The 100,909-nt window shown below is 56.3% G+C and carries 105 protein-coding genes, 1 tRNA gene and 2 rRNA genes (2 of these 108 cut by a window edge); 61 read left to right on the top strand and 47 right to left on the bottom strand.

Annotated features, from left to right (window positions below):
* The 4 genes in view from O2N63_RS00560 to O2N63_RS00575 are tightly spaced (at most 34 nt apart) and all read left to right on the top strand, a layout consistent with a single transcriptional unit that may run on beyond the window.
* Positions 1–662: the 3' end of an extracellular solute-binding protein gene (locus tag O2N63_RS00560; RefSeq protein WP_271052074.1), read on the top strand. 1,270 nt of this gene lie to the left of the window's left edge; the window shows 662 of its 1,932 coding nt (coding positions 1,271–1,932); its start codon lies beyond the left edge, outside the window; it ends in the stop codon at positions 660–662.
* Positions 663–696: 34 nt separating this feature from the next.
* A complete protein-coding gene (locus O2N63_RS00565; protein WP_271052076.1) occupies positions 697–1,779 on the top strand; it encodes a microcin C ABC transporter permease YejB in 1,083 nt (360 codons plus the stop codon).
* Between the two features lie 3 nt (positions 1,780–1,782).
* Positions 1,783–2,889 (top strand): ABC transporter permease, encoded by a 1,107-nt coding sequence (locus O2N63_RS00570; RefSeq protein WP_271052077.1) that lies wholly within the window; start codon positions 1,783–1,785, stop codon positions 2,887–2,889.
* On the top strand, positions 2,886–4,502 hold the full coding sequence (locus O2N63_RS00575) for an ABC transporter ATP-binding protein (protein ID WP_271052078.1): 1,617 nt from the start codon (positions 2,886–2,888) through the stop codon (positions 4,500–4,502). The genes O2N63_RS00570 and O2N63_RS00575 overlap by 4 nt, the downstream gene beginning before the upstream one ends.
* Positions 4,503–4,607: 105 nt before the next feature.
* Here the strand turns inward: O2N63_RS00575 and O2N63_RS00580 are convergent, their stop codons facing one another.
* Together O2N63_RS00580 and O2N63_RS00585 are read right to left on the bottom strand one after the other, a co-directional pair.
* Entirely contained in the window at positions 4,608–6,014 is a 1,407-nt protein-coding gene (locus O2N63_RS00580; protein ID WP_271052079.1) for a D-alanyl-D-alanine carboxypeptidase family protein, read from the bottom strand.
* A 266-nt stretch (positions 6,015–6,280) separates the two neighbouring features.
* Positions 6,281–6,979: an HAD family hydrolase gene (locus tag O2N63_RS00585; RefSeq protein ID WP_271052081.1), complete on the bottom strand. Its 699-nt coding sequence runs from the start codon at positions 6,977–6,979 to the stop codon at positions 6,281–6,283.
* 188 nt (positions 6,980–7,167) lie between these two features.
* On the opposite strand from O2N63_RS00585, the gene clpS reads away from it, so the two are divergent.
* The 3 genes from clpS to O2N63_RS00600 all read left to right on the top strand — a co-directional run bounded on the left by clpS (position 7,168) and on the right by O2N63_RS00600 (position 9,454).
* Positions 7,168–7,500, top strand: a complete 333-nt coding sequence (gene clpS / locus O2N63_RS00590) for an ATP-dependent Clp protease adapter ClpS (protein WP_271052783.1) — start codon at positions 7,168–7,170, stop codon at positions 7,498–7,500.
* Between the two features lie 85 nt (positions 7,501–7,585).
* The gene (locus O2N63_RS00595; RefSeq protein WP_271052082.1) at positions 7,586–8,587 is read left to right on the top strand and encodes a class I SAM-dependent methyltransferase; all 1,002 of its coding nucleotides are present in this window, start codon (positions 7,586–7,588) and stop codon (positions 8,585–8,587) included.
* Between the two features lie 39 nt (positions 8,588–8,626).
* Entirely contained in the window at positions 8,627–9,454 is an 828-nt protein-coding gene (locus O2N63_RS00600; RefSeq protein ID WP_271052083.1) for an SDR family NAD(P)-dependent oxidoreductase, read from the top strand.
* Positions 9,455–9,457: 3 nt separating this feature from the next.
* Here O2N63_RS00600 and O2N63_RS00605 read toward each other — a convergent pair whose 3' ends face one another.
* Positions 9,458–9,868 carry a hypothetical protein gene (locus O2N63_RS00605; protein ID WP_271052084.1) on the bottom strand — a complete coding sequence of 137 codons (411 nt, stop codon included), beginning with the start codon at positions 9,866–9,868 and terminating at the stop codon, positions 9,458–9,460.
* Positions 9,869–9,976: 108 nt separating this feature from the next.
* On the opposite strand from O2N63_RS00605, the gene hemF reads away from it, so the two are divergent.
* The 4 genes from hemF to O2N63_RS00625 all read left to right on the top strand — a co-directional run bounded on the left by hemF (position 9,977) and on the right by O2N63_RS00625 (position 13,182).
* Complete coding sequence (gene hemF / locus O2N63_RS00610) at positions 9,977–10,867, top strand: oxygen-dependent coproporphyrinogen oxidase (protein ID WP_271052085.1); 891 nt, start codon at positions 9,977–9,979, stop codon at positions 10,865–10,867.
* 3 nt (positions 10,868–10,870) lie between these two features.
* Complete coding sequence (locus tag O2N63_RS00615) at positions 10,871–11,377, top strand: hypothetical protein (protein WP_271052087.1); 507 nt, start codon at positions 10,871–10,873, stop codon at positions 11,375–11,377.
* Between the two features lie 78 nt (positions 11,378–11,455).
* Positions 11,456–11,902, top strand: a complete 447-nt coding sequence (locus tag O2N63_RS00620; protein WP_271052088.1) for a MarR family winged helix-turn-helix transcriptional regulator — start codon at positions 11,456–11,458, stop codon at positions 11,900–11,902.
* Between the two features lie 104 nt (positions 11,903–12,006).
* Positions 12,007–13,182 carry an acetyl-CoA C-acyltransferase family protein gene (locus O2N63_RS00625; RefSeq protein ID WP_271052090.1) on the top strand — a complete coding sequence of 392 codons (1,176 nt, stop codon included), beginning with the start codon at positions 12,007–12,009 and terminating at the stop codon, positions 13,180–13,182.
* 90 nt (positions 13,183–13,272) lie between these two features.
* Here O2N63_RS00625 and hemC read toward each other — a convergent pair whose 3' ends face one another.
* Positions 13,273–14,241: a hydroxymethylbilane synthase gene (hemC, locus tag O2N63_RS00630; RefSeq protein ID WP_271052091.1), complete on the bottom strand. Its 969-nt coding sequence runs from the start codon at positions 14,239–14,241 to the stop codon at positions 13,273–13,275.
* Between the two features lie 128 nt (positions 14,242–14,369).
* On the opposite strand from hemC, the gene hemE reads away from it, so the two are divergent.
* Positions 14,370–15,404: a uroporphyrinogen decarboxylase gene (hemE, locus tag O2N63_RS00635; RefSeq protein ID WP_271052092.1), complete on the top strand. Its 1,035-nt coding sequence runs from the start codon at positions 14,370–14,372 to the stop codon at positions 15,402–15,404.
* A 147-nt stretch (positions 15,405–15,551) separates the two neighbouring features.
* Complete coding sequence (locus O2N63_RS00640; RefSeq protein WP_271052093.1) at positions 15,552–16,739, top strand: MFS transporter; 1,188 nt, start codon at positions 15,552–15,554, stop codon at positions 16,737–16,739.
* A 61-nt stretch (positions 16,740–16,800) separates the two neighbouring features.
* Here the strand turns inward: O2N63_RS00640 and O2N63_RS00645 are convergent, their stop codons facing one another.
* Positions 16,801–18,126: a DEAD/DEAH box helicase gene (locus O2N63_RS00645; protein ID WP_271052094.1), complete on the bottom strand. Its 1,326-nt coding sequence runs from the start codon at positions 18,124–18,126 to the stop codon at positions 16,801–16,803.
* A 406-nt stretch (positions 18,127–18,532) separates the two neighbouring features.
* Between O2N63_RS00645 and O2N63_RS00650 the strand changes: the two genes are divergently transcribed.
* Together O2N63_RS00650 and O2N63_RS00655 are read left to right on the top strand one after the other, a co-directional pair.
* Positions 18,533–19,555, top strand: a complete 1,023-nt coding sequence (locus O2N63_RS00650) for an aspartate-semialdehyde dehydrogenase (protein ID WP_271052095.1) — start codon at positions 18,533–18,535, stop codon at positions 19,553–19,555.
* A 303-nt stretch (positions 19,556–19,858) separates the two neighbouring features.
* The gene (locus O2N63_RS00655; RefSeq protein ID WP_271052096.1) at positions 19,859–21,499 is read left to right on the top strand and encodes a DUF4139 domain-containing protein; all 1,641 of its coding nucleotides are present in this window, start codon (positions 19,859–19,861) and stop codon (positions 21,497–21,499) included.
* Between the two features lie 235 nt (positions 21,500–21,734).
* Here O2N63_RS00655 and O2N63_RS00660 read toward each other — a convergent pair whose 3' ends face one another.
* Positions 21,735–22,382: a carbonic anhydrase gene (locus O2N63_RS00660; RefSeq protein WP_271052097.1), complete on the bottom strand. Its 648-nt coding sequence runs from the start codon at positions 22,380–22,382 to the stop codon at positions 21,735–21,737.
* A gap of 140 nt (positions 22,383–22,522) precedes the next feature.
* Between O2N63_RS00660 and O2N63_RS00665 the strand changes: the two genes are divergently transcribed.
* The 3 genes from O2N63_RS00665 (at position 22,523) to O2N63_RS00675 (ending at position 25,224) form a co-directional block, all read left to right on the top strand.
* On the top strand, positions 22,523–22,903 hold the full coding sequence (locus O2N63_RS00665; protein ID WP_271052098.1) for a hypothetical protein: 381 nt from the start codon (positions 22,523–22,525) through the stop codon (positions 22,901–22,903).
* Between the two features lie 105 nt (positions 22,904–23,008).
* Positions 23,009–24,400 (top strand): leucyl aminopeptidase family protein, encoded by a 1,392-nt coding sequence (locus O2N63_RS00670; RefSeq protein WP_271052784.1) that lies wholly within the window; start codon positions 23,009–23,011, stop codon positions 24,398–24,400.
* Positions 24,397–25,224, top strand: coding sequence for a C40 family peptidase (locus O2N63_RS00675; RefSeq protein WP_271052099.1), 828 nt, complete (start codon positions 24,397–24,399; stop codon positions 25,222–25,224). Before O2N63_RS00670 ends, O2N63_RS00675 begins: the two co-directional genes overlap by 4 nt.
* A 48-nt stretch (positions 25,225–25,272) precedes the next feature.
* On the opposite strand, the gene O2N63_RS00680 is transcribed toward O2N63_RS00675, so the two are convergent.
* Positions 25,273–25,620: a DUF2794 domain-containing protein gene (locus tag O2N63_RS00680; RefSeq protein WP_271052100.1), complete on the bottom strand. Its 348-nt coding sequence runs from the start codon at positions 25,618–25,620 to the stop codon at positions 25,273–25,275.
* A gap of 336 nt (positions 25,621–25,956) precedes the next feature.
* Between O2N63_RS00680 and paaI the strand changes: the two genes are divergently transcribed.
* The 5 genes from paaI (at position 25,957) to mbfA (ending at position 30,893) form a co-directional block, all read left to right on the top strand.
* Positions 25,957–26,382: a hydroxyphenylacetyl-CoA thioesterase PaaI gene (paaI, locus tag O2N63_RS00685; RefSeq protein ID WP_271052101.1), complete on the top strand. Its 426-nt coding sequence runs from the start codon at positions 25,957–25,959 to the stop codon at positions 26,380–26,382.
* An 86-nt stretch (positions 26,383–26,468) separates the two neighbouring features.
* Complete coding sequence (gene paaK, locus O2N63_RS00690) at positions 26,469–27,776, top strand: phenylacetate--CoA ligase PaaK (protein ID WP_271052102.1); 1,308 nt, start codon at positions 26,469–26,471, stop codon at positions 27,774–27,776.
* Between the two features lie 3 nt (positions 27,777–27,779).
* On the top strand, positions 27,780–28,358 hold the full coding sequence (locus O2N63_RS00695; RefSeq protein WP_271052103.1) for a TetR/AcrR family transcriptional regulator: 579 nt from the start codon (positions 27,780–27,782) through the stop codon (positions 28,356–28,358).
* A gap of 299 nt (positions 28,359–28,657) precedes the next feature.
* Complete coding sequence (locus tag O2N63_RS00700) at positions 28,658–29,770, top strand: S-(hydroxymethyl)glutathione dehydrogenase/class III alcohol dehydrogenase (protein ID WP_271052104.1); 1,113 nt, start codon at positions 28,658–28,660, stop codon at positions 29,768–29,770.
* Between the two features lie 145 nt (positions 29,771–29,915).
* Positions 29,916–30,893, top strand: coding sequence for an iron exporter MbfA (mbfA, locus tag O2N63_RS00705; RefSeq protein WP_271052105.1), 978 nt, complete (start codon positions 29,916–29,918; stop codon positions 30,891–30,893).
* 49 nt (positions 30,894–30,942) lie between these two features.
* Here mbfA and O2N63_RS00710 read toward each other — a convergent pair whose 3' ends face one another.
* Positions 30,943–31,335, bottom strand: a complete 393-nt coding sequence (locus O2N63_RS00710) for a hypothetical protein (protein WP_271052106.1) — start codon at positions 31,333–31,335, stop codon at positions 30,943–30,945.
* Positions 31,336–31,353: 18 nt separating this feature from the next.
* On the opposite strand from O2N63_RS00710, the gene O2N63_RS00715 reads away from it, so the two are divergent.
* The 6 genes from O2N63_RS00715 to O2N63_RS00740 all read left to right on the top strand — a co-directional run bounded on the left by O2N63_RS00715 (position 31,354) and on the right by O2N63_RS00740 (position 35,561).
* Positions 31,354–31,677, top strand: coding sequence for a hypothetical protein (locus O2N63_RS00715; RefSeq protein WP_271052107.1), 324 nt, complete (start codon positions 31,354–31,356; stop codon positions 31,675–31,677).
* A 123-nt stretch (positions 31,678–31,800) separates the two neighbouring features.
* Positions 31,801–32,727, top strand: coding sequence for an AEC family transporter (locus O2N63_RS00720; protein ID WP_271052108.1), 927 nt, complete (start codon positions 31,801–31,803; stop codon positions 32,725–32,727).
* Positions 32,724–33,836, top strand: coding sequence for an NnrS family protein (locus O2N63_RS00725; protein WP_271052109.1), 1,113 nt, complete (start codon positions 32,724–32,726; stop codon positions 33,834–33,836). Before O2N63_RS00720 ends, O2N63_RS00725 begins: the two co-directional genes overlap by 4 nt.
* 52 nt (positions 33,837–33,888) lie before the next feature.
* Positions 33,889–34,719 carry an S-formylglutathione hydrolase gene (gene fghA / locus O2N63_RS00730; RefSeq protein ID WP_271052110.1) on the top strand — a complete coding sequence of 277 codons (831 nt, stop codon included), beginning with the start codon at positions 33,889–33,891 and terminating at the stop codon, positions 34,717–34,719.
* Positions 34,716–35,171 (top strand): YaiI/YqxD family protein, encoded by a 456-nt coding sequence (locus tag O2N63_RS00735; RefSeq protein ID WP_271052111.1) that lies wholly within the window; start codon positions 34,716–34,718, stop codon positions 35,169–35,171. The genes fghA and O2N63_RS00735 overlap by 4 nt, the downstream gene beginning before the upstream one ends.
* 114 nt (positions 35,172–35,285) lie before the next feature.
* Entirely contained in the window at positions 35,286–35,561 is a 276-nt protein-coding gene (locus tag O2N63_RS00740; RefSeq protein WP_271052112.1) for a hypothetical protein, read from the top strand.
* 99 nt (positions 35,562–35,660) lie between these two features.
* On the opposite strand, the gene O2N63_RS00745 is transcribed toward O2N63_RS00740, so the two are convergent.
* A complete protein-coding gene (locus O2N63_RS00745) occupies positions 35,661–36,302 on the bottom strand; it encodes a LysE family translocator (RefSeq protein WP_271052114.1) in 642 nt (213 codons plus the stop codon).
* Positions 36,303–36,460: 158 nt separating this feature from the next.
* On the opposite strand from O2N63_RS00745, the gene sseA reads away from it, so the two are divergent.
* Both sseA and O2N63_RS00755 read left to right on the top strand, forming a co-directional pair.
* Positions 36,461–37,315, top strand: coding sequence for a 3-mercaptopyruvate sulfurtransferase (gene sseA, locus O2N63_RS00750; RefSeq protein ID WP_271052115.1), 855 nt, complete (start codon positions 36,461–36,463; stop codon positions 37,313–37,315).
* A gap of 4 nt (positions 37,316–37,319) precedes the next feature.
* The gene (locus O2N63_RS00755) at positions 37,320–38,504 is read left to right on the top strand and encodes an amino acid aminotransferase (RefSeq protein WP_271052116.1); all 1,185 of its coding nucleotides are present in this window, start codon (positions 37,320–37,322) and stop codon (positions 38,502–38,504) included.
* 150 nt (positions 38,505–38,654) lie between these two features.
* On the opposite strand, the gene amt is transcribed toward O2N63_RS00755, so the two are convergent.
* Together amt and O2N63_RS00765 are read right to left on the bottom strand one after the other, a co-directional pair.
* Positions 38,655–39,956 carry an ammonium transporter gene (amt, locus tag O2N63_RS00760; protein WP_271052117.1) on the bottom strand — a complete coding sequence of 434 codons (1,302 nt, stop codon included), beginning with the start codon at positions 39,954–39,956 and terminating at the stop codon, positions 38,655–38,657.
* Positions 39,957–39,966: 10 nt separating this feature from the next.
* A complete protein-coding gene (locus O2N63_RS00765; protein WP_271052118.1) occupies positions 39,967–40,305 on the bottom strand; it encodes a P-II family nitrogen regulator in 339 nt (112 codons plus the stop codon).
* Positions 40,306–40,606: 301 nt separating this feature from the next.
* Here O2N63_RS00765 and O2N63_RS00770 point away from each other — a divergent pair, with 301 nt between their 5' ends.
* On the top strand, positions 40,607–42,817 hold the full coding sequence (locus tag O2N63_RS00770) for a transglycosylase domain-containing protein (RefSeq protein ID WP_271052120.1): 2,211 nt from the start codon (positions 40,607–40,609) through the stop codon (positions 42,815–42,817).
* Between the two features lie 130 nt (positions 42,818–42,947).
* Here O2N63_RS00770 and O2N63_RS00775 read toward each other — a convergent pair whose 3' ends face one another.
* From O2N63_RS00775 to O2N63_RS00790, 4 genes are all read right to left on the bottom strand, one after another.
* The gene (locus tag O2N63_RS00775) at positions 42,948–43,382 is read right to left on the bottom strand and encodes an SRPBCC family protein (protein ID WP_271052121.1); all 435 of its coding nucleotides are present in this window, start codon (positions 43,380–43,382) and stop codon (positions 42,948–42,950) included.
* Entirely contained in the window at positions 43,375–43,734 is a 360-nt protein-coding gene (locus O2N63_RS00780) for an ArsR/SmtB family transcription factor (protein WP_271052122.1), read from the bottom strand. The genes O2N63_RS00775 and O2N63_RS00780 overlap by 8 nt, the downstream gene beginning before the upstream one ends.
* A gap of 113 nt (positions 43,735–43,847) precedes the next feature.
* Entirely contained in the window at positions 43,848–44,447 is a 600-nt protein-coding gene (locus tag O2N63_RS00785) for an MlaC/ttg2D family ABC transporter substrate-binding protein (protein WP_271052124.1), read from the bottom strand.
* On the bottom strand, positions 44,437–45,165 hold the full coding sequence (locus O2N63_RS00790; protein ID WP_271052126.1) for an MlaA family lipoprotein: 729 nt from the start codon (positions 45,163–45,165) through the stop codon (positions 44,437–44,439). Before O2N63_RS00790 ends, O2N63_RS00785 begins: the two co-directional genes overlap by 11 nt.
* A gap of 427 nt (positions 45,166–45,592) precedes the next feature.
* On the opposite strand from O2N63_RS00790, the gene O2N63_RS00795 reads away from it, so the two are divergent.
* From O2N63_RS00795 to rsmD, 6 genes are all read left to right on the top strand, one after another.
* Positions 45,593–46,054 carry a RidA family protein gene (locus tag O2N63_RS00795; protein ID WP_271052127.1) on the top strand — a complete coding sequence of 154 codons (462 nt, stop codon included), beginning with the start codon at positions 45,593–45,595 and terminating at the stop codon, positions 46,052–46,054.
* Positions 46,051–46,806 carry a glycerophosphodiester phosphodiesterase family protein gene (locus O2N63_RS00800; RefSeq protein ID WP_271052128.1) on the top strand — a complete coding sequence of 252 codons (756 nt, stop codon included), beginning with the start codon at positions 46,051–46,053 and terminating at the stop codon, positions 46,804–46,806. Before O2N63_RS00795 ends, O2N63_RS00800 begins: the two co-directional genes overlap by 4 nt.
* A gap of 31 nt (positions 46,807–46,837) precedes the next feature.
* Entirely contained in the window at positions 46,838–48,010 is a 1,173-nt protein-coding gene (locus O2N63_RS00805; protein WP_271052130.1) for a GNAT family N-acetyltransferase, read from the top strand.
* Positions 48,011–48,021: 11 nt separating this feature from the next.
* Positions 48,022–48,315 (top strand): 4a-hydroxytetrahydrobiopterin dehydratase, encoded by a 294-nt coding sequence (locus O2N63_RS00810; protein WP_271052131.1) that lies wholly within the window; start codon positions 48,022–48,024, stop codon positions 48,313–48,315.
* 97 nt (positions 48,316–48,412) lie between these two features.
* Complete coding sequence (locus O2N63_RS00815; RefSeq protein ID WP_271052132.1) at positions 48,413–49,618, top strand: NAD(P)/FAD-dependent oxidoreductase; 1,206 nt, start codon at positions 48,413–48,415, stop codon at positions 49,616–49,618.
* Positions 49,615–50,172, top strand: a complete 558-nt coding sequence (rsmD, locus tag O2N63_RS00820) for a 16S rRNA (guanine(966)-N(2))-methyltransferase RsmD (RefSeq protein WP_271052137.1) — start codon at positions 49,615–49,617, stop codon at positions 50,170–50,172. The genes O2N63_RS00815 and rsmD overlap by 4 nt, the downstream gene beginning before the upstream one ends.
* A 15-nt stretch (positions 50,173–50,187) precedes the next feature.
* Here rsmD and map read toward each other — a convergent pair whose 3' ends face one another.
* Both map and sfsA read right to left on the bottom strand, forming a co-directional pair.
* On the bottom strand, positions 50,188–51,042 hold the full coding sequence (gene map, locus O2N63_RS00825; RefSeq protein ID WP_408629770.1) for a type I methionyl aminopeptidase: 855 nt from the start codon (positions 51,040–51,042) through the stop codon (positions 50,188–50,190).
* Positions 51,043–51,109: 67 nt separating this feature from the next.
* Complete coding sequence (sfsA, locus tag O2N63_RS00830; RefSeq protein WP_271052139.1) at positions 51,110–51,808, bottom strand: DNA/RNA nuclease SfsA; 699 nt, start codon at positions 51,806–51,808, stop codon at positions 51,110–51,112.
* A gap of 38 nt (positions 51,809–51,846) precedes the next feature.
* On the opposite strand from sfsA, the gene O2N63_RS00835 reads away from it, so the two are divergent.
* Genes O2N63_RS00835 through O2N63_RS00850 form a run of 4 tightly spaced genes read left to right on the top strand, consistent with a single transcriptional unit; the run spans position 51,847 to position 54,802 of the window.
* Positions 51,847–52,575, top strand: a complete 729-nt coding sequence (locus tag O2N63_RS00835; protein ID WP_271052140.1) for a competence/damage-inducible protein A — start codon at positions 51,847–51,849, stop codon at positions 52,573–52,575.
* Positions 52,572–53,321 carry a GNAT family N-acetyltransferase gene (locus tag O2N63_RS00840; protein ID WP_271052142.1) on the top strand — a complete coding sequence of 250 codons (750 nt, stop codon included), beginning with the start codon at positions 52,572–52,574 and terminating at the stop codon, positions 53,319–53,321. The genes O2N63_RS00835 and O2N63_RS00840 overlap by 4 nt, the downstream gene beginning before the upstream one ends.
* 9 nt (positions 53,322–53,330) lie before the next feature.
* The gene (locus O2N63_RS00845) at positions 53,331–53,906 is read left to right on the top strand and encodes a peroxidase-related enzyme (protein WP_271052143.1); all 576 of its coding nucleotides are present in this window, start codon (positions 53,331–53,333) and stop codon (positions 53,904–53,906) included.
* Complete coding sequence (locus tag O2N63_RS00850; RefSeq protein ID WP_271052144.1) at positions 53,903–54,802, top strand: OmpA family protein; 900 nt, start codon at positions 53,903–53,905, stop codon at positions 54,800–54,802. The genes O2N63_RS00845 and O2N63_RS00850 overlap by 4 nt, the downstream gene beginning before the upstream one ends.
* Before the next feature lie 96 nt (positions 54,803–54,898).
* Here the strand turns inward: O2N63_RS00850 and O2N63_RS00855 are convergent, their stop codons facing one another.
* The 5 genes from O2N63_RS00855 to O2N63_RS00875 form a co-directional block, all read right to left on the bottom strand.
* Complete coding sequence (locus tag O2N63_RS00855; protein ID WP_271052145.1) at positions 54,899–55,804, bottom strand: LysR family transcriptional regulator; 906 nt, start codon at positions 55,802–55,804, stop codon at positions 54,899–54,901.
* Between the two features lie 286 nt (positions 55,805–56,090).
* Entirely contained in the window at positions 56,091–56,213 is a 123-nt protein-coding gene (locus tag O2N63_RS00860; RefSeq protein ID WP_271052147.1) for a hypothetical protein, read from the bottom strand.
* 69 nt (positions 56,214–56,282) lie between these two features.
* Complete coding sequence (locus O2N63_RS00865; protein ID WP_271052148.1) at positions 56,283–58,310, bottom strand: FAD-dependent oxidoreductase; 2,028 nt, start codon at positions 58,308–58,310, stop codon at positions 56,283–56,285.
* 379 nt (positions 58,311–58,689) lie between these two features.
* The gene (locus O2N63_RS00870; protein ID WP_271052149.1) at positions 58,690–59,067 is read right to left on the bottom strand and encodes a hypothetical protein; all 378 of its coding nucleotides are present in this window, start codon (positions 59,065–59,067) and stop codon (positions 58,690–58,692) included.
* A gap of 41 nt (positions 59,068–59,108) precedes the next feature.
* Complete coding sequence (locus O2N63_RS00875; RefSeq protein WP_271052150.1) at positions 59,109–59,900, bottom strand: DUF6478 family protein; 792 nt, start codon at positions 59,898–59,900, stop codon at positions 59,109–59,111.
* Between the two features lie 219 nt (positions 59,901–60,119).
* On the opposite strand from O2N63_RS00875, the gene O2N63_RS00880 reads away from it, so the two are divergent.
* The 3 genes from O2N63_RS00880 to O2N63_RS00890 all read left to right on the top strand — a co-directional run bounded on the left by O2N63_RS00880 (position 60,120) and on the right by O2N63_RS00890 (position 63,402).
* On the top strand, positions 60,120–61,061 hold the full coding sequence (locus tag O2N63_RS00880; RefSeq protein WP_271052151.1) for a CPBP family intramembrane glutamic endopeptidase: 942 nt from the start codon (positions 60,120–60,122) through the stop codon (positions 61,059–61,061).
* Positions 61,062–61,085: 24 nt separating this feature from the next.
* Positions 61,086–62,018, top strand: coding sequence for an acetyl-CoA carboxylase, carboxyltransferase subunit beta (gene accD, locus O2N63_RS00885; RefSeq protein WP_271052152.1), 933 nt, complete (start codon positions 61,086–61,088; stop codon positions 62,016–62,018).
* A 100-nt stretch (positions 62,019–62,118) separates the two neighbouring features.
* Entirely contained in the window at positions 62,119–63,402 is a 1,284-nt protein-coding gene (locus O2N63_RS00890) for a bifunctional folylpolyglutamate synthase/dihydrofolate synthase (protein WP_271052153.1), read from the top strand.
* A 468-nt stretch (positions 63,403–63,870) separates the two neighbouring features.
* Here the strand turns inward: O2N63_RS00890 and zapE are convergent, their stop codons facing one another.
* Complete coding sequence (zapE, locus tag O2N63_RS00895; protein WP_271052154.1) at positions 63,871–64,953, bottom strand: cell division protein ZapE; 1,083 nt, start codon at positions 64,951–64,953, stop codon at positions 63,871–63,873.
* A 97-nt stretch (positions 64,954–65,050) separates the two neighbouring features.
* Between zapE and O2N63_RS00900 the strand changes: the two genes are divergently transcribed.
* On the top strand, positions 65,051–66,292 hold the full coding sequence (locus O2N63_RS00900; protein WP_271052155.1) for an MFS transporter: 1,242 nt from the start codon (positions 65,051–65,053) through the stop codon (positions 66,290–66,292).
* A gap of 44 nt (positions 66,293–66,336) precedes the next feature.
* Here the strand turns inward: O2N63_RS00900 and O2N63_RS00905 are convergent, their stop codons facing one another.
* Positions 66,337–66,795, bottom strand: a complete 459-nt coding sequence (locus O2N63_RS00905) for an Lrp/AsnC family transcriptional regulator (protein ID WP_271052785.1) — start codon at positions 66,793–66,795, stop codon at positions 66,337–66,339.
* Positions 66,796–66,950: 155 nt separating this feature from the next.
* Here O2N63_RS00905 and ald point away from each other — a divergent pair, with 155 nt between their 5' ends.
* On the top strand, positions 66,951–68,069 hold the full coding sequence (ald, locus tag O2N63_RS00910; protein WP_271052156.1) for an alanine dehydrogenase: 1,119 nt from the start codon (positions 66,951–66,953) through the stop codon (positions 68,067–68,069).
* Positions 68,070–68,136: 67 nt separating this feature from the next.
* Here ald and O2N63_RS00915 read toward each other — a convergent pair whose 3' ends face one another.
* Complete coding sequence (locus tag O2N63_RS00915) at positions 68,137–68,898, bottom strand: BKACE family enzyme (RefSeq protein WP_271052157.1); 762 nt, start codon at positions 68,896–68,898, stop codon at positions 68,137–68,139.
* The gene (locus O2N63_RS00920; protein ID WP_271052158.1) at positions 68,895–70,214 is read right to left on the bottom strand and encodes an aspartate aminotransferase family protein; all 1,320 of its coding nucleotides are present in this window, start codon (positions 70,212–70,214) and stop codon (positions 68,895–68,897) included. The genes O2N63_RS00915 and O2N63_RS00920 overlap by 4 nt, the downstream gene beginning before the upstream one ends.
* A 118-nt stretch (positions 70,215–70,332) precedes the next feature.
* Here O2N63_RS00920 and O2N63_RS00925 point away from each other — a divergent pair, with 118 nt between their 5' ends.
* The 4 genes from O2N63_RS00925 to O2N63_RS00940 all read left to right on the top strand — a co-directional run bounded on the left by O2N63_RS00925 (position 70,333) and on the right by O2N63_RS00940 (position 75,423).
* Positions 70,333–71,205: a MurR/RpiR family transcriptional regulator gene (locus O2N63_RS00925; RefSeq protein ID WP_271052160.1), complete on the top strand. Its 873-nt coding sequence runs from the start codon at positions 70,333–70,335 to the stop codon at positions 71,203–71,205.
* A 32-nt stretch (positions 71,206–71,237) separates the two neighbouring features.
* On the top strand, positions 71,238–72,206 hold the full coding sequence (locus tag O2N63_RS00930) for a TAXI family TRAP transporter solute-binding subunit (RefSeq protein WP_271052161.1): 969 nt from the start codon (positions 71,238–71,240) through the stop codon (positions 72,204–72,206).
* A 176-nt stretch (positions 72,207–72,382) separates the two neighbouring features.
* Positions 72,383–74,995, top strand: coding sequence for a TRAP transporter permease (locus O2N63_RS00935; protein ID WP_271052162.1), 2,613 nt, complete (start codon positions 72,383–72,385; stop codon positions 74,993–74,995).
* Positions 74,992–75,423, top strand: a complete 432-nt coding sequence (locus O2N63_RS00940; protein ID WP_271052163.1) for a universal stress protein — start codon at positions 74,992–74,994, stop codon at positions 75,421–75,423. The genes O2N63_RS00935 and O2N63_RS00940 overlap by 4 nt, the downstream gene beginning before the upstream one ends.
* A 178-nt stretch (positions 75,424–75,601) precedes the next feature.
* On the opposite strand, the gene O2N63_RS00945 is transcribed toward O2N63_RS00940, so the two are convergent.
* The 8 genes from O2N63_RS00945 to pheS all read right to left on the bottom strand — a co-directional run bounded on the left by O2N63_RS00945 (position 75,602) and on the right by pheS (position 81,825).
* Positions 75,602–75,678, bottom strand: a tRNA-Met gene (locus O2N63_RS00945).
* A 94-nt stretch (positions 75,679–75,772) separates the two neighbouring features.
* Positions 75,773–76,573: a mechanosensitive ion channel family protein gene (locus tag O2N63_RS00950; RefSeq protein ID WP_271052164.1), complete on the bottom strand. Its 801-nt coding sequence runs from the start codon at positions 76,571–76,573 to the stop codon at positions 75,773–75,775.
* Between the two features lie 112 nt (positions 76,574–76,685).
* Entirely contained in the window at positions 76,686–77,120 is a 435-nt protein-coding gene (mscL, locus tag O2N63_RS00955) for a large conductance mechanosensitive channel protein MscL (RefSeq protein ID WP_271052166.1), read from the bottom strand.
* Positions 77,121–77,225: 105 nt separating this feature from the next.
* Positions 77,226–77,675 (bottom strand): YtoQ family protein, encoded by a 450-nt coding sequence (locus O2N63_RS00960; RefSeq protein ID WP_271052167.1) that lies wholly within the window; start codon positions 77,673–77,675, stop codon positions 77,226–77,228.
* A gap of 50 nt (positions 77,676–77,725) precedes the next feature.
* Positions 77,726–80,122: a phenylalanine--tRNA ligase subunit beta gene (gene pheT, locus O2N63_RS00965; protein WP_271052168.1), complete on the bottom strand. Its 2,397-nt coding sequence runs from the start codon at positions 80,120–80,122 to the stop codon at positions 77,726–77,728.
* Between the two features lie 49 nt (positions 80,123–80,171).
* Positions 80,172–80,594 (bottom strand): ASCH domain-containing protein, encoded by a 423-nt coding sequence (locus tag O2N63_RS00970; RefSeq protein ID WP_271052169.1) that lies wholly within the window; start codon positions 80,592–80,594, stop codon positions 80,172–80,174.
* Positions 80,591–80,752: a hypothetical protein gene (locus O2N63_RS00975; protein ID WP_271052170.1), complete on the bottom strand. Its 162-nt coding sequence runs from the start codon at positions 80,750–80,752 to the stop codon at positions 80,591–80,593. The genes O2N63_RS00970 and O2N63_RS00975 overlap by 4 nt, the downstream gene beginning before the upstream one ends.
* Positions 80,752–81,825 (bottom strand): phenylalanine--tRNA ligase subunit alpha, encoded by a 1,074-nt coding sequence (gene pheS / locus O2N63_RS00980; RefSeq protein ID WP_271052171.1) that lies wholly within the window; start codon positions 81,823–81,825, stop codon positions 80,752–80,754. Before pheS ends, O2N63_RS00975 begins: the two co-directional genes overlap by 1 nt.
* 647 nt (positions 81,826–82,472) lie before the next feature.
* Here pheS and O2N63_RS00985 point away from each other — a divergent pair.
* Positions 82,473–82,760, top strand: a complete 288-nt coding sequence (locus tag O2N63_RS00985) for a hypothetical protein (RefSeq protein ID WP_271052172.1) — start codon at positions 82,473–82,475, stop codon at positions 82,758–82,760.
* 94 nt (positions 82,761–82,854) lie between these two features.
* Here O2N63_RS00985 and rplT read toward each other — a convergent pair whose 3' ends face one another.
* The 4 genes from rplT to pyk all read right to left on the bottom strand — a co-directional run bounded on the left by rplT (position 82,855) and on the right by pyk (position 85,281).
* On the bottom strand, positions 82,855–83,217 hold the full coding sequence (rplT, locus tag O2N63_RS00990; RefSeq protein ID WP_055187387.1) for a 50S ribosomal protein L20: 363 nt from the start codon (positions 83,215–83,217) through the stop codon (positions 82,855–82,857).
* A gap of 14 nt (positions 83,218–83,231) precedes the next feature.
* Positions 83,232–83,432, bottom strand: coding sequence for a 50S ribosomal protein L35 (gene rpmI, locus O2N63_RS00995; RefSeq protein ID WP_271052176.1), 201 nt, complete (start codon positions 83,430–83,432; stop codon positions 83,232–83,234).
* A 145-nt stretch (positions 83,433–83,577) separates the two neighbouring features.
* Complete coding sequence (locus O2N63_RS01000; RefSeq protein WP_271052177.1) at positions 83,578–83,802, bottom strand: hypothetical protein; 225 nt, start codon at positions 83,800–83,802, stop codon at positions 83,578–83,580.
* Between the two features lie 30 nt (positions 83,803–83,832).
* Positions 83,833–85,281, bottom strand: a complete 1,449-nt coding sequence (gene pyk / locus O2N63_RS01005) for a pyruvate kinase (RefSeq protein WP_271052178.1) — start codon at positions 85,279–85,281, stop codon at positions 83,833–83,835.
* Between the two features lie 164 nt (positions 85,282–85,445).
* Here pyk and O2N63_RS01010 point away from each other — a divergent pair, with 164 nt between their 5' ends.
* The 4 genes from O2N63_RS01010 to O2N63_RS01025 all read left to right on the top strand — a co-directional run bounded on the left by O2N63_RS01010 (position 85,446) and on the right by O2N63_RS01025 (position 87,414).
* Positions 85,446–86,225, top strand: coding sequence for an N-formylglutamate amidohydrolase (locus O2N63_RS01010; protein ID WP_271052179.1), 780 nt, complete (start codon positions 85,446–85,448; stop codon positions 86,223–86,225).
* Positions 86,226–86,292: 67 nt separating this feature from the next.
* Positions 86,293–86,625, top strand: coding sequence for a 5-carboxymethyl-2-hydroxymuconate Delta-isomerase (locus O2N63_RS01015; RefSeq protein WP_271052180.1), 333 nt, complete (start codon positions 86,293–86,295; stop codon positions 86,623–86,625).
* A gap of 12 nt (positions 86,626–86,637) precedes the next feature.
* Entirely contained in the window at positions 86,638–86,955 is a 318-nt protein-coding gene (locus tag O2N63_RS01020) for a DUF1244 domain-containing protein (protein ID WP_271052787.1), read from the top strand.
* Positions 86,956–86,961: 6 nt separating this feature from the next.
* On the top strand, positions 86,962–87,414 hold the full coding sequence (locus O2N63_RS01025) for a hypothetical protein (protein WP_271052181.1): 453 nt from the start codon (positions 86,962–86,964) through the stop codon (positions 87,412–87,414).
* A gap of 149 nt (positions 87,415–87,563) precedes the next feature.
* Here O2N63_RS01025 and O2N63_RS01030 read toward each other — a convergent pair whose 3' ends face one another.
* Positions 87,564–88,418: a D-amino-acid transaminase gene (locus O2N63_RS01030; RefSeq protein WP_271052182.1), complete on the bottom strand. Its 855-nt coding sequence runs from the start codon at positions 88,416–88,418 to the stop codon at positions 87,564–87,566.
* A 119-nt stretch (positions 88,419–88,537) separates the two neighbouring features.
* Here O2N63_RS01030 and O2N63_RS01035 point away from each other — a divergent pair, with 119 nt between their 5' ends.
* Entirely contained in the window at positions 88,538–88,984 is a 447-nt protein-coding gene (locus tag O2N63_RS01035; protein WP_271052183.1) for a DMT family transporter, read from the top strand.
* A gap of 15 nt (positions 88,985–88,999) precedes the next feature.
* Here the strand turns inward: O2N63_RS01035 and dgcA are convergent, their stop codons facing one another.
* Together dgcA and dgcN are read right to left on the bottom strand one after the other, a co-directional pair.
* Positions 89,000–89,965, bottom strand: a complete 966-nt coding sequence (gene dgcA, locus O2N63_RS01040; protein WP_271052184.1) for an N-acetyl-D-Glu racemase DgcA — start codon at positions 89,963–89,965, stop codon at positions 89,000–89,002.
* 83 nt (positions 89,966–90,048) lie between these two features.
* On the bottom strand, positions 90,049–91,050 hold the full coding sequence (dgcN, locus tag O2N63_RS01045) for an N-acetyltransferase DgcN (RefSeq protein ID WP_271052185.1): 1,002 nt from the start codon (positions 91,048–91,050) through the stop codon (positions 90,049–90,051).
* Between the two features lie 286 nt (positions 91,051–91,336).
* Between dgcN and O2N63_RS01050 the strand changes: the two genes are divergently transcribed.
* From O2N63_RS01050 to O2N63_RS01060, 3 genes are all read left to right on the top strand, one after another.
* Positions 91,337–92,296, top strand: coding sequence for an L-malyl-CoA/beta-methylmalyl-CoA lyase (locus O2N63_RS01050; RefSeq protein WP_271052186.1), 960 nt, complete (start codon positions 91,337–91,339; stop codon positions 92,294–92,296).
* 209 nt (positions 92,297–92,505) lie between these two features.
* The gene (locus tag O2N63_RS01055; protein WP_271052187.1) at positions 92,506–92,925 is read left to right on the top strand and encodes an ester cyclase; all 420 of its coding nucleotides are present in this window, start codon (positions 92,506–92,508) and stop codon (positions 92,923–92,925) included.
* A gap of 163 nt (positions 92,926–93,088) precedes the next feature.
* Positions 93,089–94,054, top strand: coding sequence for an acetyl-CoA carboxylase carboxyltransferase subunit alpha (locus O2N63_RS01060; protein ID WP_271052188.1), 966 nt, complete (start codon positions 93,089–93,091; stop codon positions 94,052–94,054).
* Positions 94,055–94,213: 159 nt separating this feature from the next.
* Here the strand turns inward: O2N63_RS01060 and O2N63_RS01065 are convergent, their stop codons facing one another.
* The 4 genes from O2N63_RS01065 to O2N63_RS01080 are packed head-to-tail and all read right to left on the bottom strand — an operon-like array spanning position 94,214 to position 97,219.
* Positions 94,214–94,825, bottom strand: coding sequence for a pyridoxamine 5'-phosphate oxidase family protein (locus tag O2N63_RS01065; RefSeq protein WP_271052189.1), 612 nt, complete (start codon positions 94,823–94,825; stop codon positions 94,214–94,216).
* Between the two features lie 59 nt (positions 94,826–94,884).
* A complete protein-coding gene (locus tag O2N63_RS01070) occupies positions 94,885–95,643 on the bottom strand; it encodes a lysophospholipid acyltransferase family protein (protein WP_271052190.1) in 759 nt (252 codons plus the stop codon).
* Entirely contained in the window at positions 95,643–96,548 is a 906-nt protein-coding gene (locus O2N63_RS01075) for a cell division protein FtsX (RefSeq protein WP_271052191.1), read from the bottom strand. The genes O2N63_RS01070 and O2N63_RS01075 overlap by 1 nt, the downstream gene beginning before the upstream one ends.
* On the bottom strand, positions 96,545–97,219 hold the full coding sequence (locus O2N63_RS01080) for a cell division ATP-binding protein FtsE (RefSeq protein WP_271052192.1): 675 nt from the start codon (positions 97,217–97,219) through the stop codon (positions 96,545–96,547). Before O2N63_RS01080 ends, O2N63_RS01075 begins: the two co-directional genes overlap by 4 nt.
* A gap of 157 nt (positions 97,220–97,376) precedes the next feature.
* On the opposite strand from O2N63_RS01080, the gene O2N63_RS01085 reads away from it, so the two are divergent.
* Positions 97,377–98,213, top strand: a complete 837-nt coding sequence (locus O2N63_RS01085) for a zinc-ribbon domain-containing protein (RefSeq protein WP_271052193.1) — start codon at positions 97,377–97,379, stop codon at positions 98,211–98,213.
* 192 nt (positions 98,214–98,405) lie between these two features.
* Here the strand turns inward: O2N63_RS01085 and rrf are convergent.
* Both rrf and O2N63_RS01095 read right to left on the bottom strand, forming a co-directional pair.
* A 5S ribosomal RNA gene (gene rrf, locus O2N63_RS01090) occupies positions 98,406–98,520 on the bottom strand.
* An 82-nt stretch (positions 98,521–98,602) separates the two neighbouring features.
* Positions 98,603–100,909 (bottom strand): 23S ribosomal RNA (locus O2N63_RS01095) (it continues 522 nt past the right edge of the window).

Here is a 100,909-nt window from a genome sequence, read left to right on the forward strand (position 1 = left end):
ACGCCCCTACACCAACCGAGAACCGCGCAGGAGACAGCCAGCCTTCGCGAAAAGTGCTGCGCGCTGCCTCAAAGCTTCTGGATGAAGCCGGTTGGGTGGTCGGCGATGACGGGACGCGCAGCAAGAATGGGCAACCATTAACGTTGACCTTTGTCACCTTCAGCCCGCTGTTTGACCGGATCATCAACCCCTATATCGAGAACCTGCAACGGATCGGCGTACAGGCCAAACTGGACCGCGTCGACAGCTCGCAACTGATCGAACGCGAGCGTGAAGGCAAATTTGACCTAGTGACCCATTCTTTCACTCTGGGCTTTGAACCAGGAGAAGGGTTGAAACAATGGTTCGCATCCAGCACAGCCGATGACAGTTCGCGCAACCTGATGCGCCTGCGCGATACGGCGGTTGACGCGCTTTTGCCAGTCGTAAGCGAAGCACAGACGCTTGAAGACTTGCGCACAGCTGTCCATGCGCTGGATCGTGTGCTCCGCCATCGGGGGTTCATGGTGCCGCAATGGTATAAAAACAAACACACCGTTGCCTATTATAACATGTATGAGCACCCGGAAGACCTGCCACCTTATGCGCTGGGGCAACTGGACTTCTGGTGGATCAGTGCAGAAAAGGAAGCAGCACTGAAGGCCTCTGGCGCGTTGCGCTGATACCCGAGCAATGAAACAATAACAGGACCTCTCAATGGGCGCTTATATCCTGCGCAGGCTGCTTCTGATCATCCCGACACTGCTTGGGATCATGATTGTAAACTTTGCCCTGACCCAATTTGTCCCCGGTGGGCCAATTGACCAGATCATCGCCCAGATGGAAGGCGAGGGGGATGTGTTTGAAAGCATCACCGGCGGCACTTCGGAGATAAGCGGCAACGGCGGCGGGGATGAACGCTATCTTGGCGCACGTGGTTTGCCACCCGAGTTCATCGCGGAACTGGAAAAAGAGTTTGGCTTTGACAAGCCTCCCGTTGAACGATTCTTCCTGATGATGTGGAACTATATCCGGCTTGATTTTGGCGAGAGCTATTTCCGATCCATTGGCGTGTTTGAACTGGTCGCCGAGAAAATGCCGGTTTCAATCACACTGGGGCTTTGGTCCACAGTCATTGCTTATATCGTATCGATCCCTCTGGGCATCCGAAAGGCGGTGCAGGACGGGTCGCGTTTTGACACCTGGACCTCGGGTATGATCATCGTGGCCTATGCAATCCCCGGTTTTCTTTTCGCGATCCTGCTTCTGGTGGTGTTTGCTGGCGGGTCTTATTTTCAGTGGTTCCCTCTCAGGGGCCTGACCTCGGACAATTTTGAAGAACTGAGCCTATTGGGGAAAATTGGCGATTATTTCTGGCACATCACCTTGCCGGTCCTCGCCACGACCATCGCGAGCTTCGCCACGCTGACACTGCTTACGAAAAACAGTTTCCTCGACGAGATCAAAAAACAGTATGTGGTCACAGCGCGCGCCAAGGGGCTTGCGGAAAACCGGGTGCTCTACGGCCATGTGTTTCGCAACGCGATGCTGATTGTGATTGCCGGTTTCCCTTCGGTGTTCCTGGGCGTGTTTTTTGGAAGCTCCGTGATCATCGAAACGCTTTTTTCGCTGGATGGTCTGGGCAGGCTTGGCTTCGAGGCGGCACTGCAACGTGACTATCCCGTCATCTTCGGCACGCTTTTCGTGTTTGGGCTGATTGGGCTAGTGGTCGGAATCCTGTCGGACCTCATGTATGTCTTTGTCGATCCACGGATCGATTTCGAAGCGCGGGAAACATAAGAAATGGCACTCTCCCCGCTCAATCAACGGCGCTGGCGCAATTTCCGCCGAAATGGCCGGGCCTTCTGGTCCCTGATCTTGTTTATGCTGCTCTTCGGCCTGTCACTTCTGGCTGAGGTGCTCGCAAACGAAAAACCAATTCTGGTGAGCTATCGCGGCGACCTCTATGCCCCAATCCTTAAGTTTTACCCCGAAACCACCTTTGGTGGCGATTTCAAAACCGAGGCACCCTATGGCGACATCGAGGTTCAATGCCTGATCAAGTCCGGTGGACTTGAAGCCTGTTGGGATGATCCAGACGAGATCATCGCCCAGGCTGCGACCGGCATGGTGGATGGGGAATACATCCAAAAGGGTTGGCTGCTCTGGCCGCCTATTCCCTATAGCTACACGACGATTGTGGACACTGGCGGGGCAGTGCCCTCTGCGCCAACAAGCCAGAATCTGCTTGGCACCGATGACACCTCGCGCGACGTTCTGGCACGGGTGATCTACGGCTTCCGCCTCTCGGTCTTTTTCACCATCGTGGTGACAGTGCTGACGTCAGTCATCGGCGTCGCGGCTGGGGCCATTCAGGGCTATTTCGGCGGTAAGACCGACCTGATCTTTCAGCGGATTCTGGAGATCTGGGGATCAACCCCGTCGCTTTATGTGATCATCATTCTATTCGCCATTCTGGGACGAAGCTTCTGGCTGCTGGTCTTCGTGACCGTCCTCTTTGGCTGGCCCGCTTTGGTCGGCGTGGTCAGGGCTGAATTCCTGCGCGCCCGCAACTTCGAATATGTCCGCGCCGCTCGAGCGCTTGGTGTGTCGAACCGTGTGATCATGTTCCGACATGTACTGCCCAATGCGATGGTGGCCACGCTTACGCTCTTGCCCTTCATCATCACCGGCACGATCTCGACACTTGCGTCGCTTGATTTCCTCGGCTTCGGCCTGCCCTCTTCGGCTCCGTCACTGGGTGAATTGACCCGTCAGGCCAAGGCCAACCTGCAAGCACCCTGGTTGGCTTTCACCGCCTTTTTCACATTCTCAATCCTGCTGTCGCTGCTGGTCTTCATCTTCGAAGGCGTGCGCGATGCGTTTGACCCGCGAAAGACCTTCCAATGACGGATGCAAATGTTCTCAAAGTACAAGACCTGCGGGTGAGCTTCCGCCAAGACGGCAAGCTCCATCCTGCTGTGCAGGGTGTGAGTTTCTCGGTTGGACGCGGGGAAACCGTGGCCATCGTTGGCGAAAGCGGCTCGGGGAAATCTGTAACCGCGTTGTCCACCGTGGGCCTGTTGCCTGAGAGTGCATCAGTTGAAGGGTCCGTGACCTATGAAGGGCGCGAGATGATTGGGGCGTCTCTCGCTGACCTGCGGGACGTTCGCGGCAACGACATCAGTTTCATTTTTCAGGAGCCGATGACGTCGCTCAACCCTCTGCATACAATTGAAAAACAGCTCGCTGAGAGCCTCGCCTTGCATCAGGGCTTAACCGGGGATGCCGCCCGCGCCCGCATCCTTGACCTTCTGAACAAAGTGGGAATTCGCGATGCGGAAAACCGACTGTCCGACTATCCGCACCAACTGTCAGGCGGGCAACGCCAACGCGTGATGATCGCCATGGCACTGGCCAACGAGCCGGAACTTCTGGTCGCAGACGAACCCACCACTGCGCTGGACGTGACCATTCAGGCACAGATCCTTGATCTGCTCATGGATCTCAAAAGAAGCGAAGGGATGGGACTTCTATTCATCACCCATGACCTCGGCATCGTGCGCCGCATCGCGGACCGGGTTTGCGTGATGAAAGATGGCGCTATTGTCGAAGAAGGCCCCACCGCCAAACTCTTCGCCAATCCGCAGCATGACTACACCAAGACCCTGATCAATGCTGAAGCACAGGGTCGGCCCGATCCCGTGGCCGAAGACGCGCCCGTGATTGCCAACACCGAAAACCTGCGCATCTGGTTCCCGGTCCAACGAGGTCTCATGCGGCGCACCGTAGGGCATATCAAAGCGGTGAATGCTGCAAGCTTCTCGGTCCGGGCAGGTGAAACCATCGGCATCGTGGGCGAAAGCGGGTCCGGGAAAACCACACTGGCCTTGGCGGTGATGCGCCTGATCAGTTCCGAAGGGCCGGTAGTGTTTCTGGGCGAAGATATTCAGGGGCGCAAGTCACGCCAACTGCAACCCCTGCGGCGCGACATGCAAATCGTATTTCAGGATCCCTACGGCTCTCTTTCCCCGCGTATGACCTGCGAGGAAATCATTGCCGAAGGGCTGACCGTGCATGGGGTAGAACCGGGACGAAACCGGCGTGAGATGGTTGCAGAGATTATGGAAGAGGTCGGACTGGACCCCGCCGCGATGCACCGCTATCCGCATGAGTTTTCCGGTGGGCAACGCCAGCGCATCGCCATCGCCCGCGCGATGATCCTGCGACCGAAACTAATGGTGTTGGACGAACCGACGTCTGCGCTCGACATGACGGTCCAGGTGCAGATTGTCGAATTACTGCGCAATCTTCAGAAAAAATACGGTCTGGCCTATCTCTTTATCAGCCACGATCTGCGGGTGGTCCGCGCGCTTTCACACAAAGTCCTCGTCATGCGCGCAGGCGACATCGTAGAAAGCGGCGAAGCCAAACAGATTTTTGACGCGCCCGCGACAGAATACACGCGCGCCCTCATGGCCGCCGCCTTCGACATGAAGGCATCAGAGGCCGTATCGCAATAGTGCATAGGCTGAAAAGGCAACCGGACCCTGGGCCTTTTTTCTTGCCGAAAACACCTCGGAGCGCGAGGCAGAGCCTCGCATCCCCCGTCGCATCACTGCGAAAGATCAGCTGGGACCCAAGACCATGCAATCTGAATTGCGGGCTGTCAGGCGCCGGCACGCCAGGTCAGCCTGTTCCTGTGTCATGCCAACAAAGTTCGCATACCACCCTTTCGGTCGGTTCACCACTTTACGCAACGCATCATCCAGCGTGTCGATTTCCTTAAGCGCCGTTTTCAACAACAGCCGTTCCGCCTGATAGCGAGATCCAAGGATGCCGACATTGATCCCCCAATGGCGCCCACCCGAAGTCGACATGCGCGTCACAACTTCTTGCGGCACAGGTGCTGCGTTTTTTGCCGGGCGTGCCGCAAGCACTATCGCAGCGGGACGTGGCGGGGGGGGAACCGCAGAAAGCGGGGCGATATCTCCGCCTAAAACAGGTTTGGCAATCGCAGTTGCAGGTGCCGAAATTGAGGCTCGTACCAGATTGTTTTCGCTACGGGCCACCTCTTCCACCGCTTCCGCAATCCCTTCGGTCAGGGCCGCCAGCTGTGTGGAGGTCACAGGTGTCGCCTCTTCGGGACCGGGGCGCATTTTCGGGCGCAGGCTTTTCTTGACAGCCGTCACCAGCCGTATGGTCTTGCCAGCCGTACCGGGGGCCACACCACCAGGCGTATAGGCCGGTCGTTGGGGTTTGCGCACAGCAACTCGGCTGGGGGCACGGCGGAAACCAAGGTTCATCAGTTCTGCCACTTTCGCATTGCGCGACGCAGTTGATCGCCCTCCAAAGACTGTGGTGATGATCCGCTCACTTCCCCGCTCCGCCGAGGCCACAAGATTAAAACCTGCCGCGCGAGTGTAGCCGGTCTTGATCCCATCCGCCCCGCGATAGCTGTTCAGGAAGCGGGTATTGGTGTTCGCCACTTTACGCACCCCGGCATCCGCTGTCCGGCGCGAAAACAGGTTGTAATAATCCGGATAGTCATAAAACACATGCCGCCCAAGAGTGGTCATGTCCCGTGCAGTCGACAGATGTCCACTTTCGGTCAGGCCATGGGCATTCTTGAAATGCGTGCGCGTCATCCCCATTGCCTTGGCGGTGCGGTTCATTCGGCGCGCAAATGCTGCTTCGGACCCGGCAATTGCAATTCCGATGGCAGTGGCAGCGTCATTGGCAGACTTGATCGACGCGGCGCGGATCAGATAGCGCAGTTTGATCTTCTGACCGGTTCGCAATCCCAGCTTTGACGGCGGTTCCGCCGCCGCTTTGCGGGGAATCGTCACAACGGTGTCGAGAGATATCTCACCACGGGTAATTGCCTCGAACGCCACATAGAGCGTCATCATCTTGGTCAAGGAGGCCGGGTGCAGCCGGGTATCGGCATTTCGAGAATGCAGCACCTTGCCGGATCGGGCATCAACCACCATAGCCGCATAAGGCGCGGCGCTTGCCTGCGATATCGCAAGCATTGAAATACAGCAAATAACTGCAAGAAATAGCCAATGTCTGGCCGACTGCCCAAGACGTGTCTGCACGTCGCTTACCTTTTCTGCCTCAAATCAGGTCGTTGCCTGAAGCGCGGGTCTGTTGCCCACTCGTTTATTTTCTTCAGCGTAACACGGGAAATGCGATAGGGAAAAGACATTCTTTTCAATGGGATTCGGGTGGTGAATTGCCGTGTCCCCCGGAACACGCCCGCTATATCTAGAAGCTGTAGAACTTGATCATACCAGATCTATACCAATTCACGGATCAACTTGGGCAATTGCCCCAGATCCTCTATCTGACGAAACCGAGCATGGGCTGCGGGTTCATCGGCCAATTCATATTCCCATGTCAGGTCATGAGGTACATGGATGCCCCATGCCCCGGCTTCGAGCGCCGGGATCACATCAGACTTGACCGAGTTTCCTACCATCATCGCGGTGGACGTGCCGCCAAACGGCGCAAAGGCACGGGTATAAACGCCAGGCACCTTGTCAGAGACAATTTCGACCGCTTCAAACATCTCGCCCAATCCGGATTGCGCCAGCTTGCGTTCCTGATCCAAAAGATCACCTTTTGTAATCAACAAGATCGCGTGATCCCGCGACAGTTCCGTAATCACGTCTTCGACGTGGGGCAACAGTTCAATCGGGTGTGCCAGCATTTCCTGCCCCGCATCGATCAACTCGGCAATGACGCTTGCCGGCACTTTGGCATCTGACACCTCAATGGCAGCTTCAATCATCGACAGGGTAAAACCTTTGATCCCAAATCCGTATCGTCCCAGATTGCGCCGTTCAGCCGCCACCAAACGCGCAGCCAGATGATCAGGGTCGACAAAATCCGACAGCAGCTCTGCGAACCGCTCCTGCGTCAGGCGAAAAAATTGTTCGTTCTGCCACAGGGTGTCATCTGCGTCGAAACCAATTGTTGTGACTTTTGTGCGCATTCTGCTAAGAGCCTCATAACGTCCGGCACCTAGGACCGGAACCAATTTGAATCGGGGACGGTCCGGCACTTTTGAAACACCGACACGAACCCTATATACTCGCCATAACCAGTAGAATGGCCGAAATGGTTTACGGCCTCAACATGTCAAACCTGCGGAGAAGTTCCTTGCGTTTTGTACCCACCCATATGTCCGCCCCGATCTATGATGCGGGAAGCGATGACGATGGAGAAGCCGGTGTTGCGCTGGCCACAAAGCCGAAAACGCGCCGTCCCCGGATGTATAAAGTGATGATCCTGAACGATGACTTCACTCCGATGGAGTTTGTGGTGATGGTGCTGGAACGGTTCTTTGGCATGAACCATGCGCAGGCCTTTGAGCTGATGCTGACTGTGCACAAGAAAGGGCTGGCCGTGGTGGGGGTCTATTCATTTGAGATCGCGGAAACCAAGGTAACACAAGTCATGCAGCTTGCCCGCGAACACCAGCATCCATTGCAATGCACCATGGAAAAAGAGTGATTGCGCCGAAACTCTGGATATTTCCACCCTGCCGCTTACCATGACATAACCCGCCGTGATCCATGGCGTGATCTGAGGTCCACATATGTTCCATACACGATTGTCTCTCGCACTTGGTGACGGCGTTCTCACCCTGCCGGAAGAGGGTCAGATCGCCGTTTTCAACCCTGGTCTGGACACCAATCTGTCTGATCTTCCCAAGGAACGGGTGGACATTGTTGCCCCAGACTTCCCTGTGCATGAAGCATGGCGGAGCAGAGGGTGGAATGTGACCCCCAGCTTGCCGGACAAGCAATTTGCGGCTGCGGTCATATGTGTTCCCCGAGCCAAGGCACTGGCGCAGGCATGGATCGCAGAAGCGAGCGCCAGAACAGACGGCGGCCTGATCATTCTTGACGGGCAGAAAACCGATGGAATTGATAGTCTGTTGAAATCACTCAAGAAACACTCGAATCTTCAAGGTGTGATTTCCAAAGCGCATGGCAAAATTGCCGGGATCACGGGTGCGAATGTGGCGGATTGGACGGCACAAGACAAACGTCTGCAAGAGGGTTTCATCACCCGCCCGGGTGTCTTTTCCGCCGATGGGATCGACAAGGGGTCCGAGGCATTGATCAAAGCCCTGCCCACGACACTCAAGGGTCGCATCGCAGATTTGGGTGCGGGGTGGGGGCTGTTGTCCCATCATGCGCTTAAACAAGACGCCGTTGAGCATATCGACCTGATCGAGGCGAATTCATCTGCGCTTGATTGTGCCCGGAAAAACATCACTGATCCACGTGCACATTTCCTTTGGGGGGATGCGATCACATATCTGGCTAAAGCCCCTTACGATACGGTAATTTCGAACCCCCCATTTCACACAGGACGCAAAGGGGATCCTGATCTGGGTCGGGCCTTCATTCGCACCGCTGCGAAAATCCTGAAAGGATCAGGACAGTTGATCATGGTCGCAAACCGTCACCTTCCCTACGAAGACACATTGTCCGAGTATTTCCGCGAGGTTGAAGAAATTGGCGGTACCCCCGGCTTCAAGGTAATCCGTGCCGCCAAACCAAATACAAAGGCCGGTCGCAACACGCGCTGAGTTCGCATAGGCTCAAGTTCGGGGAATCAGGAGAGCACCATGTCTTTTTCCATCGCAGGCAAAACCGCTATTGTCACAGGGGCCGCCAACGGGATCGGCCTGGCCATCGCCCGCCATTTTGCAGATCACGGTGCGAATGTGATTTGTGCAGATATGGACGAAGCTGGTCTTTTGAAACAATGGGGTGAAAACCCCGAAGACGAAGATGACACGCCCTCCAATACCCGCATCTTCGCGGGTGACCTGCGTGAAAAGCTGACCATTGCCAACCTTCTGTCTGCCACGATCGATGCTTTTGAGCGGGTGGATATACTAATCAATGCCTCACGGCAGGTGATGTTATCCGATCCAATGGATGCGGATAATCTGGCCGTGCAAACGCTTTTGGATCAGAACCTGATGACCAGCCTGCGACTAAGCCAATTGGTGGCCAAGCGCATGATTCAGCAAGGAATGAACCTGAGCGAAGATGAACAGGACGAGCCCCTTGGTGCCATCGTCAACCTGTCCTCAATCGCCGCATCCCGCACTCAACCCGGCCTTCTGGCTTACTCGGTGGCCTCGGCTGCGGTGGATCAAATGACCCGATCACTTGCGGTTGCGCTGGCGCCAAGTCGCATCAGGGTCAACGCCGTCAGCTTTGGATCATTGATGAGCGCAAGCCTGCGCGACACCATTCGGGGCGACAAGAGCACACGCGAGGAAATTATCGACGGTACCCCTCTTGGGCGGATCGCCAGTGCCACCGAAGTGGCGGAAGCGGCACAGTTCCTATGCTCAGGCAGCTCCAGTTTCATGACAGGCCACATCCTGACCATTGATGGCGGGCGTAGCCTTTTGGATGTTGTCGGCAACCCCGCCCATTGAACTTTACTGGCACGCCTTGTTGGCGTCCTCCAGCGCTTTGCGTTCTGACTTGAGGTCCTCCAACCGCGCACGCTCTGCTTTATGCTCATGATAGCTCGGTAGAGTGGATCTGATCTCTGGGCTGGGTGCGCAGACCGATACAAATGGCAAAGGGCTTGCGCAAAGATTCAGTGGGTTGGCAATCTGCACCACCGAATTATTTGTCCGATAGCCCCGTTCCTGACGTGCCTCGAGAGTTTTGATCTCTTTACCCAAAGTGGCCAAATGCGCAGCCACTTGAGGATCACAGCCCGCAGGAACAGGCGTTGCAATCTGCGACTGTGTCGTTGTCTGGCAGGCAGCGAGTCCCAGAATAAGAACGCATCCCAAGAGCGGTTTCTTCATATCAGTATCCCCCAATGCACGTCGTGACATGCTGCCACTCTACTCAATTGTGCGCTTGGCTTGTCAGGGGAAAACCTGATAGCTCGTCACCATAACTCGCGCTGATAGACCAGTATCGACAGGACAGAGGACCCCGCCATGAGTGACCAAATGCAAGATCAGAAATCCCGTGCAAGCGCTTGGTTTGAAGAGTTGCGCAATCAGATTGTGGCGGCATTTGAAGACCTGGAAAACAATCAGAACACTGGTCCTTTCGCTGACGCACCAGCCGGGCGATTTGAAGTCACCAACACCAAACGCAGCACCGATGATGGGTCGGACGCTGGCGGTGGCCTGATGAGCGTCATGCGGGGTGGCCGCGTATTCGAGAAAGTCGGCGTGAATATCTCGACCGTTTACGGAACCCTTGGGGTGGCCGCGCAACAAGCCATGGCCGCACGCGGAGTGCCTGGCATCAAAGAGGACCCGCGGTTCTGGGCCTCGGGCATTTCTCTGGTGGCCCATATGCAAAACCCGCATTGCCCGGCGGTTCACATGAACACCCGCATGTTCTGGACGCCAAACGCCTGGTGGTTCGGTGGTGGATCCGACCTCAATCCCTGCATCGAATATGACGAAGACACCGCACATTTTCACGCGATACAGAAACAACATCTCGATCCTCATGGAGAAGACCTCTACCCGGAACTGAAAGCCTGGGCGGATGAGTATTTCTATGTACCCCATCGCGGGCGTGCGCGCGGCGTTGGCGGGATCTTTATGGATGACCGCAACTCCGGCGACTGGGAGGCAGATTTCACGCTGACACAGGATATCGGTCGCGCCTTCCTGCCCGCCTTTCTTCCCGTGACCGAAAAGCGCCGCAACACGGAATGGTCTGACGCTGACAAGGACACGCAGCTCGTGCATCGTGGGCTCTATGCCGAATACAATCTGGTCTATGACCGTGGCACCAAATTTGGCCTGGCCACCGGGCATGATGCCAATGCGGTCCTGATGAGCCTGCCACCGATGGCCAAGTGGGTTTAAATCATGACCGTTGGCGACGCGGTTCATGTGAATGACCGGATGCAGTTGGGCTATTCTTATCTTCTGGAAGCCCCGATGGGTGAAGAGTTCGATCCCAGCTTCACCCCGCATCACACACCCGTCGAAATGCTGGCAATGGGGGTTTTCGAGGGCAAATACATGAATGATTGCCGGAATGAATTTCCGGCCGACTGGTTCGAAGGCGCAAAACTGTCGGACACGCCCGACCCTTCGATCAATTATTTTGGAGTGAAAAGTCGCCAGCCCCTGTCAGTCTGGCGCGAGAAAGGTTGGATCATCGGCCCGGATCTGCGCGGATGGTTTCAATGGTATTGTCGTTACTACTTGGGTCGGCGCCTACCTGAAACGGATGCGGCACAGATCAAACGCTGGCGCGCCTTCTCACGTCATGCAGGCCAGATCCGCGCCAATTGCGATCCGGGTGACATCTTTTGCCGCCCCCGCCAGCGTCAAGCGCTATTGCAATGGTCTTATGACCCTCTGATCTGACCTTCGGGCACCCCCCCAACACTTGCCATAAGCGAGTGGTCGGGGCAGATTGTTTTAAACGAAACGAAAGACCCTAACGTGACCAGATTCAAGCTCGACCATTTCCTGCCTTACCAGATCGCGGTTCTGTCCAGCCGGGTGAGCGACGGATTTGCGCGTCATTACCGCGACACCTATGGCATCAGCGTGTCTGAATGGCGGGTTGTGGCCCATCTGAGCCAGTCCGACAGCGTCAGCGTGCGTGAAATTCACAAGCGTGTCGACATGGACAAGCCCAAAGTCAGCCGAGCGGCCTCACGGCTTGAGACAGCTGGGTACGTCACCAAGACGGTGAACCCTGCCGACCGCAGGTTGGTCGAGTTGAAGTTGACCGGAAAAGGGCGCGAGATGATCGAAGCTTTGTCGCCCATCGCAGATGCCTATCAAGCCAAACTCGAAGCGCTGCTGTCGGATCCCGAAGAGTTTCGCCGGCAGATAGCGCAACTCTCAAATGAGCTGGTTTCACAGCCTCGTGTGGATGACTGACGTGGCGGCGCACCGCAACTGACGAAGCGTCACAGCAGACAGATCCTCTGCCCACATGGCACTCTGAGCCAAATAGTTCAGTGATGCATCATGAAGGGATCATTATGACCGATATCGTCATCCTAGGCGGTGCCCGCACCGCAATCGGCACATTTGGCGGCAGCTTGGCGGGAATCGCCCCAAGCGCTTTGGGCGCTCATGTCACCCGCGAAGCCATGGCCCGCGCAGGCGTTGAACCCGAACAGGTCGGCACTGTCATGTTTGGTCATGTGATTAACACAGAACCCCGTGACATGTACCTCTCGCGCATTGCCGCAATCGATGCAGGTATTCCTGACACCACACCTGCGATGAATGTGAACCGACTTTGCGGTTCCGGCGTGCAAGCAGTGGTCTCGGCCACGCAGGCCCTGATGCTGGGAGACGCTGATTTTGCCATCGCCGGCGGCGCTGAAAGCATGAGCCGTTCCCCTTACATCGTGCCCGCAACCCGTTGGGGGCAAAAGATGGGGGATGTAAGCGCGCAGGACATGATGCTGGGCGCATTGAATTGCCCCTTTGGCACCGGGCACATGGGGGTGACTGCGGAAAACGTTGCCGCCGAGCATGATGTGAGCCGCGAAGATCAGGATGCCTTTGCGCTCGAAAGCCAGACCCGGGCCGCCAAGGCCATTGAGGCCGGGTATTTCGATGACCAGATTGTACCTGTTGAAGTGAAGCAACGTCGCGAGACGGTGGAGTTCAAACGCGACGAGCATCCGAAACCGACCACAATTGAGGCTCTCTGCGGCCTGCGTACTGTGTTTCAGAAGGACGGTACGGTGACCGCAGGCAACGCATCTGGCATCAACGATGGCGCTGCCGCCATGGTGTTGGCGCGAGCGGAAGCGGCAGAGGCGGCGGGCCTCAAACCCCGCGCTCGAATTCTGGGCTATGCTCATGCAGGTGTACGCCCAGACGTGATGGGCATCGGCCCGGTCCCAGCCGTTGAAAACCTTCTGGCGAAAACCGGGCTTTCGGTTGGTGATTTTGATGTGATCGAATCCAACGAAGCTTTTGCCGCCCAGGCCATCGCAGTGAACAAGGGGCTGGGGCTGGATTCGGCGAAGGTAAACCCGAACGGCGGAGCCATCGCGCTTGGCCATCCGGTGGGCGCGACCGGGGCAATCATCACGATCAAAGCGCTTTACGAATTGGAACGCATCGGTGGATCCAAAGCGCTGATCACCATGTGCATTGGCGGCGGGCAGGGAATTGCCATCGCCATCGAGCGCATGTGATCCGACCAATTGATTCTTTAGAACCGAAGAAGGGCGCCCAAACAGGCGCCCTCTTCAAAACCAGAAAACTAGTTTTCTAGTATTCTAGTTTTATTTCCAGTCGAAGAAATCGTCGTCGACCCGCGACAAAAGGTCCGCCGCCAATTTCCGGCCCAGTTCGGGGCCATCGACAATGGCGCCAGTAATCTGGTCGGACACGGCTTCAGATCCATCCACACGCAGGATTTCGCCTTTCAAGGTGATCTGATCCCCGTTCAGCGTGGCCAATGCGCCAATTGGCGTTTCGCAGGATCCATCCAGAGCGCCAAGGAAAGCGCGTTCACAGTCAAGCCGCTCGCCTGTGGTCTTGTCGTGTATTGCCGCGAGCATCACCTTGGCGCGGTCATCGGCAATCCGGCGCTCGATCACAATCGCACCCTGCGCCACGGCGTTCAGCATATCCTCGGTCGGGATCGCAGTTTTTGGCACGTCATCCATGCCCAAACGGTTGAGCCCGGCCATCGCCAAAAATGTAGCCTCAGCCACACCTGCTTCCAATTTTTTCAGGCGGGTCTGCACATTGCCACGGAACTCGACCACATTCAGGTCAGGGCGTTTGTTCAACAACTGGGCCTTGCGGCGCAAGGACGAGGTGCCCACTACGGTCCCTTGCGGCAGGTCTGCAATCGATTTGTATTTGAACGACACAAAAGCATCTCGTGTGTCTTCGCGCGGCAAATAGCAATCCAGCACCAATCCCTCGGGTTGCTCAACCGGCATGTCCTTGCAGCTATGCACGGCAATATCGATGCGCCCGTCCAGCATCGCTTCTTCGATTTCCTTGGTGAAGAGACCCTTGTTGCCGATCTCTTTCAACGGCTTGTCCGCGTCGATCATCGAGCGGTTGTCGCCGGTGGTGTGGATCACCACCACTTCAAACACCTCTTCCGGCAGTTCAAAGGCCGCCATCAGGCGCCTGCGGGTTTCATAGGCCTGCGCCAGCGCCAACGGGCTGCCGCGGGTGCCGATTTTAAATGGGGCCTCGGCGGTGGGAACGGGGGTGAGATTGGTCTGTGTCATGCGCTTCATTTAACATGCAGAATCACCATGTCCATAACATAGGTCAAACAGATGCGACCGAGAGTGTGCTTGACATCACGAGCCTAACGGGCGAGTGCCGGGACAAGATGACAGGAAAGGCAAGAGTTATGAGCGAGCAAAAGACGATCCTGCGGGCCCTTGCGGGTGAAACGCTGCCCACCCCTCCGATCTGGATGATGCGCCAGGCCGGGCGTTACCTGCCGGAATATCGCGCCACACGCGCCCAAGCCGGGGATTTCCTATCGCTCTGCTACAATTCCGAACTTGCCGCCGAGGTGACTTTGCAGCCGATCCGCCGCTATGGATTTGATGCAGCGATCCTGTTTGCAGACATCCTGCTGCTGCCACAGGCACTTGGTGCGGACCTGTGGTTCGTGACCGGCGAAGGGCCGCGCTTATCGACCATCACCTGTCAAGGAGATTTCGACAAGCTGGTCGGCAAGGATGATATCCACGACCACCTCTCCCCGGTTTACGAGACTGTCCGCATCCTGCGCCGTGAACTGCCGGAAGAAACCACGCTGATTGGCTTTGCTGGCATGCCCTGGACCGTGGCCACCTATATGATCGCCGGTCAGGGCACCAAGGACCAAGGCCCGGCGCATGCGCTCAAAGCGGAGAACCGTCCGCTTTTCGAAGCGGTGATGGATCGTCTGACCGAGGGCACAATCGAATATCTGTCCAAGCAGATCGAAGCGGGCGCCGAAGTGGTGAAGCTTTTCGACAGTTGGGCTGGATCGCTAAAGGGCGAGGATTTTCAGAAATACGCCGTAGAGCCTGCCCGTGTAATCACTCAGGAACTCAAGCGCCGCCACCCGGGTATCCCGGTGATTGGCTTCCCGCGCGAAGCCGGTGAGGGATATATCGGTTTTGCCAAAGCCACCGGTGTGGATTGTGTGGCCCTGGACAACTCGGTCAGTCCGGAATGGGGCGCCGCCAATGTGCAGGTCGATGGCTGCGTGCAGGGCAATCTGAAATCGAGCCACATGGTCACCGGCGGTCAGGCTCTAGTTGATGAGACCCGGGCTATTGTGGAAGCGTTTAAAAATGGTCCGCATATTTTCAATCTCGGCCATGGCATCACCCCGGACGCAGATCCTGAAAACGTGCAACTGATGATCGATACGGTACGCAACGGATAAGCGGGGATTGGGGCGCGGCCCCTCACGAGCTATCTTGGGCAAGAAATAAGGCGCGGGCGAAGGCTCGCGCTTTTGTCGTTTAGGCCTTGTTTTGGAAGGCACATCCGTGTCTTGTGGCCGGGTTGTTTTTCGAGAGGGAGGCGCAACATGCGGGTCGGGATCTTTTCGCTGATCATTGCCTATGTGCTGAGCCAGTTCTACCGCGCCTTTCTGGCCGTGATGACCCCTGCCCTGAAGGCTGATCTGGGCGCAAGCCCCGAAGATCTGGCGCGGGCGTCAGGGGCTTGGTTTTTGGTCTTTGCCCTTATGCAATTACCAGTCGGCTGGGCGCTCGACAATATCGGCCCCAAGCGGCTGGCTGCGAGCCTTTTGGCCATTGGCGGCGGCGGCGGCGCGCTGTTTTTTGCCAATGCGACCCAACCGGACCATGTACTTTACGCGATGATGCTGATTGGCGTGGGATGTTCGCCCGTCCTGATGGCATCTTACTTCATTTTTGCCCGCACATACTCTGCAAGCGTATTCGGCACATTGGCGGGCATGGTTATCGGCTTTGGCGCGCTTGGCAATATTGCAGGTGCCCTGCCGCTAGCGCTCGCCGTCGAAAGTTTTGGCTGGCGCGCCTGCCTGTGGGCATTGGCGGTTGTTACACTTGTGGTGGCCGCCGCAATTTTGCTTACCGTGCAAGACCCGCCCAAGGCAGAGCATGAGGGTGACCGTAAAGGATCGGTTCTTGATTTATTAAAACTGCCCGCGCTTTGGGCGATCTTTCCGATCATGTTTGTGAACTACTCGGCCGCTGCCGGGCTGCGCGGATCGTGGGCCGGACCTTTCATGCGAGATATCTATGGTATGGATGCCACAGGGATCGGTTGGGTCACGATGGGGATTGCACTTGCGATGGTGGTTGGAAACTTCGCATATGGCCCGCTGGATCGCCTCTTTGGCACCCGTAAATGGGTGATCTTCATCGGTAACATGATAGCAGTTGGCTTTGTCTTTGCCCTCTGGGCAATGCCCAGTTCAGGGGTTTGGACTGTTGCCCTTCTGATGGCGGCCATTGGGCTGTTTGCCTCAAGCTTCCCGCTGATCATGGCCCATGGACGCAGCTTCTATCCGCCACATCTGGTGGGGCGCGGGGTGACGTTGATGAACATGGTTGGCATCGGCGGCGTGGGGTTTTTCCAGTTCAGCTCTGCCACCGTTTTCAAATCCGCACAGGCCGCTGAAGGAGCGAACATTGTGACGCCTTACCAGACGGTCATTCTGTATTTCGCGGTGCCGATGCTGGTGGGCTGTCTGTTGTACCTGTTCAGTCAGGACCGCACCGACTAAACCCGACCGGAAAATGCCGAAAAAGAAAAGGGCGCCTGTTTTGGCGCCCTTTTGCGTATCTTTAAGATGCCTTCTTGCGACGGCGATTGCGACCCGGGCGACCGCCAGACGGCGCAGCGGAGTTTCCGCCACCAGAACGGCGTGCACCGGTTTTCTGGCTTGCAGGTTTTCCACCCTGGCTACGACCACCGCCGGGGCGACCACGGCCACCTCCGCCGCCGCCACGGCCTTGGCGGGTCGGGCGTTTTTCCTCTTGCGGGCGTTCGCCACCCAGCACGGGGATCGAGATCTTCATCAGTTTTTCAATGTCACGCAACAGGCCCAGTTCAACGCCAGACACAAAGCTGATCGCATCACCATCAGCACCGGCGCGCGCGGTACGGCCAATGCGGTGGACATAGTTGTCGGCTACTTCCGGCAGGTCGAAGTTAAAGACATGGCTGACGCCGGGAATATCGATGCCGCGCGCAGCCACGTCAGTGGCCACCAGCACCCGAGCCTCACCCGCACGGAACGCAGCCAGCGCACGATCCCGTTGACCCTGTGATTTGTTTCCGTGGATGGAAACCGCCTTGAACCCTTCGGCCACCAGCTTTTTCATAAGCCGCTCAGCGCCGTGTTTGGTGCGCGAAAACACCAGCGACAGACCATCGGGTTCGTTGCGCAGATGTTTGATCAACAGTCGCGCTTTGTCTTCCTTGTCTTGGGCGTAGTAAACACACTGGGTGATCTTGTCTGCGGCTTTACCCGGAGGCGTCACCTGCACTTTGGCTGGATCAGTCAGATAAGCGCGCGACAGCTCTTCCATCTGCTTCGGCATGGTGGCGGAAAACAGCATGGTCTGGCGCGGGGTACCCAGCTCTGGCGCAATCCGACGCAGGGCGTGAATGAACCCCATATCGAGCATCTGGTCCGCTTCATCCAGAACAAGGAAGGTTGCGGTGTCCAAGCGGATCGCCCGGCGGTCCATCAGGTCGATCAGGCGACCGGGAGTGGCCACCAGAATATCGGTGCCGCGGTTCAGCTGTTCAATCTGGCGATTGATAGATACGCCGCCCACCACGGTCATCACCTTCAGATGGGTGCCCTTCACATAGTCGCGCAGGTTTACTGCAATCTGGTTTACCAACTCTCGAGTCGGGGCCAACACCAGCGCCTTGATCGACTTCGATTGGCGCTTTTCATGATTGCCCAACAGCTGGTGAATCAGCGGCAGGCCAAAAGCGGCGGTTTTGCCGGTGCCCGTCTGCGCCAAACCCATCACATCGCGGCCCGCCAAGACCAATGGGATCGCTTGATTTTGGATCGGTGTAGGGGTGTCGTACCCGGCTTCGGTGACAGATGCCACCAGCTTCGGGTCCAGCCCGAGCTCTGCAAATTTAGTCATAATCGTCTTTCTAGCACGCAGTTTTGCGCACCGTTTCACACGGGTTTCAGGCCGCGCAGCGCGCAGGGCCTATCGCATCGGTTGCGACCAGCGCTCGCGGTGGGGCATATCCCCTTGCAGTTTCCTGCCCGCCGATCCGGCCGTCAGCACCCCGCGTGATTTGGGAACTTTTTCTATCGCGCCGCTTTGGTTTTCAGGCGCGCATCACTCTGTCTGCCACATTCTTATGGACGGGCTGCTCACGCGTCAGCCGGACAGAATGCGCTCCTATCACAGCATTTGGGTGACAAGTCAACGAGAAATCATGGCGGATCGTCGGGATTGCCCTTCCCCACAAAGCAATTTTGGTCTAAGCACCCTCCGTCTTTGGGTGGTTCAAAGACGTTATGATATATAGGAGGCCGTAATGGGCTATAGAGTCGCCGTCGTGGGCGCCACAGGTAATGTGGGCCGCGAAATGCTGAATATCCTGGCGGAACGCCAGTTTCCTGTCGATGAACTTGCTGTGCTGGCATCGCGCCGCTCGCTCGGGACCGAAGTCAGCTTTGGTGACAAGACCCTGACCACCCAGGATCTGGACACTTTCGACTTCACCGGCTGGGACATGGCGCTGTTCGCCGTGGGCTCTGAGGCGACCAAGACCTATGCACCGAAAGCTGCTGCTGCCGGCTGCGTGGTGATCGACAATTCGTCGCTCTACCGCTACGACCCGGACATCCCGCTGATCGTTCCGGAAGTGAACCCGCAAGCGGTCCATGACTATAAAAACAAGAACATCATCGCCAACCCCAACTGCTCAACCGCGCAGATGGTTGTGGCCCTGAAGCCGCTGCATGACCGCGCCAAGATCAAGCGTGTTGTCGTGTCGACCTACCAGTCAGTGTCGGGCTCGGGCAAAGACGCGATTGATGAGCTGTGGAACCAGACCAAAGGCATGTATGTGCCGGGTCAGGAAGTGGAACCGTCGGTCTACCCGAAACAGATCGCATTCAACGTGATCCCGCATATCGATGTCTTCATGGATTCGGGTGACACGAAAGAAGAGTGGAAGATGATCGTCGAGACGAAGAAAATCATCGACCCGTCGATCAAAGTCACCGCCACCTGCGTGCGCGTACCGGTCTTCGTGGGCCACTCGGAATCGGTGAATATCGAAACCGAAGACTTCCTTGACGAAGACGAAGCCCGCGACATCCTGCGCGAAGCGCCGGGCATTCTGGTTGTCGATAAACGCGAAAACGGTGGCTACGTGACCCCGGTCGAATGTGTCGGCGACTACGCCACCTTCATTTCGCGCATCCGTCAGGACGTAACCGTGGAAAACGGCCTGAACCTGTGGTGTGTCTCGGACAACCTGCGCAAAGGTGCTGCACTGAACGCCGTGCAAATCGCCGAGCTTCTGGGCCGTGAGGTTCTGAAAAAGGGCTGATCCCTTTTCCAACCAATTCCGAAAAGCCCCGCCTATCCGGTGGGGCTTTTTCTTTTGGCACAAAACCCTGCTCTCTTTTTCTTGCTGAAAATACCTCTGGGTGAGCGCGCAGCGCGAGGGGCAGCGCGCCTTACCGAGGCGCAGCCGAGGCCCCCCAACCCCAAACAAGCCCCACCGGGGCGCAGATGTGGGGGCAGGCGCACATCACCTCCGGCAAAGCTCCGCCCGCAGATATTCTCCATCTTCCCATCCAACCGCAGCCATGCTCAACTCATCACAACATTGAGTTGATAAGGATATTTCATGCGACGTGCCCTCTTGCTCTCCGCCCTCACCACCCTGCCCCTGCCGCTCTGGGCTGACGATTTCTACGCCTCTGCCCCGGTAATCTCCGCCATTCTCTACCCAGATGGCGCGACCCAAACCCACCAGATCACTGTTGATCTCCCAGCAGGCCAGCATCGCATCCTTGTGCCATTCATCACTTCGGATACGCAGCTAGGCTTGCCCGACATCACCCTTCTTTCTGACGGTGCACAGATGGGCGCGCTGGGGTATCTACCCGATACGTCAGTTGACCCTGGAACACTGTACACAGCAGCCCAAACTCGTGCCCATGGCATGGTGGAAACCGCAAAAGAGGCTTTGAAATCACATCAGGAAACGCTGACGGCTATTCGTGACGAAGTTGCTGCCCTCAAGCGCCAACTGGAGTTTCTCTCGACCATCAGCGCCCCACAGGAAGCCGCGACTGTCGAAGACCTTACCGCAATGCTGAACCTGATCGGAGATCAGTCCAAAGACATCCGTGCCCAAATCTCTACAAAGAACCGCGCACTTGCTGAGGGCAAAGAGCAAGAGATTGATCTGCAAGCTCAGCTCACCAATGCCGAAAGAGAGTTTCAACGGCTTTCTCCACCAAAGGACAATCCGGATCTCCTCTCCATTCCTGTCCAGCTCACCGCGCCTCAAACTGTCTCGGTCGCGCTCACCAGCAAGTCCGGCAACGGTGGCTGGATCCCCATGTACGAACTACACCTGAACGAAGGACAAAACCCAAACCTGACTATCAACCGGAAATTCGCAATCCGCCTACCGTCCGAAGCTGTTTGGAATGACATTGATCTGACCCTGTCGACACAGCGCCCGTCAGGGCAGGTGGAACCTTCCACCCCCTACGCAAACCAAGCCAGCATCCACAAACCGGTCCTCACATCTCGCAAGACACAAGCCGCCTCCGAGCTAATGGACATGGCCGCGGCCCCGATGGTTGAGCGTGAGCTGGTTGTCGTTGAGGAAGCGGGTATGCACGTCGATACTGGCGGCGTGGCTGTAACCTATCATTACAACCAAAAGGTTTCGGCTCTCGCAGGAGATGCACAGGTTCTGGATCTGGACAGTCTTATTCTGCCCGTAACGCCAGAAATTTATGCGGTGCCGCGTCGCGATGAGACCGCGTTTCTTGTCGCCCAGCTGAGCAATGACACAAAAGAACCCTTCCTCGGAGGAAACGCTCGCATTTATCGCGGCGATACATTGATGGGCCAGACACAAATGCCCTTCCTCGCCGCCGGTGACGAAACCACTTTACCCTTCGGCCCCCTTGAAGGCATTCGTCTGGAGCATGTGGTGGCCGACAATGAAACTGGAGATCGAGGGATTATCACCACCACCAACACCCGCGAGCAGGACACGCTTTTCCGTGTGACCAACCTGACTGGCGAGGTGCAAGAGGTGCGCGCCTTCTATCCGCTCACCTATTCCGAACAGGAAGATCTTGAGGTCGAGATCCGTGCCACGCCCCGACCGGAAGAAACCGATCACGAAGATAAGCGCGGGCTATCGGTCTGGGATCTTTCCTTGGCCCCCGGCGAGGAAGCTGAGGTCACAATCAATACCAAGCTGAGCTGGCCCGAAGGGTGGGCGCTTAACTGGCGCCCTTGATCGGGGAGCGTATCAAAAAGGGCGGCTCTGATTGTTCAGTGCCGCCCGTTTTGTTCTGGGTGCTCCGTGACCGGATCAGATCTCGGATATATTTCTCAACGGAAACCTCCATCAGGTCCGCTGATCGTTTCAGATCGACCAGCGTCTCCAGCGGCATTTCCAATCTCAACGTTACATCGGTCAAAAGTTCAGCATGACCTGAGTTGATTAACGAGCGGTATGGGTTGCGCCCGCGTCAGACCGGTTGGAACGTGTCGCTTGCTGCGTCGTAATACTCCAAACTTCCTTCCCCAATATCGGTCCAAAGACCGTGCAGCGACAATTGCTCGCTGTTCACAGCTTCTTGCACGAATGGGAAGGTCATCAGGTTGTTGAGCGATACGACCACCGCTTCTTTTTCCAGATCGCGGTCGGTGATTTCAACCGCTTTTGCCTCCAGCTTTTCATAACCAGGCTTCAGCAGACTTATCCACTTGCCAACAAAGCTGCTTCCCTCAGACAATTCCGGCGCATGACCTTTACACATGTCGTGGAATCCTTTCACACCACCGCAACTTGAATGTCCCAGCACAATCAGATGAGTGACATTCAGAGCCGTTACAGCGTATTCCACCGCCGCCGAAGTGCCGTGGTAATCGCCTTCCGGCTCAAACGGTGGCACCAGGTTGGCGATATTTCGGTGCAGGAAGAACTCGCCCTGATCCGCCCCAAAAATCGACGTCACATGCACGCGAGAATCGCAGCAGGACACAATCATGGCACGCGGGCGCTGGCCTTCGTCTGCCAAACGGCGATACCAGGCTTTGTTCTCGGCATATCCTGTGGCTTTCCATCCCTCATAACGCTGTACGAGATAGGCGGGAAGGGGCTTGGCTTTGTCCATGTCGTTCTCCTTCGGTTTCGGGTGGTTTTAGCGACAATTCGCTGGGAATTCGAGTGATTTCTGCGGGCCGAATATACGTTTTCTTGAGAAAGAAGCGACATGCTCGGCGGCACGAGGGAATACATTAATGGGGTGTCGCCGTGAGCGCAGTAGAGCATTTGCATCAAAAGGAAACCGTCCTCTTGGACAGGGAGCAACTCAAGACTTTGTACCTGCAACTCGATCCGATCGGGGCCGACAAAATGGTCAATCAATCCTTGGAGGATCTTGCCGTTTGCCTTGCTCAGATTAAAAAAATGCATCTGGGGGGGCAGGCAGAAGAGGCGAGGCATGAAATACGGTCGTTGCTTGCCATTGCCCGCAAGCTTGGCATGACGACACTGGCGCGGATCTGTAGGGATGCCCTGGATTTGGTTGGGGGTTCCGACGGCATAGGGTGTCAGGCGGTTTTGGCACGCCTGAACCGCGTTGGCGAAGGATCTTTGATTGCAGTGTGGGATTTACAGGACATGAGTGTCTGAATAACCCGGCTGATTGGCATCCGATCTCACGGCGATCCTCGGTCCCGGGGTTGCAGGCAGAGCTGGGGAAGGTAGTCTTGGGCAACACAATCAGACAGGTTCACTATCCCCATGCGCTTTGCCTCCAACACGTCCCGAGCCGTGCCACTTCATGTCATCGATCAAGAGGATATGTCGGCACTTGAAACCCTACCAGCCAGTGTAAAAACATGGGCAGAGACAAACGGGTTCAAAGCTGCCCTAGGTGAAGTGCTTGCGGTCCCCGGGGAAGACGGGACAGTTTCCGTGGCTCTCGTTGGCTATGGTGCACCAAAAGACCGCGCGCGGAAACGTTTTGGGCTGGCTGCGGCCCGGGCCAAACTGCCAGCCGGAACATATCAACTGCAAGGCTCGCTGGAAGGGGAAGCGCTGGATGAGGCCGCTTTGGGCTGGCTCTTGGAAGGCTATCGGTTTGACCGTTACGCAAATCAAAGCAGACCAGTTGCCGAACTGATCGCCCCGGACGGTGTGGATGCTGCTCGTCTCGAAGCCATTGCCGCTGGGGAAGCCCTTACACGCGATCTGATCAACACCCCGACACAGGATATGGGCCCAGCCGATTTGGAGCAGATTGCCCGCGATCTGGCTGTCCAGTTTCAGGCGGATATTGCCGTGACCGAAGGTGAGGCTTTGCTCGAGCAAAACTATCCGATGATCCACGCTGTGGGACGGGCGGCACATCTGCCCGACCGCTGCCCACGCCTGATCGACATGCGCTGGGGTGAGGAAGGTCCGCAGCTGACGCTTGTTGGGAAAGGTGTGTGCTTTGACACGGGCGGCCTGAATCTCAAACCCGGCGGTTCGATGGCGCTGATGAAAAAGGATATGGGGGGCTCTGCCACTGTTCTTGGGCTGGCCCGAATGATCATGTCGCTTGGGCTGAAATTGCGCCTACGCGTTTTGATCCCTGCCGTGGAAAATGCCGTGTCTGGCAATGCGTTCCGACCCGGAGACATCCTGACCAGCCGCAAGGGGTTGACGGTAGAAGTGAACAACACCGATGCCGAGGGACGTCTGGTTTTGGCGGATGCGCTGGCTCTGGCAGATGAGGAAACACCCGATCTGATCATCTCGATGGCGACCCTGACAGGGGCTGCCCGTGTGGCGGTGGGACCAGATCTGTCCCCCTTTTACGCCACGCGGCCGGAAGACGCAGACGCCATTCGCAATGGCGCAAAACACGTCGCCGATCCGGTTTGGGAAATGCCGCTGTGGTCCCCCTATGAAACGATGATCGAACCGGGAATTGCAGATCTCGACAACGCCCCAAAAGGTGGATTTGCCGGATCAATCACCGCCGCCCTATTCCTGAATCGCTTCGTGACCGACACGCCCCGCTACATGCATTTCGACATTTATGGCTGGAACCCGACCTCCGCCCCTGCCCGGCCCAAAGGTGGCGTGGGTATGGGAGCGCGCGCAATTCTTGCCGCCCTGCAGGATCTTTTGGACCTATGAGTGATCCACGCCTGACCCCAGCCAATCCACGCGTCGCACATGAAACTTTGCGTGGTCTGGTCAAGGCCCAACGCTTTACACCCGGCATGTTGCGACGGGTCATCACGCCCGTCGCTGACATTCTGCGCCAACCCAATGGCCCTCGCGACCGGCAGGCATTGTATGGCGAGCAGGTATTGATGCTGGAAGAGCATGAGGGGCACGCCTTTGTGCAGGCTGAACGGGATGGCTATGTGGGATATATGGACATTGTCTGTCTTGGCTCCGCGCAGGGGGCAACCCACTGGGTCAGCGCCGCCGCCACACATCTTTACCCGGAACCGGATTTTAAAATCCGCGAAGATCTGGCGATCTCGTTCGGGTCGCGTCTGACCATTGTCGCCGATCATGGCCGCTTTTGTGAAACCGAAGATGGTCTTTTCGTCCCCAGCGCTCATCTGACGTCGCGGGGAGATTTCCTGCGCGACCCCGCCCAAACAGCCGGACTTTTTCTTGGTACGCCTTATCTTTGGGGTGGGAATTCTCGGGCAGGGATCGACTGCTCTGGGCTTGTACAGGCCGCCCTTCTCGCGGCGGGGATTGATTGCCCCGCAGACAGCGACATGCAGGAGAAAATCGGGCGACCCATTCCGGATATTGCTCCATTGGCGCGGGGGGATTTTCTGTTCTGGAAAGGTCATGTGGCTATGGTCTTTGACCATGAACGCCTGATCCATGCGAATGCCCATCACATGGCTGTCGCCCTTGAAAAGATCGAAGACGCCAAATCGCGGATTGAAAACCAAGGGGATGGTCCGGTCACTGCCCGGCGCCGGCTTTGGTAGGCACGACTTCAGGCGCAGGGTTTTCCAAAACCCCGGATCGCATCAGGTTCAGTCGATCGAACGGATCAGCTTACGCTCCAGCACGCGCAGGACATTGCGCAGGTCATCTCCACGTTTGAGCACGCGCCCATCCATGGCAATGACTGAATATTGGCCCTGCCTCAGGCGCAGCCTCGGTCTTTTCTCAATCCGATAAAGCGGGTGTTCTGCCGTGCGACGAAACACGGAAAACACCGCCAGATCTTTGAGAAAACTCATGCCGTAATCGCGCCAATCCCCCGCTGAAACCATACGGCCATAGAGCCCCATGATCACGCCCAACTCTCTTCGATCAAAAACAACCTGTTCCGACGGTGGCCCGCCAGGGATGTTAGAATTGGAATGTTGGATATTCATGCCACCAGCTTGCCTTGCTCCGTCGTTCAAATCAATACCTAGTGTGCATCGCCTCCAATTGCCCAAATTCTGCCGTGAAATAATCCGTGTTTTTTCTCGAAGCCTCCCCGTTGCTGCCGCGAAGCACCGGCAGATATGATCCTATAGCGAGCAACAGCTCACCCGGTGCCGCGTTCGTTTAGCCCCCATCCAGTCCGCGGCACCGGGAGCTACCAATCCCCGCGCCTTTGGTGCGGTTTTTTTGTGTCTGGCTCCAATCTTATTGGACATCCCCACAGAACTATTGACCGACCGGTCGGTTTTGTGCATCCTCTCCATAGGGAGCCGGGAGAGACAATGACACCTCAACAACGCGCAGAGCGTTCAGCCAAAGCCATGTGGGCCGATGATCCGGCCAGCCAGGCGCTTGGGATGACGCTGGATGACATCGGCCCCGGACGGGCTGTGATCTCGATGCCGGTGCGTGCCGATATGGTGAATGGGCATGGCATCTGCCACGGAGGGTTCACCTTTGCACTGGCCGACAGCGCCTTTGCCTTTGCGTGCAACAGTTACAATCTGCGGGTTGTCGCCCAGCATAATTCGATCACCTATCTCGACCCCGGTCAGCTGGGTGAACACCTGACAGCCACAGCCACTGAGACCAGCCGCGCAGGGCGGTCAGGCATCTACGACGTCGTCGTAAAGGGCGAGGATGGACGACAGGTGGCCCTGTTTCGCGGACATTCACGACAGATCAAAGGCACCCATTTTGAGGAATGACTTTTCGATCGGGCGAGTGTGAGGAACAGCTCGCCGATCAACCAACATCCGCGCCCCACACGAGGCGCAGCGTCAGGGAGAAACGCATGGAAGATTTGACACCGAGCCGGGACAGTCTGGACCCGATCGAGATCGCATCACGGGACGAAATTCAGGCGCTTCAGCTGGAGCGGATGAAGTGGTCCCTAAGCCATGCATATAAAAACGTGCCCTTTTACCGCAAACAATTCGACGAGGCCGGGGTGCATCCCGACGATCTGAAATCACTCTCGGATCTGGCGAAATTTCCCTTCACGGTGAAGCAGGACTTGCGTGACAATTACCCATTTGGCCTGTTTGCTGTCCCGCGCGAGCAGATTGCCCGCGTACATGCGAGCTCTGGCACAACCGGTCAGCCCACAGTTGTTGGCTATACCAAGAATGACCTGACCATGTGGGGATCTGTTGTGGCACGCTGCCTTCGGGCCTCTGGTCTGAAGCCGGGAGATGTTCTTCACAATGCTTATGGTTACGGGTTGTTCACTGGCGGGCTTGGCGTGCATGGCGGGGCTGAGCAATACGGGCTGACCGTGGTGCCGGTGTCCGGCGGCATGACCCAGCGCCAGGTGCGCGTGATCGAGGATTTCGGCGCGACCGGCATTACGGTAACCCCCTCCTATTCACTGTCGATCCTCGATGAATACAACAAACAGGGGCTCGACCCACGCAAGAGCCCGCTCAAGGTCGGCATCTTCGGGGCCGAACCCTGGACCAATGCCATGCGTGGCGAAATCGAAGATGCCTTCGACATGCATGCGGTGGATATTTATGGGCTTTCCGAAGTGATCGGACCCGGCGTCGCCAATGAATGCGTCGAAACCAAGGACGGGCTGCATATCTGGGAAGATCATTTCTACCCTGAGATCATCAACCCCGACACCGGCGAAGTGGTCGAAGATGGCGAGCTGGGGGAGCTGGTGTTCACCTCGCTCACCAAAGAGGGCTTTCCGATCATCCGCTATCGCACCCGCGATTTGACCCGCCTGTTGCCGGGCTCTGCGCGATCAATGCGGCGGATGGAAAAGATCACCGGACGCTCGGATGACATGATCATTCTGCGCGGCGTGAATGTCTTCCCGACCCAGATCGAAGAACAGTTGATGGATGTGACGGCGCTTTCACCTCATTTCCAGATCGAATTGTCCCGCCCGGGACGTATGGACGAGATGCATATACATGTGGAATTGGCCGAAGGTCAGCCCGACGAGGCATCCGAAGCCGCCGCCCGGGCCCTGTCTGGCAAGATCAAATCCAATGTCGGCGTATCAGCCAAGGTTCATGTCAGCAAAAGCGGAGCGGTTGCGCGAAGCGAGGGGAAAGCTGTAAGGATCGTCGACAACCGTCCGAAGGAGTGACCCATGCCGCGAGGGATTGCCCGCGATCACGAAGAAAAACGCGCTGCCATCCGCAAGGGGGCAGCGGCCTATTTCGCCGAGCATGGGTTCGACCGCGCCTCGATGACGGGAGCGGCCAAACATTGCGGCGTCTCGAAAGCGTTGATCTATCACTATTATGACAGCAAGGAAGCGCTGCTCTACGACATCCTCGACAATCACCTGTCATCCTTGGTGGAGGAAGTGGAAGCCGCCCCTGAAACCGACGGGTTACGTGGTCTCGTCCGGGCCATTCTGACCGCCTATAAGGGCGCAGATGCAGAGCACAAGTTGCAGCTCGACGCATTGTCGGTGCTGGAGCCGCAGCTGCAAAAGAACCTCTTTGATTTGCAACGTCGTCTGATCGACATGATGGGTGAGGCCCTGAAATCTGCCGCACCGGATGCATTGGAAGATGGTGCAAAACTGCGCCCCGTCACAATGTCGGTATTCGGTATTCTCAACTGGTATTACATGTGGAACCGACCGGGGCAGGGGTTGAACCGTGAGGAATATGCCGATCTGGTTACCGACATGCTTCTGGGTGGATTAAAGGCGCTTTAACGCGCGCTCCTCCAGTCTGCTTTTCCGATTGAACCTGCGGGTGGAACCTAGCTGCAATAGAGCATTAGGTTTTCGAATTCATGACGCATTTTTTCGATACATGTCGCGTCAAGGCAAGGTCACGTCGCCCACGTATTGATTTCATCCAAGGTTTCGCTCACCCTAGGAAATGATCCGTTTTGGGGGCTTTGGTCCATCATGTCGGTTCGTCAGCCTACTCAAGCGTTTTTCGCTTTCTCTCATACGGGAAAACCGTAAAGACAAACCGAAAAACGCTTTTACTTTTTGGAGGAATTCTCATGCGCACCCGTGCCGCCGTCGCCGTAGCCGCCGGACAACCGTTGGAAGTAATGGAAGTGAACCTTGAAGGCCCGCGTGCGGGTGAGGTTCTTGTGGAAATCAAGGCCACGGGTCTGTGTCATACCGACGAATTCACCCGCTCGGGCGACGATCCTGAAGGCATCTTCCCGGCCATTCTGGGCCACGAGGGTGCTGGCGTTGTGATTGAAGTGGGCGAGGGTGTGACCTCGCTGGAGGTGGGCGACCACGTCATCCCGCTTTACACACCTGAATGTCGCGAGTGTGACTATTGCCTGAACCCCAAAACCAACCTGTGCCAATCGATCCGTTCGACGCAGGGGGCGGGTCTCTTGCCCGATGGGTCCACCCGGTTTTCAATGCTCGATGGCACGCCGATCCATCACTACATGGGGTGCTCGACCTTCGCCAACCACACGGTTGTGCCGGAAATTGCGCTGGCCAAGGTGCGCAAGGACGCGCCCTTTGACAAGATCTGTTACATCGGCTGCGGCGTGACCACCGGGATCGGCGCGGTGATCAACACCGCCAAGGTCGAGATCGGTTCGACCGCTGTTGTGTTCGGCCTGGGCGGCATTGGCCTCAATGTCATTCAGGGCCTGCGCATGGCCGGGGCCGACCAGATCGTCGGTGTGGACCTGAATGACAGCAAAGAAGAGATGGGACGCCACTTTGGCATGACCGACTTTGTGAACCCTTCGAAGGTCGAAGGTGATCTGGTGGCACATCTGGTTGAACTGACCGGCGGCGGGGCGGATTACTCGTTTGACGCAACCGGCAATGTGAACGTGATGCGCACGGCGTTGGAGTGTGCCCACAAAGGGTGGGGTGAATCGATCATCATCGGTGTGGCCCCTGCGGGTGCCGAAATCTCGACCCGTCCGTTCCAACTGGTCACCGGCCGCGTCTGGCGCGGCACCGCATTTGGCGGCGCTTCGGGGCGCACGGATGTGCCCAAGATCGTCGACTGGTACATGGACGGCAAGATCGAGATCGACCCGATGATCACCCACAAACTGACCCTCGATCAGATCAACGAAGGGTTTGATCTGATGCATGAAGGCAAATCAATCCGGGCCGTGGTCGAGTTCTGAACCGACCAAAGGCATCGAAATCTTGGGGGAGCCTTCGGGCTCCCCTTTTTTCATTGCTATGGATCACGCCAAACGCGACACCAAAGCGCCTTGTCAAAGGCAAGCAATTCGCTAGGTTTGAACACTTCTAGTTCAGGAGTTCCCCATGCTGTCCGGCACCCTCAATCGTCGTCGCTTCTCCGACCTCTCGGAGCAAGAGATCCTCGCATTGGCAATTTCAAACGAAGAAGATGATGCACGGATTTATCGGCAGTATGCCGAGCTTCTGCGGGTCGATTACCCCTCTTCTGCCAAGGTGTTTGACGGCATGGCCGAAGAAGAGGACGAACACCGACGCATTCTGATCGAGGCCCACAAATCCCGGTTCGGGGATGTGATCCCACTGATTCGGCGCGAGCATGTCGCCGGGTTTTACGCCCGCCGCCCCGTGTGGCTGGTAGAGAATCTGGGTCTCGAAACCATTCGTGCTGAAGCGCGCGAAATGGAGCGACAGGCAGAGCAGTTTTATCGCAAGGCCGCAGATCGCACATCTGATGCCGACACACGCAAGTTGCTGGGCGACCTCGCAGCAGCCGAAGCCGATCACAGCGATGTTGCTGGACGCCTGGAAGCGGAGCACCTCGAAGACGATGCCCGCAGCGAAGAGGACGCGGACGCCCACCGCCAATTCATCCTGACCTGGGTTCAGCCCGGTCTGGCGGGCTTGATGGACGGGTCGGTATCAACCCTTGCACCAATTTTTGCCACCGCCTTTGCCACCCATGACACCCACACTACATTTCTGGTCGGGCTGGCTGCCTCGGTCGGTGCAGGGATCTCAATGGGTTTCACCGAAGCGGCGTCGGATGATGGGGAACTGTCCGGGCGCGGCAGCCCGGTCAAACGGGGTTTTGCCTCGGGCATCATGACAACATTAGGTGGCTTGGGCCACGCCCTTCCCTATCTGATCACAGACTTCTGGACCGCCACAACCATCGCCATCATCGTCGTGTTCATCGAACTTTGGGCCATCGTCTGGATTCAGAACCGCTTCATGCAAACGCCATTTGCGCGCGCGACCATGCAGGTCGTGTTGGGCGGGGCATTGGTCTTTGCGGCGGGCGTACTGATCGGCGCCGGGTAGAGCGAGCTTATGTAGAGACAGACCGACTGGAACACCCGTGCGCGAGTGATCACGCTAAGTTCATGACCATCTCATAAAACACCTGATTTGCGCTGCGCGCATGGGGCAGGATATCGGGGCGAGATTCTGCCTTGAATAGGTCTTTCAGCCAATTCGCTGGATCCGCCACGACAGGCGGGATCAGGAATCCTTCGAACTTGCTGGAATACGGCAGACACAAGACACGTCGGCCAAGACACATGCCCCAATATACCCCGTGATATGAGTTGGTCACGATGGTCGCGCCAGAAGCCAGAAACTCCAACGTCTCATCGAGCGTACCCCCATGGTTGCCGCGCGATGGGATGCCATCGGGTTTCTGTAATCCATCCGACTTGCGATCATGGGTGAACAGGACCACATCATGGCTTGGCTGCGGGGGGGCATCAAAGAAAGGTGACATCGCGCTAGGGCATGGCACATGAGCGATGCCCGGAAGGCCGAGATCCCGACTGGAGATCAAAGTGAACAAGCCTTGCAGCGCTTGAAAATGCGTGGTTTTCACGCGCTTTTGGGTCATCCCAATGCCCCAGATCACACGGGCCCGCGCATCCGGACTGTGGTAAAGCCCTCCATCAAGGCACTGCTGCGCCACCTGCCCTCCTCCAAACACAACGACATCGCAGGCTGGTACATCTTCACCAAAGTTCTGAAATACAGACGGCCCGAAATCGAACCAAAGGCCGGGGCTGCAATTCTCATCGCCCACATTGCCACTGCCGCGTCGGTGTTGAAATACGAATGAAGTCATGGCCAAGTGGTGGCAGAGGAAGAGCAATGTCGTCAATCCCACAATTCTACTTATGCTGGTCTGAGCATATGGCCTTTTACGGTTCTAATTACCGTCGATCTGCGATAGCCCGGTTTTATGATTGATGTGCTGCTCCAGACCCTTCCCTTCTTTGCCCTAATTGGGCTTGGGTTCGGTGCCGCAGCGCGCGGTTTCTTTCCGCCGATCGCAACAGCCTATCTGACCCGTTTCGTGTTCTACTTCGCCCTGTCAGCGATGCTGTTTCGCTTCTCTGCCAACCTGACGCTGGCCGAAGTGATCAACTGGCCTTTTATTTGGGCCTATGTCGCTGGGGGCGCCGTGGTCTACGTCTTGGCAACCCTCATTGCGCTGATCCGAAAGGTCGGCGTCGAAGAAGCCGCGGTCGAAGCGCAATGCGCGGTGATCGGAAATACCGGCTTTCTCGGCGTCCCCATGTTGGCGCTTCTGCTGGGAGAAGCGGCCATTGGTCCGGTCATGCTGGTTTTGGCAGTGGATCTGTTTGTCTTTGGCAGCCTGATCGTGATCCTCATCACAGGGCACAGAGATGGGCGGGTCAGCCCGGCCATCCTGTCAACGATTGGCAAAGGGTTGGTGACCAACCCAATGATCGTTTCCATCGCCTTGGGATTTGCCTGGTCCGCCACAAATTGGGCTCTTCCCGCACCCATCGACCGGTTTCTTGAGATCCTGTCAGGGGCCTCTACTCCCGGGGCACTTTTTGCCATCGGGGCGTCCCTCGCAGTCAAATCCGCTGAGCGCTTGTCTGTGGCCTCATGGCTCAGTTTTGCCAAACTGGTTCTGCACCCGGCTGCTGTCGCTTTCTTCGCCCTGATGGTCTTTGACGTCGCGACCTATCCAGCAGGCGTAATGATCGCCGCTGCGGGTCTGCCGGTTGCTGGAAACGTCTTTATTCTCGCCCAACACTATGGCGTTGCGCCGCATCGCGTTTCAGCCTCCATATTGGTATCGACAGTCCTGTCGATTCTGACCGTCTCTGCCATTATCTCCTGGATAAGCTCATGATCCTTCTGACCGGCGCCTATCGCCTGTTTTTCCCCGCCGCAGGCCTGTTCGCCGGGCTCGCGATTCCTCTTTGGCTTGTTCTCTTCATGGGGGCCGCAGAAGGTATGAGCGACCCCTTCTTGTGGCATCAGCACGAGATGCTGTTTGGTTATCTGCCTGCCGCCGCTGCTGGTTTTCTGTTTACTGCCATCCCAAACTGGACCCGTCGCGACGCATTGCCACCCGTTGGTATCGCGCTTTTGTTTGCCCTTTGGCTGGCCGGTCGCGTGGGAATGTTCGTGGATCCCGAGGCCCTGTCTTCTCAGATCATCGCACTTCTGTTCTTGCCCGTGGTCGCGGGGCTGGCCCTGGGCGAACTGGTGCTGGCAAACAATCGCCGCAACTTCGTCGTCGCCGGGGTCATATTTGCTCTGGCCCTTGCACAGGCAACCTTCCTTTGGATGGATGCAGATATCGGGCTGACAGCGGGGTTTGCGCTTAGTGTCATCCTGATGGTGCATATTGGTGGGCGTGTGACTCCGGCCTTTAGCCGCAACTGGTTGAAGAAACGTGGAGCACCCAAGCTGCCTGCCTCTTTTGGCACCATTGATCAGGCAGCAATCACTCTGACGGTTGCGGCCGCCATCAGCTGGGTTGCGCTTGGCGCAACTGTTGTTACAGGTGCACTCGCTGCCGCCGCGACCGCATCCCTTGCATTACGGCTGTCACGCTGGTGTGGCCTATCGGTCTGGTCCGAACCGCTTCTTTTTGCCCAACACGCGGCCTACGCGTGGCTGGTGATTTCCATGGCGCTGCTGGCCATGGCGGGATTGGGAGATCTGGCGACCGGCAGTCAAATTCGTCACGCTATAGGCGCCGGCGCAATCGGTTCGATGACCGTGATTGTGATGTTAAGGGCAATTCTAGGTCATTCAGGCCGACCCATAGAAGGCCGCCCAATTGATATCGCGATTTTCCTTTGTTTGCATATGGGGGCTGCAATGCGGGTATCTGCTGATTGGTTCGGCACGCCGATAGGAATGATCCACGGGGGCGGAACACTTTGGGCTCTGGGCATGGTCCTTTTTGCGATCCGCGCATTCCCCATTGCAATCGCGCCCCGGCTTTAGTTAGCTCTCACAGAACCGTATCACCCAAACCACATCACCAAGGAGCGCGATGATGGAAATCCAATCGGAAAACGCCTGTTTCGGCGGCGTACAGGGCGTTTATACCCACGCATCCAAAGCCACCGGCACCGACATGACTTTTGGTCTGTTCCAACCGGCAGAAGCACAGGACGGTCCGGTGCCAGTCCTGTGGTATTTGTCGGGCCTGACCTGCACCCACGAAAACGCGATGACCAAGGCAGGTGCTCAGGCTTGGGCGGCCAATGAGGGAGTCGCGCTAATATTCCCTGACACCTCACCTCGCGGAGAAGGTGTGGCGGATGACGACGCTTACGACCTCGGCCAGGGAGCCGGGTTTTATGTGAATGCCACCGAGAATCCTTGGGCACCACATTTCAACATGTGGGACTATGTGACCGAGGATCTGCCGGAATTAGTGTTCAACGAATTTGCACTGGACGCCGACCGGCAGGGGATCACGGGTCATTCGATGGGCGGGCACGGTGCATTGACCATCGCCATGACCATGCCCGAGCGCTTCCGTTCCGTGTCGGCTTTTTCGCCGATCTGCAACCCGACGGCGTCAGATTGGGGTCGCAAACAGCTGGGCGCCTATCTGGGTGGGGACAACACCAAATGGGTTGCCCACGATGCAAGCCTTCTGATGAAGAACAACGGGTTTGAAGGTCCGATGCTGATCGACACAGGCACCAAGGATCAATTCATCGACTTGCTGAAACCCGAAGCGTTGGCCAATGCCATTGCGTCACGGCGCCAGCAAGCGATCTTCCGCATGCAGCCGGGCTACGATCACAGCTATTTCTTTGTCTCAAGCTTCATGGAAGACCATGTGAGTTTCCACGCAGAAGCGCTTTACGCGTGATCTATGTCGATGCAGATGCCTGCCCGGTGAAAGCCGAGGCCGAGGCGGTGGCCACGCGTCATCGCCTCAAGATCTTCTTTGTCTCAAATGGAGGCCTGCGTCCTTCGCAAAACCCGTTGGTTGAGATGATCTATGTTCCGGACGGGCCGGATGTGGCGGATATGTGGATTGCCGATCGGGCGGGTCCCGGGGATGTGGTCATCACGGGTGACATCCCTCTCGCTGCAAAATGCGTTGAAGCTGGCGCACAGGTGTTGCGGCCCAACGGAGAGCCGCTCACGGAAAAGAACATAGGTCAGCAACTGGCCACCCGTGATCTCATGACCGACCTGCGCGCAGCGGATCCATTCCGTCAGGGTGGCGGGCGCCCCTTTTCAAAGGCAGATCGTTCTCGATTCCGGGATGCTCTTGAACAGGCGGCTCGCCGTGCGCAAGCTTCGCGCCCTAAATAACGCTGCGCGTAAAACACGGGGTAAATTCCCAATTTTTTCCCCTTATCCCACCCAGTGATATCCTGTTTCGTGAAATGCAACAGAGCGGAAGCTCGGATCACAAGCGGGGAAGTCATGGAACTTATTATCAGTCTTATCGCAGGCGCTGTCGGTGGCAACGTGGCGGGCAAAACCGTCAGTTCAATCAACCAAGGCACCCTGATCAATTCGATCGCGGGTATCGTCGGAGGCGGCGTTGGCGGACAGATCCTTTCGATGATCGGTGCGGGCGCGCTTTCAGGCGGCGGCATGGATTTGATGGGCATCATTGGCCAATTGGCATCGGGTGGTGTTGGTGGAGGTGCCTTGCTTGCCATTGTCAGCGTGATCAAAAACGCGATGTCCAAATAAAACCATCAACGAGTTTATCGAGTGTTGTTTTAAGCAGAAGTTGGGTAGCGAGTGCGGGGGGGGCTGATGCCCCCTTTTTTTGCTCAGGCAAACAACCCGTCAGGTGCGCCGCGCCGCCTCTACGAGAGCCTGCCCCAGAATAACCGTACCTGCAGCCCCGATCACACCACCTGCCACTCGGTTTAGGCGCAATAGTGCAGTCGGGCTTTTCATCCACCCCCGCGCCTTGGCCGCCAAAAAAGCGTAGGGTGTAAGCGTGCTGAAGAGAACCAAGATTGTCAGCGCCGACAGTTCAGCCCATGACAGAAAGCTGATGATTTCCAAATCCACGACGGTTGGCAATAGGGCGAGGTAAAAGACAATCGCCTTGGGATTGGAGAGCGTGACTGCGATCCCACCAAGAAAAGCCTTGGCTGTTCCACGCCCCTTTTGCTTATGCACCTGGGTCACACCAACCTCGCTGCACCAGAATTTGTAGGCCAGATAGATGAGATATAATCCACCAAGGAGTTTGACCGCGATGAAGGCACCTGAAAAAACTTTGGCGATAGCAGCGAGGCCTACAATAGCCACCGTCAGATAGATCAAGTCACCTATTGCAATACCGGCAAGCATATACATCGCAATACGGAACCCACCGCCGAGAGATTGACCCACCAGAGCAGCAATGCCTGGGCCGGGGATCACAGCGGCAATGGACAGAGCAATTGCATAGGTGAGAAGCGGAGCTATGCTTTCCATTTGCGGGAGCCTCTTGTCAAAACACACGCACATTAGCTTCCACCTTCCAAGCCAACAAGATAAATGGCACGCTTTTTGGCCGGTTTCTTCTCCTCATCCCTTGCCTAACCACGCCTCGCTTTGTAGGCATAAACCGACACATCAAAGAGGGCCTTCTCATGCCGCATAGCGACCCGAAAACCCTTGTTTCGACCGAATGGCTTGAAACCCATCTGAAAGATCCGGACCTGCGGGTGATTGATGCCAGCTGGTATCTTCCCGATATGGGACGCGCCGGAAAAGCCGAGTATGACGCAGATCATATTCCCGGCGCACGGTTTTTCGACATAGACGAAATCGCCGACCTGCGCTCCAATCTGCCCCACACCGTGCCCCCGGTTGAAAAGTTCATGTCGCGAATGCGCGCGATGGGCATTGGGGACGGACATCAGGTGGTGGTCTATGACGGCATGGGCATGTTCTCGGCCGCGCGCGTCTGGTGGATGTTTCGCCTGATGGGCAAGATGGATATTGCCGTGCTGGATGGGGGTTTCCCGAAGTGGAAGGCCGAGGGGCGCCCGATTGAAGACCTGCCACCGGTCGTCCGCGACCGTCACATGACAGTCAGTCGACAGGCCCACATGATCAAGGATGTGACCCAGGTGGCCGCAGCTTCAAAACTGGGTGATTACGAAATCATCGACGCCCGTTCGCCAGAACGGTTCCGCGGCGAAGCCCCAGAGCCGCGTGAAGGAATGCGCGTAGGCCACATTCCGAATTCGAAAAACCTGCCCTTTGGCAACTTGTTCAATGCCGATGGCACCATGAAGGACAAAGCGGGCATCCGCGATGCCTTCAATGCGTCCAAAGTGGACCTCGACAAACCTGCAATCTTGTCCTGTGGCTCGGGCGTGACCGCCTGTATTCTGGCTCTGGCCATGGAACGCATTGGCCATAATCGCCACGCTGTCTATGACGGAAGCTGGTCGGAATGGGGCATGTATAATGACCTGAAAGTCGCAACCGGAGAATAACGCGATGTTCAATTCCCTCAACGCTCAGCCCGTCGACAAGATCATGGCGCTGATGCAGATGTATCGTGAGGACCCTCGCGATAACAAGATCGACCTTGGTGTCGGAGTATATAAGAACGCACAAGGTGTGACCCCGGTCATGCGCGCGGTGAAGGCCGCGGAAAAGGTGCTTTGGGATATCGAAAGCACCAAGTCCTATACCGGTCTGGCCGGTGATCCCGCCTATAGCAATGCCTTGTCAGGACTGGTTCTGGGTGACGCGAAGGACAACACTCGCCTCTCGATGGCCGCACAACCCGGCGGCACCGGTGCAATCCACCAGGCGGTGGAGCTTATCAAGATGGCCAACCCGGGCGCCACCATCTGGTTGTCCGCCCCGACCTGGCCGAACCACCCCTCGATCATCAAACATCTCGGGATGACGATGGCGGAGTATCGTTATTTCGACAACGCCACCCGCGCAGTTGATTTCGACGGTATGATCGAAGACCTGAAGGGTGTGAAAGCGGGTGACGCGGTGTTGCTGCATGGCTGCTGCCACAACCCGACCGGCGCAAATCTGAACTTTGAACAGTGGAAAGAAGTGGCCGCACTTCTGGAAGCCAAAGGCGCAATTCCCTTCATCGACATCGCCTATCAGGGCTTTGGTGATGGTCTGGAAGAAGATGTCGCTGGCGTGCGCCTGATTGCTCAGGCCGTACCGGAAGTGATGATCGCCGCCAGCTGCTCGAAAAATTTCGGCATCTACCGTGAGCGTACCGGACTTCTGATGACCCTTTCGGCCAATGCCGATCAGGCGGGCATCACCCAGCAAAACCTGACCCATCTGAACCGTCAGAACTTCAGCTTCCCGCCCGATCACGGCGCGCGCCTTGTGACCATGATCCTGGAGGATGACGGTCTGAAAGCGGACTGGATGGCAGAACTGGAAGAGGTCCGTCTGGGTATGCTTAGCCTGCGTCAGCAACTCGCCGACGAACTGCGCAGCCGCACCAATTCGGATCGCTTCGGCTTTATCGCTGAACACCGCGGCATGTTCTCGCGCCTTGGCGCGACGCCTGAGCAGGTCGAAAAAATGCGCGTGGATTACGGGATCTATATGGTCGGCGACTCGCGTCTCAACATCGCGGGACTCAACAAAGACACCGTGCCGGTTCTGGCCGAAGCGATTGTGGCAGCTGGCGTCTAACCCTTTACTGTCGATACCCAAATAAAACAAAGGGGACGCATTTCGCGTCCCCTTTTCCGTTAGATCTATGTGTCCTTCAGCAGCTTTTCTTCTGACTGAAAATATCCTCGCCGAAGGCATTGCCGCGCCCGAAGGCGCGGCAATTTCTGCTTACGCGTTGGTGAACTCGGGATAGGCTTCCATGCCCAGTTCAGCCACATCCAGCCCGCGCATCTCGTCATCCGCATCCACCCGCAGGCCAACGATGCCTTTGATCAGGTTGAAGAGGATATAGCTGACCACGAAGGTGAACCCGCCGATGGCTGCAAAGCCGATGATTTGGGTCACGAAGCTTGCGTCGCTATTGGTCCAAGCCACAATGAACGTGCCCCAGAAGCCAGCGATCAGGTGGACCGGGATGGCGCCAACCACGTCGTCGATCTTAAGCTTGTCCAAGAGCGGCACAGCGTAGACCACAATCGCGCCACCAACACCGCCGATAATCAGCGCTTGGAACAGGCTCGGAGCGAGCGGTTCAGCGGTGATCGACACAAGGCCGGCCAGCGCACCGTTCAGCACCATGGTCAGATCCGGCTTGCCAAAGCTTACCTGGGTCAGGATCAGAGCAGCAACGGCACCCGAAGCCGCAGCCATATTGGTATTTGCGAAGATCCGGCTTACGTCGCTGACGTCACCAATGGTCCCCATGGCAAGCTGCGAGCCGCCATTAAAGCCGAACCAGCCGAGCCACAGGATGAATGTCCCCAGCGTAGCCAATGCGAGGTTCGAACCGGGCATGGCAATCACACGGCCATCTTTGTATTTGCCCAGACGCGGACCCAGCACAAGCACACCTGCGAGGGCTGCGAAACCACCGGCTGCGTGCACAATGGTCGAGCCTGCGAAGTCCTGGAAGCCCAGACCATCGAGCCAGCCGCCACCCCACTTCCATGACGCTTCGATCGGATAAACCACACCGGTCAGAAGAACGACAAAGAACAGGAACGGCCACAGTTTGATCCGCTCTGCCAGCGTACCCGAGACAATCGACGCGGTGGTCGCGCAGAACATCAGCTGGAAGAAAAAGTCCGACCCGACAGAGGCATAGCTGACGTCCGCCATATCAGCACCAACGCCCACAGGCTCCAGTGCGGCAGGCGCAATCGCCCCAAGGAAGCCCGGAATAATCCATGCGTCGCCCGGGTACATCAGACCGTATCCGACCAGCCAATACATGAGCGCCGCAAAGGAAAAGAGCGACACGTTCTTGATCAGCTGCATCGTCACGTTTTTCGACCGCACGAGCCCTGCTTCGAGCATCGCAAATCCAGCTGCCATCCAGAAGACCAGAAAGCCGCCCATCAGGAAGAGGAGTGTGGTGAAGATGAACTGGCTGTGGGCTGCGGCTTCGCCTTCCGCCAGAGCCATTCCGGGCAAGGCAACCAACCCTGCGGTGAGTAATAGTCGTTTCATGGTCATCCCCTCAGATTGCGTCCAGATCGGTGTCGCCGGTGCGCACACGCAGCGCGCTTGCGACATCCAATGTGAAAATCTTGCCGTCACCGATCTTGCCGGTCTGTGCGGACTTGGCGATGGTGGTGACCACCTCTTCCGCCAAGTCGTCCGCAACAACGATTTCCAGTTTCATTTTCGGCAAGAAGTTCACGTCATATTCCGCACCGCGATAAATCTCGGTGTGTCCCGCCTGGGCTCCGAACCCTTTGATTTCCGTTACCATCATTCCGCTTACTCCAAGATCCACGAGCGCCTCGCGCACCTCGTCGAGCTTGAACGGCTTGATCGCTGCAATGATCAGTTTCACGCCTGTCTCCTTTTCTCTGGGCACGAAACCTGATCGCGCCGTCCCCCATATCGAGGCGGATTGCGCGGTTTTTGGGCAGGGTGAGGGGGTTAAAAGAGGGAGAAAAGGCATCACAAAGCGGCTAATGCGTAAAAATGCTGCGCCTGCAAAATGTGTGTGCTTAATTTTTCACCATTAGACAAGCCGTGCAAAACCCTGCCCATGGCCTCACGAAAACTCGCATCACGCGTTGGATCGGACTACACAGAGGCCTGTTGATTCGTTACCTTCGCCTCAACGAGCAGATCTGGATCCTGAAAAGATGAGCCCATCCGGCCGCAATCGCCCCGTACTGGTGGCTGACAAACGTTACTCCTCTTCCAAAGCGGCGGCCAAGAAACCCGCCGCAAAGAAAGCTGCGCCCAAGCGCAAGTCACCTGCCCCCAAACGCGGAGGCGGAGGAAAGAAGGGCGGCGGCGGCATCCTGATGTGGCCGGTGCATCTGGTCATGTGGGTGCTGCGCCTGATCTGGCGGCTGATGTGGAAAGGCGCGGTGGTTGTTGCGCTGATCATCGGTTTGGCGGTGTTTTATTTTGCCTCGACCATGCCCGAGCTCAACACCATGCTCGACGGCCGAGCCAAAGGGTCCGTCACAGTTCTTGATCGCTATGGCGACGTCTATGCATGGCGTGGCGATCAGCGCGGCGGCACAGTAACCACGGAAACTGTCAGCCCCTTTCTGCGTGACGCTGTCGTGGCATCGGAAGATAAGCGGTTTTATCGCCATCTCGGCCTCAGCCCACGCGGCATCGCCTCTGCCATCCGCATCAATATGCGTGAAGGGCGTGGACCTTTGTCTGGGCATGGCGGTTCGACGCTGACACAACAGGTGGCAAAGCTCCTGTGTCTGGGTGTGCCTTATGACGCCGATAAATGGGACAGCGAAGCGGCCTATGAAGCTGACTGCCGCAAGGGTTCGCTTTGGCGCAAAATGAAGGAAGCCGTTTATGCGATGGCGTTGGAGGCAAAGTTCTCCAAGGCTGAAATCCTGACCATCTATTTGAACCGAGCATATTTGGGGGCGGGGTCCCATGGGTTTGATGCGGCTGCACGTCGTTATTTTGCCATACCAGCCGCAAAACTTAACCCGGCACAGGCCGCTATGCTGGCGGGCATGTTGCCGAAACCCTCGGTTTACGCGCCCACCAACAACCTGAAACGATCACAGGATCGCGCTGCAACGGTGCTGCGGATGATGCGCGAACAGGGCTACATTTCTCCGAAACAAGAAAAAAAGTTTCAGAACAATCCGGCGGTGCTGTCGCGGGCGGCCAAAGCGCAGGCCGGTGGCTATTTCGCCGATTGGATCATGCGCGACATGCCCGCATTCCTGACCCGCAAGACCACTGAAGATGTGGTGATCAAATCCACCCTTGATCCCGCCATTCAGACCGCCGCCGAAGACGCCATCGACTGGGTGTTTGAAAATAAGGTGCGCGAAGGATCGAAAGCACAGGCAGCCATCGTGGTGATGAGCGCCGATGGTGCGGTCCGCGCCATGGTCGGTGGACGCGAAAAACGTGTGGTTGGTGCCTTTAACCGGGCAACCCAGGCCAAGCGCCAGACCGGATCCTCGTTCAAACCCTTTGTCTATGCCGCCGCTCTGGATCTGGGATACAAGTGGAATGACTTTGTGCTGGACGAACCCTATTGCCTGAACATTCCGGGTTCTGGCGAATGGTGCCCCAAGAACTACACCCGCAAACATTACGGGAATGTCAGCCTGACCGAGGCGTTGGCCAAGTCACTCAACGTGCCGGCGGTAAAGGTGTCCGAAGCCGTTGGGCGCGAGGCGGTCAAGACGGTTGCCTCGACATTTGGGATCGAAAGTGATCTGGCAGCCGGTCCCGCATTGGCGCTTGGCGCGTCTGAAAGCACTCTCTTGGAAACCACCGGGGCCTATGCGGGTATTTTGAACGGCGGTTCATCTGTGACACCTTACGGGCTGACCGAGCTTACGCTTGTTGGGGACAAAAGCCCGCTCATGACCCAAACGGGTGGCATGGGTGAACGCGTAATCTCGAAATCCGCCGCCAAACAGCTTGTCTATATGATGAGCCAAGTGGTTGAAAAAGGATCCGGCCATCGCGCTCGTCTTAAAGGGCGCGAAGTGGCAGGCAAAACCGGCACCACCCAAGGGGCCAAGGACGCTTGGTTCATCGGCTTTACCGCGGATTATGTCGCTGGAATCTGGATGGGTTACGACGACAACACGCCGCTTAAAGGTGTGACCGGAGGCGGTTTGCCCGCCGAGATCTGGAAAGTTGCCATGAAGAAGATCCATGCCGACATTCCTGCTCGCCCTCTTCCCATGATCCGCCCCGGCCAAACCCCACGTTTTGAAGGTGAGGTCTTTTCTTCTGAATCTGACACATTCGGACGCCCGCCCTCACAACAAGGTGGAAACCTTGGTGACGTGGTCGAAGATGTGCTGATCAACGTAATCCGTGGGATTTTTGGCCAGGGCAACTAAGCGCGACACCCCCCTGTCCCGGCGAGTATCGCGGCAACCGCCGTGCCCAGCGCATCAGTGGTTGCCGTAAGACAATTTTTCACGCACAGCGGAATAACCAGCACCGCGGCGTCCTAGTTTACGCTGACCATCACGCGTTTTCTTCCGCAAGCGTATCAACCAGAGCAACCAGAATGCGCCCCCAGCCCGCTTCGTGATTGTCACGTGTCTCTTCGCTCAGAAAGCGTACATGGGTGAGCTTCAGATGCGTCCCACCGTCAGCATCGGCAAAATCGAGTGTCACCGTGCTATCATCCACCGAATAAGGGCTTTCCCAGGTAAAGACGATGCGATCATGCGGCGAGATTTCGCGATATGTGCCAGCGTGAGGGATCTCGCCGCTTTCGGGCTTCATGATGATCTCGAACCGCCCACCTTCCCGTGGGTCCGTATTGGCGCTTGGGACACTCATATCCGGGCCGGGCAACATGAATTTTTTCAACATTTCGGGTGACAGCCATGCCTCGAACACCGCTTTGCGCGGGGCTTTGATAATACGGTCAACACTCAGGGATAAATCAGTCATCATTTTCTCCTTTATCTGTGATCAACACATCCAATGCCTCAAGACGCAGCGCCCAAATTGAGCGCAGCCCGGCGAACCAGTCATCTACAAGTCGCAACGGGTCCATCTGCACTTCGATCATATGCTCGCGCCATTCGGTGCGACGCACCACCAGCCCGCCCCGCTCCAGCACTTTGATATGCTTCGAGATGGCGTTCAGGCTGATCTCAAACTGGCGGTGAATATCCGTTACCCGCATCGGACCGTGCTGCGCCAACAACGTCAGGATCTGTCGGCGGGTGGGGTCACTCGCGGCCTTGAGGATTTCGCTCAGGCGATCTTCTGCGATTCGATCATTTTTTCGTTCAACCATACGGATGAATAACATACCTCACCGCATCAATCAACCATGTGGATGAATGATAAGACAAACAAAAGCCCCGACGCCGCAAAACGCCGAGGCCAAATCTCAGATATCCGTAAAGATCAGAATTTCGCGAGATCCCGGATCAACACGTCCAGATCACCCTTGCGCTTATCCAACATCGCACCGATTTCCTTGCGCTCGGATTTCACGATCGAAATCCCTTCGACATGCATATCGATGAATTTGCCGTTTTTGGCCGACACGATGAAAATAACATCGAACGGTGACTGTCCTGCCAATTTGGTTTTGGTCAACACTTCAAACCGGCTTTTGACCTGCTGCGTGCTGACAACTTCAATCTTACCGCCTTCAAACTCGCGGAACCGGCTGCCATATCGATTGGCGATATAGCCGGTAAACGCTTTGATAAAAGCTGATTTCTGTCCGCTTGATGCCGAACGACCATCAACACCCAATGCAGCAAGGGCGATAAATTTGGTATCTGCATATTGCTTAAAGACACCTTCAAACCGGCTGATCATCTTGGCCTCGGATTGCCCCGAATTGATGATGGAGTTGATGTCTGACACCACCTTGCCAATCAGGATCTCTGCCTGCCCCGCCGAAATCGCCGCCATCGCAGCCCCCGGCATGACCAATGCAGCCGCCAAACCACCGACAACCATACGTCTGTTCATCATCGCAATCTTACCCATCATAAGCCTCGTAAAGATCATCTAACTCATCATCCTCGACCACCTGACCAAGCTCATAGCGACGACTGTCGAGGTAGTAGAGTTGCAAGGTCGAATACCCGTCACCATCACTATAAAGGATACTGTCCACACTATCAGCGAAATCGTATCGATCACCAAATTTTGACACGACCCAGGCGGCTTTTGGAAGATGCCGCACTTCGGTCGGCAATGCATAGCCTAGTGGGTTCAATACAAAATCGACGAGGATCCCTATGCCGTCACGTTCCGTCGACGCGCCGAAGAACGGAAGCACCACATAATCACCTTCCGGAGCACCCCAGACGTGAAGCGTTTCGCCAAAATCACTGTTGCGCTCTTCCAGCCCGATATCGCTGGCCACATCAAACAGACCCAAAAGCCCGAGGGTCGAATTGAACAGGAAGCGCACGGAATTGTGCACCGCATCATCAACCTTGCCCTGCAGGAACTTGTTCACCACAACGCCGGGCAAGCCAGCATTGTCCGAAAAATTGGTCACGGCAACGCGGGCCGGTTTCGGAACCTGCCCATAGACATCGGACGCCGGGCTAATCAACGCCTTGTCCAAAGTAATATTCGCGCGATGGGTTCGGCGGTTCTGTTCTTCATGCGGATCCGCGTAGCCTGTTGGGCTCGGCGCCTGCGAGCATGCTCCGAGTACAACAAGGGCCGCTATGGCCAGGAGATTGATGTGTTTCATCGACAGCTATTGCACCCATCTACCGCAAATACCGAGCTCGGGCGTCTATCCTCTGATCTACGTATCCGGTGACACATATAGGTTGATATCAGTTTGCCCAGAGGGGATCATCTTTGCTTGAATAAATGTGACTATTTGGCGACAGGGATTTGCAGCTTTTTGCCGAATAGCCAGCATTTCGCAACGAACTCTTCCTGCATCCGCGCAGGGTGCAGGAGCGAGGCTAGACAACCAACCACCCAAGAAAGCGTGATATACACACTGAATAATAGTTTCCCGTGGAACCACACTTCAATGGTCTTTCTGATCACCCGCCTCAAAGACAATTTCATCTGGGCGTATCAAGACGAGCAAGCGGCGCATTTCGACTTTCCCAATTCCGCGAACCGGGCTAGCGTCCGGGAAACGAGATGAGGAGACACGCGACATGAGTGGATTTGAGAAAAGACTTGCCGAAATCGGCGTCACCCTGCCCGATGCTCCAGCACCTGCGGCCAACTACGTTCCATATGTTCAGATTGGCGATCTGGTCCATGTATCTGGCCAGATTTCGATGAAGGACGGTGAATTTATTGTCGGCAAGCTTGGGGACAATATGGATGCCGAAACCGGCGCTGCTGCAGCCCGACAGTGTGCGATTGCACTGCTGGCACAGGTCAAAGCGGCCTGCGGAGGCGATCTGGACCGACTGCAACGCGTGGTCAAACTGGTCGGCTTCGTAAATTCCACCTCAGACTTTGGCGACCAGCCGAAAGTGATCAACGGCGCATCGGACTTCATGGTCGAGGCCCTCGGGGATGCTGGCCGACATGCTCGATCGGCTGTCTCTGCTGCCAGCTTGCCGTTTGGCGTGGCTGTTGAGATCGAAGGGATCTTTCAGATCAAATGACCCCACTGCCATCCGCATTCCTGAATGCCCCAATAGCCCATCGCGCCTTGCATGACGTGAATGATGGCCGCCCGGAAAACTCCCGCGCGGCCATTCGCGCTGCTATCGAGCAGAGGTATGGCATCGAAATAGACCTGCAATTGTCCAGCGACGGGCAAGCCATGGTGTTTCACGACTACGACCTGACGCGACTGGCCGAGGACAAAGGGGCGATTCGCCTGAGGGCGGCAAATGAGTTGCAGAACATCCCTCTTCGTGGAGGGAATGAAGGCATCCCCACATTTTCTGAAGTCCTTGAAATCATTGGCGGCAAAGTTCCACTTCTTATTGAAATCAAGGATCAGGACGGGGCAATGGGTCCGCGTACTGGCGTCTTGGAGCAAGCTGCAGCGGAATGCCTGAAGTCCTATGAAGGGGATGTGGCGATCATGTCCTTCAACCCGCATGCCGTGCTGGAATTTGCAAAGCATCGTGATGATCTGCCATTGGGGCTTGTGACTTGCGCCTACCTGCAAGAAGACTGGCCCCTCTTACCTGCTGCCACGCGGAATTACCTGCGCGACATTCCAGATTTCGACCGGGTTGGCGCCAGTTTTATTAGCCACGACGTGGCCGATCTTGGCAGTGATGCGGTAACGCGGCTACAGGATCGCGGAACTCCGATTCTGTGCTGGACGGTGCAATCGCGAGAGGTCGAACACACGGCCCGCGCCATTGCTGACAACATCACATTTGAAGGCTACGAGGCTTGACCTCGTCCCGCCGCCCTGCCTCAATAAGCCGGTGACAGACACTCAGGTGAACATTCGCGCCCACGCCAGCCTTTCGGAGATTGCTCCGCAAGACTGGGATGCCTGCGCCTGCCCCGAAGCTGCCTCCGATCGCCCCATTGATCCGTTTACAACTCACCGGTTTCTATATGCGCTCGAACGATCCGGCAGTGTCGGCGGGCAGACAGGATGGCACCCTCACTATCTGACCGTCACAGCGGATGACCGGATCATCGCCTGTGCCCCGCTTTACGGGAAATCCCACAGTCAGGGGGAATATGTTTTCGATCACAGTTGGGCGGATGCCTATCAGCGGGCTGGTGGGAGTTATTATCCGAAGCTACTTATGGCGGTGCCATTCACGCCAGCAACTGGGCGGCGCCTGCTGACGCGATTGGGCTATGAGACGATTGGACAAGCGGCGCTAATTCAAGGGGCCGTCCAACTTGCGGCCGAAAACGAGCTGTCCTCTTTGCACATCACGTTCTGCACCAAAGACGAATCCACTGCCGGGCAGGCTATGGGCCTTCTGCCGCGTGCTGGCTTGCAGTATCACTGGGAAAATCAGGGGTTTTCAGATTTCGACGCCTATTTGACCAGTCTCAACTCTCGCAAACGCAAGGCCATCCGAAAAGAGCGTCGCACCGCGCAGGGGTTTGGCGGTGAGATTGTTGCGCTGACGGGTGCAGACATCCAGCCTGCCCACTGGGACGCCTTCTGGAACTTTTATCAGGACACCGGCGCGCGCAAATGGGGAAGCCCCTATCTAACCCGCCAATTTTTCGATCTGCTGCATGACAATATGCGTGACGACATTTTGCTGGTGCTTGCGCTGCGGCATGGCACCCCTGTTGCCGGGGCATTGAACCTTATTGGGCGTGACACGGTTTTTGGGCGCTATTGGGGCGCGATCGAACATCATCCCTGCCTGCATTTTGAGCTGTGTTACTATCAGGCCATCGACTTTGCCCTGACCCATGGCATGTCGCGCGTCGAAGCGGGTGCTCAGGGGGATCACAAACACGCGCGCGGATATGCCCCTGTTCAAACGCATTCTCTGCACTGGATCCGCGACGAAGGGTTTCGCGATGCGGTTGCCCGGTTTGTGGAAGAAGAAGCAGCGCTCGTCAAAGAGGACATCGCGGCACTGGCCGAACTGGGACCATTTCGCAAATCTGACAAATGAAAGGGATCACCATGCCCAAACTGACTGAAGAGGACCGGCAGAACCTTCTTCCAGCGCTTTATGAAGCAGGCTGGAAGCCAGCGGACGGCCGGGATGCGCTGAATAAAACGTACAAATTCTCAGGTTTCGTCGAGGCGTTCGGCTTTATGACCCGCGCGGCGATATATGCCGAGAAATGGAACCATCACCCGGAATGGTCAAATGTCTACAACCGAGTAGACGTCACCCTCACGTCGCATGATGTGGGCGGTCTAAGCGAACGCGATGTAAAACTGGCACAAAAACTTGATGCTTTGGCCGGGTAGGAATATCTGGGTCTAATACGTTGCAACGCAGATCCGTTGTCCATTGAATTGGCCACAGTCTAGGTTGCAAGACATGCGGGATTGTTAGGAGATCAAAATGAGCCATATCGTAGTGATTGGGGCTGGCCAGGCTGGGTCCTCCCTTGTGGCCAAACTGCGCAATTCCGGGTTTGAAGGTCAGATCACCCTGATTGGTGAGGAAACCGCCCCCCCATATCAGCGCCCACCTTTGTCCAAAGCCTATCTGTTGGGTGATATGGCACTGGAGCGTCTCTATCTGCGCCCCGAAAGTTTCTATGAAGATAATAACATCGCCCTGCGCCTTGGCACCCGTGTGGATGCCATCGACACTGACGCGAAAGAAGTGGTGATCGGGGAAGAACGCCTTTCCTATGATCAACTGGCTCTGACCACCGGCTCTGCTCCGCGCCGCCTACCCGCCGCCATCGGGGGAAAGCTGGAGGGCGTGCATGTGGTCCGCACGCTGGAAGACGTGGACCGGATGGAACCCGAATTTACCGAAGGGCGTCGCGTGTTGATTGTTGGTGGTGGCTATATCGGGCTTGAAGCCGCAGCTGTCGCCGCCAAAAAAGGATTGCAGGTCACATTGGTCGAGATGGCAGACCGGATCCTGCAACGGGTCGCGGCACCCGAGACCTCGGATTACTTTCGCACCCTGCACACCAACCACGGTGTCAAAATCCTTGAAGGGGTTGGCCTTGAAACCCTGACCGGAGAGGGCCGCGTCACCAGTGCACGCCTGTCAGACGGGATGGAAATCGAGACAGATTTTGTCATCGTCGGCGTGGGGATCACCCCTGGCACGGCACTGGCCGAAGCGGCCGGGATTACACTCGACAACGGCATCAAAACCGATGCGCAAGGCCGCACCTCTGCCCCCGATGTCTGGGCAGCAGGCGACTGCGCATCCTTCCCCTATCGCGGCGAACGGATCCGGCTGGAAAGCGTGCCCAACGCCATTGATCAAGCAGAAGTGGTCGCCCGCAACATGCTGGGCGAAAGCATCGAATACGTCGCGAAGCCTTGGTTCTGGTCGGATCAGTATGATGTGAAACTGCAAATCGCGGGTCTGAATGCGGGCTATGACAATGTGGTCACGCGCGACAGCGGCGATGGTGCGATCAGCTTTTGGTATTATCTTGGCGACACGCTTTTGGCGGTGGATGCGATGAACGACCCGCGCGGCTACATGGTGGGTAAACGGCTGATCGAAAGCGGAAAATCTCCAGGCAAGGTGGCGATTGCTGATCCTGCCACAGAACTGAAGACCCTTTTGAAATGAGGATTATCGCAGGGCGTTTTCGTGGGCTGGCGCTGGCCAGTGTTGGCAAAGGGGATGCGGGGGCGCATCTGCGTCCCACCACAGACCGCGTCCGCGAAAGCCTGTTTTCAATGCTGACGGGTGGGCGATTTGGTGATCCAATTGAGGACGCCCGAGTGCTCGACCTGTTTGCCGGAACCGGCGCCTTGGGGCTGGAAGCCCTATCGCGGGGCGCCTCTCATGTCACATTCGTGGATGATGGACGGAAATCGCTCTCTCTCATCCGGGAAAACGTTGCCAAGTGCCGCTGTAAAGACGAGGTGACAATTGTGAAGCGGGACGCCACTCGACTCCCGGAAGGCACTCCCCACGACCTTATTTTCCTCGACCCACCCTACGGCAAAGGAATGGGCGAGAAAGCATTGGCATCAGCCATGACAGGGGGCTGGATTGCCCCCGGAGCATTGATTGTCTGGGAAGAGAATGCCGAGATCACCCTGCCCGACGGCGTCGAACTTCTCGACAGCCGCCGCTATGGCGACACAGTGATCTCTGTTTGTGAAATGGTGGACTAATCCGCCACCAATCGCTTAGCCCCAAGTGGGGTGGAACTTGTCCGCCGGTGAGAGCGTGAAGATCTCGCAGCCATCCGCCGTCACGCCAACCGAGTGCTCGAACTGCGCCGACAGAGTTTTGTCGCGGGTGATTGCGGTCCAGTCATCGCCAAGGATCTTGGTTTCCGGGCGACCCAGATTAACCATCGGTTCGATGGTAAAGAACATGCCCTCTTCAAGAACCGGCCCCATGCCGGCGCGGCCATAGTGCAACACGTTGGGTGGGGCGTGGAACACCCGGCCAAGCCCGTGACCGCAGAAATCGCGCACAACTGACATGCGTTTTTCTTCCACATGTTGCTGGATGGCGTGCCCGATATCACCAAAGGTATTGCCCGGCTTCACCGCAGCAATCCCGGCCATCAGCGCGTCATGCGTGACCTGAATCAGACGCTCGGCAAACGGTTTGATCTTGCCCACTTTAAACATGCGCGACGTATCACCATACCAGCCATCAACAATCACCGTCACGTCGATGTTGAGGATATCCCCCTCGACCAGCTCATCATGTTTACGACCTGACTTCTCGTTCTTCATCTTCGGGGTTTTGGATCCCGGAATGCCGTGACAGACCACATGGTTGAGCGAAATACAGGAGGCGTGTTTGTAGCCCTTGTAGCCGATGGTCGCAGACACGGCACCCGCCTCGTCCACCATATCCTCGATCGCCTTATCTAAATCGGCCGTGGTCACGCCCGGGGCCACCATCAGCGCAACCCGGTCCAGGATCTCAGCCGCCAGCTTGCCAGCGGCATGCATGCCCGCGAAATCTTCGGGGTTATAGAGGCGGATCCCCTCTTTGGTCACGCGCATCTTGTCATCCATCGCCATCATCCTTCGGCTCTCACAGCGGCTGTTTTGCTCTAAATAGGGCAGTCATTGCCAAATCGCCAGAGGCTTAGGGCAAAAGGTCAACAGGCTTGCCAATCTCCACCCCCTCTGGACTGATCACCGTGTCATAACACAACACCCCAACACCCGCTGCTCGTGCATATTCAAATTCCCGCGCATAGTTGGGATCAATATCTCGGGCCAGATCGAAACGATCACAATCGGTGCGTTGAACCAGATAGAACATAACCGCGCGATGCCCTTCGCGCACCATGTTGGACAGCTCCCCCAAATGCTTCGCCCCGCGGGCGGTGACGCTGTCAGGAAACTCCGCCAGCCCGGATTTGCGTGATAGGGTCACGGATTTCACCTCAACATAGGTAAGCCCATCTCCTTCCAACAAGAAATCAATTCGGCTTTTTTCGCCATATTTCACCTCGGGACGCACGCGATCATAAGCGCCCAACTCGGGAAATGCGCGCACCTCCAATGCTGCCTTCAAAGCGCGGTTTGGCACCGAAGTGTCCACCCCAGTGAAATGGCCGTTTTCATGGTCCACCAGTCGCCAGCCATATTTCAGCTTTTTCTTCGGGTCGTCGTTGGGTTCAAGCCAGATTTTCGCGCCCGGCTCTGCCAGCCCCATCATCGACCCCGGATTGGCGCAATGGGCCGTCACTTCTCGCCCATCCTCAAGCGTGGCGTCAGCAAGAAAACGTTTGTAACGTTTGATCAGTCGGGCAGGGACAAGGGGGGTGGGAAATTCCATAACCCCGGCCTATACCGAAGAGACTAAAGGAGCAAGCGATGGCAAATCCTACAGCCGCAATGCTGGTGATCGGAGATGAGATCCTGTCGGGTCGCACCCAGGATACCAACACCCATTTTCTCGCGGGCAAACTGACGGCGATAGGCATTGATCTGAAAGAAGTGCGGGTTGTGGCTGATGATGCAGACACGATCGTTTCGGCGGTCAAGACGTTGGCACACAGCTATGATCACGTCTTCACATCGGGCGGGATTGGCCCCACCCATGACGATATTACAGCCGACTGCATCGCCACAGCTTTTGATGACCACATCGACATTCGCCAAGACGCCTATGACCTGTTGGCAGCGTATTACGCGCAGGACGGCAAGGACTTCAACACAGCCCGCCAACGCATGGCCCGCATCCCTGATCGCGCCCTACTTATCGACAATCCAGTGTCGGTCGCGCCGGGTTTTACACTCGAAAACGTACATGTCTTAGCAGGAGTGCCCAGCGTCTTCAAAGCAATGGTCGCCAGCGTGCTGGCAACACTCACCGGCGGGGCACCTCTTTTATCTCAAACCCGCCGCATCAATCGCGGCGAAGGGGATCTGGCGGGTCCACTGGCCGAACTGGCCCAGCAATTTCCCGATCTTTCAATCGGGTCCTACCCATTCCTGCATGAAGGGGTGTATGGTGCAAATATCGTAGTGCGCGGCACAGATGTCGCGCGCTTGTCTGATGCCATTGCCAAACTGAACCAGTTATTCCCGGAGGACACATGACCGCCAACGCCAAGCTGCACCAGGAATTGCCCAGCGCCGAGACGCTGATTGAGGTTTGTGAAGCGACCTGGCCCCCTGCAGATGTAAAGCGCGTTGGGGCCTGGATCATTCGTGACGGTCAAGGGGGTGGCAAACGCGTTTCCGCTGCAACCGAGAACTGGCCAACCACTGAGGCGGATCTTCCTTCGGCAGAAAAAGCAATGCGTGAGATCGGACAAGAACCGCTGTTCCAGATCAGGGCGGGGGATGAACATCTGGATGACATGCTCGAGCAGCACGGATATTCCAAAATAGATGAAGTGAACATCTGGGTTATACCCGTGGGGCGCCTGACCCATGAAACGCCTCCTCCGGTATCTGCCTTCTGCATCTGGCCCAATCTGGCTGTCATGCAAGAGCTGTGGAACCGTGGAGACATCGGATCCGAACGACAGGCCGTGATGGACCGGGCAGACTGCCCCAAAACCGGTCTGTTGGCACGGACGGATGACACGCCATCAGGTGTCGGATTTGTCGGGATCAGCGACGATATTGCAATGGTCCACGCCTTGCATGTGGAAGAAAGCCTGCGTCGGATGGGCACCGCACAAAATCTGTTGCGACAGGCCGCCCTCTGGGCAGAAGAACAGGGTGCAAAATATCTTTCGCTCATTGTCACTCAGGGAAACCAAGCGGCAAACCCGCTTTACGCCAATCTTGGCATGCATTTGGTTGGCCACTACCATTACCGCACAAAACAGGCCTAGGAGCAGAAAATGGGGCAGCAAAATAATGGGGTAACAGAGCTAGACCTGCCAATGGTCGACCCTCTGCCCGATGACATTCAAAAGTATTTTGATATTTGCCAAGAGAAACTCGGCCTCGTCCCCAACGTCCTTCAGGCATATGCCTTCGACATGGAAAAACTTCGCCCCTTCATGGCGATGTATAACGAGCTGATGCTGGGCGAAAGCGGATTGACCAAACTGGAGCGTGAGATGATCGCCGTGGTGGTCAGCTCGGTCAATCGCTGCTGGTATTGCCAGGTCGCCCATGGTGCAGCGGTGCGCGAACTGTCCGGTGATCCGCAACTGGGTGAAGCAATGGTGATGAACTGGCGCGTCGCTGATCTTGATGATCGCCAGCGCGGCATGCTCGGGTTTGCCGAGAAAATCACCAAAAGCTCATCCGAGATTGAAGAACATGATCGACAGGCGATGCGGATCCTCGGCTTTACGGACAAGGATATATGGGACATCGCCGCCACTGTGGGCTTCTTCTCAATGTCCAATCGCATGGCGTCCACCGTCGGCATGAAACCAAATGAAGAATACCACGCCCTGCATCGATGATACGCCTTTGGTCTGCCTTTCTTGTCTGTAGCCTCGCAAGCCCGACGCTTGCGCTGGAATTGCCGTCCGGGGCCGTGAAGAACGCAGAAATCCGTGTTGCACCGGCAGAGTTCGCGCGCAATCGCTTTGACGGGTCAGAGGTCCCCCAGATCAGCCTGCCGGGTGAAATGCAGGTGGAAGCCTGGCAGATCAACGGGGACGGACAGACAAATTACCAACTGATGCAAGCGATGCTAGATCAGCTTACAGACGATGGTTTTCGCGTTGTTTTTCAATGTCAGACTGTATCCTGTGGCGGCTATGACTTCCGCTTTTGGGTGGGTAAGTTTACCGCCCCTGATCTCTTCATTGATCTGGGCAGCTATCAGTACGCGACGGTTCAAAAAGGAGATGAATTTGTCGGGCTGTTGGTCAGTCATGGTGGCGCTGACGGGTTTGTACAGGTCAGCCGGACCGTCACTACTGCGGAAACTACACCCGCTTCGATCAGCACCACGCCCGCTTCATCCGTCACGTCAACAGGACTTGCAGGGGCGCTGCTGTCCACCGGACATGTGGTGTTGTCCGATGTGAGTTTTGAAACCGGGTCCGCCAGATTGGGTACGGGCTCTGATACTCAGCTCGCAGAATTGGCCGATTTTCTGAATTCTTCGCCCAATGCACGTCTGGCGCTCGTTGGGCACACCGATTCTGAGGGCAGTCTTGATGGCAACATCGCTCTGTCAAAGAAGCGCGCAATCAGTGTGCGAACGCAATTGGTCGAAGCATTCGGTGTTCCGGCAAATCAGCTTCTGGCAGAGGGTGTGGGCTTTCTTTCCCCTCTCAGCAGCAATCGGACCCCCGAAGGACGAGAATCCAACCGTCGCGTCGAAGCAGTTCTGCTCTCCACAGAGTAATTGCCCTTCCGGGTGAAGAAAAGGAGCGGCGCAGGTAAAACCTGGCCGCTCAAGACGTCCCACAGACAGGACAGGCGATATTGGGAAAGGCTGGTGTTACCAGCGATCAGGGCCTTTGGTCGCAAAGGCGTGGACCAGAAAATCGATGAATGCACGCACTTTGGGCTGGGTAAACCGGCCCGGCGGGTAAATCGCATAGATCCCCTGCGTGTCCATCGGCAAGTCCGGAATTGTGTCCTCGACCAGACCTTGCTCCATCGCATCTGCGTAGAGGAAGCTGGGAAGATAAGCGATGCCGAGGCCCGAGATCGCGGCATTCAGAAGTGATTGGCCATCATTCACCGACAACCACCCAGCGGAACGCACCTGACGGATCTCTCCGGACGGGGCTGGGATTTTCCACACGTTACCAGAGCTTTGGCTCGAATAGTGCAGCAATTTATGGGCATTGAGGTCGTCAATTCGCTCGGGGCGGCCGTATTTTTCGAAATAGGCCGGGCTTCCAACCATGCGGCGGGTGGTTGCGGCAATCTTGCGTGCTCTCAGAGAGCTGTCTTCCAGCTCTCCAACGCGGATTGCCATATCAAAGCCTTCGCTGATCAACTCTACATAGCGGTTGTTCAACACCATATTCACATTGATATCTGGGAATTCCTGCAAGAACTCTCCCAAAACCGGAGAAAGGTGGTTGACCCCAAAATCCGTCGCAACTGAGATACGCAGAATACCGGAGGGGGCAGATTGCATGGATGTAACCAGCGCGTCTGCTTCACCCGCATCATTCAGAACGCGACGCGCGCGGTCATAATAAGCAAGACCTATTTCGGTGGGGCTGACCCGACGTGTCGTGCGATTCAAAAGGCGCGCACCGAGGCGGGCTTCAAGACTGGAAACATGCTTGGAAACGGCAGATTTCGAAATCCCCATCTTCCTGGCAGCGTCTGTAAATCCACCTTGGTCCACGACGGTGGCAAAGGCTTCCATTTCAGTCAGTCGATCCATGTTCCATCTTTCTACAATACTATCCCCAGCAAGGAATTGTATCGCTGTGAAATGGGGCAAGACTGTGAAGGAGTGCGGACAATAACGGGGAAATTGCACGGATCGTTTGCGTCATGGAACTTATCCACAGGCACAAACCAACCCGTAGTTAATCCGTCATCATCTTGATAAGATTAATATTTCCCAAAAAAATCGAGAGCAAAAACGCCTTAAACACAACCTTCACATCAATTCAATCGGAGCAACACTTAAAAATCCAGGCAAAGATCTGTTCAACAATTGCGAGCTACACAGGAAGGCTCAGGACCGATAGCAGTGTGGTTTGGGCAATCAACGTGGCATCCATCTCGCGGTCCGCACCAAATGCGGACGCCAGAACATGGGCTACCTCACCGAGACTGCGGCCCATCCACTTCCTCTTGCTAAAAAAAATATCCCCGCCGGAGGCTCCGTCAGAGCCCCAAACGCAGCCCACCGATCAAAGCGATGCCGCCAGCCGCGACCCTTGGTCGATGGCACGCTTTGCGTCAAGCTCTGCGGCCACATCTGCCCCGCCTATCACATGGGCAGTGATCCCCTTTTGAGCGAGCTGATCCGCGAGTGTGCGATTTGAGATCTGCCCCGCGCAAAGGATCACGTTGTCCACCTCGATCACCTGTGGGTTCTCGCGAGTTTCTCCGGTGGATACCATTAGCCCCTCGTCGGTGATGCGCTCGTAATTCACGCCGCCAACCATCTCGACCCCTTTCATCTTTAGGGTCGCACGGTGGATCCAGCCAGTGGTCTTTCCCAATCCTTTGCCCAGCGCTTGCGCTTTGCGTTGCATCAGGGTCACTTGTCGCGCAGGGGCTTCGGGTTTTGGCCCTTCGGGGGACAGACCACCGCGAACCTCTTCGGGATCTGCCACGCCCCATTCAACCAGCCATTCCTCAAGGTTCTCTGTCGGGCTTTCCCCGGCCTGTGTCAGGAACTCGGCCATATCAAAGCCGATCCCCCCGGCGCCGATAATGGCTACACGGTCCCCAACTTCTGCACCGTCGCGCAACACATCGATGTAGGAAAGCACCTTGTCGCCGTCCTGCCCCTCAATTCCCGGATCACGCGGAGAGACACCGGTGGCGATGATCACCTCATCAAATCCGGTCAGATCATCCGCATTCACTTCTTTGCCCAATTGCAAATCGATATCCGATGCCTCGACCATGCGCTTGTACCAGTCGACAAGTCCCACGAACTCTTCTTTTCCGGGGATCTTCTTGGCCATGTTCAATTGACCACCCACCTGATCGGCGCGATCAAACAGGGTCACATCATGACCACGCTCGTCTGCAACAAGTGCAGTCGACAAACCGGCTGGTCCAGCACCCACAATGGCGATGGATTTCGGCGTGTCGGTCATCTCATAGGAAAGCTCGGTCTCATAACAGGCGCGCGGGTTGACAAGGCAGGTTGAGATCTTGCCGCCGAAAGTGTGATCTAGACAGGCTTGGTTGCAGCCGATGCAGGGCGCAATGCGATCGGCTTCACCCGCTGCGGCTTTGGCCACGAAGTCGGGATCTGCCAGAAACGGCCGCGCCATCGAAATCATATCCGCCGCGCCACCGGCCAGTACATCTTCGGCAGTGTCAGGGTTGTTAATCCGGTTGGACGTGATCACCGGGATTGTCACTTGCCCCATCAGCTTTTTTGTCACCCAAGTGAAAGCTGCACGCGGAACAGAGGTGGCGATGGTCGGGATACGTGCTTCGTGCCAGCCGATGCCGGTATTGATGATCGTGGCCCCGGCCTTTTCGATTTCCTTGGCGAGTTGCACAACCTCGTCGAAACTTGACCCATTGGGTATGAGGTCAATCATCGACAGGCGATAAATCACGATGAATTCTGGGCCTACAGCCTCGCGCACCGCTTTCACCACCTTGATCGGCAAACGCATCCGGTTTTCATATGACCCACCCCAGCGGTCCTCGCGCTTATTTGTATGGGTAACAAGGAATTGGTTGAGGAAATACCCCTCAGAGCCCATCACCTCGACCCCGTCATATCCAGCCGCCTTGGCGCGGGCTGCGGCGGTGGCGAAGTCGGCGATTTGTTTCTGGATGCCTTCTTCATCAAGCTCCTTAGGTGGGAAAGGCGAGATCGGGGATTTCAACGGACTGGCAGAAACACAATTCGGTCCGTAGGCATAGCGTCCTGCGTGCAGGATCTGCATGGCGATTTTACCACCTTCTTCATGCACACGATCTGTAACGGATTTGTGGTTGGCAATGTCTTGGTCCGAGAACAAACCCGCAGCACCGGGAAACACGCCCCCTTCAGCATTGGGCGCCATGCCGCCCGTTACGATAAGACCCGCCCCACCACGCGCCCGAGCGGCATAGAACTCAGCCACCCGGTTCCAGTCCCCACGCTCTTCAAGACCCGTGTGCATCGACCCCATCAGAACGCGGTTTTTCAGCGTCGTGTACCCGAGATCAAGCGGGGCAAGGAGGTTGGGGTAGCTGGTCATGATGCGCTCCTGTGGGGGAATCTGGTGCTGGCCGTATTACGTACTTATCCGTCCGGTCACATTGACGCGCGCGTAAAGCAATGTCATCTGAAACGCTGCGTAAGTTATCGGTCGTTGGACCGATTTTTCATGAGCACACTGATCAATCGATCGGCATTGTCCGAGGAAAAACAACGTATGTCTGCCTTACGCAGAGCAGCTGCAGTCGCTCCAAACCCCGCGCGCAATTGGCCATTGTGATGCCCGCTGTAAAGAAATGTCGTTCCGCAAGACGGGCTGGCCTCGGTGCGGAGGGCAAAGACTTGGCGCGCCCATCATACCGAACTTTCTGCCCGACAAGGCGCGCACTGATCGGAATGCGCGGACGCAGCACCATAGGTTACATCGTCTCGAGGCAATGTTTACGGAAGGCGCGTTTGAGCATGTCCAGCTCTGCGCGTAACAAATCCATTTCTGCCACGATATCATCGCCGACAGGCTGGCCCGTCACGATGGAGAAGTGGGCAAGCCGGTCCCCTGTTTCCGTGTCGGAAATCACGAAGGTCTGCACCCCATCGTTCAGAACTTCAACCGGGATCGGCACGCGCACCAAATAGTTGCCACGGTGGTCCGGATCCTCTTCGATTGTCATTCCGCCAATAGGTTTGGCCAGATGGCTGACCTCAAGATCCGGCAGGTCTAGCATGCTCCCCACATCCAGCACTCCTTCCCATACACCGGCATGAATGCGTGCTTTGGTCAAAGTCATGTCAGACATATGTCAGTCCTTTGCAATACGGAGGAAATGCTCAACTGCGATCACACTTCAGCACGCGGGCGTCTGCTGATGTTTATGTCTCGCAATACAATCTGGCTCATCTCTGGATTTTCGATCACCAGATCGACCCACATCCGCTCTACGCGCTTTTCGTTCATATTTGTATAAGCCAGGTCGAACTCAACTTCGACCTCTGCTCGTCCATCCTCGCTCAGATCTTCAAACGGAAGCTCGCGCACCAGCTGTTCCGTATTGGGGCCATGTTTGATGTTGAGGCGTGTGAAAATCTCGAGCTTCTTTTCCATCTCGACCACGGCATTCATCCGCACAAGGTGGCGTTGCTTCAAATCGTCGACAGAGGCGGCGGGCATCTCGATCACCAGCGACAGGAAAGACCCGTCAAAACGGAACACATCCATGCGCAGACCAAATGGTGCAAGGTCATCCTCTCTGGTATTGCGCACCTGCCGTACTGTCAGTTCAGAGCTACGGCAATCGTGAAACAGCATCACCTCTTCACCAAAAGTGGATTTGGTAGGAGCCGCAGCCAATCCGATTGGTGAAATGGGCATCCGCCACAGTTCCGGTCGATAGGACCAGTCGCAAAAGAGTGGTTTTGGAAAAGCGTTTGAGCCCACCATCGGCAGTGCCAATCGACTGTCTGCCACCCGGATCACATGATCCAGTTGGGCGCGCAGATGGCGCGCTGATCCACGCAATTTTCGTAATGTCGAGAGATCATATTCACGCACCTTACGCGCCAAACGCCCCCAATGTCGCGTTGCGCGCCACTGGATAAGGCGATGTCGAATACCGATGACGCGGTTGGGCATGAGAGCGTGACTCGTGTTAACTCTTTGACAGTGCCATCTTTATGGCGATTGTTTCGATTTTCAAACTGAATAGTTTCAATTCCACAAACGGCTTGGCAATTTCGCGGCATGTCCTCTTGATCTGTCTCTTTTTCGGAAAGACCGCCGCAATGCGTCGCACAATATCAGCATTTCCCCGTTGCCACCCACAGGACAGGCAGTAAGTTTCAGAGAATGACAATGAATGAGCAAATCCCCAATTCGTTTTGGCAGCCCGCCATGGAACGCCGAGAGCTATGGCGCAGCCTGCTCGGAATTATTTTGATCCATGTGGCGTTCTTTGCCGCCACATTTGTACTTTTTATCGCTGGGGGGCTGGCTCTGGGGATCACTCCACAGTCCATCCTTGGCGCAAGCACACCCGCGCAGACCATGGTGTTTTTCGCCACGTTCCTTGGGTATCATATCGGCCTCTGGCTGGTGGTACGGTTCCTACACAAACGCAACTATCGCAGCTTGTTCGGTCCAAGCGGACAGATCATGTGGCGCCACTTTTCTTATGGGTTTGGAGCGGCGGTTTGTTTGGTCTTCCTGGGGCTTTTCATCGAAGGGGTCGGGCTAATACCCAGCGGGGAACACCCTCAGCCCGAACTTCAGCAAAACATGCCCATATCGCTTTGGCTGACACTTCTGGTGCCAAGCCTCGCGTTGATCTTTATGCAAATCATGGCGGAGGAGCTGGTCTTTCGCGGCTATCTGCTCCAACAACTGCGCGCGCGTTTTTCTTCGATCTGGCTCTGGGCCGTGCTGCCGTCTTTCCTGTTCGGCATTCTGCATTTCGACATCTCGACCTACGGCGTGAATGCCTATTTCTACGTGCTGCACACCACAATTGCCGGAATCATTCTGGCGCTCATCACCTTGCGCACCGGGAATATCGGCGCTGCTGCTGGATTGCACATGGCAAACAACGCCGGTCTGGTGGTGATCGGGAATCAGGGCATACTGGACGGGCTTTCCCTGTTTCTTTCAAATCCCGTCCTGACCAGCACCTATGTCAGCGCCTCTATCCTGACCCAAACCTCGCTGATGGTTCTGGCCTTCCTTTTCTGGTGGTTCTGGCTTTACCCCCCCTCAAATACCGACAAGCAATTGCAAATGCCGTCGGGTAAGATTACTTAGGCCCAAACGACGAAGGATATGGCGATGAACTGGATCTCGAACTACGTCCGCCCACGCATCAACTCCCTGTTCTCGCGCCGTGAGGTGCCTGAGAACCTTTGGACCAAATGCAAGGAATGCGGCTCCATGCTCTTTCACCGCGAGCTGGCCGAGAACCTGAATGTCTGCACGAATTGCGACCACCACATGGCGATCACCCCACGGGAACGCTTTACCGGGTTATTTGATGGCGGTGTATTCACCGAGGTTGAGGTACCTGCACCGATCGACGATCCTTTGCAGTTCAAGGATCAGAAGAAATATCCCGAGCGGATGAAGGGTGCCCGCAAGGCAACCGGCGAACGCGAAGCGATGCTGGTGGCAGAAGGTGAGATTGGGCGCACCCCGATTGTGGCCGCAGCCCAGGACTTTAGCTTCATGGGCGGTTCCATGGGCATGTATGTCGGCAACGCCATCATCGCGGCCGCCGAACGTGCCGTCGCAATGAAACGCCCGCTGGTACTGTTTTCCGCTGCTGGTGGTGCACGGATGCAAGAAGGCATCCTGTCACTAATGCAAATGCCCCGCACCACTGTTGCTGTGCAGATGCTGAAAGAAGCAGGCCTGCCGTATATTGTTGTGCTAACCCACCCGACCACCGGGGGCGTGACAGCGTCTTATGCAATGCTGGGTGACGTTCACATCGCGGAACCCAACGCGCTGATCTGCTTTGCCGGTCCCCGCGTGATCGAACAGACCATCCGCGAAAAACTGCCCGAAGGGTTCCAACGCGCCGAATACTTGCTGGATCACGGGATGCTTGATCGCGTGACACACCGCAAGGCCATGAAGTCCGAGCTGGTCACGATTTTGCGTATGCTGACCGGGCAGGGTCCAGCGGTCGCAGGCGACTTGCCTGCCCCAGAGGAAACCGCCGAGGACGCGGAAGAGCCCCAAGAGGCCGCTGCCAAAGGCTGAGATTTGACGCGCATGTTGCCCTGAATGGGTCGCAAACCACCTCTCTTATCCGGGTGAAACCGGATAGGGGAAAGTGAACGCTTGTTTGAACGAGATCACCATGACCAACACCCCTGCCCCCTCGTCCGATGTCATCCTTGATCGCATGATGGCCCTGCACCCGAAGATCATTGACCTGACACTGGATCGGGTCTGGCGGCTGCTGGAACAGGTGGGCAATCCGCAGGACAAGCTGCCTCCGGTGATCCATCTTGCGGGCACCAATGGCAAAGGCTCAACTCAAGCTATGTTGCTGGCTGGGCTGGAAGGCGTGGGTAAACGCGTGCACGCCTATACCTCACCGCATCTGGCCCGGTTTCACGAACGCATCCGTCTGGCGGGCGAACTGATTTCCGAAGACGCTCTGACCGAGGTGCTTGATCACTGTTATGAGAAGAACGGCGGCGAAAACATCACCTATTTTGAAATCACCACTGTTGCAGGTCTGATGGCGTTTGCCGAAACGCCGGGGGATTACACACTTCTGGAAACCGGACTGGGCGGACGGCTGGACGCCACCAATGTGGTTGAGAAACCAGCCCTGACCATCATCACCCCGATCTCGATCGACCACACCCAGTTTCTGGGGGACACCCTCACAGCCATTGCCGGTGAGAAAGCCGGGATCCTGAAACGCGGCGTCCCCTGTGTGGTGGGACCGCAGCCGGACGAGGCGCTCGATGTGATTGAGGCCCGCGCTGCCAAACTGGGCTGCCCACTCTTTATCCATGGCCAGCACTGGCACATGTGGGAAGAACGTGGACGCCTGATCTTTCAGGACGAAAACGGATTGCTCGACCTGCCTCTGCCCACCCTGATCGGCCCGCATCAGATCGAAAACGCCGGCGCCACCATCGCCGCCCTTCGTGTGCTCGGATATGGCGAAGAAGCGTGCGAAGCCGCGATGCTAGACGTAACCTGGCCCGCTCGAATGCAACGGCTGAAAACCGGTCCGCTGGTGGACGCCGCTGGTGATGCTGAACTGTGGCTGGACGGAGGACACAACCCCGCAGCAGGCGAAACTCTTGCAAAAGTCCTGAGTGACCTGCCGAAGCGCCCAACCCACCTCATCTGCGGGATGCTGAACACCAAGGACATTGCTGGCTATCTTCATCCCCTAGCCGCAGTTGCCGACAGTCTGACCGCCATTTCGATCCCGAATGAGATCAACACGCTGCCTGCTGAGACCACTGCATCCGAGGCACGGGCCGTTGGAATGGACGCAAAGACAGCAGAAAGCGCCGAGGCTGCACTCTCGGCCTTGATCAAGCAGGACCCAACCTGCCGCGTGTTGATTTGCGGTTCGCTTTACCTCGCCGGAGATATCCTGAAAACCAACGGGTGATTTGCGTCCACACCGGGGATTTCCTCGAATTTTTCGCTCGTGATCACAAAAAAAATATTCTGTGTGAAACAATACAAAATGAGCTTTGCGACTCATCCCACTGAAACGACTCAGTTTTTCTCAATCCTAGGGTGCAGATATTGATGTGACCCCACAATATTGACGAATTGCCCCAAAAAATTCTATATATAGGATATTCTACGGGCAATCAGTTCGCCTGAGCGGACAAACCTGTTGAGCAGTACGAAGACCAATAAAAATAGCGACTTGCATCGCTAAAAAACGCCAAAATGGCGAATGTGATCACAATTGCCCATGATGGTGCAATGGCCATTATAAGGACGCTGTAAAACATGCGCCCACCTATGATTGGCAAGGGACACAACTAGACGAATTAAGCAGGCGGACACAATCGAGCAGTGAGATCGCCAGCGGGGTCGCCAACGAGCGGCCCCTTTTTGTTGGCAGTCAGTCGGTGCGACCCCAGTCCTTGTCTTGCATTTCTCGAAGACGGCTGGCCGTGCGCTCGAATTCGAACGACCCCTCCCCTTCGACATAGAGCATTTCAGGCTGCGCCGCGGCAGATGCAATCAGCCGAACCTTTGCCTCATAGAGCGCATCAATCAACGTGACAAACCGCTTGGCTTCATTAAAGTTTGACCGACTAAGACGGGGAATGTTTTCCAGAACCAGCACTTTCAGCGCATCTGCGATGACGAGATAATCGCGGGGACCAAGCATCGCGCCACACAGGTCATGAAACCCGGCCCGCCCAGCGCCATTTCGGAACGACGGGATGACGACGTCACGTCCTTTGATTGTCAGTGTAAGTGGCTCTGCGGAGCCCCCCGACAGATCCGACCAGATCTGATCGATTTCTCGGCGTGCTTCGGCATCCGCAGGTGTGAAATACACCTGCCCTCCCGCCAGACGATCCTGCCTATAGTCATTTGGGCTGATCAATTCATGCACCACCATCTGATCCTTGATCAGCTGGATAAAGGGCAAGAACAGTTGACGGTTCAGGCCGTCCTTATAAAGATCATCTGGATGTCGGTTGGACGTGGTCACAACCACAACCCCGGCCTCGAACAGCTTTTCGAACAGCCGCCCAACAATCATCGCATCGGTGATGTCGGTGATTTGCATTTCATCAAACGCAAACAGCCGCACATCTGCTGCAATCTTGTCAGCCACTGGACCCAAAGGATCATCCACGCCGGTTTTGCGGGCTGCATTCAGCCCTTCATGCACCTCTTGCATAAAGGCATGAAAATGCACGCGTCGCTTTGCGGAAATATCCAAATTCTCGACAAACAGATCCATCAACATGGACTTGCCACGCCCGACCCCGCCCCAAAGGTACAACCCCTGCGGCACTTCAACCGGCTTGTGGAACAGGCCACCAAGGATGCCACGCTTGCGCACTGGTGCGGCCTCAAGGTGCACCCGCACATCTTCCAGTGCAGGAAGAACGGTTTCCTGTGCGGGGTCTGGGGTAATCTCGCCCTTTCGGGCCAAATCATTATAAATTTCCGTAAGACTGCTCATTCCTGATCCATAAATCGTGACGTCAGATAAGGAAAGATGAACTGACACATCAGAAACGAAGAATTGACCATTTGGCTGGTTTTGACATGCTCTACACATGACAGAAACGCGCGCGCCCCTTATCACGCCGATCCTTGTGGTTGGCTGCATTATCATCTTGGTCAATTTCGCGATCCGCGCCAGTTTTGGTGTGTTTCAGATCCCGATTGCGCAGGAGTTCAACTGGCCTCGGGCCGAGTTTTCGCTGGCAATTGCCATCCAGAACCTCGCTTGGGGGATCGGTCAGCCGATCTTTGGTGCCATCGCCGAAAAGATCGGGGATCGCAAAGCGATCATCATGGGGGCTCTGATTTACGCCTTTGGGCTGGTCGCGTCTTCCTATGCGGTCTCTCCTGAGGCGCATCAGTTCCTTGAAATTGCCGTGGGTTTTGGGATTGCTGGCACAGGCTTTGGTGTCATCCTTGCTGTCGTGGGCCGCGCCGCCAGTGACGAGAACCGCTCGATGGCTCTTGCAATCGCCACCGCAGCCGGTTCAGCCGGTCAAGTGGTGGGCGCCCCAGTTGCCGAGTTCATGCTTGGGTTCATGACATGGCAGAACGTGTTTGTTGTCTTCGCCGCCGCGATCATCGCCGTACTGGCATTGTTGCCATTGATGAAATCTGACAGCACCGCCAGCAAAACCGAACTTGAAGAGAGTTTGGGTGAGATTCTGATCAAGGCGTTCCGAGATCCAAGCTATACGCTGATCTTCCTGGGTTTCTTTTCTTGTGGTTACCAGCTTGCCTTCATCACGGCGCATTTCCCAGCCTTTGTGACCGAGATGTGCGGGGCCATTGATCCCTCGGGAACACTGGCCTCGATTGGAGTGTCCACAACATCGGCGCTTGGTGCGGTTTCGATTTCCCTGATTGGCCTTGCGAATATTGCTGGCACACTGTTGGCAGGGTATCTGGGCAAGACCTATTCCAAGAAATACCTGCTCGCCGCAATTTACACCGGCCGCACTCTAGTTGCCGCCGTCTTTATCTTGATGCCGATCACACCGACGTCTGTGATCATATTCTCCATCGCTATGGGCTCACTTTGGCTGGCAACCGTGCCGCTGACCTCGGGGCTGGTCGCCCATATCTATGGCCTCAGATTTATGGGGACGCTCTACGGCATCGTCTTTTTCTCGCACCAGCTGGGCAGTTTCCTGGGCGTCTGGTTGGGAGGGCGGATGTATGACGCTTATGGAGATTACACCTTTGTGTGGTGGATCGGCATCGGTGTGGGGGCGTTCTCGGCCATTGTGCATCTGCCCATCAAGGAAAGCCCACTTAAGGCACGACTGGCGTGACGCCACTACTGGAGTGCCCGCGCAGTCACGTTCTTAGCATTCGATCAAACTGGAAGTGCCGTGGTCTTAAATACGGTGCGCAGGGCAAAGCTGGACTGCATCCCCAACACCCCTGGTAGACGCGCCAAATACTGGCGGTGGATGCGCGCAAAGTCCTCTGTGCTTTCAGCAACCACTTTCAAAAGATAGTCAGATTTGCCCGCCATCAGGTGACATTCAAGCACATCCGGCACCAAGGCAACTTCACGCTCAAACGCATCCAGCACTTCATCTGCTTGCCCCGACAGTGTAATCTCTACGAATACGGTCGACGGACATCCCATCTTTCGCGCATCCAAAAGGGCAACATAGTCTTTGATATACCCTTCCTGCTCCAGCCGCTGCACACGGCGATGGCAAGCTGAGGGCGAAAGGTTCACCCGCTCAGAAAGGTCGGCATTGGAGATTCTTCCAGCCTTCTGCAACACCCCAAGGATGCGACGATCTATACTGTCGAGTTCCATCTTCTCACACATTTCTTGCGCATTTCTGGGAAATTGCGCTAATTTCTTCGAACTTAACATATCAAATACAGTAGAATTTACAAAACAATTGCATCCGTTTTCTGCACAAAATTAGGGCAGTTTAAGAACAACAGCACAGGTAAGAGGAGACACCCATGCTGATCGGATGCCCAAAAGAGATCAAACCCCAAGAATTCCGCGTAGGCCTGACCCCGGCTGCCGCAGGTGAAGCCATTGGCCGCGGTCACTCGGTGATCGTGGAAACCAACGCCGGTATGGGCGCTGGTTTTTCAGATGAAGATTACCAAGCCGTTGGCGCAACCGTTCTTGGCACTGCCGAAGAGGTGTTTGCCAAGGCTGACATGATCGTCAAGGTGAAGGAACCTCAAGCCGTTGAGCGCAAGATGCTGCGCGAAGGCCAGTTGCTCTTTACCTATCTGCACCTCGCTCCCGATCCTGATCAGACCCATGACCTGATCGCGTCGGGTGCCACCTGCATCGCCTATGAAACCGTGACCGATGACCGTGGCGGCCTGCCCCTGCTGGCGCCGATGTCGGAAGTCGCCGGTCGTCTGGCCCCGCAGGTTGGGTCCTGGACACTGCAAAAGGCCAACGGTGGTCGCGGTGTTCTGATGGGTGGCGTTCCCGGCGTTGGCCCAGCCAAAGTGGTTGTAATCGGCGGCGGTGTCGTCGGCACCCACGCCGCAAAGATCGCTGCTGGTATGGGCGCAGATGTGACCATTCTGGATCGCTCGCTGCCACGCCTGCGCTATCTCGATGACGTCTTTGGTGGCACCTTCAAGAACCAATACTCGACCGCCGCGGCCACTGCCGAGCTGATCGAGACCGCCGATATGGTGATCGGTGCGGTTCTGATCCCGGGTGCGGCTGCACCAAAACTGATCTCGCGCGAACAACTCTCGACCATGAAACCGGGCGCGGTTCTGGTGGACGTGGCTATCGACCAAGGCGGTTGCTTTGAGACCTCGCGTGCCACCACCCATGCCGACCCGATTTATGAGGTTGACGGTGTGATGCACTATTGCGTGGCCAACATGCCAGGTGCTGTGGCCCGCACTTCGACCATCGCACTTGGCAACGCCACCATGCCCTTCATGCTATCGCTGGCAGACAAAGGTTGGAAAGAAGCCTGTGCTGCTGACAAACACCTGCTGAACGGCCTGAACGTGCATGCAGGCAAGTTGACCTACGCCGCTGTAGGTGAAGCACTTGGCCTCGACACAATCACGGGTGAAGAAGCACTGCAAATCTGATAGTCCTCCTCCCGGACATCAGAAGGCCCCGCCAATTGGTGGGGCCATTTTTATCTAGAGGGCAAGGTCAGCTGATGCGCGACACAAGCTCGGTCACCCGTGCGGCATTGTCCTGCGCAATGCAGCCATCTGCCATGAAGAATGAGTTTTCAAATCCGATCCGGCATTTGCCTCCGGCCCGATATGCGGCCACAAGGCAATCCGTTTCATGGGGACCAAAGGCACAAAGCCCCCAATCCGGGGTCAACGCATTCTCTTCCATCCAATACAAGAACGGTTGTAATTCGCTGGGTTGTGAAACCTGCCCGTCACTGTAGCGCCCTAACACGAAGAGCAGTTGCAGGGATCGGTCGCAAAACATCGCTTTTGGCAAGACACGCGCCAATAGCGCACAATCTTCACGACCATATAGAATGTGCTGGATCGCAATGCCACGCGCTGCACAGGTTTCATAAAACTCCCGCGCGCCCGTTTCATCATCGCGACACATCTCGGCAATCGAAACGGAAACCAGATTCGCCCCAACCTCAAGCGCGACTTGTTTCTGCACGTCAGGCGCATAGATCCCAACGGCTTCGGTTGTGATCTGTATCGCCATATCAGGCACTTCAACCTTCAAGGCGGCCAAAACTTCCTGATAAGTTTCGACGTCCAGCAAATGCCCGCCATCCGCATCACGGATATGCAGGTGCAGCCCATCTGCTCCGGCATCAAAGCAGTCGCGCGCGCAAACAACAATCTCATCCTTGGTGATCGGCAGGGCTGGATGATCCACCTTGCCCTTTCGCGCTCCATTTGGGGCCACCATAATCTTTGGGAGTGGGGTCACAGCACTTGCCCAAGACTGCGTGAAAGTTTGTCGACGAGCTCTCCGATTTGATCTTCAGAAATGATAAACGGAGGAGCCAGCAGGATGTGGTCCCCGTGGCGCCCATCAATCGTGCCATTCATCGGATAACAGATCAGCCCGTTTTCAAAGGCGGTTTTCTTGAGCTGTGCCGCCACTTTTCTGTCCGGATCAAACGGTGTTTTGCTGTCACGATCCGCAACCAGTTCAATCCCGCGAAACATGCCACGACCACGAATATCACCCACATTGGGGTGCTGGCCAAACTCGGCTTGCAGCGCCTCAAACAGGACATTTCCCATCTGTGCAGAGCGTGCGGCCATGCCGCCTTCGGTCAGCTTTTTCACCACGGCATCCGCCGCCGCAGCGGCTATTGGGTGGCCAAGATAGGTATGGCCATGCTGGAAAAATCCTGATCCAGCGGCGATTGCATCATAGATCTGGCCAGAGCATAGCATTGCTCCGATCGGCTGGTATCCTGCACCCAGCCCCTTGGCTATGGTCACAATATCAGGTGCAATCCCATCTTGCTCACATGCAAACAAAGTGCCGGTACGACCCATACCACACATGACTTCATCCAGGATCAGCAGCACACCATATTGGTCGCAGATCTCGCGAATCCGTTTGAAATAGCCTGCCACCGCAGGCACGGCCCCGGCAGTTGCGCCAACCACAGGTTCAGCAAGAAATCCGATGACGTTTTCCGGTCCCTGACGCAGGATTTCTTCTTCCAGCGCACTGGCGGCCCGCAGACCGTATTCCTCTTCGCTTTCACCGTCTTCGCGCAGGCGATATTCATAACAGGGGTCAATATGGCTGGCCGAGACCATCACCGGGTCAAACGGTTCACGCCGCCACATGTTGCCCCCCGTGCCCAGCGCACCGAGCGTATTGCCATGATAGCTCTGCTTGCGCGCAATGAATTTTGTGCGGCTGCCTTGTCCGGTTTCCAGCATGTATTGCCGTGCGAGTTTCAAGGCAGATTCCACCGCTTCTGATCCGCCCGAGACCAGATAAACCTTCTCGATCCCATCCGGCGCGTTGGCAATCAGGCGATCCGCCAGCGATTCGGCAGGCTGCGATGTAAGAAAACTTGTATGCGCAAAAGCGAGTCGATCCATCTGGGACCGCATGGCATCAAGCACGTCGGAATCAGAGTGCCCCAGACAGGACACAGCGGCGCCCCCGGAACCATCAAGGTATTTTTTCCCTGATTTATCAAAGAGGTATACCCCTTCTCCATGATCAGCTAGGGGCGGAAGTGATTGGGTGTGGCGTGGAAAGATATGTGACATGGCAACCTCGTTCTACCCCGCCTTATCCATTGTGAAACAAATAAGTCAAGTATTGACATATCATGAAACAAAATGAACAATCCCCGAAATTGGGTCCAGACAGCCAAAGGGGGGAGGTTTGCGGACATCGTTTGAACAGCGCCTGACCACCCGGTATGGCGACCTGACAGACACGCTGCGCGCCGCGGCGGAATATATCATGCACCATCCGCTGGACATGGCGACGCGACCCCTGCGGACCGTTGCACAAGCCAGTGGCTCTTCGCCTGCTGCTTTCACCCGCCTGTCAAAAGCGCTCGGATACACTGGCCTAGATGAACTGCGCGAGGAATTGCGCGACAAAATCGACCAGCGCATGGGTGATTTCGCCAGCCGTGCACAGAGGCTTCAGGAAGATCATGGCGCGGGCAAATCCGACTTCATGACCGCGCATCTCTCTGCTTGCCAAACCAATCTTCAAACGCTGCCTGAAAGCGTCAATTTACAGCTGCTCGACCAAGCTATTGATACCCTTGCCCGTGCGCGGGTTGTCAGCCTGCTGGGGGCACTGGGGTCGACGGGAGTGGTTGAATACATGGCATATATGGCAAACATGTTTGCCGGAAACTGGCAGCTTCTGGGCAGAATGGGAGCATCGCTTGGCAGCGGGCTGGCAAACATGACCAAAGATGACGCACTTGTCGTTGTCACCAAGCCGCCCTTCGCCCCGCAGGTGCTTCGAGCGGTGGAAATTGCCCGCAATCAAGGTGCCTATGTGGTGGTGATCACCGACACACATGCCTGCCCGGCCTTGCGCCACGCACAGGCGGGTTTCGTATTGCCCAGCGCTAGCCCACATTTCTACTCATCCTATGTCTCGACCATGTTTCTGGTTGAGGTGATAATCGGCAAACTCGTCAGCCATGCAGGTGAAAAAGCCCGCTTGCGGATCGCGAATGTCGAGGATAGCAACCGTCTTCTGTCCGAAGTTTTGGACGAAGATCTAGTATAACCAGCAACTTAGTGAACAGGGGAGAATTCATAATGTTCCAAAAGCTGAAAATTGCAGCATACGGCATCGCCGCAGCTGGTGTGATGGCTCCGGCAGCCTTTGCCGAAGAGTTCATCACGATCGGCACCGGTGGTGTGACCGGCGTTTATTATCCGACCGGTGGCGCGATCTGTCGCCTGGTGAACAAAGGCCGCCGCGATCACGGCGTGCGCTGTTCAGTCGAGTCGACTGGCGGTTCGGTCTACAACATCAACACCATTCGCGAAGGCGAGCTGGAATTTGGTGTGGCCCAATCTGACTGGCAGTACCACGCCTATAACGGCAGCTCGAAATTCGAAGAAGCTGGCCCGTTTGAAGGCCTGCGTGCCGTCTTCTCAGTGCACCCGGAACCCTTCACCGTTGTGGCCCGCGCGGATGCTGGCGTCAAAACTTTCGCTGACCTCAAAGGTAAGCGTGTAAACATCGGCAACCCGGGTTCGGGACAGCGCGGCACTATGGAAGTTCTTCTGGCTGCTCTGGGCTGGACCACTGCTGATTTCGCTCTGGCGACCGAGTTGAAAGCATCTGAGCAATCCGCTGCTCTGTGCGACAACCAGATTGACGCAATGGTCTACACCGTTGGTCACCCGTCGGGTTCGATCCAAGAAGCAACCACTGCATGTGACTCGGTTCTTGTGGAAGTATCCGGCGCAGAAGTTGATCAGCTGATCGCAGACAACTCGTTCTACCGTTCGGCCACCATTCCTGGCGGCATGTATCGCGGCAATGACGCAGACACCATGACATTTGGTGTGGGCGCCACATTCGTAAGCTCGGACACAGTGTCGGAAGACGTTGTCTATACCCTGGTCAAATCGGTCTTTGAAAGCATCGAAGACTTCAAGGGGCTGCACCCGGCATTTGGTGTTCTGGTTCCGGAAGAAATGGCAACCGCTGGCCTGTCTGCACCGCTGCATCCTGGCGCCGAGAAGTACTATCGCGAAGCTGGCATCATTAAGTAAGCCTGCACGCATGGGCCGGGGGTTTCCCTCCGGCCCATTACCTTTCCGCATCCTGAAACACTGCAATTGGTTGATGTGGAACGACGGTTCAGCCTGAGCCATAACCTGACGTGAAAGTCAGTAATCTCGCGGAACCAGATGTTGGACAGTGACAACTACGAACGGGGAGAACGTTCATGACTGACGCCGAAAATCGCGCGTTAAGCGAAGAAGAGCTACAGGAACTGGTCGCCGCCAGCGATAGTGGTGCCCGCGCGCCGACCGGATGGGTCGGCACAATGATTGCCGTTGTGGCTCTGATCTGGTCTATCTTTCAGGTGCTTTTGGCGTCTCCGATCTCAGCCTATGTGTTGAGTGGTGATCTGATCAATAACTCGCGCCAGATCCATCTGGCTTTTGCCATATTCTTGGCTGCCATGGCTTATCCGCTGTTCAAATCCTCACCGCGTGACAAAATCCCCTGGTATGATTGGGGGCTTGGCCTCGGCGGGGCATTCCTCGCCATGTATGGCTATTTCTTCTATGACAAGATTGTAAGCAATGGCGGTTTGGCAGATGCCACCGACGCCTATTTTGGTCTGGCTGGCCTGATTTTCCTGTTTATTGCAGCTTATCGCACCTTAGGTCCCGTGATGGTGGCACTCGCCATCGTATTCCTGTTCTACGTTTTCTTCGGGTCATCTGAAGTGGTGCCAGATCAGATCCGCTGGGCAGGCGCGAGTTTGCGCAAAGCCATGAGCCACATGTGGATCACATCCGAAGGTGTCTTCGGGATCGCACTGGGCGTCTCAACCAAATTCGTCTTCTTGTTTGTCCTGTTCGGCGCACTGCTCGATAAGGCAGGGGCGGGCAACTACTTCATCAAGATGGCCTTTGGCGCACTTGGCCACCTTCGTGGCGGCCCGGCCAAGGCAGCCGTGGTGGGGTCTGCGGCGACCGGTCTTATTTCCGGCTCGTCGATCGCCAACGTTGTCACCACCGGCACCTTCACCATCCCGCTGATGAAGCGGGTGGGATTCAGCGCAGAGAAGGCAGGCTCGGTCGAAGTGGCCTCCTCGGTGAACGGTCAGATCATGCCACCCGTGATGGGGGCTGCGGCCTTCCTGATGGTGGAATATGTGGGCATTTCCTATGTCGAAGTGATCACCCATGCCTTCCTGCCCGCCGTGATCTCCTACATCGCGCTGGTCTACATCGTTCATCTTGAAGCGGTAAAAAACAACATGCCTACCATCGGCAACAAGGTTGTGTCGATGGGTAAGACCATCGGTGGCATGTTCGCCTTCTTCGCGGGCTTCGCATTGCTGTGTTACGCCACGCAATTCCCGGTCAAACTGATCGTTGCCATGGTGCCCGGTGGATCCGGCTGGATCCTCGCTGCACTGCTTTTGGCGATCTATATCGGCCTGATCTACCTCGCGTCTCAGACCGAGGATCTGGAACCTGATGATCCGAATGCCGAGGTTGTTGAGCTGCCAGATGTGGCAAAGATTTACAAATCCGGTCTTTACTACCTGCTGCCGATCATCGTGCTGGTGTACTTCCTGATGATTGAACGCAAGTCACCAGGGCTGTCGGCCTTCTGGGCCACCATGCTGCTGTTTGCGATCCTTCTGACACAGAAATCGCTGAAGGCTCTTTTCCGAGGTGAGAACGACCCAGTGGGTCGCCTGCGTGAAGGTGTAACCGATTGGATTGAAGGCATGATCGACGGTGCGCGCAATATGATCGGCATCGGCCTGGCAACCGCGACCGCCGGGATCATCGTTGGCACCGTATCACTGACCGGCATCGGTCAGGTTATGGCGGATTTTGTCGAGTTCCTTTCGGGCGGCAATCTGATTCTGATGCTGATCTTCGTGGCAATCCTCTCGCTGATCCTGGGGATGGGGCTGCCGACCACGGCGAACTATATCGTGGTCAGCTCACTGATGGTTGGGGTGGTCGTGGAACTGGGGGCGCAATCGGGCCTGATCGTGCCGCTGATCGCGGTGCACCTCTTCGTGTTCTACTTTGGCATCATGGCAGACGTGACACCGCCTGTGGGGCTGGCGAGTTTCGCCGCTGCTGCCGTGTCAGGGGGGGATGCAATCCGCACCGGCTTCACCGCATTCTTCTACAGCCTGCGCACCGTGGCCCTGCCGTTTGTGTTCATATTTAACACGGACCTCCTGCTGATCGACGTGACATGGATGCAAGGCATCATTGTCTTCATCATCGCAACCATCGGCATTCTGGTCTTTACCGCAGGCACGATGGGCTTCTTCCTGACCCGCTCGCGGATTTGGGAGACTGTTGCCCTTCTGGTTGTAGCCTTTGCGCTCTTCCGTCCCGGCTTCTTCATGAACCAGATCCAGCCCCCGTTTGAGGTGATCGAACCTGCTGGATTTGTACAGGCGCTGGAATCGGCTGAACCGGGCAGCACCTTGCGCACAGTGGTCTCGGGACCAGACTTCGACACGCTTGAGGTCAAAGACCTGACGGTGCCGCTGGTTGTTCCAGAGGCTGAAGGGGCCGACGCCCGCCTGCAGGCTCTTGGGCTGATGCTGGCTCCGGAAGGCGACGTGATGCGACTGGATGAACCGGCCTTTGGAACGGAACTGTCGAACCAACTGGGGTCGTTTGATTTCTACGGTGATGATCCTGTCGCGATCACCAGCGTTCAAGCGACGGCAGATCAGCTTCCGAAAGAACTGATGTTCATCCCGGCGCTGATGCTTTTGGGCCTCGTGGCTTTCTTGCAGACCGGACGAGCCCGCAAACTTGAAGCAGAAGGAGTGACGGCATGACCAAGACCATTCTCTGCGCCGTAGACATCAATCGCCCGGTAGAGGATCGCAAGGTCCTCGAAAGGGCAGCGCAACTCGCGGATATGGATAGCGCACAGCTTGATATCGTCACTGTGGTCCCCGATTTCGGCGCCAATATTGTGGGGGTGTACCTGCAAGACCACCATGTCACCACCGCACAAGACAAGGCCAAGGAACTGTTGAATGAGTTTTGCGAAGAGACGCTTGGTGCTGATGTAAACGCCAAAACCCGGCACGTCGTTGCAATTGGCTCTGTCTACGAAAAGGTGCTGCAAACAGCAGAGCTGAACAAAGCAGACCTGATCGTGATTGGTGCACATCGCCCCGATTTGAAAGATTATCTGCTTGGCCCGAACGCCGCCCGTATCGTGCGACATTCGGATGCGTCAGTTTACGTGGTTCGTTGACCTCACGGATTTAACCAACAAGGCAGGCCTCTTCGGGGGCCTGTTTTTTTGTTAAAGAGAGCAATTCCGAAATTTCTTCTCTGTCCCGAAACAAAAGAAGCCCCGCCATTTGGCGGGGCTTACCTTTGGTCGTCGCAGCGACTTGGCCTTGAAGGGCTCCGCTGGATTGGGCCTGATATGGTAGCGTGGGGCGGACTTGAACCGCCGACCCCAGCATTATGAGTGCTGTGCTCTAACCAGCTGAGCTACCACGCCATCTCATATCGTGGGCGGTGAGTATTCCAAGGCGCGGGCGGTGTCAAATGGAAATGTCCGATTTCCCGACACCAAGCCCGGATTTTTTCACCGCTCAGGCTTTCTTCTGAATCTCGACCGTATGCGGATATGGGATCGAGATACCCTTGGCATCAAAGGTTTCTTTTACTGCTTGGGTCAGTTGGAATTTCACATCCCAATAATCCTCTGCAGCCACCCAGATTCGCGTGGTCAGATCCACCGAGCTGTCGCCAAGATTGGTCACACGCACCCAGGGTTCAGGATCGTTCATCACGCGCGTGTCAGCCTTGACCACATCCAGTATGATCCCCATCGCCACATTGGCGTCATCGCCATAATCTATCCCAAAAACCATATCAACACGACGGGTGTCATGGGCAGAATAGTTCTTGATGATAGCCCCCCATGCCTGCCCATTGGGCACAATGATCTGAACATTGTCCGGCGTTACAAGTTCGGTCACGAAAAGGTTCAAATCCCTGACTGTACCTGCTGTGCCATTGATATCGACGAGATCACCCAATTTATATGGGCGGAACACGATCAACATCACGCCAGCGGCCAGATCCGACAACGTGCCTTGCAGAGCCAGACCAATCGCCAGAGAAGCCGCACCCAGAACCGCCACAATGCTGGTCGCTTCGATGCCAAAGATCCCCAGCACCGCGACCAGCACCATCGCCAGAATGGCCCATTTTACGATGCTTGCCAGAAAATTGCCCAGCGTCGGGTCGATGCCCTCGGTCCGGTTCACACGGTTTCGCGCAAGTGCTCCAAGGCGACCGGCCACGACCCAACCGATCACCAGCACCACCAATGCCTGAGCCGCGCTCAAAAGAAGCGGCCCCCACACTCCAGTAATAATCTCGTTCATTGTTCTATCTCTTGTTTGCGCCCCACCTGGGGCATTCATTCACACAAAAAAGGGACGGCTTCAAAGCCGCCCCGAAATATGCCACCGCATCTACGGCGATTGTCTGATCAGGTCAGGCCTTCTTCAGAGCGTCCCGAATTTCAGTCAGAAGATCAAGCTCGGTTGGACCCTCAGGTGCATCCTCAACCACTTCTTCCTCTTCCTTCTCGGCTGCTTCTTTCACTTTGTTCACATAGCGCACGAGCATGAACACCACAAAAGCGATGATCAGGAAGTTGATCACGGCCATGATGAAGGCACCATATGCGAAGACGGCGGCGCCAGCTTCACGAGCTGCGTCCAACGAAGCACCTTCGGCAACTGTTCCAGACAGCACAGCGTACATGTTGGTGAAATCTACGCCGCCCATGAACAATCCGATGAACGGGTTGATCAAATCACCAACCATCGATTTCACAATCGCTGTGAACGCCGCACCGATAATGATCCCTACGGCCATATCCATGACATTGCCCTTGGCAATGAAATCCTTGAATTCTTGTAGCATACTCGCCCTTTCCCTGTTTCACGCCCGGTTATACCAGCTTGTGCTTTTACCCTAATGCGACGCGTCAGGGTTTGGGAACAGGGGAATTAGCATAAAGGACTCCCCTCAGGAGGGGAGCACACCAGTCAGGACATAGCGCAAGATTTCAGCAACCTGGCCCGGCTCGCGCGCAACAGCCAGGGCGGCAGCGTCCACCTCTTTCAGGGCATGGTCGTGATCAGGTTGTTGCAGAACAATCAGCGATTTGCCCTTGGCCGCAGCATAGCCAGCATCAAAGGCGGCATTCCACTGGCGGTATTTTTCGCCAAAACGCACCACAACCACGTCGGCCTCTTCGATGCCTTTGCGGGTGCGGATCGCGTTTATCAACGCGCCTTTATGATCGTGCCAATATTTGTTTGGCTCTTCCCCGAGGATCGCCACACCGCAATCATCCGACGCATCATGGTCGGTCACCGGAGCGGAAAAGCTCACATCAAGCCCATCGCACGCCGAGATTATCTGCTCGCGCCAATCGGTGTGGATTTCACCTGATAGATATACGTTCAATGCCATAGCCATTCTCCAGAAATGGGACATGGCCCCAAGGGGCCATGTTTCAACGGTTAGCTTCGCAGCGTACCGCCCGTTGCCTTTTCAACCTTCTGGACAATCTTGGCGCTTACGGCCTCGATATCCTTGTCGGTTAGGGTCGCGTTGCGGGGTTGCATGCGGACAGTGATGGCGAGCGATTTCTTGCCCTCACCCAGCGAGCCGCCGATGAATTCGTCGAATACGTTCACATCGGTGATCAGCGCCTTGTCGGCACCTGCGGCTGCATTCACCAGATTGATCGCTTCCACATTCGCGTCAACGACAAAGGCAAAGTCACGCTCGACCGGTTGCAGATCAGATGCGCCCAGCGCCGCACGCCCCGTGCCTTTGGCTTTCGGGAAGGGCACTTTCGCCAGATGCACGGCAAAGGCCACAACCGGGCCTTTCACGTCCATCTCAGAGATGGTTTTCGGGTGCAGCTCGCCAAAGGCACCGAGAATGTTCTTCGGTCCCAGACCCAGTTTGGCCGAGCGGCCCGGGTGCCACCAGGCATTCATATCGCGCACAAAGGTCAGCTTGGCGGGGGCGCCAATTGCGTTCAACACCGCCTCGACATCTGCCTTGGCATCATAGGTGTCGACCGGGCGGCGCGCGCCAAAACGATCGCGCGGGCCGGTGTTACCCACCAGAATACCAGTGACCATTTGTTCGTATTCGTCCGGCTCACCACCGCTGAACACGGGACCAACTTCGAACAGCGCCAGATCCATGAAGCCACGCGCCTGATTACGGGCAGCAGCCTGCAAAAGACCGGGCAAAAGCGACGGGCGCATGTGGCTCATTTCAGACGAGATCGGGTTGGCCAAAGCCACCTCATCCCCACCGGTACCAAAGCGTTCAGCGCTTGCCTGATCGATAAAGCTGTAGGTCACGCATTCATTGTAGCCCAGCGCCGCCACGGTGCGCCGCGCAATGCCTTCGCGTTTCTGCATCGGGGTCAGGATCGCCTTGGGCACACCCACATGGGCGCGCGGCAGGGGCTTACCAACCAGCTTGGTGAGCGAAGCCACACGGGCCACCTCTTCCACCAGATCGGCTTCCCCCAGTACGTCCGGGCGCCAGCTCGGCACATGCGCCATGTCGCCGTTCAGTTCAAAGCCCAGCGCAGTCAGGGTCGCGCGTTGCTCATCGGCAGGAATGTCCATACCAACCAGGCTCTGCACCCGGTCTGTATCGAGCTTATAGGCCCGCGCTACATCCGGCACTTCGCCCGCGGTCACCACGTTCGAGGGCTCGCCGCCGCAGAGATCAAGGATCATCTGTGTCGCAGCCTCAATCGCAGGCGCATTATAAGCAGGATCAATACCGCGTTCGTTGCGATAGCGCGCGTCGGAGTTGATCTTCAGAGCGCGGCCTGTCTTGGCAATCTGGATCGTGTCCCAAACTGCGGCCTCAAGGAAGACATTTGTGGTTTCTTCGGTGCATCCGGTCGGCAGGCCGCCCATGATGCCGCCAATGGACTCAATGCCCTCGGCATCCGAGATCACAACTGCACCTTCCGGGAAGGTGTATTCCTTCTCATCCAGCCCCATCAGCGTCTCACCACCCTTGGAGCGATGCACCCGCAGGTCGCCTTTGACCTTGTCGGCGTCAAAGACGTGCAGCGGGCGGTTCATGTCATAGGTGAAGAAGTTGGTGATATCGACCAGTGCCGAGATGGGACGCAAGCCAATCGCCTTCAGGCGCGCCTGCAACCAAGCCGGAGATGGCCCGTTCTTCACACCTTTGATCAGACGGCCCATGAACACATGCGCCTCGTCTTTGGTATCTTCGTCGATGGTCACATTGATCGGGCTATCAAAGCTACCCTCGACCTTATGTTCCTTCAGGGGCTTCAGGGTGCCCAGACCACGCGCGGCAAGATCGCGGGCAATGCCGCGCACGCCGAGCGCATCGGGGCGGTTCGGTGTAATCGCAATCTCGATAACCGGGTCCACCTTGGTGGGATCATTGGCGGCAAGCCAATCGACAAACTTCTCACCGACTTCGCCCGAAGGGAGTTCAATAATGCCGTCATGCTCTTCGGACAATTCCAGCTCGCGCTCAGACGCCATCATGCCGTGGCTTTCCACGCCGCGGATTTTGCCGACAGAAAGGGTCACGTCGATGCCGGGCACATAATCGCCGGGCTTGGCAAGAACCACCGTGATGCCTTCGCGCGCATTGGGTGCCCCGCAGACGATCTGCTTTTCGCCCTCGTTGGTCTGAACCGTACAAACGCGCAGACGATCGGCATCCGGGTGTTTTTCCGCATGTGTCACCTTGGCGAGCGTGAACGCCCCCAGACGATCCATCGGGTTTGTGATCTCTTCGACTTCCAGCCCCAGATCGGTGCAGGCCTCAGCGATGTCATCAACCGAGGCTTCGGTGTCGAGGTGGTCTTTCAACCAAGAGATTGTGAATTTCATGTTCGTTTCCTCAGTCGGTTGCCCTGACGGCGTTCCTAATGGCCCCGGCTCAGCGGTCGGCCAAATCCTCAATCAGTTCAAAATGCTCAAACACAAGCATCATTTCCGGGTCAAACCCGCCATTGCGGGCGAAATAAGCTTCGTGCCCTTTGCGCCACCCGGCAAGGTCATCATCTTCTCCTTCCGCCAGAGCCATCTCTTCGGTGACGTCGCAAAAACGGATTTCTTCGACCTTCACGGTTTTGATCACCAGCGCGGGTGTGCCATCCCAATTGGCGGCAATATCGGTGCGGCCCACGACAGGCATCGCTTCGGGTTCGTCCCTGAAATCGGCCAGCGCACCGCAGGTGGCGCGTTTCTTGCCCGCACGGACAAGGTCGATCAGACGCTTGGACAGCTTGGCACTGTCGCCAAACTTGAACGTCCCGGCACCGGGATAGGTGACCTGCAGGTCTTCCATCTCATCGCTCATGTCTTGTCCTCTTCATCCGCCGCGTCCGACGAAGTGGATGTGTCATCGGTGTCCTCGTTCTCCATCGACTGATCAATGGATCGCGCAAGGCCACGCATACCCCACAGGACAAGCGCACCCATCGCCAAAACCACAATGACATTCATCCAGATCGGCATTAGCGCGACAGCCCCCCACGCATGGTTGGGACGTCCAGCGAGCTGAACCCGTAGTGGCGCAGCCAGCGCAGGTCGCTGTCGAAGAAGGCACGCAGGTCGGGGATGCCGTATTTCAGCATGGCCAGACGGTCGATGCCGAGGCCAAAGGCAAAGCCCTGCCATTCGTCGGGGTTCACGCCCGCCGCCGACAGCACTTTCGGGTGCACCATGCCGGAGCCGAGGATTTCCATCCAGTCGTCGCCTTCACCCAGCTTCAGCGTGCCACCAGCCCAGGAACAGCGAATGTCGACTTCGGCCGACGGTTCGGTGAAGGGGAAGTGCGAGGCGCGGAAACGCAGTTCGATCCCGTCGATTTCAAAGAACGCGCGGCAGAACTCTTCCAGCGTCCATTTCAGGTTCGCCATCGAGATGTCTTTGTCGATCGCCAGCCCTTCAACCTGATGGAACATCGGCGTGTGGGTCTGGTCGTAGTCCGAGCGATACACCCGGCCCGGTGCAATCACGCGGATCGGCGCGCCGGTCTTTTCCATCGAACGGATCTGCACCGGCGAGGTGTGGGTGCGCAGCACATGCGGCGGGCGATTATCGCCCTCGTCGCGGTGCATGTAGAACGTGTCAAACTCCTGCCGCGCGGGGTGGTGCGGCGGGATGTTCAGCGCGTCGAAGTTGTACCAGTCGCTTTCGATCTGCGGTCCTTCGGCGACCGAAAATCCCATGTCGCCAAAGATCGCGCTGATCTCTTCTGTCACTTGCGAAATCGGGTGGATCGTACCTTGGCGCTGCGGGCGTCCCGGCAGGGTCACGTCGAGCCATTCGGTGCGCAGGCGCTCGTCCAGCGCGGCATCTGCCAGAGCGGATCTCTTGGCGGAAATGGCCGAATTGATCTCATCCTTCAGCGCGTTGAGCTTTGGCCCCATGACCTGACGCTCTTCGGGCGTCATCTTGCCCAGCTCACGCATTTTCAGGGCCACTTCGCCCTTCTTACCCACCGCCTGAACGCGGATATCCTCCAGCGCGGCCTCATCCGCGGCCCCTGCCACGGCGTCGATGTATTTCTGCCTCAGATCGTCCATCTTCGTCCCTTGGTTTCCTGCCGGCGGTATCGCACCGGATCACCCCCGGAGAATGCCCCGGTTTGCACCCTGCCGTGCTACCCATTGGGACGCGAAAACGCAAGTATGCGAAGGGGGATCGGACAGGCAAGTTCTGATTAACGTGACTTAAGCGGGTTCAGTCTGCTCACCCGCGGTCCCTCAGAGCGGCTTCAGAGAGCCTAGCAAGCCGATTCGCACGCTCTTGCGCCCTGTCTCTGATTCAATCGACGTTATTTTAATCCTGTGTTTTTCATGATGTTCAACTTCGACGAAGAAAATTTCGCAGGATGACAGGATCGTCTACTGTGCGAGAATTTGCATTGTATGAACAATTTTTTAATTACATGATATTCTCATCGCAGCAAAAATGCTGAATGCGACACCGGAGAGATTGGAAAGCAAGGTCGCTTTCGGAGCTCTCCCCGCCAAAGAGATGGCAGCCGATATCGCCCACAACGGCGCGATGCAGTCAAACGCGAGAACACCCATGTTCGAGCCGGAGACAACCCGGCGTTCATCAACAGATCTAACAAGTCTCGGCCACCGCCAGTTGGCCAACGGCATAGTTCGTATCGCAGACAGCCATTTTGCAGGCGCATGCAACCAACTGACCAAGGAGTCACTCAATGATCCGCACTATCGCAATTACAGCAATCGCAATCGCCGTCACCTCAGCCGCGCCGGGATTCGCCGGTGGCAATAACCCAACCAACGCCAAGGCAATGGCGGGCGCGCTCAAATCTGGCGTCAATCAGGATCAATCCACTAAGGATTTCCTTGAAGGCGCCGGATTCGAGTCAAAGAATCCAAAAGCAGCCGTTCCGAGCATGGTGTCAGGCGGTAGCAATGGCGGCTGGGGAAATATAGGTTCGACCTTGACCAGCCCTGATGGCGGCTCTGTTTCGGGGCGTTGAAACACCACAATTAATACGCTTAGCGCGCATCCCAAAAAACAGAAAAGTCGCAGGGTTTCCCCTGCGACTTTGATCTTTGCGTTTGATGCTTGGCTTAGGCCAGAGCAGCCTTGGCTTTCTCGACGATTGCGCCGAAAGCTTCCGGCTCGTGCACGGCCAGGTCGGCCAGCACTTTGCGGTCCACTTCAACACCGGCAAGGTTCAGGCCGTTGATGAAGCGAGAATAGGTCAGGGCCTCGTCATGCGAACGGACAGCAGCGTTGATACGCTGGATCCACAGGGCGCGGAAATTGCGCTTACGGTTTTTGCGGTCGCGGGTTGCATATTGGTTCGCCTTGTCGACGGCCTGACGCGCTACCTTGAAGGTATTCTTGCGGCGGCCGTAATAGCCTTTAGCGGCCTTGACGACTTTCTTGTGACGGGCGTGAGTTGTGGTTCCACCTTTAACGCGGGACATATTCTATACTCCTCTTAGCGGTCGTAGGGCATGTAGCCCTTGACGATCTTTGCGTCGGGGGCGGACAGGGTGGTGGTGCCACGGGCGTTACGGATGAATTTCTTCGTCCGTTTGATCATTCCGTGCTGTTTGCCAGCTTGGCTGGCCAGGACTTTGCCTGTTGCAGTCACCTTAAAGCGCTTCTTGGCGCTCGACTTGGTCTTCATCTTGGGCATTTCCGTCTCCTTACTTGGGTTCGGTTCGGACGCGACTCGGCATGCCACATAAGCCGGGCGCGCATGAAGTGCGGCATATAGAAGGGATTCCCTGCCATGGCAAGGGATTTGTTGCACTTGCGTGCATGCCTAACGCCAAAACGTCCTAGTTCATAAAGGCTCCGACCACCCGAACAAATACGTTCGGCAACTCATTGATCGAATAGCCCTTCGGGTTGCCCCCTATGGCGAAGATAATCAGGCCGCTCCCAACCAAAAAAGAAATCGCCATGACTTTGGGCGCACGCCTGTCAATCATTGCGTTCAAAAACGCAGGGATGGAAAGTATTAAAATTACCACCCCTGCGACAAGGGATAGATCATGTGTCATCACATTGTCCTAGGGTAAAATGTGTGACGATTATTCCGTATCTGTGCTGAAAATCAACCTTTCATCACAGGGGGCAACCCGAAGGATGTTTGTGGTACCGGGTACATTGAAGGGAACACCGGCAGTCACGACGATCTGATCGCCCTCTTCCGCGAACCCGGCCGTGCGAGCAGCCCGCGCAGCTGAAACGACGGCGGCTTTGAATCGCTCGACCTCGCCGGGGGTCACAAAGCAATTGGTGCCCCAAGACAAACACAGGCGCCGTGCCGTGCCTTTTAAGGGGGTCAACGCAATGATTGGAACCCGAGGACGTTCGCGTGAAGTCAGCAGCGCGGTGGTGCCGGATTGCGTAAAACAGCAGATCGCTTTGATGTCAGTGGTTTCTGCAATTTCACGCGCCGCTGCCACGATCGCGTCATTCACACCACTGCGCGACGCGACGCGTTGGGCATCTGCCTGCTCACGATATGTGTCGTCATGCTCTACCTCGATTGCCACGGCATTCATGGTGGATACGGCTTCTATAGGATAATCCCCAGCCGCACTTTCCGCCGACAACATCACTGCATCAGCACCATCATAAATCGCATTTGCAACGTCGGACACTTCGGCGCGGGTCGGCATTGGGCTTTCGATCATGCTTTCGAGCATCTGCGTGGCCACAATCACCGGCTTGCCTGCACGGCGACAGTCATTGATCAGACGTTTTTGGATCGGAGGCACGGCATAGACCGGCAGTTCAACCCCCAGATCGCCTCTTGCGACCATAATGCCATCTGATGCTTTCAGGATTTCACGAAACGCATTCACAGCGGCGGGCTTTTCGATTTTCGACAAAACCGATGCACGGCCGCCCGCGAGTGCGCGGGCCTCTTCGACATCTTCGGCACGCTGCACAAAACTTAGGGCCAGCCAGTCGACCCCCAGCTGACAGGCAAATTCGAGATCGGCCTTGTCCTTTTCCGAAAGGGCCGCAAGCGGCAGAACCACATCCGGCACATTCACCCCTTTGCGGTCGGAAATTGTACCGCCGACTTCAACGATGCAGTTGGCGTGTTCTGCGCTGCAATCTTTCACACGGAGACGTAGTTTGCCATCATTCACGAGAAGCGTTGATCCGGTTTCAAGCGCGGCAAAAATCTCGGGATGAGGCAGGCAGACACGATGGCTTTCACCCGGCGCATCATCCAGATCAAAGCGAAACTCGTGTCCCTCTTCGATCTCGGTTGCGCCAGCGGTAAAGACACCGCAGCGTAGTTTCGGCCCCTGAAGGTCAGCTAGAATGGCAATTGGGCGATCAAGATCCTTTTCCACCTGGCGCACAATTGCATGGCGCGCACGCTGTTCGTCATGGGTGCCGTGCGACATGTTCATACGGAAGACATCAGCGCCCGCTTCGAACAGGGACCGGATGGTGTCATAGTCATTTGAAGCAGGGCCAAGGGTGGCAACAATCTTCACGTTCCGTTGGCGTCTCATCTGCTTCTCCATATCCATATCGTCTTCGTTCACCGGTTCTATAGCCATTTTCCGCAGCAAGTGAAATGAAATGTTAGCGCTCACAGAAAAATGTTGCATCAAGGGAACTGGCACTTTTGCTCAGCCTGCCTTAAATGACTTTGATCGAATGAGATGACATCCGCATGACAGGAATTCATGATGGAGATCCGATGAAAGACCTACTTTTGCACGACGCCTATGAAATCATTGGGGAAACGCTGCCCGGGCGCTGGCTGATCAGCTGTGATCATGCGTCGAACCGGGTGCCTGCTTGTGTGAATGGTGGCGATCTGGGCCTGCCGAAAGCCGACATGGAGCGCCACATTGCCTATGATGTGGGGGCAGAGGGCGTCACCCGGCATTTGTCACGTCTACTGGACAGCCCGGCGATCCTGTCACGATTTTCCCGTTTGGTGATTGACCCCAATCGCGGCGAAGACGATCCGACCGTAATGATGAAGCTCTATGATGGATCCATCATACCCGCCAACCGCCACGCAGATGCGACAGAGCGTGAACGCCGGCTGGCTGCGTTTCATCGTCCCTATCACAAGGCAATGGCTACGCTTCTGGCGAGCCGCAGCGCACCAGTGCTTTTGGCAATGCATTCCTACACCCCGCAATTGCAGGGCCGCGAACTGCGCCCGTGGCACATTGCCGTACTGCACGACAAAGACAGCCGGGTGGCCACGCCGCTTCTTGAGCGGCTGGAAGCAGAGGGCGAATGGTGTGTCGGCGAAAACGAGCCCTATGGCGGGCACCTAGACGGGGACAGCATCGACCGGCAAGCGTTGGGTCTGGGCATTCCAAATGTGCTGATCGAAATCCGCAATGACCTGATTGAGACCGAAGCGCAGCAAGTGTGGTGGGCGGAACGATTGGCACCGATACTGACCGAGGTATTGGTGGAGAACGGGCTCTAGGGGCGTTGCCACTAGGCCTTCGGCCTCACCCCAAGGTATTTTGGGCAAGAAAAAAGGAACCTGCGGAATGCCACATGTGAGGATTGAACATGCCGGAACGGCGGTGGATCAGCAGAAGGTCTGCGAGGCGGTGTTCGATGCATTGGCGGCACATAAAGCGATCCCCCATCCAGAGAGCTTGAAAGTACGTGCCCTACCCTGTGACGCCTATCGCATTGGCACCGAGCCGGCCAGTTTTGCCCATGCACATCTCACGCTGCTGCCAGGTCGTTCAGATGAGGTGAAAACCGAGTTGGCCCGATTGATCCTGACCGTGATGCGCAGACATTTGCCTGAGGTGGGCAGTCTTTCTGTTGACGTTGCAGATCTCAGCTCATCCTATGTGAAAGACGTTTTGTAATTGGAGCCCATGATGGACAACCAGACCCGTATTGAACTGGAAGCTGCTGCATTTCGCGCCCTGCGCGAACACCTGATGGAAAAGCGCACCGATGTACAGAACATCGACATGATGAACCTGACGGGCTTTTGTCGCAACTGCCTGTCGCGCTGGTATCAAGAAGCCGCCAACGAGCGCGGCATCGAGATGGACAAAACGCAAGCGCGCGAGATTTTCTATGGCATGAGCATGGATGAGTGGAAGGCCAATTATCAGACGGATGCCAGCCCCGACAAACAGGCTGAATTCAAGGTCGCGTTTGCTGAGAACGTGGGCGAAGCAAAAGAGTAACGGCGCGTGACCCGCACTCTCCTGATTCTTTTGGGTGTCTCTTGCACCCTCACTTTAGCAGGGTTCATGTATCACCCCGCATTGGGCGTATTCATGCTGGGAGGTATGGTGCTGCTGGGTATGTCGATCTGGAATGGCGGGCAGAAGATGCTGGCGCTCCATCGCGCGCGCGTGGGTGAGGATTTCGCGACATTCCTTGCGGCCCTGCCCAACGCGGACGCCGAAGTGGCGCGTGCAGTCTATGATGAGGTGCAGGCCACCTGCTCCTCCCCCAATCACCCGTTGCCACTGCGCCCAAGCGACCATGTGATCGACGATCTGATGCTGGATCTTGAAGAGCTGTTTTCCGAGGTTTTACCCCGGATCATCACCCGGACCGGGCGGGGATCACCAGAGGGGCTCACGGATCTGACGGTTGGAGGGATTGTCGGGCATGTGAGCGACACATATACCTTATAACCACTGGAAAACGCGCCCATAACAGCGGCAAGGCGAGCACCGTGCCCAATCGCAGGGCAAAGTGTCATGGTCTGGACATCGTTGGATGTGACACCAAAAAACCCCGCACCTCGCGGTACGGGATTTCATCTTTTGATTGAGCTACCGGATCACTCTGCCTTTTTCAGGCTTTCTTCCAGATAGATCTCACGCAGGCGGGTCATGACCGGGCCGGGCTGGCCGTCACCAAGCTGCACGCCATCAATCTCAACTACCGGCATCACAAAGGCCGAAGCCGAGGTGAAGAAGGCTTCGTCAGCCTCTTGCGCCTCTTCAATAGTAAAGTTGCGCTCTTCCACTTCCATCTGCGCCTCGCGGGCAAAGCGCAGTACAGCAGCGCGGGTGATGCCGTGCAGGATATCGTTCGACAGGGCGCGGGTGATAATTTTGCCGCCTTTGACGATATAGGCGTTATTCGAGGTGCCCTCAGTCACAAAGCCATCTTCCACCAGCCACGCATCATCTGCCCCAGCGGCCTTCGCCATCATCTTGCCCATGGACGGGTACAACAGCTGCACGGTTTTAATGTCACGACGGCCCCAGCGGATATCCTCAACCGAGATCACCTTGATCGGTTTTACCGTTTCGGCCAGTCCCGGCTTGTTCTGAGTGAATAGCACCACAGTCGGCTTCACTTTGTCCGTATCAGGGAAAACGAAGTCACGGTCACTGTCGGCCCCGCGTGAGATCTGCAAATAGACTAGACCTTCGTCGATACCGTTTTCCTTCACCAGATTACGGTGCACCTCAAGCAGGTCTTCTTTCGAGATCGGGCTCTCGATGCCCAGCTCATTCAACGAGCGTTCCAAACGCACCGCGTGGCCGTCAAAATCAATCAGCTTACCGCCCAGAACCGAGGTCACCTCATAAACCGCATCGGCAAAAAGGAACCCACGGTCAAAGATCGAAACGCTGGCCTCGGTCTCAGGCAGGTATTCGCCATTCACATAAACGGTTCGGGTCATATCGGTCTCCTCATTGGAACGCCGCGTCACGAATTTTCATGGTGGACTGACGGGCGAGATGTTGCTGTCTTGGCTGTTGAGAACGGCCTAACGGATGATGTCACGAAGGGGAAGCCAAAATGCCTGCCACTCAATCTGCACTGATCATGCTTGTGGCCGGAATCGGCATTCCGGTGCTTGCGGCCTTGAACGCTGCATTGGGACAACGGATGGGATCGCCTGTTGCTGCAGGTATGATCCTGTTTCTGGTGGCGCTGATGGTGACCTGCGTCGCGTTCCTGTTCTCGGGCAGCTCGCTCAAGGGAGCGATCGGTGCGCCGCCACATCTGTTTCTGGCAGGGTGCCTTGTGGCGTTTTATGTGCTGACCATCACTTGGGTCGCACCCACCTTCGGCGTCGGCAACGCGGTGTTCTTTGTCCTCATAGGCCAGCTGATCTCGGCGGCAATCATCGACCATTTCGGAGTGTTTGGTGCCACGCAGCACCCATTGACGTTGGCTAGAGCGAGCGGAATTGCCGTGATGGGTGCGGGCGTATTCCTGACCCAGATTGCCGGGCGCGGCTGATAACAGCCTCACGTTTCAGCCCCAAAGGTCTGAGGATGGCGGATGCACACCCTTTTCATCAAACAAAAGCGGCGCGTCGCGATCTTCTGCCAGTAATAGCGGCCCATCCAGATCGGTCACCACCGAGCCCTGCGCCACCAGAACAGCAGGTGCCATCGCCAGCGACGAGCCCACCATACAGCCGGTCATCACCTCATAGCCTTCCGCAATCGCCGCTTCGCGCAAACGAAGCGCCTCGGTCAGGCCACCAGTCTTATCGAGCTTGATGTTCACCACGTCATATTTGCCCCTAAGCTTTGGCAGGCTGGTCCGGTCATGACAGCTCTCATCAGCACAAACCGGCACCGGGCGATCCATGCCAATCAGTGCGTCATCCTCACCAGCGGGCAGAGGCTGTTCTACCAACCCAACGCCCAAGCGCACCAGATGCGGGGCAAGATCGGTATAAACCTCTGCCGACCAACCCTCATTTGCATCCACAATAATCCGCGAATTCGGAGCCCCAGCCCGCACCGCTTCCAAACGTGGCATGTCATCCGGCGTACCAAGCTTGATCTTCAACAGCGGACGGTAGGCGTTTTTTACCGCCTGCGCCTGCATCTCGTCAGGCTCCGCCAAAGACAAGGTATAGGCAGTGATCTCTGGCTTCGGTGCAGCCAGCCCAGCCAGCTCCCAAACCCGCTTTCCAGCACGTTTCGCCTCAAGATCCCACAGCGCACAATCCACCGCATTGCGCGCTGCCCCTGCTGGCAACAGATCGTAAAGCCCCTCACGGGTCACATCACCCGGCAAGCCCATGATCTCATCCGTCACACTCTCCAGCGTTTCACCGTAACGCGCATAAGGGACACATTCGCCCCAACCTTGATACTCGCCATCACGCACGCGAACGGTCAGCACTTTTGCTTCGGTCCTCGATCCGCGCGAAATGGTGAACACCTGCGCCAGCTTGAACACATCGGGCGTAACAGAGATTTCCAAGCGCCAATCCTCTTCTTCTGACCTGAAATATCCTAGGGGGTCTGGGGGACAACGTCCCCCAGCTTCACATCTTCACGGAGCTATCAGATTACCGCCAGAGCTTCCACCAGCTTACCCGCGCCAAATCGGAACGGGTCAGTGGCCGGGATGCCCATATCCTCTTCGATCTGCGCCAGATAAGACGTGGCATCCCCTTCGGACATATGTTGCGTATTCACCGACACACCAATCACCTGACAGGCCGGGTTTGCCACTTTAGCCAGCGCCAACGCTGTGTCGCGCAACACTTCAAGTGAGGGCTGCTGATAATCCGGTAGACCACGCATATGCTCACGGGTCGGTTCATGCGACAGGATCAGCGCATCCGGTTGACCACCATGAATTAGCGCCATCGTCACACCCGAATAGGACACGTGGAACAGCGAGCCCTGCCCTTCGATCAGATCCCAGTGATCTTCATCATTGTCCGGGGTGATATATTCCACCGAGCCTGCCATGAAATCGGCAATCACCGCATCCAGCGGCACGCCGTCACCGGTGATCAGAATACCGGTCTGACCAGTGGCGCGGAAGGTCGATTTCATGCCGCGCTCGCGCATTTCTTTGTCCATCGCAAGGGCGGTGTACATTTTTCCAACCGAGCAATCAGTACCTACGGCCAGACAACGTTTGCCGGTGCGTTTCTTGCCATTGGCAATCGGGTATTCAACTTCCGGGATGCGCACGTCGTGCAATTCCTGCCCGGTCGCCTCGGCCACGGCCACCAGATCGGGCTCGTCTTTCAGAAGGTTGTGCAGGCCCGAAGCCAGGTCGAATCCCTCTTCCAGCGCCATGACCAGAACTTTTTTCCACTCTTGCGAAATCACACCACCACGGTTGGCCACGCCGATCACCAGCGTTTTTGCTCCAGCGTCCTTGGCCTCTTGCAGGGTCATATCTGCAAGCCCCAGATCAGCCTTGCAGCCGTCCATGCGATATTGGCCTACGGCGTTTTCCGGGCGCCAGTCTTTGATACCCTGCGCCACTTTTGCAGCGAGCTGATCGGGCGCGTCGCCCAAGAACAGAAGATACGGTGTCTTGATCATGGCCTAGGCCCTTTCCTCTTTGCGGTGTTAAGTATTTCCCGAAGGTCATTTTCACGATTTATTGGTGCATTTTCTTGCAAAGGCTCATGAAAATACGACAATTGCACAAGATACTCCGTCATTCAGGCTGTTTGGTGCAATATTCTTTCGTGGATTTAATGGCTGGGAGGGAAGTTGCCGCCTTGCGGCATTTATGCTGCATGAGCAAAATAGACTTGCCTTCACGCGCGCAATTTCATAACGATTACGCCAAGAAAATCGCAACTTCATTGCTTAGAGGTGACGCATGTCCTTCCGTATCCAACCCGCCGCCCCGGCCCGCCCGAACCGTTGCCAGCTGTTTGGCCCGGCCTCAAACACCAAACTTTTCGCCAAAATGGCTAGCTCAGCCGCTGACGTGATCAATATCGACCTCGAAGATTCGGTGGCCCCGTCGGACAAGGATATGGCCCGCGCGAATGCAATCGAGGCGATCAATACCGTGGATTGGGGCAATAAATACGTCTCGGTCCGCATCAACGGTCTCGACACCCCCTACTGGTATCGCGACGTGGTCGATCTGATGGAACAGGCAGGCGACCGCCTTGACCAAATCATGATCCCGAAAGTGGGTTGCGCTGAAGACATCTACGCGGTCGACGCGCTGGTGACCGCCATTGAACGCGCCAAAGGCCGCACCAAGCCGATCAGCTTTGAAGTGATCATCGAGTCAGCCGCCGGCATCGCCCATGTAGAAGCCATCGCCGCCGCTTCGCCCCGCCTGCAAGCCATGTCGCTGGGTGCCGCTGACTTTGCAGCCTCGATGGGGATGCAGACCACCGGGATCGGTGGCACGCAGGAAAACTACTACATGCTGCGCGAAGGTGAAAAGCACTGGTCTGACCCATGGCACTGGGCGCAAGCCGCGATTGTCGCGGCCTGTCGCACCCACGGCATCCTGCCGGTCGACGGCCCGTTCGGCGATTTCTCAGATGACGAGGGTTACATCGCCCAGGCCAAACGCTCGGCCACTCTGGGCATGGTCGGCAAATGGGCGATCCACCCGAAACAAATTGCGATCGCCAACGAAGTATTCACACCGTCAGAAGAGGCTGTAACCGAGGCGCGCGAAATCCTCGCCGCAATGGAAACCGCCAAGGCCAATGGCGAAGGTGCCACCGTTTACAAGGGACGCCTTGTCGACATCGCCTCGATCAAACAGGCAGAGGTGATCGTGGCACAGGCCGAACTGATCGCAAACAGCTGATCCAACTCACATTCGAACCCCGACTGGCCCCGCATGATAGCGGGGCTTTTTTCTTGGGCAGGTGAGAATTTGAACACGTAGACCTTACCAAATGAGCGTCACCACGACCGCGCGGCTCACCGCTATATATTGACGTATGTCCGGATCGAAGCGTGTTGTGGATGTGATAGAATGGGAACATCTCAAACCAAAACAGGAGGTAGACGTTCATGCATCCCACAGAAAAGGTCGTCCGTCAGTTCCATGAATCCTGGGACATGCGCGATCCCGAGCGCGGTGTAGCGGTAATCGCTCAAGATTGCCAATTCGAAGACGTTGCACGCGGCGAAAGTCAGGTCGGCCCGGAAGGCTACAGAATGGACTACGAACGTTGGCGACGGGCTTTCCCGGACGGGGAAGTTAAGGTTACCAACGTGATAGTGGACGGCGACCGTGCCGTTGTCGAGTTTGTCAATCGAGGAACACATACGGGACCGCTGGAATCCTCGCTGGGAATTTTCGAACCAACGGGACGTCAACAAGAGACGCTGTATTGCAGCGTAATGCGGGTCAAGAATGGCATGGTTGTTGAAGGAAGGGATTACTATGACGCTGCAACAATCGCCCGCCAACTTGGGCTGGTGGCTTGACGCCTCTCATTCAGACTATCTGAGAGTTGCGCTACCCTGATGCGCAACAATGCATGAAACTGCCGAGCATCGCAGGCTTTGCGCTGGTTTCGCGTGTGTTCCCGTTGCATTGCCGCTTCCCAAGCGTCATATAACAGAAAACAGGTATCAATCAGGCGTGGCCATGACTCATTATCTCGAATTCGAAAAACCGCTGGCGGAAATTGAAGGCAAGGCAGAAGAGCTGCGTGCCATGGGCCGGGCCAATGAAGAGATGGACGTGGAAGGCGAAGCCACGGCGCTGGATGCCAAGGCGGACGCGCTTCTAAAAGAGCTTTACGAAAACATGACGGCCTGGCGCAAATGTCAGGTGGCCCGTCACCCTGAGCGCCCGCATTGCAAAGACTATATCGAGGCGCTCTTTACCGAATACACGCCGCTGGCAGGCGACCGCAATTTTGCCGATGACCATGCGATCATGGGCGGGCTCGCCCGTATTGGAGATACGCCTGTTGTGGTCATGGGTCAGGAAAAGGGCCACGACACCAAATCACGCATCGAGCGCAATTTCGGCATGGCGCGCCCCGAAGGCTATCGCAAGGCGATCCGCCTGATGGATCTGGCCGACCGGTTTGGGCTGCCGATCGTGGCGCTTGTCGACACCCCCGGCGCATATCCGGGGAAAGGCGCGGAAGAGCGTGGCCAATCCGAGGCCATCGCACGCTCGACCGAACGTTGCCTGAACGCCAAGGTGCCGGTCATCTCGGTGATCATCGGCGAAGGTGGCTCTGGCGGCGCCGTGGCACTGGCCACCGCCAATACTGTGATGATGCTTGAGCATTCCGTATACTCGGTTATCTCGCCCGAAGGCTGCGCCTCGATCCTTTGGAAAGACGCCGAAAAAATGCGCGAAGCAGCAGATGCACTGCGTCTTACCGCTCAGGATCTCAAGAAGCTGGGTGTAATCGACACCATCATCGACGAACCGATGGGAGGTGCGCAACGGGATCGCAAAGGCACCATCGAAGCCGTGGGCAAAGCGATCGAAGCTGAAATCAAGGCATTGGCCAAGCGCGCCAAAGGCGACGCGTTGAAAAAGGAACGTCGTGAGAAATTCCTTAAAATGGGGTCCAATGGCCTCGCCGCCTGAACCTGAACTTCATTGAAATGCACAGGGGGCCACGCGGCCTCCTTATCGTTTCAGAGTTCGACGCCAAAGCCGCGCAGAACACGGCTCAGGTCATCACCATCCACATCGGCCATCATGTTCTCGAGCACTTTTCTTGCTCGCCCTACCCCAAGAAGGCCGTCACCACATGGTCTGGGATGCCTTTGTCGGCCACTCCTTGTCAAAGGCGTCACCGTCAAATGTCCCAGAACTCTGCTCCTTGAGCATCTCACCAAGGGTCGGCACATCAGGCATCGAATCTTCGACGTTCCAAAGCCGCGAGCGCATGATCGATTTGGCACATTGCGCATAGATCTCATCAATCTGGATAACCGTTACCAGACTGGGCAATTGCTCGCCTTCATGCCGTGCAAAACGCTGGCGCAGCCCGTCATCGGCCGTCAACCGAGCACGCCCGTTGACCCGCACAACGATATCCACCTTCGGCACCATGAACATCAGCGACACACGTGGATCGCGTACGATGTTGCGCAAGCTGTCGATCCTGTTGTTGCCGCGCCAGTCGGGCAGCGCCAGGTGGTGCTCATCCAGTTCCAATACCACGGGGCCATCATCGCCGCGCGGGCTTCCATCGGTCCCCTCCGGCCCAACTGTGCTGAGCACACAGAACTTCGAAGCCATGATCCATTTTCGGTAAGTGGGAGTCAGATGCGTTGCCAGTTTGACCAACGAAGCCGTGGAGGGAGTGCGATACAAGGCTTCGAGGTCTTCAATCTTCTCAATGAATTGCATCGTCACCCCTTTTACAAAACCAGAATACTAGTTTTCTAGTTTTCTAGTTTTCTAGTTTTCTAGTTTTCTAGAAATTTGCGTTTCCCGGTTTCTAGGTCAAACCCCGCATCTTCCATCAACGCATTGGAGCGGGTTTCGATCACATCTTCCATTTCTCCCATGAAATCCTTGATCTTCTTGCCTGGTTCGATCCGCGGCAGAAACTCTACCACCGCAGTACCGGGATACCGCATGATCCCGTGACGTTTCCAGAACACACCCACATTTGTGGCGGCGGGCACCACGGTCTGGCCGGTTTCCTTGTAAAGTACTCCGGTTCCGATCTTATAGGGTTTCTCTGCCCCAGCCGCGACACGGGTTCCTTGGGGAAAAATCACCAGTTGACCGGGTTGAGACCGGCCCGAATTTACCTCAGCCACCATCTGCTTGATGGCAGCGCCCCGTTTGCCACGGTCCACCGCGACGCAGTTGACCCGCTTGGCATAGTACCCAATGATCGGAGCCCAACGGAGCTGCTTTTTCATGATGTATTTTGGTCGTGGGATGACCGATGCAATCAAAATAATATCAAAAAAGCTCTGATGCTTGGCCGCGATAATGACTTCGTCCTGGGGCACCTCACCACGAATTTCGGATTTCAACCCAACCATCCAGGACGCCGTCCAGCGAACCCATGCACAATACAGGTGAATGGTGTGAAACACCCATTTTCTGCTAAACAGGGTGATCGGAAGAAACCCAACCGCGACAATGACCATCATCAGATACATCTGAACGATAAACACCAGGGATCGAACCCATTGTATGACGTGCCACATCAGCGTTTCTCCTGCAAAGTGGTCAGGGCAGCCTGACGGGTGGCAATAAAGGCGACAAGAGCCGCAATCGGCGGGATGAGCACAGGCCACCCCCATTCAGCCCCCTGAAACCCAAGCCCGGTCAGAAAACTCGCCTGATCTTGAGAAGACGGAAGAAGAAAAACTGCGATCAGCCCCAGCAACATGCCTCCGGATGCGCCCAAAAAAGTGCGCAGCGTGTATCGGCGGACAAAGGCCCGCGCAATATAAACATCTTGCGCACCGACCAGACGCAGAACGCGGATCACCTGTTCATTGGCAGAAAGGGCAGCAGAAGCCGCAAGCGTGATCACCACCGCCGCAAGCGTAGTGATCAATCCCATCGCCACATAGCCAAGCAATCGCAGCCGTCCCGCTGCTTTGACGAGCGGTTCTCGCCAACGGTGATGGTCATCCAATACCGCCCCAGGGGCCTCGCCAGCCAATCGAGCACGCAACCCCTCAGCATCAATGCCTGTATCATCTTCTACCAGCTCGATCAGACGTGGCACAGGCAACCGTTCCAATGGCAAATCCGGTCCAAACCATGGTTCAAGCAATTTGCGCTGCTCATCGTCGCTAAGAGGACGCGCCTCTTTAACTCCTGGTGTTGTGGCCAGGACTTCCATCACGGCCAAAGACTGAATATCCATCTGATCGACAGGTGCCGTGATGCGAATTGTAGCGCTTTTGGCCAAGGCTTGCCCCCAACGATCTGCCAACCGGCCTGACGCAAGTGACAATGCCATCGCAAATACAGCAAGAAACGCCATCGCCCCCGCCGCAAATATGGTCAATCGCGCGGTGAAGCCGGTGGGGGGCACCGCCCGGTCTGCTTGGGCGTCGCCCGCAACCAAGGCGAGGATTTTGGACAAACCCTGTTTCATAGATCAGCCCCCGCCGTGTGCAATTGCCCACCTGATAGCCGCAAAACCCGTGCCTGCACTTGCGCTTTGGCTTGTCGGATCAGATTCATATCATGGGTGGCAATCACCACTGTCTTACCCAGTTTGTTTAACTCGACCAAAAGCGTCAAAAGACGCAGGGACATTTCCCAATCCACATTCCCGGTCGGCTCGTCCGCCAAGATCACATCAGGAGACATAACAACTGCGCGCGCAAGGGCTGCGCGCTGGCGCTCCCCACCCGACAATTCAGGAGGGCGGGCATCTGCCTGATGGGTCAATCCCACCCATGCCAGCAACTCATTGAGCTCTTGCGGGTCATTAATCGCACGGCCGGATACAGTGAGAGGTAAAGCGATGTTTTCAGCAACACTCAAATGATCAAGGAATTGGCAATCCTGATGCACAACTCCGACGCGTCTACGCATCATGGCAACCTCGTCACGAGTCATCTGCCGTGTATCGCAGTCGAACAGAGAAATAGCCCCCTGAGACGGGACAAGTTCACCGTAACATAATTTGAGAAATGTGGTTTTCCCTGCACCAGATGGTCCGGTTAAAAAATGGAACGACCCGGGCTGCACTTGCAGCGTCATGTCATTCAAAAGCGTCCCCGCGCCATACCCGTAAGACACTTGTGCCAGATCGATCACAACTCACCCCTGCCAATTATAAGGTCTGTTTTGCCCCAGCCTGAGAATTGTTTCAATGGATTGATTGTCTTGGTTTGATTTTCAGGTCTATCTCGCCCATATTGCTTGTTAAAACGGCAGGTAATTCGCCGGTCGAGGCGCTGGTACGGGTGAGAATATGCGTTTGGTTTGCCCCAATTGCGGAGCTCAATATGAGGTAGATGATCGTGTCATGCCAGCAGGCGGACGCGATGTTCAATGTTCGGCATGTGGCCACGCTTGGTTCCAGAAAGGTGCGCAATCCGCAACGGAAGAAGAACCGCCTGAGCAGTCGTCAGAACAGGAACTGCACTCTTCGCCACCAGAACCACAATCTGATGTTGAAGACGAACAGGAACAGGCCACTTCCTTCGACACTCTTCCAACCGATGATACTGAGGCAGACGAAAATCCTCTCGGCGCAAACCAGCGAGAATTGGACCCAGATGTAAAATCCATCTTGCAAGAAGAAGCGCAGCGCGAGCTGGACGCACGTCATTCAGAGCAGGAACAGATCGAAACTCAAACCGAAATGGGTTTGGACGAATTCGAACAGGATGACGGACAACGCCAATCTATACGCGAACGTATGGCCCGTTTGCGTGGTACGGAAGACGAGTTTGAAGCAATCGAAGCCCTGCCAGAAGGGCGCGGCAAAGACCTATTGCCGGATATCGAAGAAATCAATTCAACCCTCGACGCCAATAGCGACCCAGAGCCGGAAACTGACATGGCTGCCGAAGTTCCGGCTGTCAAAAAGGGCTCATTCCGTAGTGGATTCTTGTGGGTTGTTCTCTTCGCCTTGTTGGCCTTAGCGGTCTACACCTATGCTCCGACCCTTGCGGAGAAATTACCTCAGATCAAAGCTCCCCTCGCTAGCTATGTAGAATTTGTTGACCAAATTCGAACTCAGCTAAATTCTGCAATTGAAAGTGCAATCGGTAAGATGCGTGGCATGGACGAGGGAAACAATTAAAGCTGTCAGTTTTCCGAGGAGACGCTGCGCCTAATCGTGACGAAACCTCTTTTACCAGAGCGCAATTGCTGTGCGCGGCGGGCAGTCGTTTGACTGTCTTCTCCCCCCCCAAAGCCAAAACGCCGCCTCCATTTCTGGAAGCGGCGTTTTTGATTAGTCATCGTTATGAGAGGATACTTGGATTTTTACTAGGTTTGGCGGTGACCTACTCTCCCACACCTTAAGATGCAGTACCATTGGCGCGACAGTGCTTAACGGCCGGGTTCGGGATGGAGCCGGGTGTTTCACTTGTGCTATGACCACCAAACCGAGTAAAAATCCAATTTCCAAGTCAGTACACTATGGTGTGTATGCTTTTGATTAATCAGTAGAACTGTCTTCTACTGGATCAAATCAAGCCTATCGGACCATTAGTACCAGTCAACTGAACGCATTGCTGCGCTTACATCTCTGGCCTATCGACGAGGTAGTCTACCTCGGTCCTCAGGGATACCTTGTTTTGAGGGGGGCTTCCCGCTTAGATGCCTTCAGCGGTTATCCTGTCCGAACATAGCTACCCAGCACTGCCGTTGGCACGACAACTGGTCCACCAGTGGTTCGTTCACCCCGGTCCTCTCGTACTAGGGGCAACTCCTCTCAAGTATCCTACACCCACGGCAGATAGGGACCGAACTGTCTCACGACGTTCTAAACCCAGCTCACGTACCTCTTTAAACGGCGAACAGCCGTACCCTTGGGACCTGCTCCAGCCCCAGGATGAGATGAGCCGACATCGAGGTGCCAAACACTGCCGTCGATATGGACTCTTGGGCAGTATCAGCCTGTTATCCCCGGCGTACCTTTTATCCGTTGAGCGATGGCCCTTCCACTCGGGACCACCGGATCACTATGGCCGTCTTTCGACTCTGCTCGACTTGTCAGTCTCGCAGTCAGGCTGGCTTCTGCCATTGCACTCAACGAGCGATTTCCGACCGCTCTGAGCCAACCTTCGCGCGCCTCCGTTACGCTTTAGGAGGCGACCGCCCCAGTCAAACTACCCGCCACGCAGGGTCCCGGATCCGGATAACGGACCGCGGTTAGACTTCAAACAGAACAAGGGTGGTATCTCAAAGGAGGCTCCACCGAAACTAGCGTCTCGGTTTCAAAGCCCACCACCTATTCTGCACATGTTGTGTCTGAAGCCAGTGCGAAGCTGTAGTAAAGGTGCACGGGGTCTTTCCGTCTAACCGCGGGAAGCCTGCATCTTGACAGGCAATTCAATTTCGCTGAGTCGATGTTGGAGACAGCGGGGAAGTCGTTACGCCATTCGTGCAGGTCGGAACTTACCCGACAAGGAATTTCGCTACCTTAGGACCGTTATAGTTACGGCCGCCGTTTACCGGGGCTTCAATTCGGAGCTTGCACTCCTCCTTTTAACCTTCCGGCACCGGGCAGGCGTCAGACCCTATACGTCGTCTTGCGACTTCGCAGAGCCCTGTGTTTTTAGTAAACAGTCGCCACCCCCTGGTTTGTGCCCCCAGTCAATACTTGCGTAGAAACTGGGCCTCCTTCTCGCGAACTTACGGAGGTATTTTGCCGAGTTCCTTCAACATCGTTCTCTCAAGCGCCTTGGTATACTCTACCTATCCACCTGTGTCGGTTTAGGGTACGGTCTCATGAAGGGCTATTTCCAGGAACCTCTAAGCTGCCCATTCAATCCAATAAGGATGAACAACCTTCGAGATCCGTCACTTCCTTCTGGCCCAGGAATATTAACCTGGTTCCCATCGGCTACGCCTTTCGGCCTCGCCTTAGGGGCCGGCTTACCCTGCTCAGATTAGCTTTAAGCAGGAACCCTTGGATTTTCGGCGAGGGGGTCTCTCACCCCCTTTGTCGCTACTCATGTCATCATTCTCGCTAGTGATCTCTCCACCGGATCCCTCACAGGCCGGCTTCACTGAAAGCTCCGATCCTCAAAGGCATCCGAAGATGCTAATGAGGAATGGAACTATGTCACACTACGCTCTGCTACCGCGTGCTTACGCACACCCTAAGCTTCGGCTCATGGCTTGAGCCCCGGTACATCTTCGCCGCAAGACAACTTATTTAGACCAGTGAGCTGTTACGCTATCTTTAAAGGATGGCTGCTTCTAAGCCAACCTCCTGGTTGTTTTGGTCGTCTCACCTGCTTTCCCACTTAGCCATGAATTAGGGGCCTTAGCTGTAGGTCAGGGTTGTTTCCCTCTCCACAACGGACGTTAGCATCCGCTGTGTGTCTGCCATATAGTACTTCCCGGTATTCGGAGTTTGATTAGGATCAGTAAGGCTGTGGGCCCCCATTACCCATTCAGTGCTCTACCCCCGGGAGTATTCGTATGACGCTCTACCTAAATAGATTTCGCAGAGAACCAGCTATCTCCGAGTTTGATTGGCCTTTCACCCCTAGGCACAGCTCATCCCGATCTTTTTCAACAGATGTGGGTTCGGTCCTCCAGTGCGTGTTACCGCACCTTCAACCTGGCCATGCCTAGATCACTCGGTTTCGGGTCTGATCCACCTAACTCATTCGCCCTATTAAGACTCGCTTTCGCTGCGCCTACACCTAACGGCTTAAGCTTGCTAGATAGACCAAGTCGATGACCCATTATACAAAAGGTACGCCGTCAGCCCGCAAGGGGCCTCCGACTGATTGTAGGCGTTCGGTTTCAGGTACTGTT

Source organism: Aliiroseovarius salicola (genome assembly GCF_027891095.1).
Taxonomy (GTDB): Bacteria; Pseudomonadota; Alphaproteobacteria; order Rhodobacterales; family Rhodobacteraceae; genus Aliiroseovarius; species Aliiroseovarius salicola.

Coding starts and splice junctions, on each gene's coding strand:
- O2N63_RS00615 (WP_271052087.1), top strand. CDS start 10,871: ATGACCGTTGGCGACGCGGTTCATGTGAATGACCGGATGCAGTTGGGC.
- O2N63_RS01020 (WP_271052787.1), top strand. CDS start 86,638: ATGGACAACCAGACCCGTATTGAACTGGAAGCTGCTGCATTTCGCGCC.
- O2N63_RS00740 (WP_271052112.1), top strand. CDS start 35,286: ATGGAACTTATTATCAGTCTTATCGCAGGCGCTGTCGGTGGCAACGTG.
- paaK (WP_271052102.1), top strand. CDS start 26,469: ATGGAAGATTTGACACCGAGCCGGGACAGTCTGGACCCGATCGAGATC.
- O2N63_RS00770 (WP_271052120.1), top strand. CDS start 40,607: ATGAGCCCATCCGGCCGCAATCGCCCCGTACTGGTGGCTGACAAACGT.
- O2N63_RS00625 (WP_271052090.1), top strand. CDS start 12,007: ATGACCGATATCGTCATCCTAGGCGGTGCCCGCACCGCAATCGGCACA.
- accD (WP_271052152.1), top strand. CDS start 61,086: ATGAACTGGATCTCGAACTACGTCCGCCCACGCATCAACTCCCTGTTC.
- O2N63_RS01035 (WP_271052183.1), top strand. CDS start 88,538: ATGCCTGCCACTCAATCTGCACTGATCATGCTTGTGGCCGGAATCGGC.
- O2N63_RS00840 (WP_271052142.1), top strand. CDS start 52,572: ATGACCGCCAACGCCAAGCTGCACCAGGAATTGCCCAGCGCCGAGACG.
- O2N63_RS00725 (WP_271052109.1), top strand. CDS start 32,724: ATGATCCTTCTGACCGGCGCCTATCGCCTGTTTTTCCCCGCCGCAGGC.
- mbfA (WP_271052105.1), top strand. CDS start 29,916: ATGCTGTCCGGCACCCTCAATCGTCGTCGCTTCTCCGACCTCTCGGAG.
- O2N63_RS00810 (WP_271052131.1), top strand. CDS start 48,022: ATGCCCAAACTGACTGAAGAGGACCGGCAGAACCTTCTTCCAGCGCTT.
- O2N63_RS00575 (WP_271052078.1), top strand. CDS start 2,886: ATGACGGATGCAAATGTTCTCAAAGTACAAGACCTGCGGGTGAGCTTC.
- zapE (WP_271052154.1), bottom strand. CDS start 64,953: ATGAGCAGTCTTACGGAAATTTATAATGATTTGGCCCGAAAGGGCGAG.
- O2N63_RS00930 (WP_271052161.1), top strand. CDS start 71,238: ATGTTCCAAAAGCTGAAAATTGCAGCATACGGCATCGCCGCAGCTGGT.
- pheS (WP_271052171.1), bottom strand. CDS start 81,825: ATGGACGATCTGAGGCAGAAATACATCGACGCCGTGGCAGGGGCCGCG.
- O2N63_RS01085 (WP_271052193.1), top strand. CDS start 97,377: ATGCGTTTGGTTTGCCCCAATTGCGGAGCTCAATATGAGGTAGATGAT.
- sfsA (WP_271052139.1), bottom strand. CDS start 51,808: ATGGAATTTCCCACCCCCCTTGTCCCTGCCCGACTGATCAAACGTTAC.
- O2N63_RS00875 (WP_271052150.1), bottom strand. CDS start 59,900: ATGCCCAACCGCGTCATCGGTATTCGACATCGCCTTATCCAGTGGCGC.
- O2N63_RS01065 (WP_271052189.1), bottom strand. CDS start 94,825: ATGCAATTCATTGAGAAGATTGAAGACCTCGAAGCCTTGTATCGCACT.
- O2N63_RS01050 (WP_271052186.1), top strand. CDS start 91,337: ATGTCCTTCCGTATCCAACCCGCCGCCCCGGCCCGCCCGAACCGTTGC.
- O2N63_RS00835 (WP_271052140.1), top strand. CDS start 51,847: ATGGCAAATCCTACAGCCGCAATGCTGGTGATCGGAGATGAGATCCTG.
- O2N63_RS00585 (WP_271052081.1), bottom strand. CDS start 6,979: ATGCGCACAAAAGTCACAACAATTGGTTTCGACGCAGATGACACCCTG.
- O2N63_RS00745 (WP_271052114.1), bottom strand. CDS start 36,302: ATGGAAAGCATAGCTCCGCTTCTCACCTATGCAATTGCTCTGTCCATT.
- O2N63_RS00775 (WP_271052121.1), bottom strand. CDS start 43,382: ATGACTGATTTATCCCTGAGTGTTGACCGTATTATCAAAGCCCCGCGC.
- O2N63_RS00595 (WP_271052082.1), top strand. CDS start 7,586: ATGTTCCATACACGATTGTCTCTCGCACTTGGTGACGGCGTTCTCACC.
- O2N63_RS00890 (WP_271052153.1), top strand. CDS start 62,119: ATGACCAACACCCCTGCCCCCTCGTCCGATGTCATCCTTGATCGCATG.
- amt (WP_271052117.1), bottom strand. CDS start 39,956: ATGAAACGACTATTACTCACCGCAGGGTTGGTTGCCTTGCCCGGAATG.
- O2N63_RS01010 (WP_271052179.1), top strand. CDS start 85,446: ATGACAGGAATTCATGATGGAGATCCGATGAAAGACCTACTTTTGCAC.
- clpS (WP_271052783.1), top strand. CDS start 7,168: ATGTCCGCCCCGATCTATGATGCGGGAAGCGATGACGATGGAGAAGCC.
- O2N63_RS01030 (WP_271052182.1), bottom strand. CDS start 88,418: ATGACCCGAACCGTTTATGTGAATGGCGAATACCTGCCTGAGACCGAG.
- O2N63_RS00815 (WP_271052132.1), top strand. CDS start 48,413: ATGAGCCATATCGTAGTGATTGGGGCTGGCCAGGCTGGGTCCTCCCTT.
- O2N63_RS01000 (WP_271052177.1), bottom strand. CDS start 83,802: ATGACACATGATCTATCCCTTGTCGCAGGGGTGGTAATTTTAATACTT.
- O2N63_RS00940 (WP_271052163.1), top strand. CDS start 74,992: ATGACCAAGACCATTCTCTGCGCCGTAGACATCAATCGCCCGGTAGAG.
- rplT (WP_055187387.1), bottom strand. CDS start 83,217: ATGTCCCGCGTTAAAGGTGGAACCACAACTCACGCCCGTCACAAGAAA.
- mscL (WP_271052166.1), bottom strand. CDS start 77,120: ATGCTACAAGAATTCAAGGATTTCATTGCCAAGGGCAATGTCATGGAT.
- O2N63_RS00790 (WP_271052126.1), bottom strand. CDS start 45,165: ATGAAACACATCAATCTCCTGGCCATAGCGGCCCTTGTTGTACTCGGA.
- O2N63_RS01015 (WP_271052180.1), top strand. CDS start 86,293: ATGCCACATGTGAGGATTGAACATGCCGGAACGGCGGTGGATCAGCAG.
- O2N63_RS00985 (WP_271052172.1), top strand. CDS start 82,473: ATGATCCGCACTATCGCAATTACAGCAATCGCAATCGCCGTCACCTCA.
- paaI (WP_271052101.1), top strand. CDS start 25,957: ATGACACCTCAACAACGCGCAGAGCGTTCAGCCAAAGCCATGTGGGCC.
- O2N63_RS01060 (WP_271052188.1), top strand. CDS start 93,089: ATGACTCATTATCTCGAATTCGAAAAACCGCTGGCGGAAATTGAAGGC.
- O2N63_RS00675 (WP_271052099.1), top strand. CDS start 24,397: ATGAGTGATCCACGCCTGACCCCAGCCAATCCACGCGTCGCACATGAA.
- O2N63_RS00660 (WP_271052097.1), bottom strand. CDS start 22,382: ATGGACAAAGCCAAGCCCCTTCCCGCCTATCTCGTACAGCGTTATGAG.
- ald (WP_271052156.1), top strand. CDS start 66,951: ATGCTGATCGGATGCCCAAAAGAGATCAAACCCCAAGAATTCCGCGTA.
- O2N63_RS00680 (WP_271052100.1), bottom strand. CDS start 25,620: ATGAATATCCAACATTCCAATTCTAACATCCCTGGCGGGCCACCGTCG.
- O2N63_RS00755 (WP_271052116.1), top strand. CDS start 37,320: ATGTTCAATTCCCTCAACGCTCAGCCCGTCGACAAGATCATGGCGCTG.
- pyk (WP_271052178.1), bottom strand. CDS start 85,281: ATGAGACGCCAACGGAACGTGAAGATTGTTGCCACCCTTGGCCCTGCT.
- O2N63_RS00950 (WP_271052164.1), bottom strand. CDS start 76,573: ATGAACGAGATTATTACTGGAGTGTGGGGGCCGCTTCTTTTGAGCGCG.
- O2N63_RS00795 (WP_271052127.1), top strand. CDS start 45,593: ATGAGTGGATTTGAGAAAAGACTTGCCGAAATCGGCGTCACCCTGCCC.
- hemF (WP_271052085.1), top strand. CDS start 9,977: ATGAGTGACCAAATGCAAGATCAGAAATCCCGTGCAAGCGCTTGGTTT.
- O2N63_RS00935 (WP_271052162.1), top strand. CDS start 72,383: ATGACTGACGCCGAAAATCGCGCGTTAAGCGAAGAAGAGCTACAGGAA.
- dgcN (WP_271052185.1), bottom strand. CDS start 91,050: ATGATCAAGACACCGTATCTTCTGTTCTTGGGCGACGCGCCCGATCAG.
- O2N63_RS00905 (WP_271052785.1), bottom strand. CDS start 66,795: ATGGAACTCGACAGTATAGATCGTCGCATCCTTGGGGTGTTGCAGAAG.
- rsmD (WP_271052137.1), top strand. CDS start 49,615: ATGAGGATTATCGCAGGGCGTTTTCGTGGGCTGGCGCTGGCCAGTGTT.
- O2N63_RS00800 (WP_271052128.1), top strand. CDS start 46,051: ATGACCCCACTGCCATCCGCATTCCTGAATGCCCCAATAGCCCATCGC.
- O2N63_RS00865 (WP_271052148.1), bottom strand. CDS start 58,310: ATGACCAGCTACCCCAACCTCCTTGCCCCGCTTGATCTCGGGTACACG.
- O2N63_RS00870 (WP_271052149.1), bottom strand. CDS start 59,067: ATGTCTGACATGACTTTGACCAAAGCACGCATTCATGCCGGTGTATGG.
- O2N63_RS00715 (WP_271052107.1), top strand. CDS start 31,354: ATGAGCGATGCCCGGAAGGCCGAGATCCCGACTGGAGATCAAAGTGAA.
- O2N63_RS00605 (WP_271052084.1), bottom strand. CDS start 9,868: ATGTCACGACGTGCATTGGGGGATACTGATATGAAGAAACCGCTCTTG.
- O2N63_RS00710 (WP_271052106.1), bottom strand. CDS start 31,335: ATGTCACCTTTCTTTGATGCCCCCCCGCAGCCAAGCCATGATGTGGTC.
- O2N63_RS00570 (WP_271052077.1), top strand. CDS start 1,783: ATGGCACTCTCCCCGCTCAATCAACGGCGCTGGCGCAATTTCCGCCGA.
- map (WP_408629770.1), bottom strand. CDS start 51,042: ATGGCGATGGATGACAAGATGCGCGTGACCAAAGAGGGGATCCGCCTC.
- O2N63_RS00855 (WP_271052145.1), bottom strand. CDS start 55,804: ATGGATCGACTGACTGAAATGGAAGCCTTTGCCACCGTCGTGGACCAA.
- O2N63_RS00720 (WP_271052108.1), top strand. CDS start 31,801: ATGATTGATGTGCTGCTCCAGACCCTTCCCTTCTTTGCCCTAATTGGG.
- O2N63_RS00860 (WP_271052147.1), bottom strand. CDS start 56,213: ATGGGCCGCAGTCTCGGTGAGGTAGCCCATGTTCTGGCGTCCGCATTT.
- O2N63_RS00880 (WP_271052151.1), top strand. CDS start 60,120: ATGAATGAGCAAATCCCCAATTCGTTTTGGCAGCCCGCCATGGAACGC.
- O2N63_RS00600 (WP_271052083.1), top strand. CDS start 8,627: ATGTCTTTTTCCATCGCAGGCAAAACCGCTATTGTCACAGGGGCCGCC.
- O2N63_RS00900 (WP_271052155.1), top strand. CDS start 65,051: ATGACAGAAACGCGCGCGCCCCTTATCACGCCGATCCTTGTGGTTGGC.
- O2N63_RS00785 (WP_271052124.1), bottom strand. CDS start 44,447: ATGATGGGTAAGATTGCGATGATGAACAGACGTATGGTTGTCGGTGGT.
- O2N63_RS00565 (WP_271052076.1), top strand. CDS start 697: ATGGGCGCTTATATCCTGCGCAGGCTGCTTCTGATCATCCCGACACTG.
- hemE (WP_271052092.1), top strand. CDS start 14,370: ATGAGCGAGCAAAAGACGATCCTGCGGGCCCTTGCGGGTGAAACGCTG.
- O2N63_RS00640 (WP_271052093.1), top strand. CDS start 15,552: ATGCGGGTCGGGATCTTTTCGCTGATCATTGCCTATGTGCTGAGCCAG.
- hemC (WP_271052091.1), bottom strand. CDS start 14,241: ATGACACAGACCAATCTCACCCCCGTTCCCACCGCCGAGGCCCCATTT.
- O2N63_RS00920 (WP_271052158.1), bottom strand. CDS start 70,214: ATGTCACATATCTTTCCACGCCACACCCAATCACTTCCGCCCCTAGCT.
- O2N63_RS00780 (WP_271052122.1), bottom strand. CDS start 43,734: ATGGTTGAACGAAAAAATGATCGAATCGCAGAAGATCGCCTGAGCGAA.
- rpmI (WP_271052176.1), bottom strand. CDS start 83,432: ATGCCCAAGATGAAGACCAAGTCGAGCGCCAAGAAGCGCTTTAAGGTG.
- O2N63_RS00960 (WP_271052167.1), bottom strand. CDS start 77,675: ATGGCATTGAACGTATATCTATCAGGTGAAATCCACACCGATTGGCGC.
- fghA (WP_271052110.1), top strand. CDS start 33,889: ATGGAAATCCAATCGGAAAACGCCTGTTTCGGCGGCGTACAGGGCGTT.
- O2N63_RS00845 (WP_271052143.1), top strand. CDS start 53,331: ATGGGGCAGCAAAATAATGGGGTAACAGAGCTAGACCTGCCAATGGTC.
- O2N63_RS00645 (WP_271052094.1), bottom strand. CDS start 18,126: ATGACTAAATTTGCAGAGCTCGGGCTGGACCCGAAGCTGGTGGCATCT.
- O2N63_RS00850 (WP_271052144.1), top strand. CDS start 53,903: ATGATACGCCTTTGGTCTGCCTTTCTTGTCTGTAGCCTCGCAAGCCCG.
- O2N63_RS00580 (WP_271052079.1), bottom strand. CDS start 6,014: ATGCTTGCGATATCGCAGGCAAGCGCCGCGCCTTATGCGGCTATGGTG.
- O2N63_RS00700 (WP_271052104.1), top strand. CDS start 28,658: ATGCGCACCCGTGCCGCCGTCGCCGTAGCCGCCGGACAACCGTTGGAA.
- O2N63_RS00975 (WP_271052170.1), bottom strand. CDS start 80,752: ATGCCGATCTGGATGAATGTCATTGTGGTTTTGGCGATGGGTGCGCTT.
- sseA (WP_271052115.1), top strand. CDS start 36,461: ATGCCGCATAGCGACCCGAAAACCCTTGTTTCGACCGAATGGCTTGAA.
- O2N63_RS01070 (WP_271052190.1), bottom strand. CDS start 95,643: ATGTGGCACGTCATACAATGGGTTCGATCCCTGGTGTTTATCGTTCAG.
- O2N63_RS01075 (WP_271052191.1), bottom strand. CDS start 96,548: ATGAAACAGGGTTTGTCCAAAATCCTCGCCTTGGTTGCGGGCGACGCC.
- O2N63_RS00650 (WP_271052095.1), top strand. CDS start 18,533: ATGGGCTATAGAGTCGCCGTCGTGGGCGCCACAGGTAATGTGGGCCGC.
- O2N63_RS00970 (WP_271052169.1), bottom strand. CDS start 80,594: ATGAGCGATGAGATGGAAGACCTGCAGGTCACCTATCCCGGTGCCGGG.
- O2N63_RS01055 (WP_271052187.1), top strand. CDS start 92,506: ATGCATCCCACAGAAAAGGTCGTCCGTCAGTTCCATGAATCCTGGGAC.
- pheT (WP_271052168.1), bottom strand. CDS start 80,122: ATGAAATTCACAATCTCTTGGTTGAAAGACCACCTCGACACCGAAGCC.
- O2N63_RS00655 (WP_271052096.1), top strand. CDS start 19,859: ATGCGACGTGCCCTCTTGCTCTCCGCCCTCACCACCCTGCCCCTGCCG.
- O2N63_RS00695 (WP_271052103.1), top strand. CDS start 27,780: ATGCCGCGAGGGATTGCCCGCGATCACGAAGAAAAACGCGCTGCCATC.